This window comes from Enterobacter sp. RCC_40, from assembly GCF_041360735.1.
In the GTDB taxonomy this organism is placed as follows: Bacteria; Pseudomonadota; Gammaproteobacteria; order Enterobacterales; family Enterobacteriaceae; genus Enterobacter; species Enterobacter ludwigii.
Map to the genome: position 1 here is coordinate 1 of NZ_JBFUPR010000005.1, position 113,652 is coordinate 113,652.

A 113,652-nucleotide genomic window follows, 5' to 3' on the forward strand; every position below is an offset into this window, starting at 1 on the left:
GAGTCTGGACCGTGTCTCAGTTCCAGTGTGGCTGGTCATCCTCTCAGACCAGCTAGGGATCGTCGCCTAGGTGAGCCATTACCCCACCTACTAGCTAATCCCATCTGGGCACATCTGATGGCAAGAGGCCCGAAGGTCCCCCTCTTTGGTCTTGCGACGTTATGCGGTATTAGCTACCGTTTCCAGTAGTTATCCCCCTCCATCAGGCAGTTTCCCAGACATTACTCACCCGTCCGCCACTCGTCACCCGAGAGCAAGCTCTCTGTGCTACCGTTCGACTTGCATGTGTTAGGCCTGCCGCCAGCGTTCAATCTGAGCCATGATCAAACTCTTCAATTTAAGTTTGATGCTCGTGAATTAAACTTCGTAATGAATTACGTATGTTCACTCAGAGACTTGGTATTCATTTTTTGTCCGAAGACATTAAGAATCCATGTCACTTTGAGTGCCCACACAGATTGTCTGATAAATTGTTAAAGAGCAGTGCCGCTTCGTTTTCGCTGCGGCGCGGGGTGTGCATATTACGCTTTCCCGCTTCAGAGTCAAGCATTTATTTTCGCTTATCTCTGCTGACCCGGCGGCGTGTGTGCCGTTGTTCCGTGTCAGTGGAGGCGCATTATAGGGAGTTATTCTGAAGTGACAAGAGGAAATTCAAAAAAAGTTTCTGTCCGTGTTTTTTTTCACCAACAGGGGTGAAATCAAGCTACAAACTGTTCTATTTGATGTATCTGCAACCACAATAACACCCGAGGTGGCATAATTATCAGCATGAATCTTTAAGGAATAAACGCGATGCCATTAAGCGCACAACAACTGGCTGCCCAAAAAAACCTGTCGTATGTGCTGGCAGAAAAACTGGCTCAGCTGATTTTAGCGGGTAAATATGCCCCGGGGAGCATCCTGCCGGGTGAAATGGAGTTGGGTGAGCAGTTTGGGGTGAGCCGTACCGCCGTTCGCGAAGCGGTGAAAACCTTAACGGCAAAAGGCATGGTACTTCCGCGTCCTCGCATTGGTACGCGTGTGATGCCACAGAGCAACTGGAACTTCCTCGATCAGGAACTGCTCTCATGGTGGATGACGGAAGATAACTTTCATCAGGTCGTCGATCACTTCCTGGTGATGCGCAGCAGTCTTGAACCTCAGGCCTGCCTCCTTGCCGCCACGCTCGGGACGGCAGAACAGAAAGCGCAGCTCAATGCCCTGATGGAAGAGATGGTGTTCCTGAAAAAGCACTTCAACCGCGAACGCTGGATTGAGGTCGATATGGCCTGGCATGAACACATCTATATGATGAGCGCCAATCCGTTCCTGACATCCTTTGCCTCTTTATTCCATTCGGTATACCACACCTACTTTACCTCTATTACGCAAGACGAAGTGGTAAAGCTGGATTTGCACCAGGCGATTGTTGATGCCATTCAGGAGAGCGACGGGCAGCGAGCCCAGGATGCATGCCAGGCATTGCTGGCCGCGCCAACCCACCAGCAGGTACATAAATGAGAGAGAGAAAAGCGCGCAGCATGGCCGGATTGCCGTGGATTGCAGCCATGGCGTTCTTTATGCAGGCACTGGATGCCACCATCCTCAACACAGCGCTACCCGCGATTGCACAAAGCCTTAACCGATCCCCGCTGGCGATGCAGTCCGCCATCATCAGTTATACCCTGACTGTCGCGATGCTCATTCCGGTGAGCGGCTGGCTGGCTGACCGCTTCGGCACCCGCAAAATATTCATGCTGGCCGTGACGCTCTTTACGCTCGGCTCTTTGGCCTGTGCGCTGTCAACGTCTCTTACAGAGCTGGTCATCTTCCGTGTTCTTCAGGGCGTTGGCGGGGCGATGATGATGCCCGTGGCGCGTCTGGCGTTACTGCGCGCCTATCCGCGCAGCGAACTGCTTCCTGTGCTCAACTTCGTCACGATGCCCGGCCTGGTCGGCCCCATACTGGGTCCGGTTCTCGGCGGGGTATTCGTCACCTGGGCAAGCTGGCACTGGATCTTCCTGATTAATATTCCCATTGGCGTCGCGGGGCTGCTTTATGCCCGCAAATATATGCCGAACTTCACCACCCCAAGACGCCGTTTCGATATGCGTGGTTTTTTCCTGTTTGGCCTGAGCCTGGTGCTCTTCTCCAGTGGGATGGAGCTGTTTGGTGAGAAGATCGTGGCGACATGGATTGCACTCTCCGTCATCCTCGGCGGTATTTTGCTGTTCCTTCTTTATATACGTCATGCACGCCGTCACCCGACGCCGTTAATTTCTCTGTCGCTGTTTAACACCCGAACGTTTTCCGTGGGGATTGCGGGCAACATTGCCTCACGCCTGGGGACGGGCTGCGTGCCGTTCCTGATGCCACTGATGCTGCAGGTGGGTTTCGGCTACCCGGCTCTGATTGCCGGTTGCATGATGGCACCCACGGCGATGGGCTCTATTCTGGCCAAATCAACCGTCACGCAGGTGTTGCGCTGGTTTGGCTATCGTAAGACGCTGGTAGGTGTAACGGTCTTTATCGGGCTGATGATCGCGCAGTTCTCCCTGCAATCCGCCTCTTTACCGGTCTGGATGCTGATCCTGCCCCTGTTTGTGCTGGGAATGGCAATGTCGACACAGTTCACGTCGATGAACACCATCACCCTCGCCGACCTGACCGACGATAACGCCAGTAGCGGCAACAGCGTGCTGGCAGTGACTCAGCAGTTGTCGATCAGTCTGGGGGTGGCCGTCAGTGCGGCGGTACTGCGGTTTTATGAAGGTTTTGACAGCGCGAACACCGTCGAACAGTTCCACTATACCTTTATTACCATGGGCGCACTCACCGTCGTGTCGGCGCTGGTCTTTATGCTGTTAAAACCCAAAGATGGCCGCAACCTGATCAAAGAGCGCCACAAAGCAAAAGCTAAACCGAACCCCGTTCCATCAGAACAGGAGTAAGCTGCAGACGTTGCTGCTGCAGGCCGGGCTCGGCCATTCGGTGGATAAGCACATCGATGGCCAGCTCGCCCAGTTCATCTTTTGGCTGATGAATCGTGGTGAGCGGCGGCGTCATGTAGCGGGCCAGTTCAATGTCATCGTAACCAATCACCGCCATATCGTGTGGAACACGCAGCCCCGCCTGATATAACGCCTGATACGCGCCAAACGCCATCGCATCGTTGCCGATAAACACAGCCTGCGGACGCTGCGCTTGCGACAGCAATTTCTGCATAGCTTCAAAGCCGCCGTTAAATTCGAAATCACCGGTAATACGGTAGCCATCCGGAACAGTAAGCCCCGCCCGCGCCATCGCAGAAAGATACCCCTCAAGACGCAAGCGCGCCGGGGTTTTATCCAGGGGGCCGGTAATGCAGGCGATGCGGGTATAGCCTTTATCGATCAGATACTGGGTGGCCATGTCACCTCCCAGCAGCGAGTTATCCTGAATGAGATCGCTGGTACCGTCGAACGGCGCCCAGTCCATCATCACCGTGGGAATAGAAGGGTAGCGCTGAATAATCTCTTTCGAGGGCTGATGTGTTTCGGTACACAGCAGCAGTAACCCGTCGACGCGTTTTTGCATCAGCGTCTCCAGGTTGCGGTTCATTCGCTGCTCATCCCCTTCGGTATTGCACAGCACCAGGCTGTAACCACGCTCGAAGCAGCTGCGTTCGACACCGCGAACAAGTTCAGAATAAAAGGGGTTGGTACTGGCGGTGATCAGCATGCCGATGGTGCGCGTCTGGTTGAGCTTGAGGCTGCGCGCCAGCGCGGACGGCGCATAGTTGAGATCTTTAACCGCGGCTTCGACTTTTTCCCGAATCGCCTCGCTAACGAAGCGATCGTTATTAATGACGTGGGAGACTGTCGACGTAGAAACGCCCGCCTGGCGGGCGACATCTTTCATTGTGGCCAAGCGTTACCCCTGCTGACTTAAGAATTCATCAATCTCTTTACGCCACGGAACGGAAGGCTGGGCACCTTTGCGCGTTACGGCAATCGCCGCGGCGGCATGGGCAAAGCGAATAGCATCATCCATTCTCTTGCCTTCCAGCAGCGCAGTCACCAATGCACCGTTAAAGGTATCTCCCGCCGCGATGGTATCAATCGCCTTAACCTTAAAGCCTGGCACGCGACGGCCTTCCCCGTTTACGCTGGCCCACACTCCACGACTGCCAAGGGTAATGATAACGGTGCCGATGCCTTTATCGTGCAGCACTTTCGCCGCCCGCGCGGCGTCGTCATCATTTTCAACGCGAACGCCTGTCAGTTTCTCCGCTTCAGTTTCGTTCGGGGTAATGATATCCACCAGCGCCAGCAGCTCGTCTGATAATACCCGCGCAGGCGCAGGATTGAGTACGACAGTGGTATGATTTTGATGCGCTATCTCTGCGGCCGCCAGGACGCTTTCAACAGGTGATTCCAGCTGCATCAGAAGCGCTTCGGCATTCGCGATGATCTCGCGCTGCGCGTTTACCCGCTCAGTGGTCAGCGCGGCGTTAGCCCCCGCATGAATACCGATGACATTCTCACCTTCCGCGTTGACGAAAATCAGCGCCACGCCGGTTGATTCCCCTTCGACAACGCTGACAGGCGCAATATCAATGTTATCGCTGGCCAGCTGTTTGCGTACGCGCTCACCGGTATCGTCATCACCCGTGCAGGCAATAAAGGCGATCTTCGCCCCACTGCGTCCTGCGGCGACGGCCTGGTTGGCGCCCTTACCGCCGAATGCCACCTGATACTGATTACCGGTGACGGTTTCGCCCGGTGTCGGGAACGATTCAAGGTTAAGAATGTGATCGGCATTGATACTGCCAAGGACGACAAGATTGCCTGCGGTTTTCATGGTTGAGGTGTCCATCTGAGAGCGCCACCGGTGTGACCCGGTGGCGTATGCCACACTTTTCTTTATAGGGTGTCCCTCAGGCAGCCAGCGACTGCCTGATTCGCCTTTTACTGCTTGATGACCAGTTTCAGGTCAACAGGATATTTGGCCTGAACTTTTTCGCCCTTCAGCACTTTATCAGCAGTCTGCACGCCCGTTGCGCCGATCTGCTCAGGCAGCTGAGCGATGGTCGCCGCCAGTTTGCCATCTTTTACTGCTTTTTCACCATCCGGCGTGCCGTCAAATCCGACAACCATCACATCAGATTTACCTGCGGTCTGCAGAGCACGCAGCGCGCCCAGCGCCATTTCGTCGTTCTGTGCAAACACAGCCTGCACGTCAGGGTGCGCGGTCAGCAGGTTCTGCATCACGTTCAGACCTTTCGTGCGGTCGAAGTCAGCAGGCTGGCTGGCCAGTACGTTAAATTTGTGCGCTGCAACAGCCTGCTGGAAGCCTTCACCACGCTCACGCGCCGCTGACGTACCGGCAATACCCTGCAGTTCGATAACTTTCGCGCCTTCACCCGCTTTCTTCGCGATGTAGTCACCCGCGATTTTGCCACCCAGTACGTTATCAGAAGCGATGTGGCTGACTACGTCGCCTTTCGTCGCCTGACGGTCAAGGGTGATGACCGGGATCTTCGCCTGGTTTGCCATCTTCACGGCGTTACCCACGGCGTCAGAATCCGTTGGGTTGATCAGCAGGATTTTGGTGCCACGTACGGTTAAGTCCTGAACGTTTGCCAGCTCTTTCGCCGGGTTGTTCTGAGAGTCCAGCACCACCAGGTTGTAGCCCAGTTTGTCAGCTTCTTTCTGTGCTCCGTCCTTCAGAGAGACGAAGAACGGGTTGTTCAGCGTGGAGATAACCAGCGCGATGGTGTCTTTCGCCATTGCGTTAGCACTTACGGTTGCGCTCAGCGCGACAGCAGAAACCAGGGTAGCCAGTTTTTTCATGTTCATATCTAAGATGTCCTGTAGTGTCGTCAGTTACTGTTTTTTGTTGTCTACCAGAACCGCCAGCAAAATCACCACTGCTTTAACGATCATCTGGTAATAGGAGGAAACACCTAATAAATTCAAACCATTATTCAGGAAACCAAGGATCAGTGCGCCGATCAATGTCCCAACAATGCGACCTTTACCGCCCGCAAGACTCGTACCGCCCAGAACGACTGCCGCAATGGCATCCAGCTCATACCCCGTCCCCGCCGTTGGCTGCGCAGAAGAGAGGCGCGCCACTTCGATGATGCCTGCCAGAGAGGCCAGCAGACCACACAGCGAATAGACGATGATTTTGACTTTATTGACGCTGATCCCGGACAGACGCGTTGCCGCTTCGTTACCGCCCAGCGCATAGATATAACGACCCAGACGGGTGTGATGCAGCATGTACCACGCCGCAAGGAAAACGATAGCCATGATCCAGACCGGCGTCGGGATACCCAGCGGACGACCAATACCGAACCAGCCAAACAGATCGGCGTTATCCGTAAAGCCGGTATTTACCGGACTGCCGTTGGTATAAACCATGGTGACACCGCGCAGCAGGAGCATCATGACCAGCGTCGCAATGAACGCCTGAACGCGGCCTTTCGCCACAATCACACCGGTCACGGCACCAATTGCCGCCCCAAGTGCCAGCGCAGCTGCAACGGCCACCAGCGCGTTGACCTCAATCCCTACAATTGAAGCCGCAACCGCACCGGTGAGCGCCAGCAGGGAACCGACGGACAGATCGATACCCGATGTCAAAATCACCAGCGTCATCCCTACCGCCATAATGGCGTTAACCGACGTCTGCTGAAGAATATTGAACAGGTTATTAACGGTAAAAAAGTTTGGGCTCATGGTCGAAACAATCGCGATCAACACCAACAGGGCAATCAGCGATTTTTGTTCCAGCAGCCATGCCTTTGTGAAATAACGGCGACCAGAAACAGCCTGGGTAGTCATCTTCTTACTCCTGATTCACGCGATTAAGCTTGCCCACAGCGGCAGCCATCAGAACTTCCTGGGTGGCCTGCTCGCGAGTGAATTCACCACCGAGATGCCCTTCATGCATGACGATAATGCGATCGCTCATGCCTAATACTTCTGGCATCTCGGAAGAGACCAGAATGATGCTCAGGCCGTCGGCCTTGAACTGGTTAATCAGCTGATAGATCTCTTTCTTGGCCCCCACGTCCACGCCGCGGGTTGGCTCATCAAGGATCAGCACTTTCGGGCGCGTCATCAGACCACGCGCAATGGCCACTTTTTGCTGATTACCACCGGACAACAGGCCAATCGCCTGCTCCATCGACGGCGTTTTAACGTTGAAGAGACGGATAAAATCGCTGACCGCCTGCTGTTCATCTTTGTGCTTCAGGCTGCCACCGCTGCGGCTGAAATAGCGCAGGGCAGTAAGCGACATGTTCTCTTTTACCGACATCCCCAGCACTAAGCCGTCACGCTTGCGGTCTTCGGAGATATAGACGATGCCGTTTGCCAGGCCATCCTGTGGAGAGCGAGTCACCACCTCATGACCGTCGAGCGTGACATAACCGCTGGTACGCGGCAGTGCGCCATAGAGCACTTTCATCAGCTCGGTACGGCCTGCCCCCATTAACCCCGCCACGCCAAGGATCTCCCCCTGGCGCAGGGTAAAGGTGACATCGTTCACGCCCGGGCCACAGAGGTTGTCCACCTTAAGGCGGATCTCACCCGGTGCTTTGTCCAGATGCGGATACTGGTCTTCGAGCTTACGTCCCACCATCATTTCGATAAGGGTATCTTCGGTCAGCGTGGCGACTTCGCGCTCGGCAATGAATTGCCCATCGCGGAAGACCGTTACGTCGTCGCAGATCTCGAAAATCTCTTTCATACGGTGAGAGATATAGACAATCCCGCGTCCCTGCGATTTCAGCTCGCGGATAACGCGGAATAAAGATTCGGTTTCAGTGTCGGTCAGCGCGTCCGTCGGTTCATCCATAATGATGACCTTCGACTCAAAGCTCAGCACCTTCGCGATTTCAACCATTTGCTGATCGCCAATGGAAAGGTCGCCCACCAGACGGTCGCTCTTGAAACGCAGGTTTAGCTTCGCCAGCAGTTTATCCGCTTCGGCATACATCGTTTTCCAGTCGATTTTGCCAAACCGGTTAACGAACTCACGTCCGAGGAAGATGTTTTCCGCAATGCTGAGCTGCGGGATCAGGTTCAGCTCCTGGTGGATAATACCGATCCCCGCATCCTGGGAGGATTTCGGGCCGTTGAACGTGGTCTCTTTACCCAGCCACAGCAGCGAGCCGGCATCGCGTTGATAGATACCGGTCAGCACTTTCATCATGGTGGATTTGCCGGCCCCGTTTTCGCCCACCAGCGCCATTACGCGTCCGGGATAAACGTTCAGAGCCGCGCCAGAGAGAGCTTTTACGCCCGGGAACGCTTTATCGATCCCTTTCAGTTGCAGTAATGCGTCCATGATGGCCTCAGAAGGTGACGCCAGCACAGAGAATGATATTCGCATACGGGGAACACTCCCCGCTGCGAATCACCGCCTGACTGTCTGCGGTTTGTTGTTTGAATTGCTCGTGCGTTGTGTAACGAATTTCTATGGTGTTTCCCTGGTGTTGTTGCAGTTGCTCAATGTGGCTGAGCAACGTTTCGTGGAGTTGCGGATTATGGTGTTTAATTTCCGTCGCGAGAATGGCCGCCTCAACCTGCATCTCCGCCGTCACCACGTCCAGTACCTGCATAAACGAGGGCACGCCCTGCGTTAACGCCATATCAATACGGGTTGTGCTGCGCGGAACCGGTAAGCCTGCATCGCAAACTACCAGCGTATCGGTATGCCCAAGACGGGAAATAACCGATGAGATTTCTGCGTTAAGAACGGTGCCTTTCTTCATTTTCTTGCTCCACTAGCGAAACGTTTCGCTGAAATCAGTTTAGTCTTAACGGTGTTCAGAAAACCACCATGACATAACAGATTTGTGATCGGCGTCGAAACGTTTCGCTACGTGAAATGAGAAGGCGATAAATGCAAAAACGGTAACCCTTTGGTTACCGTTTTTTTAGGGTTGCACCCTCTCCATCCAGGAGAGGGCATCAGGCCACACGAGGACCTAGATTTCGACCTGCGTTCCCAGCTCAATCACACGGTTAGGCGGGATCTCAAACTGGTCAGGCGCGCGAAGGGCGTTACGCTGCAGGATAAGGTACAACTTGCCGCGCAGACGCAAATACCAGGGGCGCTTGCCGATAATCAGCGACTCGTGGGACATAAAGAACGAGGTCTCCATCATGCGACAGCTCAGACCTTCCAGACCGCAGCGATGGAACACCTCTTCGACGTTTGGTGTCTCACGCCAGCCGTAGCTTGCCACGACGCGCCAGAAGGTCGGCGACAGTTGCTCGATTTGCACGCGGCGGACATTGTGGACGTACGGGGCATCTTCGGTGCGCAGGGTCAGCAGGATCACGCGCTCGTGCAGCACTTTGTTGTGCTTGAGGTTATGCATCAGCGCAAACGGGATAACGTTCAGCGCACGCGACATATACACCGCGGTGCCCGGCACGCGTACCGGCGGCGATTTCTCCAGCGAGGCAATCATAGCCTCCAGGGAGTTACCGTGCTCATGCATACGGCGCAGAAGGCGGAAACGTTCGCTTTTCCACGTGGTCATGACAATGAACATCACCAGACCGAGCGTCAGCGGCAGCCAGCCACCGGAGACAATCTTGTCGAGGTTGGCGGAGAACAGCGGCACGTCAATGCACAGGAAGCCGACCAGAATCATCATCACGAGGAATTTGTTCCAGTGCCAGTTTCGGTACGCTACCGTGGTGGAGAGCAGCGAGGTCAGTACCATCGTACCGGTTACCGCAATACCGTACGCCGCCGCCAGGTTGCTGGAGTGCTCGAAGCTGACGATGACAATCACCACGGCGAAATAGAGCAGCCAGTTGATGAACGGAATGTAAATCTGGCCCGACTCCATCTCGGAGGTATGGATAATGCGCATAGGCGAGAGATACCCCAGACGCACGGCCTGACGCGTCAGAGAGAACACACCTGAAATTACCGCCTGCGAGGCAATAACGGTCGCCAGCGTCGCCAGAATCAGCATGGGCACCAGCGCCCAGTCCGGAGCCAGCAGGAAGAATGGGTTCTTAATCGCCTCCGGGTTTTGCAGCAGCAGCGCACCCTGACCGAAATAGTTCAGCACCAGCGACGGCAGGACCACTAAAAACCACGCCACGCGGATAGGCAGTTTCCCGAAGTGCCCCATATCGGCATACAGCGCCTCAACACCGGTGATAGAGAGCACGACGGCACCGAGCGCGACGAAGGAAACCACTTTGTATTCAAGGAAGAAATGCACGGCCCAGTATGGGTTCAGCGCATGCAGCACGTCCGGGTTAGCAATAATGCTGCGTAAACCGAGTGCCGCCAGGACCAGGAACCAGGCCAGCATAATCGGAGCGAACAGCTTGCCCACCAGCCCGGTGCCGTGCTTCTGGATGATGAACAGCAGCGTCAGGACAAGGATCGCCAGCGGAACAACCCACGAATCAAGCTGTGGCGCGATAATCTCCAGCCCCTCTATCGCCGAGAGAACCGAAATCGCGGGAGTAATGACGACTTCCCCATAGAAGAAGCTGCCGCCAATCAGGCCGATAATGACCAGCACCGACGTCATTCTGGCGGAGGTATTCCGCCCGGCAAGGGACATCAGAGTCAGGATCCCCCCTTCACCGGCGTTATCTGCACGCATAACGAAGGAGAGGTATTTCACTGAAACCACCAGGATCAGCAGCCAGAAGATGAGGGACAGGAAGCCAAAGACGGCATCGCGCTCAACACCAAAACCAAACTGACCGGACAGACATTCACGAAGCGTATAAAGCGGGCTGGTGCCGATATCACCGTAGACAACCCCGATCGCCGCAAGCGTTATTGCGGGTAATGATTGCTTATTATCAGTGCTCATAGACTAGTCTTTTCGTTTAAATAACAAATGTGTGCTTAGTCCCTTGGCCCACAAAAAGCGCACAGTATGCACGATTCAATGCAAAATCGTACCCCTAAATGCAACCGCATTAATGTAGCGCAAAGAAAATAGCGCCGCACTTCAGTCTATTACCAGCCCTGACTGAAACGTCTATACTCGCTTCAATTGGCCGCCACGACGGCGAAAGGATGCAAAACTATTATGGCTCACTCACATTTAATAGCAGAAAGAATTTCCCGCCTCAGCGGCGCGCTGGAAAAAGGCCTTTTCGAGCGTAGCCACGCCATTCGCCTCTGTTTACTGGCGGCGTTGAGCGGCGAAAGCGTCTTTCTGCTTGGACCTCCGGGCATCGCCAAAAGCCTGATTGCCCGCCGGCTGAAATTTGCCTTTCAGAACGCCCGCGCTTTCGAATACTTGATGACCCGCTTTTCCACCCCAGAAGAAGTTTTCGGCCCGCTTTCCATTCAGGCGCTGAAAGATGAGGGGCGCTATCAGCGCCTGACTGAGGGGTATCTTCCGGAAGCGGAAATTGTTTTTCTTGATGAGATCTGGAAAGCGGGGCCGGCTATTCTGAACACCCTGCTCACGGCGATAAACGAACGCCGATTCCGCAACGGTGCCAGCGAAGAGAAAATCCCGATGCGCCTGCTGGTGGCGGCCTCTAACGAACTACCGGAAGCCGACAGCAGCCTTGAAGCGCTGTATGACCGCATGCTGATCCGCCTGTGGCTCGACAAAGTGCAGGATAAATCCAACTTCCGCTCGATGCTGATCAGCCAGCAGGATGAGAATGAAAACCCGGTCCCCGCTTCGCTGCAGGTCACGGATGAGGAGTATTACCAGTGGCAGGAGGATATCGGCAAAATCACACTGCCGGATTCGGTGTTTGAGCTGATCTATCTGCTGCGCCAGCAGCTCGATTTACTGCCTTCTGCGCCGTATGTTTCCGATCGTCGCTGGAAAAAAGCGATCCGCCTGCTGCAGGCCAGCGCCCTGTTCAGCGGCCGCGATGCCGTTGCGCCAATCGATCTGATCCTTTTAAAAGATTGTCTCTGGCACGACGCGGAAGGCATGAATCTGATGCAGCAGCAGCTTGACGTATTGATGACCGGACACGCCTGGGGCCAGCAGTCGATGCTCAACCAGCTCGGGGCGATTGCCCAACGGCGTATTCAGCTGCAGCAACAACAAAGCGACAAAACAGCGCTGAAAGTAAACCGCCTTGGCGGCATGTTCGCCCGCAAAGCGCATTATGAGCTGCCGTCCGAACTGACCAGTACAACACTGACGCTCCTGCTTCAGCAGCCCCTTAAGCTTCATGACATGCAGGTGGTCCATATCACCGTGGAGCGAGAGCCATTGGCTCAGTGGCTTGATAAGGGCGGGGAGATCCGCGGCAAACTTAACGGCATCGGTTTTGCCCAGCCGCTGACGCTGGAAGTAGACAGCAGCCAGCATCTGGTGATCCGCGACGTCAGCCTGCAGGGATCGCGTCTTGCGCTTCCGGGAACCGCCTCTGACAGCGTGCCGGAAGAGATTAAACGCCAGCTTGAAGCGCTGGATACGGAATGGCACCAGCAACATACGCGCTTCAGCGAGCAGCAAAAATGTCTCTTTATTCATAGCGACTGGTTAGGTCGCATCGAAGCCAGCCTGCAGGATGTCAGCGCGCAGATCAAACAGGCTCGTCAATGCTAACGCTGGATACGCTTAACGTCATGCTGGCCGTCAGCGAAGAGGGGTTGATCGAAGAGGTGGTCATCACCCTTCTGGCCTCCCCGCAGCTGGCGGCTTTTTTTGAAAAATTCCCGCGGCTCAAAAAGGCGATGACCGACGATCTCCCGCGCTGGCGCGAAAACCTGCGTCAGCGGTTTAAAGAGACCGAAGTCCCCCCTGAATTAACTGACGAGGTGGCCTGCTATCAGCAGTGCCAGCGGCTCTCTACGTCACAGTTTATCGCCCAGCTCCCGCAAACCCTGACGTTACTCGACACGGTACACTCTCCGTTTGCCAGCCAGGCGCGGGCGCTGGTCACGGATAACGCCACGTTTACCCCCGCACTACACACCCTCTTTTTACAACGCTGGCGCCTCAGCCTGGTGGTGCAGGCCACAACGTTGAACCAGCAGTTGCTGGATGAGGAGCGTGAACAGCTGCTTAGCGAAGTGCAGGAACGCATGACCTTAAGCGGTCAGCTGGAGCAGGTGCTGGTGGAAAATGAAAACGCCGCCGGGCGTCTTTGGGATATGAGCGCCGGTCAGCTGCGGCGCGGAGATTACCAGCTCATCGTCAAGTACGGCGATTTTCTGGCACAGCAGCCAGAGCTGATGAAGCTTGCCGAACAGCTGGGTCGTTCACGGGAGGCCAAATCGGTCCCAAAGAAAGATGCCCCAATGGAGACCTTCCGCACCCTGGTCCGTGAACCGGCCACCGTGCCTGAGCAGGTGGATGGGCTCCAGCAAAGCGACGATATTTTGCGCCTGCTGCCCACGGAGCTGAGTACGCTGGGGATGACCGAGCTTGAGTACGAGTTTTATCGCCGGCTGGTGGAAAAACAGCTTCTGACCTACCGGTTGCATGGCGAAGCCTGGCGTGAAAAGCTCAGCCAGCACCCGGTCATCCATCAGGATTTTGACGAACAGCCGCGCGGGCCTTTTATTGTGTGCGTGGATACGTCCGGCTCGATGGGAGGGTTTAACGAACAGTGCGCGAAAGCGTTCTGCCTGGCTCTGATGCGCGTGGCGCTCGCCGATCGACGTCGCTGCTTCATCATGCTCTTTTCCAGCGAAGTTGTGGGGTATGAATTGACCCATCAACAGGGTATTGAGCAGGCGATCCGCTTTTTAAGCCAGCGCTTTCGTGGCGGTACCGATCTGGCCAGCTGTTTTCGAAGCATCGTTGAGCGGATGCAGGGCGGAGACTGGTATGACGCTGACGCCGTGGTCATCTCCGATTTTATTGCCCAGCGGCTACCGGATGACGTGGTGAATAAAGTGAAGGAGCTACAGCGAGTGCACCAGCACCGTTTCCATGCTGTGGCGATGTCTGCCCATGGAAAACCCGGCATCATGCGCATCTTCGATCATATTTGGCGCTTTGATACCGGGTTACGTAGCCGCCTGCTAAGACGCTGGCAGCGCTAATTACAGAAGAGATTCAACGCGATCGCGTACCTGTTGTGGCCAGACACCGCACTGCACCTGACCAATATGAGGCAGCTGCAACAGCAGCATGGTCAGACGGGACTGGCCAATACCGCCGCCAATGGTCTGCGGCATCTCTCCGCGCAGCAACGCCTGGTGCCACTCCAGCGTGAGACGATCTTCATCCCCGGTCAGTGCCAGCTGACGCTTCAGGGCGTCAGCATCCACGCGGATCCCCATTGAAGAGAGCTCGAACGCATCTTCCAGCACCGGGTTCCAGACCAGAATATCACCGTTCAGACCGGCGAATTCGCCCTCACCCGTCGTGCTCCAGTCATCATAATCCGGCGCACGCACATCATGGCGTTTACCGTCAGACAATTTGCCGCCAATCCCGATCAGGAACACAGCACCCAATTCTTTGGCGATCGCACGCTCACGGCCTTTGGCATCCAGATCGGGATAACGGCTCAGCAGTTCCTGACTGTGGACAAAGTGGATCGATTCCGGCAGGAACGGTGCCAGACCAAACTCTTTGCTCACTGCCGCTTCGGTCGCTTTGATCCCGGCGTAGATCGCCTCAACGGTGGATTTCAGCGTACCGACGTGACGCTCGCCATCGCCCATGACGCGCTCCCAGTCCCATTGATCGACGTAGACGGAGTGCATTGGCGTAAGACGGTCTTCATCGGGGCGAAGGGCTTTCATGTGCGTGTAAAGCCCTTCGCCCGCGCTGAAGTCGTGTTGTCCCAGGGTTTGACGTTTCCACTTCGCAAGGGAATGCACCACTTCGAACTGGGCGTCTGGCAGTGTTTTCACTTTCACCTGTACCGCTTTTTCGCATCCAGAAAGGTTGTCCTGCGTCCCGTCACCCACGCGGCTGAGAATGGGCGCCTGGACTTCGATCAGACCAAGCTTGTCTTCCAGCTGACGTGAAAAATGGGATTTAACGAAGCTGATCTGGCGTTGTTTTGCGATGTAAGCGGTTTTCATTATTTATACTCCTGCGTCCTGTTGATAGAGATTAAGCAACAAAAATGGCCTGTAATTCAATAACCCATCAACAAAAAGCCACCTTCACTTTTGATTCATTAAAATATGGCGCTAGAATAGAGAGATTCATTAATGTTCATAAGAAAAAGCTATGGAAAATTATCAGATCGATAATCTGGACCGCGGCATCCTGGAGGCCTTAATGGCCAATGCTCGTACTGCCTACGCGGAACTGGCGAAACAGTTTGGCGTCAGTCCGGGCACAATCCACGTTCGCGTGGAAAAGATGAAACAGGCGGGGATCATTACCGGCGCACGTATCGACGTCAGCCCTAAGCAGCTGGGTTATGACGTCTGCTGCTTTATTGGCATTATTCTCAAAAGCGCCAAAGACTATCCGTCAGCCCTGGCGAAGCTCAACGCGCTTGAAGAAGTCACAGAGGCGTACTACACCACCGGGCACTACAGTATCTTTATAAAGGTGATGTGCCGCTCCATTGATGCCCTCCAGCAGGTACTTATCAACAAGATCCAAACAATTGATGAAATTCAGTCCACTGAAACATTGATCTCCCTGCAGAACCCGATCATGCGTACCATCCGCCCCTGATTGGGCAAATTCATTCCCACATTTTCCACAGGTAGATCCCAGCTCGTTCACAGCGTACAATGAGCCCCTCTTTATTTGAGCGAGCGATCAATGGCGGACATTACCCTTATCAGTGGCAGCACCCTGGGCGGCGCGGAATACGTTGCGGAACATCTGGCTGAGAAGCTGGAAGACGCGGGCTTTTCCACCGAAACACTGCACGGCCCGTTGCTTGACGATCTCCCGACTGATGGGGTCTGGCTACTGATCACCTCGACGCACGGCGCAGGCGATCTGCCGGATAATCTGCAACCTTTATATGACGAACTGCTGGAACAGCAGCCTGACCTGTCAAACGTCCGTTTTGGCGCGGTGGGTATCGGCAGTCGTGAATATGACACCTTTTGCGGTGCAATAGAGAAAGTCGAAGCCGCTGTGACTGCCTGTGGGGCAAAACAGCTGGGTGAAACACTGAAGATCAACATCCTCGATCATGACATTCCGGAAGATCCAGCGGAGATCTGGCTGGGTGAATGGAAAAATTTACTCAAAAACGATTAAAGATCGCGCGAACAGATGTGGATAACTCTGGTTAAAAGCTCGTATTAAGCGGTAGTTATCCAAGTTATAACTCTGAGGCTGTTTTGGCCCTGTGTATAAAGTCGCGATCTGATCCCAGCTTATACTGGCCAGGATCACCGATCATTCACAGCAAACGATCCTTTCTAACTGCATGATCTTCATCGTGAGATCGGGCTTATCCACAGAGGTACTCGATCCTAATAAGAGATCACAATAGAACAGATCTCTAAATAAAAAGATCTTCTTTTTAATAGCCCAGGATCCCAATGCTTTCTCGAAAGACTAAAGTTGAGTAGAATCCACGGCCCGGGCTTCAATCCATTTTCATACCGCTTTACGCGAGGCAGACCACCATGTTTTATCAGGATCCTTTTGACGTCATCATCATTGGCGGGGGTCATGCAGGCACTGAGGCCGCAATGGCCGCAGCGCGAATGGGTCAGCAGACCCTGCTTTTGACACACAATATCGACACGCTGGGACAAATGTCCTGTAATCCGGCGATTGGCGGCATTGGGAAAGGACACCTGGTAAAAGAAGTGGATGCACTTGGCGGCCTGATGGCGAAAGCGATCGATCATGCCGGCATCCAGTTTAGGATACTAAACGCGAGCAAAGGTCCCGCTGTGCGTGCCACCCGTGCTCAGGCAGACCGCGTGCTTTACCGTCAGGCGGTACGTACTGCCCTGGAGAATCAGCCAAACCTGATGATCTTCCAGCAGGCGGTAGAAGATCTTATCGTTGAAAACGATCGCGTTGTGGGTGCCGTAACCCAGATGGGCCTCAAGTTCCGCGCGAAAGCCGTCGTACTGACTGTCGGGACCTTCCTGGATGGCAAAATCCATATCGGTCTGGATAACTACAGCGGTGGCCGTGCTGGCGATCCGCCGTCCATTCCGCTGTCTCGTCGTCTGCGTGAACTTCCGCTGCGCGTCAGTCGCCTGAAAACAGGCACGCCACCGCGTATTGATGCGCGCACCATTGATTTCAGCGTGCTGGCACAACAGCACGGTGATAACCCCATGCCGGTGTTCTCGTTCATGGGCAATGCGGCTCAACATCCGCAGCAGGTACCGTGCTACATCACGCATACCAACGAAAAAACCCATGACGTGATCCGCAATAACCTTGACCGCAGCCCAATGTACGCTGGCGTGATCGAAGGGATCGGCCCGCGTTACTGTCCGTCGATCGAAGACAAAGTGATGCGCTTTGCCGATCGTAACCAGCACCAGATCTTCCTGGAGCCGGAAGGACTGACGTCAAATGAAATTTACCCGAACGGCATCTCCACCAGCCTGCCGTTCGATGTGCAGATGCAAATTGTTCGCTCAATGCAGGGTATGGAGAACGCGAAAATCGTTCGTCCTGGCTACGCTATTGAGTACGATTTCTTCGATCCGCGTGACCTGAAGCCAACCCTGGAGAGCAAATTCATCCACGGTCTGTTCTTCGCCGGCCAGATTAACGGCACGACCGGTTACGAAGAAGCTGCCGCTCAGGGTCTGCTTGCCGGTCTGAACGCAGCACGCTTCTCTGCGGAGAAAGAGGGCTGGGCACCTGCGCGTTCTCAGGCTTATCTGGGCGTGCTGGTCGACGATCTTTGCACCCTGGGTACCAAAGAACCGTACCGTATGTTTACCTCTCGCGCGGAATATCGCCTGATGCTGCGCGAAGATAACGCCGACCTGCGTCTGACCGAAGTGGGTCGTGAACTGGGTCTGGTGGATGACGAACGCTGGGCGCGCTATAACGAAAAACTGGAACGCATTGAGCAGGAACGTCAGCGTCTGAAAACCACCTGGGTGAATCCACAGGCGGAAACCGCTGCAGAAGTGAATGCTCACTTAACTGCGCCGCTTTCGCGCGAAGCCAGCGGCGAAGACTTGCTGCGTCGCCCTGAAGTGACCTACGAGAACCTGGTGAAACTGACCGCGTTCGCGCCTGGCCTTGAAGACGCTGAAGCGGCTGAACAGGTTGAGATCCAGGTCAAATACGAAGGTTACATCGCGCGTCAGCAGGATGAGATTGAAAAACAGCAGCGCAACGAAAATACGCTGCTGCCGGAAATGCTGGACTACCGTCAGGTGACGGGGCTTTCCAATGAAGTGATCGCCAAGCTGAACGATCATAAGCCTGTGTCGATCGGTCAGGCATCCCGTATCTCCGGTGTCACACCTGCCGCGATTTCGATTCTGCTGGTGTGGCTGAAAAAGCAAGGTATGCTGCGCCGTAGCGCATAATATCCAGTGCTTTTGGCGGGTGGCGCTTCGCTACCCGCCCTGCTAATTCGTAGGCCCGGTAAGCGCCACCGGGCAATTTATGTCTAAACAGGTACCCACTGTGCTCAATAAACTCTCTCGTCTGCTGGAACAGGCAGGTATTTCGCTCACCGATCACCAGAAAACTCAGCTGGTGGCCTATGTCGATATGCTGAACAAATGGAATAAAGCGTACAACCTGACGTCTGTTCGCGACCCCAACGAGATGCTGGTTCGTCATATCCTCGATAGCATCGTGGTTGCGCCGTATCTTAAAGGGGAGCGCTTTCTCGATGTGGGCACAGGTCCTGGCCTGCCGGGGATCCCGCTGTCGATTGTCCGCCCTGAGAGCCATTTCACGCTGCTGGACAGCCTTGGCAAACGCGTCCGTTTTTTACGTCAGGTCCAGCATGAGCTGAAGCTGGAGAATATCGCCCCTGTACAGAGCAGGGTAGAGGCGTTCCCCGCGGAGCCACCGTTTGACGGTGTTATCAGCCGCGCGTTTGCGTCGCTCAATGATATGGTGAGCTGGTGTAAGCACTTGCCTGCACAAGATGGCCGCTTTTATGCCCTGAAAGGGCAGTTGCCGGGCGATGAAATTGAACAGCTTCCGGAGGGTTTTGCTGTCGAATCCGTTGAGAAATTAAACATTCCTCAGCTTGAGGGTGAACGCCATCTGGTGATAATTAAGCCAAACAATTTTTAAATATTTAATAAAAATTGTGGAATTCGTGCTGTTCTGACCATGTTAAATAACAGCACAAATTCTCTGGTTTTACCGAAGAGAGTTTAACCTCTATGTTACTAAGGTTTTTCTAACGGTTAACGTAACAGCCATTGTTCAGCATGAAGATAGTCAACATCGAAAATATCAGTCTGCTAAAAGTGGAATACGGCAACCAGAATCGAATGTTAAATATTTATTAAGAATGTCAATAAAAGGTTTTTATTGTATACCGGGCTGTTTTGAAAATAGTTACGATAATTTGTCTTTAATTTCATAAAGATGAAATAAACCGATTTGCGTCTTTGATAAATACACCCTTATCGCAAATGTGTATTTTGTGATCTCGTGCACGCTTTGTAGCCAACGTTTTCGCGCTGTTTGCAGTTTTGGTCGAAGGTCGTGGCTTTCAGGAAAAGTTAAAAAATAGCGGCGGGGAAAAATATTTAAACATTTATTCACCTTTTCGCTACTTAATGTTTGAAATCACGGGTGCGCACCGTATAATTTGACCGCTTTTTGATGCTTGACTCTGAGCCTTAAAGGACGTTTTATACGACACGCGGCATACCTCGAAGGGAGCAGGAGTAAAAACGTGATGTCTGTGTCGCTCTTGAGTAGAAACGTTGCTCGTAAGCTTCTGTTCATTCAGTTTCTGGCTGTGATAGCAAGTGGACTGCTGTTTAGCCTCAAAGACCCCTTCTGGGGCATCTCCGCCGTGTGCGGGGGTTTGGCGGTTGTTCTGCCAAACGTATTGTTTATGATTTTTGCCTGGCGTCATCAGGCGCATACACCTGCCAAAGGCCGTGTGGCCTGGTCCTTCGCTCTCGGTGAAGTGTGTAAGGTGTTGCTGACCTTTGCTCTACTGGTGATGGCGCTGGCGGTTTTGAAAGTGGTATTCATGCCGCTGATAGCAACGTGGGTTTTGGTGCTGGTGGTACAAGTTCTGGCTCCAGCTGTAATCAACAATAAAGGGTAAAAGGCATCATGGCTTCAGAAAATATGACGCCGCAGGATTACATAGGTCACCATCTGAATAACCTTCAGCTGGACCTGCGTACATTCTCGCTGGTGGATCCGCATAACCCCCCGGCCACCTTCTGGACGATCAACATCGACTCCATGTTCTTCTCGGTCGTTTTGGGTCTTCTGTTCCTGGCCATGTTCCGCGGTGTTGCGAAAAGAGCGACCAGCGGTGTTCCAGGGAAATTCCAGACGTTCATCGAAATGATCATCGGCTTCGTCCATGGCAGCGTCAAAGACATGTACCATGGTAAGAGCAAGCTGATTGCTCCGCTGGCCCTGACCGTGTTCGTTTGGGTGTTCCTGATGAACCTGATGGACCTGCTGCCAATCGATTTCCTGCCGTGGATTGGCGAACATGTCCTCGGTCTACCAGCACTGCGCGTGGTGCCGTCCGCTGACGTGAACATCACCCTGTCGATGGCGCTGGGCGTGTTTATCCTGATTCTTTTCTACAGCATCAAAATGAAAGGCGTAAGCGGCTTCGTGAAAGAGCTTACCTTGCAGCCGTTCAACCACTGGGCGTTTATTCCGGTCAACCTGATCCTGGAAGGCGTTAGCCTGCTGTCCAAACCTGTTTCACTGGGTCTGCGACTGTTCGGCAACATGTATGCGGGTGAGCTGATTTTCATTCTGATCGCGGGTCTTCTGCCGTGGTGGTCACAGTGGATTCTGAATGTGCCTTGGGCCATTTTCCACATCCTGATCATTACGCTGCAAGCCTTTATCTTCATGGTTCTGACGATCGTCTATCTGTCGATGGCGTCTGAAGAGCACTGATTTTTTACCAACACTACTACGTTTTAATTGAAACAAACTGGAGACTGTCATGGAAAACCTGAATATGGATCTGCTGTACATGGCTGCCGCTGTGATGATGGGTCTGGCGGCTATCGGTGCTGCGATCGGTATCGGCATCCTCGGGGGCAAATTCCTGGAAGGCGCAGCGCGTCAACCTGATCTGATTCCTCTGCTGCGTACTCAGTTCTTTATCGTTATGGGTCTGGTGGATGCTATCCCAATGATCGCTGTAGGTCTGGGTCTGTACGTGATGTTTGCTGTCGCGTAGTAGTAGTTTTAAAACCCTAAGCCACAGATATTAAAGAGGTATTGTGCTGTGAACATGAACGCAACAATCCTCGGCCAGGCCATCGCGTTTATTCTCTTTGTCTGGTTCTGCATGAAGTATGTATGGCCGCCTTTAATGGCTGCCATCGAAAAACGTCAGAAAGAAATTGCTGACGGTCTGGCTTCTGCAGAACGCGCTAAGAAAGATTTGGACCTTGCACAGGCCAACGCGACAGACCAGCTGAAAAAAGCGAAAGCGGAAGCTCAGGTTATCATCGAACAGGCTAACAAACGCCGTTCGCAGATCCTGGACGAAGCCAAAGCTGAAGCAGAACAGGAACGTACTAAGATCGTGACACAAGCTCAGGCTGAAATTGAAGCTGAGCGTAAACGTGCTCGCGAAGAACTGCGTAAGCAGGTTGCGATTCTGGCTGTTGCTGGCGCCGAGAAGATCATCGAACGTTCCGTGGATGAAGCTGCTAACAGCGACATCGTGGACAAACTTGTCGCTGAACTGTAAGGAGGGAGGGGCTGATGTCTGAATTTGTTACGGTAGCTCGCCCCTACGCCAAAGCAGCTTTTGACTTTGCTGTCGAACACCAAAATGTCGATCGCTGGCAGGATATGCTGGCGTTTGCCGCTGAGGTGACGAAAAACGAACAAATGGCCGAGTTGCTTTCTGGTGCGTTAGCGCCTGAAACTCTCGCCGCGTCGTTTATCGCCGTGTGCGGAGAGCAACTGGATGCCAATGGTCAGAACCTGATTAAGGTAATGGCAGAAAATGGTCGTCTCCGTGTGCTCCCGGATGTTCTCGAGCAGTTTGAGCACTTACGTGCCCTTAGTGAAGCTACCGCTGAAGTCGAAGTGACTTCTGCGACTGAACTGAGTGATGAACAGCTTGCGAAAATCACCGCCGCGATGGAAAAACGTCTGTCACGCAAAGTTAAGCTGAATTGCAAAATCGATAAGTCTGTAATGGCAGGCGTAATCATCCGTTCGGGTGATATGGTCATTGATGGCAGCGTACGCGGCCGTCTTGAACGCCTTGCAGACGTCTTGCAGTCTTAAGGGGACTGGAGCATGCAACTGAATTCCACCGAAATCAGCGAACTGATCAAGCAGCGCATTGCTCAGTTCAGTGTTGTGAGCGAAGCTCACAACGAAGGTACTATTGTTTCTGTAAGTGACGGTGTTATCCGCATCCACGGCCTGGCCGATTGTATGCAGGGTGAGATGATTTCCCTGCCGGGTAACCGTTACGCTATCGCACTGAACCTGGAGCGCGACTCCGTAGGTGCAGTTGTGATGGGTCCATATGCTGACCTCGCCGAAGGCATGAAGGTTAAGTGTACTGGCCGTATTCTGGAAGTGCCGGTTGGACGTGGCCTGCTGGGTCGCGTTGTTAACACCCTGGGTGCGCCAATCGACGGTAAAGGTCCGGTTGAGCACAATGGCTTCTCCCCAATCGAAGTTATCGCACCAGGCGTTATCGACCGTCAGTCCGTTGATCAGCCAGTGCAGACTGGTTATAAGTCCGTTGATGCCATGATTCCAATCGGTCGTGGCCAGCGTGAACTGATCATCGGTGACCGTCAGACCGGTAAAACCGCGATGGCTATCGACGCCATCATCAACCAGCGTGACTCCGGCATCAAATGTGTGTACGTGGCTATCGGCCAGAAAGCGTCCACCATTTCTAACGTGGTTCGTAAACTGGAAGAGCACGGCGCGCTGTCTAACACCATCGTTGTTGTGGCGACCGCTTCTGAATCTGCTGCACTGCAATACCTGGCACCATACGCCGGTTGCGCAATGGGCGAATACTTCCGTGACCGCGGTGAAGATGCGCTGATCGTATACGATGACCTGTCTAAACAGGCCGTTGCATATCGTCAGGTTTCCCTGCTGCTCCGTCGTCCACCAGGACGTGAAGCGTTCCCTGGGGACGTATTCTACCTCCACTCTCGTCTGCTGGAGCGTGCTTCCCGCGTTAACGCGGAATACGTCGAGAACTTCACCAAAGGTGAAGTGAAGGGCAAAACTGGCTCTCTGACCGCGCTGCCAATCATTGAAACCCAGGCGGGTGACGTTTCTGCGTTCGTTCCGACCAACGTAATCTCCATTACCGATGGTCAGATCTTCCTGGAAACCAACCTGTTTAACTCCGGTATTCGTCCGGCAGTTAACCCGGGTATCTCCGTATCCCGTGTGGGTGGTGCTGCTCAGACCAAGATCATCAAGAAACTGTCCGGTGGTATTCGTACCGCGCTGGCACAGTATCGTGAACTGGCTGCGTTCTCTCAGTTCGCATCCGATCTGGACGAAGCAACCCGTAAACAGCTGAGCCACGGTCAGAAAGTGACCGAGCTGCTGAAGCAGAAACAGTACGCACCAATGTCTGTTGCTCAGCAGGGCCTGGTTCTGTTCGCGGCTGAACGCGGTTACCTCGAAGATGTGGAACTGGCGAAAATCGGTAGCTTCGAAGCCGCTCTGCTGGCTTACGTCGACCGTGATCACGCTCCGCTGATGCAAGAGATCAACCAGACCGGTGGCTATAACGACGAAATCGAAGGCAAGCTGAAAGCTATCCTCGATTCCTTCAAAGCAACCCAATCCTGGTAATCGTCCGGCGGCTTGTCTCAGGACAAGCCGCCTGGCATTGAGGAGAAGCTCATGGCCGGCGCAAAAGAGATACGTAGTAAGATCGCAAGCGTCCAGAACACGCAAAAGATCACTAAAGCGATGGAGATGGTCGCCGCTTCCAAAATGCGTAAATCGCAGGATCGCATGGCGGCCAGCCGTCCTTATGCAGAAACCATGCGCAAAGTGATTGGTCACCTTGCAAACGGTAATCTGGAATATAAGCACCCTTACCTGGAAGAACGCGACGTTAAGCGCGTGGGCTACCTGGTGGTGTCGACCGACCGTGGTCTGTGTGGCGGCTTGAACATTAACCTGTTCAAAAAACTGCTGGCGGATATGAAAGCATGGTCTGAAAAAGGCGTTCAGTGCGATATCGCAATGATCGGCTCTAAAGGCGTCTCTTTCTTTAACTCCGTTGGTGGCAACATTGTCGCTCAGGTGACGGGTATGGGTGATAACCCTTCCCTGTCCGAGCTGATCGGCCCGGTTAAAGTGATGTTGCAGGCTTACGATGAAGGCCGTCTGGACAGACTGTACGTTGTCAGCAACAAATTTATTAACACCATGTCTCAGGTTCCAACGCTCACTCAGATGCTGCCTTTACCGGCATCAGAAGATGACGAGCTGAAGCAAAAATCCTGGGATTACCTGTATGAACCCGATCCGAAACCGCTGTTGGATACCCTGCTGCGTCGTTACGTTGAATCTCAGGTTTATCAGGGCGTTGTAGAAAACCTGGCCAGCGAGCAGGCCGCACGAATGGTGGCGATGAAAGCCGCGACCGATAATGGCGGCAGCCTGATTAAAGAGCTGCAGTTGGTTTACAACAAAGCTCGTCAGGCCAGCATTACTCAGGAACTCACCGAGATCGTCTCGGGGGCCGCCGCGGTTTAACCAGGTTTACGAATTACGTAGAGGATTCAAGATGGCTACTGGAAAGATTGTCCAGGTAATCGGCGCCGTGGTGGACGTCGAGTTCCCTCAGGACGCCGTACCACGCGTGTACGACGCGCTTGAGGTACAGAATGGTAACGAGAGCCTGGTGCTGGAAGTTCAGCAGCAGCTCGGCGGCGGTATCGTGCGTACCATCGCGATGGGTTCTTCCGACGGTCTGCGTCGTGGTCTGGAAGTTAAAGACCTTGAGCACCCGATCGAAGTCCCGGTAGGTAAAGCAACACTGGGTCGTATCATGAACGTATTGGGTCAACCAATCGACATGAAAGGCGACATCGGTGAAGAAGAGCGTTGGGCTATCCACCGCGCAGCACCTTCCTACGAAGAGCTGTCCAGCTCTCAGGAACTGCTGGAAACCGGCATCAAAGTTATCGACCTGATGTGTCCGTTTGCGAAGGGCGGTAAAGTTGGTCTGTTCGGTGGTGCGGGTGTAGGTAAAACCGTAAACATGATGGAGCTGATCCGTAACATCGCGATCGAGCACTCCGGTTACTCCGTATTTGCGGGTGTAGGTGAACGTACTCGTGAGGGTAACGACTTCTACCACGAAATGACCGACTCCAACGTTCTGGACAAAGTATCCCTGGTTTACGGCCAGATGAACGAGCCACCAGGAAACCGTCTGCGCGTTGCGCTGACTGGCCTGACTATGGCTGAGAAGTTCCGTGACGAAGGCCGTGACGTTCTGCTGTTCGTTGATAACATCTATCGTTACACCCTGGCCGGTACTGAAGTATCTGCACTGCTGGGTCGTATGCCTTCAGCGGTAGGTTATCAGCCGACGCTGGCGGAAGAGATGGGTGTTCTTCAGGAACGTATCACCTCTACCAAAACCGGTTCTATCACCTCCGTTCAGGCGGTATACGTACCTGCGGATGACTTGACTGACCCATCCCCAGCCACCACCTTTGCGCACCTTGACGCAACCGTGGTACTGAGCCGTCAGATCGCGTCTCTGGGTATTTACCCGGCCGTTGACCCGCTGGACTCCACCAGCCGTCAGCTGGATCCACTGGTTGTGGGTCAGGAACACTACGACACCGCGCGTGGCGTACAGTCCCTGCTGCAGCGTTACCAGGAACTGAAAGACATCATCGCCATCCTGGGTATGGATGAGCTGTCTGAAGAAGACAAACTGGTGGTAGCACGTGCGCGTAAGATCCAGCGCTTCCTATCCCAGCCGTTCTTCGTTGCGGAAGTATTCACCGGTTCTCCGGGTAAATACGTTTCCCTGAAAGACACCATCCGTGGCTTTAAAGGCATCATGGAAGGCGAATACGATCACCTGCCGGAGCAGGCGTTCTACATGGTTGGTTCCATCGACGAAGCCGTGGAAAAAGCCAAAAAACTTTAACGCCTTAATCGGAGGGTGATATGGCAATGACTTACCACCTGGACGTCGTCAGCGCAGAGCAACAAATGTTCTCTGGTCTGGTCGAGAAAATCCAGGTAACGGGTAGTGAAGGTGAACTGGGTATTTTCCCGGGTCACGCACCGCTGCTCACCGCCATTAAGCCTGGTATGATCCGCATCGTTAAACAGTTCGGTCATGAAGAGTTTATCTATCTGTCCGGCGGCATTCTTGAAGTGCAGCCTGGCAGCGTGACCGTTCTGGCCGATACCGCTATTCGTGGCCAGGATCTCGACGAAGCACGAGCCCTGGAATCGAAGCGTAAGGCTGAAGAGCACATTAGCAGCTCTCATGGTGACGTGGATTACGCTCAGGCGTCTGCGGAGCTGGCCAAAGCGATCGCGAAACTGCGCGTTATCGAGTTGACCAAAAAAGCGATGTAACACCGGCTTGAAAAGCACAAAGCCAGTCTGGTTTCCAGGCTGGCTTTTTTTATGGTTTCGTATCACACCGATCTTTATTCATGATCCAAAAGAATAGCTAAGCTATTGTGTGTGCTAGCGACTTACCGCGAGAAGGCTATTTTCCAGAGAAAAAGGGGTTTACTCTGCCCCTAAAAATCGCCTCAAATAGCCATTATTGGCTGATGTTGAACGTTTTACCGCCATTCCATTTTATGACGCAAAATATGTAGAATTTTCAACGTCAACGGGTTTAACTTCTTACTCAAATTACAGTCAGGACGCGTATGTTGAACAATACAATGAGCGTGGTCATCCTTGCCGCCGGTAAAGGTACCCGCATGTATTCCGATCTTCCAAAGGTACTGCACACGCTGGCAGGAAAGCCGATGGTGCAGCATGTCATTGATGCCGCTAATGAACTGGGTGCCCGTCAGGTCCATCTGGTCTATGGTCACGGCGGCGATCTGCTTAAAAAGACGCTGAACGATGACAAACTCAACTGGGTGCTTCAGGCAGAACAGTTGGGGACCGGACACGCCATGCAGCAGGCCGCCCCGTTCTTTGCGGATGACGAAGATATTCTGATGCTTTACGGCGACGTCCCGCTGATCTCTGTCGACACCCTTGCCCGCCTGCGTGAAGCTAAACCGCAGGGTGGCATCGGGTTGTTAACCGTCGTGCTTGACGATCCGACCGGCTATGGCCGCATTACCCGCGAAAACGGTAACGTAACGGGTATCGTTGAGCATAAAGATGCCAGCGACGCACAGCGTCAGATTCAGGAGATCAACACCGGTATCCTGATTGCCAATGGCGCGGACCTGAAGCGCTGGCTGTCGAAGCTCAACAACAACAATGCGCAGGGTGAGTACTACATCACCGACATCATCGCGATGGCCTATCAGGAAGGGCGTGAGATTGCGGCGGTTCATCCGGCACGCATTAGCGAAACCGAAGGGGTGAATAACCGCCTTCAGCTTTCCCGCCTGGAACGCGTTTATCAGTCCGAACAGGCTGAAAAACTGCTCCTGGCAGGCGTTATGCTGCGCGACCCGGCGCGTTTCGATCTGCGCGGGACCTTATCTCACGGGCGCGACGTTGAAATCGATACTAACGTTATCCTTGAAGGCAACGTCACGCTTGGCCACCGCGTCAAAATTGGTGCCGGTTGTGTTATCAAAAACAGCGTCATCGGTGATGACTGCGACATTAGCCCGTACAGCGTGGTTGAAGATGCACATCTGGACGCGGCATGCACCATTGGGCCGTTCGCACGTCTGCGCCCTGGCGCTGAATTGCTCGAAGGCGCCCATGTTGGCAACTTCGTTGAGATGAAAAAAGCGCGTCTGGGCAAAGGTTCCAAAGCCGGCCATTTAACCTACCTGGGCGATGCAGAAATTGGCGATAACGTGAACATTGGTGCAGGAACAATCACCTGCAACTATGACGGTGCCAACAAGTTTAAAACCATCATCGGTGATGATGTGTTTGTCGGTTCTGATACCCAGCTGGTGGCACCGGTGACGGTCGGGAACGGGGTAACCATTGGCGCCGGGACGACCGTGACGCGCGATGTTGCCGACAATGAGCTGGTGCTGAGCCGCGTGCCGCAGGTTCACAAGCAGGGCTGGAAACGCCCGGTGAAGAAAAAGTAACGACCTGCACCCCGCTCTCTCCCGCGAGGAGAGCGCTCGTTCGGTGCGGTGTTTTTCGCCCTCGCCCCTCTGGGGAAAGGGTTGGGGTGAGGGGATAACATAATCCTCCCCCCAAAGGCAGTACTTATAACAATAACCCCACTCTCTACAAGGCTCGGGGTGCCCGGAAAGGGCAAATACAGGTCAGCGACAACGCATGGCATAACGCCATAATCAGGAAATTAAACTATGTGTGGAATTGTTGGCGCAGTTGCGCAGCGTGATATTGCTGAAATCCTTCTCGAAGGTTTACGTCGTCTGGAATACCGTGGTTACGACTCTGCCGGTCTGGCAGTTGTGGATGCAGAAGGGCATATGACCCGTCTGCGTCGTCTCGGTAAAGTGCAGATGCTGGCCCAGGCTGCGGAAGATCATCCGCTGCACGGTGGCACAGGTATTGCGCACACCCGCTGGGCGACCCACGGCGAACCGTCTGAAGGCAATGCGCACCCGCATGTGTCCGAACACATCGTGGTCGTGCATAACGGCATTATCGAAAACCACGAACCGCTGCGCGAAGAACTTAAAGCGCGCGGCTATACCTTCGTCTCTGAAACCGACACCGAAGTTATTGCTCACCTGGTTCACTGGGAGCTGGAGCAGGGCGGTACACTGCGTGAAGCGGTGCTGCGCGCGATCCCTCAGCTGCGCGGTGCATACGGTACGGTAATCATGGATTCACGCGATCCGTCCACGCTGCTGGCCGCACGTTCCGGTAGCCCAATGGTTATCGGTCTGGGTATGGGCGAGAACTTTATCGCCTCTGACCAGCTGGCACTTCTGCCGGTTACCCGTCGCTTTATCTTCCTGGAAGAGGGTGATATCGCGGAAGTGACGCGTCGCAGCGTGACGGTATTCGATACCAAAGGCGAGCAGGTGAAACGCCCGGAGATCGAATCCAATCTGCAGTACGACGCAGGCGACAAAGGCGCTTACCGCCACTACATGCAGAAAGAAATTTACGAGCAGCCGAACGCCATCAAAAACACCCTGACCGGGCGCATCAGCCACGGCGAGGTGGACCTGAGCGAACTGGGTGCCAACGCCAATGAGCTGCTCGGTAAGGTTGAGCATATTCAGATCGTGGCCTGCGGTACCTCCTACAACTCCGGTATGGTCTCCCGCTACTGGTTTGAATCCCTGGCCGGTGTTCCGTGTGACGTGGAAATCGCTTCAGAATTCCGCTACCGCAAATCCGCGGTGCGTCGTAATAGCCTGATGATCACCCTTTCCCAGTCTGGCGAAACGGCGGACACCCTGGCGGCGCTGCGTCTCTCTAAAGAGCTGGGCTATCTGGGCTCTCTGGCCATCTGTAACGTGCCGGGTTCTTCGCTGGTTCGTGAATCCGATCTGGCGCTGATGACCAACGCAGGCACGGAAATCGGCGTGGCCTCCACCAAAGCGTTTACCACTCAGCTGACCGTTCTGCTGATGCTGGTGGCGAAACTGGCGCGTCTGAAAGGGCAGGATGCGGCTGTTGAGCATGACATCGTTCATGGCCTGCAGGCGCTGCCAAGCCGTATTGAGCAGATGCTGTCTCAGGACAAACGCATTGAAGCGCTGGCGGAAGATTTCTCTGACAAACATCACGCCCTGTTCCTCGGCCGTGGCGATCAGTATCCAATTGCGCTGGAAGGCGCGTTGAAGCTGAAAGAGATCTCCTACATCCACGCGGAAGCTTACGCAGCAGGCGAGCTGAAACACGGCCCGCTGGCGCTGATTGACGCAGACATGCCGGTCATCGTTGTAGCACCTAACAACGAACTGCTGGAAAAACTGAAGTCCAATATCGAAGAAGTCCGCGCCCGCGGTGGTGTACTGTACGTCTTCGCCGATAAAGACGCCGGCTTTGCGAGCAGCGACAATATGCACATCATCGAGATGCCGCATGTGGAAGAGGTGATTGCCCCTATCTTCTACACCGTTCCGCTGCAGTTGCTGGCCTACCACGTCGCGCTGATCAAAGGCACTGACGTTGACCAGCCACGTAACCTGGCGAAATCGGTCACCGTAGAATAATCCCCTCAGGCTCCACCTTCGGGTGGAGCTTTTTTACCCTTCCTGGTTTGTTTTTAATCAACCCATCCGCATTTTTATTTATGACAATCTGTCATCTTCAGCTACTTTTTTCAGTGTCACATAAAGAAAATATTTCTGAAAACTTGCTGTCATGTAAGTGGTTAACTAGATGATAATTAAATGAATTTTTACTGATATTTAAGCTAAATTTTCATTGTCATAAAACTGTCATAATTCGTACATTTATCTGTCACCTGTTTGTCCTATTTTGCTCATCGTAGCCACTAAACAACGATTTACGAAAATCTTGCAGGAGACATTATGAAAGTTATGCGTACCACTGTCGCAACTGTTGTCGCCGCGACCTTATCTCTGAGCGCGTTCTCTGTATTTGCAGAAGCAAGCCTGACTGGCGCTGGTGCAACCTTCCCTGCGCCGGTGTATGCCAAATGGGCGGATACCTACCAGAAAGAAACCGGTAACAAGGTTAACTATCAGGGTATCGGCTCCTCCGGTGGCGTAAAACAAATTACCGCGAATACCGTTGATTTCGGCGCATCAGATGCTCCACTGTCTGATGACAAACTGGCGCAGGAAGGCCTGTTCCAGTTCCCGACCGTTATCGGTGGTGTTGTGCTGGCCGTTAACATTCCAGGCCTGAAATCAGGCGAGCTGGTCCTGGACGGCAAAACCCTGGGTGACATCTACCTCGGTAAAATCAAAAAATGGGATGACGAAGCCATCACCAAACTGAACCCGGGTGTCAAACTGCCTTCGCAGAACATCGCAGTGGTTCGTCGTGCAGATGGTTCCGGTACCTCTTTCGTTTTCACCAGCTACCTGGCGAAAGTGAACGAAGAGTGGAAATCTAAAGTCGGTTCCGGTTCTACCGTTAACTGGCCAACCGGTCTGGGTGGTAAAGGCAACGACGGTATCGCCGCGTTCGTACAGCGTCTGCCTGGTTCTATCGGCTATGTAGAGTATGCGTACGCTAAGCAGAACAACCTGTCCTACACCAAACTGGTTTCTGCCGATGGCAAGCCAGTCAGCCCGACTGAAGAGAACTTTGCTAACGCTGCAAAAGGCGCTGACTGGAGCAAATCCTTCGCTCAGGATCTGACTAACCAGAAAGGCGACGGTGCGTGGCCAATCACCTCTACCACCTTCATTCTGGTTCACAAAGAGCAGAAGAAACCTGAGCAGGGCGCTGAAGTGTTGAAGTTCTTCGACTGGGCGTACAAAAACGGCGGCAAACAGGCTAACGCGCTGGATTACGCCACCCTGCCGGACAACGTGGTTGAGCAGATTCGCGCTGCATGGAAAACCAACGTGAAAGACAGCAGCGGTAAAGCATTGTATTAATTTAGTATTCTGACGAAAATGGCGGGTGGTGCTCGCGCTACCCGCCGATTTCGTAAACGCGTTTAACAGAAGAGTGATTTATGGCTGCAACAAAGCCTGCATTTAACCCTCCGGGTAAAAAAGGTGACATGATTTTCAGCGCGCTGGTCAAACTGGCTGCGCTGATTGTGCTATTGCTGCTGGGCGGCATTATCGTGTCCCTGATTTTCTCCTCCTGGCCGAGCATCCAGAAATTCGGTTTCTCTTTCCTGTGGACCAAAGAGTGGGATGCGCCGAACGATATCTACGGTGCGCTGGTGCCGATTTACGGCACGCTGGTGACGTCGTTTATCGCCCTGCTGATTGCGGTGCCGGTGAGCTTTGGTATTGCCCTGTTCCTGACGGAACTGGCGCCGGGATGGTTGCGTCGTCCACTGGGTATCGCCATTGAACTGCTGGCCGCTATTCCAAGTATCGTGTACGGCATGTGGGGCCTGTTTATCTTTGCTCCCCTGTTCGCAACGTACTTCCAGGAACCGGTGGGGAATGTTCTCTCCGCCATTCCGTTTGTCGGCACCCTGTTCTCTGGCCCGGCTTTCGGTATCGGTATTCTGGCTGCGGGGGTGATCCTCGCCATTATGATTATTCCGTACATTGCGGCGGTAATGCGCGATGTCTTCGAACAAACCCCGGTGATGATGAAAGAGTCGGCCTACGGCATCGGCTGCACCACCTGGGAAGTTATCTGGCGCATCGTCCTTCCGTTCACCAAAAATGGGGTGATTGGCGGCGTCATGCTGGGGTTAGGCCGTGCTTTGGGTGAAACCATGGCGGTGACCTTTATTATCGGTAACACCTACCAGCTCGACAGCGCATCCCTCTACATGCCGGGTAACAGTATTACTTCCGCACTGGCGAATGAATTTGCCGAAGCGGAATCCGGGCTGCACGTCGCGGCGCTGATGGAACTGGGCCTGATCCTGTTTGTGATTACCTTCATTGTGCTGGCGATCTCCAAGCTGATGATCCTGCGTCTCGCAAAAAATGAGGGGGCACGCTAATGGCAACTCTCGAAATGCAAAGCACCACTGCGCTGGCGGAATCCCGTCGCAAAATGCAGGCGAAGCGTCGTTTCAAAAACCGCGTTGCGTTGACGCTCTCAATGGCAACGATGGCGTTCGGTCTGTTCTGGCTGGTCTGGATCCTGTTCTCGACCGTTGTACGCGGCATCGACGGGATGTCGCTGTCACTGTTCACCGAGATGACGCCGCCGCCAAATACGGCGGGCGGCGGCCTGGCGAATGCCCTGGCGGGAAGCGGTTTGCTGATCCTCTGGGCGACGGTAGTTGGTACACCGCTTGGCATTATGGCGGGGATTTATCTGGCGGAGTACGGGCGTAAATCCTGGCTGGCAGAGGTGATTCGTTTCATTAACGACATCCTGCTGTCTGCGCCGTCTATCGTGGTCGGTCTGTTTGTTTACACCATTGTGGTGGCGCAAATGGAACACTTCTCCGGCTGGGCCGGCGTGATTGCGCTGGCGCTGCTGCAGGTACCTATCGTCATTCGTACCACCGAGAACATGCTGAAACTGGTGCCGGATAGCCTGCGTGAAGCGGCTTACGCGCTGGGCACGCCGAAGTGGAAAATGATCTCCGCGATTACGCTGAAAGCCTCCGTCTCCGGGATCATGACCGGTATCCTGCTGGCCATTGCCCGTATTGCAGGCGAAACGGCGCCGCTGCTGTTTACTGCCCTCTCCAACCAGTTCTGGAGTACGGACATGATGCAGCCGATCGCCAACCTGCCGGTGACGATTTTTAAATTTGCGATGAGCCCATTCGCGGAATGGCAGCAGCTGGCCTGGGCCGGGGTGCTGATCATTACCCTTTGCGTACTGTTGCTGAACATTCTGGCGCGCGTCATTTTCGCGAAGCAGAAACACGGTTAAATTTTTACGGCGCGGCAGATCGCGGCGCCGAATGAGGAAATGAGTCAATGAGTATGGTTGATACTGCCCCGGGTAAGATTCAGGTTCGTGATTTGAACTTCTACTACGGCAAATTCCATGCCCTGAAGAACATCAACCTGGATATCGCCAGGAACCAGGTCACGGCATTTATCGGTCCGTCTGGCTGTGGTAAATCCACGCTGCTGCGTACCTTTAACAAAATGTATTCGCTCTATCCGGAGCAGCGTGCCGAAGGTGAAATCATCCTGGACGGCGATAACATTCTGACCAACAGCCAGGATATCGCCCTGCTGCGTGCGAAAGTCGGGATGGTGTTCCAGAAACCGACGCCGTTCCCGATGTCCATCTATGACAACATCGCCTTTGGCGTACGTCTGTTTGAAAAGCTCTCCCGTACGGATATGGATGAGCGCGTTCAGTGGGCTTTGACCAAGGCCGCATTATGGAACGAAACCAAAGATAAGTTGCACCAGAGCGGTTACTCTCTCTCCGGTGGTCAGCAGCAGCGTCTGTGCATTGCGCGTGGTATCGCCATTCGCCCGGAAGTGTTGTTGCTGGATGAGCCGTGTTCAGCTCTGGACCCGATCTCAACCGGCCGTATTGAAGAGTTGATCACCGAGCTGAAGCAGGATTACACCGTGGTTATCGTGACCCACAACATGCAGCAGGCTGCGCGTTGTTCCGATTACACGGCGTTTATGTACCTGGGCGAGTTGATTGAGTTCAGTAATACGGACGATCTGTTCACCAAGCCCGCTAAAAAGCAAACAGAAGACTATATCACCGGTCGTTACGGTTGATTCAGGAGCGCGCTATGGACAATCTCAATCTTAACAAACACATTTCAGGCCAGTTCAACGCAGAGCTGGAAAGTATTCGCACTCAGGTGATGACCATGGGTGGCATGGTTGAGCAGCAGCTTTCCGATGCCATTACCGCGATGCACAACCAGGACAGCGAGCTGGCAAAGCGCGTTATCGAAGGTGATAAAAACGTCAATATGATGGAAGTCGCCATTGATGAAGCCTGCGTGCGTATTATCGCCAAGCGTCAGCCAACGGCGAGCGACCTGCGTCTGGTTATGGCGATCATCAAAACCATCGCCGAGCTGGAGCGTATTGGTGACGTTGCAGATAAAATCTGCCGCACCGCGCTGGAGAAATTCTCTCAGCAGCACCAGCCACTGCTGGTGAGCCTCGAGTCGCTGGGTCGTCATACCGTGCAGATGCTGCATGACGTACTGGATGCCTTTGCGCGAATGGATCTGGACGAAGCGGTACGTATCTACCGTGAAGACAAGAAGGTCGACCAGGAGTATGAAGGCATCGTGCGTCAGCTGATGACCTACATGATGGAAGACTCCCGTACGATCCCAAGCGTCCTGACCGCGCTGTTCTGCGCGCGTTCAATAGAGCGTATCGGTGACCGTTGCCAGAACATTTGCGAATACATCTTCTACTTCGTGAAAGGACAGGATTTCCGTCACGTTGGCGGCGATGAGCTGGACAAGCTGCTGGCGGGTAAAGATCCGAAAGAGTGATGCGCTAACATGCCCGGTGCTGCTGCGCTTACCGGGCCTGCGAACCTTATAGGCCGGATAAGCGTCAGCGCTATCCGGCTTTTTTTCAGCGAGTAATATTCCACCCGCGAGCCTTCCACAATTCTGGCAGCTGCGCCAGATCGGTGAAGGTCGTCACTTTTGGATGATCGATCGGTTTGTTGTGCGGATCGGCGCAGAAGTAAAACACCTCCATACCCGCATCAATCCCCGACTGCGCTCCCGCAGAAGAGTCATCCACCAGAATGCAGTTCGCCACGTTAACGTTCATCGCTTTTGCTGCATGGAACATCAACGCCGGGTCTGGCTTCCAGCGCTGGATATCGTAGCCGCTGAACAGTTTTTCCGGGAAGTGGTGCAACATTTCAAGCTTACCCAGCGAGTGCTGCATTTTGCTGACCGGACCGTTCGAGACCACGCAGATGGGCACCGTCATCGCATCCAGAAGCGCATTCGCCCCGGCAATGACCTCCAGCTCGGAGTCGAAGAGGCGTGCGACCTCGGCGCGGTAGACCGGCTCCAGATCTGCTTTCGCCAGATCCACACCGTGCTCTTCGTTAATGATGTCGATGATCTCGTAGAGCTTCACGCCTTTAAAGCGTTTAAACACCTCTTCGAGATCCAGCGTAATGCCAAATTCCCTGAACATGGTCACATACGCGCGGGAACAAATGACCTCACTGTCGACCAGCGTACCGTCGCAGTCGAAAAATACCGCTTCAATTCCGGACATGCCTTTCCCTTTTTACAAGTTTAACGTTTACGTACGGCAGTTTAATGAGACGCAATCGTTGCCGTATAAGCAAAATCAATGAAAAAAGTATCTTGTAACCGCCACTATTGTCGCATTTTGGTATAGGATAGCGACGAATTTTCCCTCCTTGTTCGGAAATTGATGATGAGTCAACAACACACTACCCAGACATCTGGTCAGGGTCTGCTTGAGCGCGTGTTTAAACTGCGTGAGCACGGCACAACGGCACGCACCGAAGTGATCGCCGGTTTCACCACCTTCCTGACGATGGTCTATATCGTTTTTGTTAACCCACAAATTCTGGGCGTTGCTGGCATGGACACCAGCGCCGTCTTCGTGACCACCTGTCTGATCGCTGCGCTGGGCAGTATCCTGATGGGGGTGTTCGCTAACCTGCCCGTGGCGCTGGCCCCGGCAATGGGTCTGAACGCTTTCTTCGCGTTCGTGGTCGTCCAGGCGATGGGTCTGCCATGGCAGGTCGGCATGGGCGCTATCTTCTGGGGCGCGGTTGGCCTGCTGTTGCTGACCATTTTCCGCGTACGTTACTGGATGATAGCCAATATTCCGGTGAGCCTGCGCGTGGGCATTACCAGCGGTATTGGTCTGTTTATCGGCATGATGGGTCTGAAAAACGCAGGCGTTATCGTGGCTAACCCGGACACGCTGGTGAGCATCGGTCACCTGACCTCGCACAACGTGCTGCTGGGCGTGCTGGGCTTCTTTATCATCGCTATCCTGGCCTCGCGCAATATTCATGCGGCCGTGCTGGTTTCCATCGTGGTCACCACGCTACTGGGCTGGATGCTGGGCGATGTGCAGTACAAAGGGATTGTCTCCGCGCCACCGAGCGTGTCTACCGTCATTGGGCACGTCGATCTGGCAGGCTCCCTGAACCTGGGTCTGGCGGGCGTGATTTTCTCCTTCATGCTGGTTAACCTGTTTGACTCCTCCGGTACGCTGATTGGCGTGACCGACAAAGCCGGCCTGGCGGATGAGAATGGGAAATTCCCGCGCATGAAGCAGGCGCTGTTTGTTGACAGTGTCTCCTCTGTCACCGGCGCGTTTATCGGTACATCTTCTGTTACCGCTTACATTGAATCCTCTTCAGGTGTCTCTGTGGGTGGCCGTACCGGTCTGACGGCGGTTGTGGTGGGTATCCTGTTCCTGCTGGTGATCTTCCTGTCGCCGCTGGCGGGCATGGTGCCTCCGTATGCGGCAGCCGGCGCGCTGATCTACGTGGGGGTGTTAATGACCTCCAGCCTGTCGCGCGTGAAGTGGGATGATTTAACCGAAGCGGTGCCTGCGTTTATTACCGCGGTGATGATGCCGTTTAGCTTCTCGATCACCGAAGGTATCGCGCTGGGCTTTATCTCCTACTGCGTCATGAAGATTGGTACCGGTCGCTTCCGCGACCTCAGCCCGTGCGTCATCATTGTGGCGCTGCTGTTTGTGCTGAAGATTGTTTTTATTGATGCCAAATAAACAGAAAGCCCTTTTCGTCGAAAAGGGCTTTTGTGTTTGCGCCCTCTCCCGGTGGGAGAGGGCCAGAGTGAGGGTGTCAGGCTACGTTTAAGCTTTCACTCGCTTAATATAATCACCAAACGCGGTCAGCTGGCCAGAAAGATGGTCACGCGTACTTTGATCCACCACTTCACCCGTCTGCGGGTCGACCTTGTTCTGAATCACGCCCCCCATAAATTCCGGTTTGTTCATTACCATCGCATCCAGGAAGACCAGGATCTGACGCAGATGGTACTGGCAGCGTGCCCCGCCAATCGCGCCCATAGAGCTGGTCTGGATCAGCACCGGTTTACCCGACAGCGGCTGCTCCGGGAGACGGGATAACCAGTCAATGGCGTTCTTCAGGCCACCCGGAACGGAGTAGTTATATTCAGGCGTAACAATGACCACGCCGTCTGCCTGGCGGATCTGCTCTGCAAGCGCTTCTACGCTCTGTGGAAACCCTTCTTCCTGCTGCACATCCGCATCGTAAAGCGGAATGTCGCCAATCGATGGCAGGGCGCTAATGTCCATACCTGCCGGTGCCAGCTGAGGCAGCGTGCGGGCAACCATCCCGTTAAATGAACCTTTGCGCAGGCTTCCCAGTAACGTAACAACTTTCAACGTATCAGACATGATTACTCCTGTTTCATCATGATGACCCTGAATGGATCAGCTAAGGGTATATGCTTTTTCTGCCGGTAAACTGGTTAATCTCATCAGGCGCGCGGCGGGTTCGTTGGCTCGCTCGGGCACATCCGGAAGGCTACTCCATCCGTGTTGACTGTCAAATTCCCAGATTTTCAATCGTTCGATGGCGGGGGTCACCGCGATGGACCAAATCAGTACGTCTTCGGCATCGCTGAGCGCCTCTACCAGCGTGGCTTTAGCGGAACGCAGGCGTCCGGAGCCTGGAAGCAATTGCAGCAGGCTGGCGTCGTCTGATGCACGGCCACAGAGCTTTCGAATGCTCTGGCGTAAGGTAATGAGCTGAGCTCTGGCCTCGATGGGATCGTTCTGGTTACGCACCCACAGCTTTTCATTGCTGGAAAGCGGGTAGTCATCGTGTGGGTTCGCGCCGTGGAAGCCGCGCGTTGCGTGCTGAAGCTCCATGTCCAGGCCGCAATCCCCTTCAGTGGTGAGCGCGACGCCAATGATATTGCCCGTATAGGCAATGGAGAAACGCGGCAGCTCCGGGTCGGCAAAGACCGGGCGGCCTTCAGGTTGGGTGATAATATCCGGCAGTTCACTGGTGCCGTACAGCATGAACATCAGCTCAGCGAGAAGCGCGCGGGATGCCAAAAACCGCGTCCGGCGATGCTCCGGCAGTTTACGTGCTTCCTGGTGACACGCGGATGAAATTCTGGCCGATACGAGATGTCCCTCTGTCAGTATCCCTCTTGCAAAGTGCGTTGCCATTTTTCGCTCCTTGATAATGGTCGTATTCGGTTAAACGGTTACATGATTATCGCTTAACTTGCCTTCTGTTTTAATCAGTAAATGGGAGTAAGAGAAGCCTGAGGACCCAACTTTACATTTTCTTAGGCTAAAATAAGCGCTGGAGCGGCATATAGCGCTTTGATTGTCTCACGGAGCCAGAGGATTTTCGGATTATGGCTGTTTCGTTTATGCCAGATCAGCGTGAAAGGAACGGTCAGTTTTTCAGCCAGGGCTTCATCAATGGGAATGGGCAGGGCGATCAGCTTACGCTGGTGGAGTTGATTATAGTGATGGCAGTAGTGTGGCGCCGTGGCGATGTAGTTATGGCCGGGCTGCGCCGCCATAAACATCGACTGTTCGAAACCGGGCAGGCTCATGGCGATATTACGCTCACGTCCCATCTCTCTGAGCACCTCATCAAGCGCCCAGGTGTCGCTGCGTTCCCAGAAGATGCTGATATGCGGATAGCGCAGGAAAGTCTCCAGGTTCCACTCTTCCTGAAGAGCCGGATGATCTTCGCGCAAATAGACGCAGGGGCGGTCGCTGAACAAAATTTCGTAGTCGATAAACCACGGCATGAGCTTCAACAGCTCGCGGGAGCGCGGATGTGTTTCACGGCCCGTGAAGCCAAGATCGACTTCTCCGCGCGTAATGGCATCCACCGAGTCGTAATCCCAGTGGCGCATCTTTACCGTGGCCTGTGGATAGCGCTGATTGACCTGCTCGAGCAGGGCATTAAAGCGGATCAGCATCAGAGGCGTTTCCGCGGCCAGCACGAACGTCAGCCCGCCCGGGGAGTCATGATGGAATTTATCGAGGATCTGATTGCCAATCTGCATCCAGTCGGCCAGATCCTGCTCCAGACTCATCGTCAGCGGTGTCGGCAGCAGGCCTAACGGTGTTTTCACAAACAGCGGATCGTCAAACCAGTCGCGCAGTTTCGCCAGCGATTTACTTACCGCGGACGGGGTCACGTTCATCCGTTTCGCGGCTTTGGTTACGCTGCGCTCCTGCAGCAAAAGCTGCAGGCACAACAACAGGTTAAGATCGAGACTGCTGATTGGCTTCTTCATAATGGGCCGCGGGCTGGATGACCATAAGTAAGGTGATGCAGAGCATGCTACAACCAATCAGAATCCCGATCAGCATATTGAGCGCATTAAGGCCGATGACCGCCGCCAGCCATATCCACAGCGACGAACCGCAGACCTGTGCAATACCCAGCACCGAGCTTGCCACACCCGCGCGCAGCGAGAACGGGCCAAGTGCCTGACTCATCGCCACGCCAAAGCCGACAGAGAAGCCGGCGCAAATCAGCGTAATCCCTACCAGCATCAGCGCATGTGTGCTGGTGGTCGCCAGAATCCCCCCCGCAGCGAGGAACAGCACCTGAGAGGTTAGCATGAGCGTGCGCTGGCGGAAGATATTCAGTGCGAACGGCGTCGAGAACGAGACGGCCATACTGACCATCGCGGTGAGTGCCATCACGGTGGAATACTCACCGCGATCAAACCCCATGGTCTCCATCAGCAACACCGGGGAAACGTTTACATACGTCAGGATCACCGCCACGCTCAGTGTGGTAATGGCCAGGCGACTCAGGAAAAAGCGGTTTAGCAGCGTCTCGGCCGGATGAAGGGTTGCCGTATGGCCTGCGTTTTGCGAGCCTGGATGGGTCTCTTTCAGCACCGTGATCGAGAGGATAAAGACCAGCGCACCCATGGCCGCCATCGTCCAGAACAGGCTCTGCCACGGGAATTTCAGCATGATCAGATAGCCCACCACTGGCGCCATCACCGGAATGATGCAGGTAATACCGTTGAGCATGGAAAGCACTTTGGCACGGCGCTGGGCGCTTAAGGTATCGCGCAGGATGGCGAAGGCCACCACATAACAGCCACCGGCACCTATCCCCTGGATAAAGCGCCCTGTCAGGAACAGGGTACTGTCCTGGGCCAGGGAGCAGAGCATTGACGCCAGCGCGAAGATGATGGCACAGGTAATGGCCACGGGCTGACGACCCGCTTTGTCCGCGATTTTCCCGGCAAATACCATCGATGATGCCATCCCGGCGAGATAGGCCGAAAACGCAATATGCAGCTGCGCCTCGCTGGCACCCAGATCGCGGGCAATGTGCGGCAGCCCCACCAGATACATATCAATACCCGATGGATAAAGCAGAACCAGCGCAAAACTACAAAACAGAAAACGAGCCATAAACCCCCCATAGATGCAGGCAAGCAGAATAGGGGGATAAAAGGGATTAGGCGAGTTGCCATTTGGACAAAGGTGATTTCCCGGGAGGAAATCACCCTTCATCAGCGGTAATTACTTGCCGATACAGAAGCTCGAGAAAATCCGTCCCAGCAGATCGTCCGAGGTAAATTCGCCGGTTATCTCACTCAGATTTTGCTGCGCCAGACGCAGCTCTTCCGCCAGCAGTTCACCCGCCCATGCGCCAAGCAGCTGCGCTTTCCCCTGATCGAGGTGGCGTGCCGCGTCTTCCAGCGCCTGAAGGTGACGACGGCGCGCAAGGAAGCCGCCTTCCATACTGGTATCAAAGCCCATGCTCTGTTTGAGATGGTTGCGCAGGTCGTCAACGCCTTCACCGGTACGGGCCGACAGGCGAATAAGTGAGTGGCCATTCACTTCACTAATACCCAGCGTTTCGCCGGTCACATCCGCTTTGTTACGCACCACGGTGATCGGCAGTTTTGCCGGCAGGCGGGCAATAAAGTCTGGCCAGATGTCCGCCGGATCAACGGCATCGGTCGTGGTACCGTCCACCATAAACAGCACGCGGTCAGCCTGCTCAATCTCTTGCCAGGCACGTTCGATTCCGATGCGCTCTACTTCGTCACTGGCGTCGCGAAGACCTGCCGTGTCGATGATGTGCAGCGGCATACCGTCGATATGAATATGCTCACGCAGCACGTCACGGGTGGTACCGGCGATGTCGGTGACGATCGCCGCTTCACGGCCCGCCAGGGCGTTGAGCAGGCTCGATTTACCGGCGTTAGGGCGGCCCGCAATCACGACCTTCATCCCCTCGCGCAGCAGGCTACCCTGACGTGCTTCGGCACGCACCGCGTCGAGATCGGCCATCACGCTATTGAGTTGAGCTTCAATTTTACCGTCAGAGAGGAAGTCGATCTCCTCATCCGGGAAATCGATAGCCGCTTCGACATAGATGCGCAGGTGAGTAAGTGCTTCCACAAGATGATTCACGCGCGCCGAGAACGCGCCCTGAAGCGAGTTCAGTGCGGAGCGGGCTGCCTGCTCGGAGCTGGCGTCGATCAGGTCAGCAATTGCTTCTGCCTGTGCGAGGTCGAGCTTGTCGTTCAGGAAGGCACGCTCGGAGAACTCACCTGGCTTTGCAATGCGCAGGCCCGGCAGCGTCAGAATGCGTTTTAACAGCAGGTCGAGAATGACCGGGCCACCGTGGCCCTGCAGCTCCAGTACGTCTTCTCCGGTAAAGGAGTTCGGGCCCGGGAACCACAGCGCAATGCCCTGGTCCAGCGGCGTGCCGTCAGTGTCTTTAAACGGCAGATAATCAGCGTAGCGCGGCTTTGGCAGTTTACCCAGCACCGCTTCGGCGACCTCGCGGGCCTTCAGGCCGGAGATACGCAGAATGCCTACACCACCGCGTCCCGGTGGGGTTGCCTGGGCGACGATAGTGTCGTTATGGCTCATGGTTGGTCTCGTTCAATACAAATAAAAAAGGCGGTCAATCGACCGCCCTTATTTTAGCGTTAACTTACCGAATCAGGACTTTTTCTTTTCGCGGCTATGCAGGCCACGTTTTTCCAGACCACGGTAAATCAGCTGCTGCTGGATAATGGTCACCAGGTTGCTGACGATATAGTACAGCACCAGACCTGACGGGAACCACAGGAAGAACACGGTGAAGATGACCGGCATAAAGGTCATGATCTTCTGCTGCATCGGGTCGGTCACGGTGGTCGGCGACATCTTCTGGATGAAGAACATCGTTACGCCCATCAGGATCGGCAGGATGTAGTACGGGTCCTGTGCAGACAGGTCATGGATCCACAGGGCGAACGGCGCGTGGCGCAGCTCAACGGAACCCATCAGCATGTAGTACAGTGCAAGGAAGATTGGCATCTGAATCAGCAGCGGGAAGCAACCACCCAGTGGGTTCACTTTCTCTGCTTTATACAGGGCCATCATCTCCTGGCTCTGACGCTGTTTGTCATCGCCCAGACGCTCACGCATTGCCTGAATCTTCGGCTGCAGCATACGCATCTTCGCCATGGAGGTGTACTGCGCTTTAGTCAGCGGGTACATGATGCCACGTACGATGAAGGTGATAACGATGATGGAGAAGCCCCAGTTACCCAGGAAGCTGTGGATGAACTTCAGCAGCTTAAACAGCGGCTGAGAGATGAACCACAACCAGCCGTAGTCCACGGTCAGATCCAGGTGCGGCGCAACGGCAGCCATTTTGTCCTGGATTTCCGGACCGACCCACAGGGTGCTTGCCAGCTTACCGGTTTGACCCGGCTGTACCAGAACCGGCTGAGATTTGTAGCCAATGGCTGCAAGACCGTTACCCAGGTTCGCGGTATAGAAGTTGTTAGTACCGTCGTTCGTTGGCACCCACGCAGTGGCGAAATACTGCTGCAGCATTGCCACCCAACCGCCTTTAGCGCTGACGTTCAGGTTTTCGTTATCGGCAATAGTGTCGAATTTGTATTTCTCGTACTTCGCATCAGGCGTGGAGTACGCCGCGCCACGGAAGGTATGCAGCGCAAAGTTGCTGCTTCCGGTGTCACGGTGAGACGGCAGATTGATGGACTGCTTCAGCTGACCAAAGGTCGACAGTTCCAGCGGTTTCGCACCGGTGTTCTGAACGCTGTAGCCCACGTTCACCGCATATTCACCGCGTTTCAGGGTGAAGGTTTTGGTGAAGGTGTTGCCCGCGGCGTCGGTGTAGGTCATCGGGATAGCGATTTCGTTCTGACCATCAGCCAGTACGAAGGTCTCTTTCTCGACGTTGTACAGTGGACGCGCACCGTTAGCCGGGTTATCCGGGCCATCACGACCGGTCAGGCCGCTCTGGGCCTGGTAGATAAACTCAGGCGTGGTTTCCAGTAACTGGAACGGTTCGTTAGACTTCAGCTCTTTTGGGTAGGTCAACAGCAGCGCCTGCTCAACATCACCACCACGGGTGTTGATAGTCAGCTCAAGCACATCGGTCTTAACCGTAATCTGTTTCCCCTGGCCACTGGCCGGTACGCCCTGGTCGGCGGCGCTACCCGCTGCGGTGGTCGTAGTCTGCGTGGTCTGCTGCTGGGGTTGAGGATTTTTATCCTGCTCCCATGCCTGCCAGATCATGAAAGACACGAACAACAAAGCGATGATAAGAAGATTGCGTTGCGAATCCATCGTTAGTGTTCTCTGGTATCAAAGGGTCCTGGCGGGACGGGATCGTCTCCACCTGGGTGTAAAGGGTGGCATTTTAATACGCGTTTCACCGTCAACCAACTGCCTTTTATCACTCCAAACCTGCGCAATGCCTCAATTCCGTAGCTTGAGCATGTTGGCGTGAAACGGCAGTGCGGCCCGAGTAGCGGACTAATCAGGCGTTGATAGACCCGAATGAGGGCTATCAGGACCCGCGAGCCAGGCGACAATGGCGGCGCCATAATTTTTCCAACGCTTCCGAGAGAGCACGGTTATCGAGGTCGGCAACCCCTTTTTTAGCCACCACCACGAAATCCATTGAAGGCAGTTCGTGCTGACGTAAACGGAAGCTTTCACGCGTCAGACGTTTAATCCGATTGCGTTCATGCGCACGCTTAACGTTTTTCTTGGCGACAGTAAGACCGATGCGGGGATGCCCCAGCGAATTCAGGCGGCCGAGGATGGTGATTTGCGGCGTGCCAGCCCGTTGTGGCTGCTGGAAGACGAAAGTGAAATGAGTGGGAGTTAACAAACGTAACTCCCTGGGAAATGCTAGCTTAACCACTCAGGGGTTAGCTTTATTACTTGGAAACGGTCAGACGAGCGCGGCCTTTAGCACGACGACGTGCCAGAACCTGACGACCATTTTTAGTAGCCATACGAGCACGGAAGCCGTGAGAACGGTTGCGCTTCAGTACAGACGGTTGAAAAGTGCGTTTCATGGCGATTTCTACCTAAACTTGAATAAATTCACTGACTTTTGCGTATACCCGAACGAGTTTCGAACGACTAACGCCTCAGCGTGGGTGATTAAAGAGGCCGGATTGTAATAATTGTACACTCCGGAGTCAATTCTCTTTCCTTATTTCCCGCGTATTTCCGCACGTTTTCGCGTGGAAAATGAGCAACGGACGACGCAGGAAGATGAGCACCACGCGCCGGGTCGAGGATTATACGGCCTCCCAAACAAAGCGCAAGGATCGTCCCGGATCTTCGTTAGATCATTTAAGCAAGAAATTGTCTGTGCTCATTAATTTTTCCAATATGCGGGCTAAATCGTAGGGTACTCGCCCCAGGATCGTTTACACTTACCCGGTTTCCGATCTTCCTGTGGATAAATCGGGAAGAATCTGTGAGAAACAGAAGATCTCTGGCTCAGTTTAGGCTATGATCCGCGGTCCCGATCGGGATCCAGCGATCCTGGCCGGGTATAACCGCAGATAGCGGTTCGCACATCACCCTTTTGCACAGGGTCATGTCGATGTGCGCCAACAATCATGAATATTCAATAGTTTTCTTTTATTGTTCGAGTGGAGTCCGCCGTGTCACTTTCGCTTTGGCAGCAGTGTCTTGCCCGATTGCAGGATGAGTTACCAGCCACAGAATTCAGTATGTGGATCCGCCCCTTGCAGGCGGAACTGAGCGATAACACGCTGGCTTTGTATGCGCCAAACCGTTTTGTGCTCGATTGGGTAAGGGATAAATACCTTAATAACATCAATGGACTGCTGAATGATTTCTGCGGATCCGATGCGCCACAGCTACGCTTTGAAGTGGGAACAAAACCGGTCACGCAGACCGTGCGTGAAACGGTAAATGTGGCAATACCTGCTCAGGCAGCCCCCGCGCCGGCACCGCGCGCCCTTCCGGCGACCCGTTCGGGCTGGGACAACGTGCCTGCTCCGGCAGAGCAAACCTACCGTTCTAACGTCAATGTTAAACACACGTTCGATAACTTCGTTGAAGGTAAATCGAACCAGCTGGCGCGCGCGGCGGCACGCCAGGTTGCAGATAACCCCGGTGGTGCCTACAACCCGCTGTTCCTTTATGGCGGCACGGGTTTGGGTAAAACGCACCTTCTGCATGCGGTAGGCAACGGCATTATGGCGCGTAAGCCAAATGCGAAAGTGGTGTATATGCACTCCGAGCGCTTCGTTCAGGACATGGTAAAAGCCCTGCAAAACAATGCGATCGAAGAGTTTAAACGCTACTACCGTTCTGTTGACGCACTGCTTATCGATGACATCCAGTTCTTTGCCAACAAAGAACGATCCCAGGAAGAGTTTTTCCACACCTTTAATGCGCTGCTGGAAGGTAATCAGCAGATCATTTTGACGTCGGATCGTTATCCAAAAGAGATCAACGGCGTTGAAGATCGTCTGAAATCCCGTTTTGGCTGGGGCCTGACCGTGGCGATCGAGCCACCGGAACTGGAAACCCGCGTCGCGATCCTGATGAAGAAAGCCGATGAAAACGACATTCGCCTGCCGGGTGAAGTGGCGTTCTTTATTGCCAAGCGTCTGCGCTCCAACGTCCGTGAGCTTGAAGGGGCACTGAACCGCGTGATTGCCAATGCCAACTTCACTGGCCGTGCGATCACCATCGATTTTGTGCGTGAAGCGCTGCGCGATTTGCTGGCACTGCAGGAAAAATTGGTCACTATCGACAATATTCAAAAGACGGTGGCCGAGTACTACAAAATCAAAGTGGCAGATTTGCTGTCTAAACGTCGTTCCCGCTCGGTGGCGCGTCCGCGTCAGATGGCGATGGCGCTGGCAAAGGAGTTAACCAACCACAGTCTGCCGGAGATCGGCGATGCGTTTGGTGGCCGTGACCATACGACCGTGCTGCACGCTTGTCGTAAGATTGAGCAGTTACGCGAAGAAAGCCACGACATAAAAGAAGATTTTTCCAATTTAATCAGAACATTATCATCGTGACGCTATGAAATTTACCGTTGAACGTGAACATTTATTAAAACCGCTGCAACAGGTGAGTGGCCCATTAGGTGGCCGCCCAACGCTGCCAATTCTCGGAAACCTGCTGCTTCAGGTCGCGGACGGTACGCTGTCGCTGACCGGCACAGATCTGGAAATGGAAATGATCGCGCGCGTTACGCTGTCTCAGCCGCATGAAGCGGGCGCGACCACTGTTCCGGCACGTAAATTCTTTGATATCTGCCGCGGGCTGCCGGAAGGCGCTGAAATTGCCGTGCAGCTGGAAGGCGACCGTATGCTGGTGCGCTCTGGCCGCAGCCGTTTCTCGCTCTCCACGCTGCCTGCCGCGGACTTCCCGAACCTGGACGACTGGCAGAGTGAAGTTGAATTCACCCTGCCGCAGGCAACGATGAAGCGTCTGATTGAAGCCACGCAGTTCTCAATGGCGCATCAGGACGTTCGTTACTACTTAAACGGCATGCTGTTCGAAACCGAAGGTGAAGAGCTGCGTACCGTGGCTACCGACGGTCACCGACTGGCAGTCTGTTCCATGCCCATTGGCGACTCGCTGCCAAACCATTCGGTGATCGTACCGCGTAAAGGGGTGATTGAGCTGATGCGTATGCTCGACGGTGGTGATACGCCACTGCGCGTGCAGATCGGCAGCAATAACATCCGTGCTCACGTGGGTGATTTTGTCTTCACATCGAAGCTGGTTGACGGTCGTTTCCCGGATTATCGCCGCGTATTGCCGAAGAATCCGGACAAAACGCTGGAAGCCGGTTGCGACAGCCTCAAGCAGGCCTTTGCCCGCGCCGCGATTCTCTCTAACGAGAAATTCCGCGGGGTGCGTCTGTATGTGAGCGAAAATCAGATCAAAATCACCGCCAACAACCCGGAGCAAGAAGAGGCAGAAGAGATTCTGGACGTCACCTATGCCGGGACTGAGATGGAAATCGGCTTTAACGTCAGCTATGTGCTGGATGTGTTGAACGCGCTTAAATGCGAGAACGTTCGCATTCTGCTGACCGACTCCGTTTCGAGTGTACAGATTGAAGATGCGGCCAGCCAAAGTGCGGCTTACGTTGTCATGCCGATGAGGCTGTAGTGAACGCTATCGGGCTATCTTACTTGCCTTTTTCAACCCGGGCTGTGCTCGCCCCTGTCTCGTACTTTGTGTACGCGCCAGGGTCTGCGTGCAGTCCGCGTTGAAACGGGCTGAGCCGATTACGCCCTGGCCCGAAGAAATCCAGATATGTCACTGACGCGCCTTTTAATCAAAGATTTCCGCAATATCGAAAACGCGGATCTCGCTTTATCCCCTGGCTTTAATTTCCTGGTTGGCGCGAACGGCAGCGGCAAAACCAGCGTGCTTGAGGCCATCTACACGCTCGGCCATGGCCGGGCGTTTCGCAGTCTGCAAATTGGCCGCGTCATTCGCCACGAACAGGAAGCCTTTGTTCTGCACGGGCGTTTGCAGGGCGAGGAGCGTGAAACAGCCATCGGTCTGACCAAAGACAAGCAGGGCGACAGCAAGGTTCGTATCGACGGTACTGACGGCCACAAAGTGGCTGAGCTCGCGCTGCTGATGCCGATGCAGCTGATTACGCCGGAGGGGTTTACTTTACTCAATGGCGGCCCCAAATACAGAAGAGCCTTCCTTGACTGGGGATGCTTTCACAACGAAGCCGGTTTCTTTAACGCCTGGAGCAACCTGAAGCGCCTGCTTAAGCAGCGTAACGCTGCACTGCGCCAGGTGACACGCTACGCCCAGTTGCGCCCGTGGGACAAGGAATTAATTCCCCTTGCGGAACAAATCAGCTGCTGGCGTGCCGAATACAGCGCGGGTATCGCCGACGATATGGCCGACACCTGCAAACAGTTTTTACCTGAATTCTCTCTCACCTTCTCCTTCCAGCGCGGCTGGGAGAAAGAGACAGATTATGCCGAAGTGTTAGAGAGAAATTTCGAGCGCGACCGCATGCTGACCTACACCGCACATGGCCCGCACAAGGCGGATTTCCGCATTCGTGCCGACGGTGCGCCGGTGGAAGACACGCTGTCGCGTGGGCAGCTCAAGCTTTTGATGTGTGCGCTGCGCCTGGCGCAGGGAGAGTTTTTGACCCGCGAGAGCGGGCGACGCTGCCTGTACCTGATAGATGATTTTGCCTCGGAACTTGACGACGCGCGGCGCGGGCTGCTTGCCAGCCGCTTAAAAGCCACGCAGTCACAGGTTTTCGTCAGTGCGATTAGCGCTGAACACGTTATAGACATGTCGGACGAAAATTCGAAGATGTTTACCGTGGAAAAGGGTAAAATAACGGATTAACCCAAGTTGAAATGAGCGAGAAACGTTGATGTCGAATTCTTATGACTCCTCCAGTATCAAAGTCCTGAAAGGGCTGGATGCGGTGCGTAAGCGCCCGGGTATGTATATCGGCGACACGGATGACGGCACCGGTCTGCACCACATGGTATTCGAGGTGGTAGATAACGCTATCGACGAAGCGCTCGCGGGTCACTGTAAAGACATCGTGGTCACGATCCATGCGGACAACTCCGTCTCCGTCACCGATGACGGTCGTGGCATCCCAACCGGTATTCACCCGGAAGAGGGCGTATCGGCTGCGGAAGTTATCATGACCGTTCTGCACGCAGGCGGTAAGTTCGATGATAACTCCTATAAAGTTTCCGGCGGTCTGCACGGTGTAGGTGTGTCCGTGGTTAACGCCCTGTCGCAGAAACTGGAGCTGGTTATCCAGCGCGAAGGCAAAATTCACCGTCAGCTGTATACGCATGGCGTGCCGCAGGCACCGCTGGCTGTTACGGGTGACACCGACAAAACCGGTACCATGGTGCGTTTCTGGCCGAGCCTTGAAACGTTCACCAACGTTACCGAGTTCGAATATGAGATTCTGGCGAAACGCCTGCGTGAACTGTCGTTCCTGAACTCTGGCGTCTCGATTCGTCTGCGTGACAAACGCGACAACAGAGAAGACCACTTCCACTACGAAGGCGGTATCCGGGCGTTCGTTGAGTATCTGAACAAGAACAAAACGCCCATTCACCCGAATATCTTCTACTTCTCTACCGAAAAAGACGGTATTGGCGTGGAAGTGGCGCTGCAGTGGAACGATGGTTTCCAGGAAAACATCTACTGCTTCACCAACAACATTCCACAGCGTGACGGTGGTACTCACCTTGCGGGCTTCCGTGCGGCGATGACCCGTACCCTGAATGCCTACATGGACAAAGAAGGCTACAGCAAGAAAGCGAAAGTCAGCGCCACCGGTGACGATGCCCGTGAAGGCCTGATTGCGGTTGTCTCCGTGAAGGTACCGGATCCGAAGTTCTCCTCTCAGACTAAAGACAAGCTGGTCTCTTCTGAGGTGAAATCGGCGGTTGAACAGCAGATGAACGAACTGCTGAGCGAATACCTGCTGGAAAACCCGTCAGACGCGAAAATCGTGGTTGGCAAAATTATCGATGCGGCACGTGCCCGTGAAGCGGCGCGTAAAGCCCGTGAAATGACCCGTCGTAAAGGCGCGCTGGATTTAGCTGGCCTGCCAGGCAAACTGGCTGACTGCCAGGAACGCGACCCGGCGCTGTCCGAACTGTACCTTGTGGAAGGGGACTCCGCGGGCGGTTCTGCGAAGCAGGGCCGTAACCGTAAGAATCAGGCTATCCTGCCGCTGAAGGGTAAAATCCTCAACGTGGAGAAGGCCCGTTTCGACAAGATGCTCTCTTCTCAGGAAGTGGCAACGCTGATCACCGCGCTCGGTTGCGGCATCGGCCGTGACGAGTACAACCCGGACAAACTGCGCTACCACAGCATCATCATCATGACCGATGCGGACGTCGACGGCTCGCACATCCGTACGCTGCTGTTGACCTTCTTCTATCGTCAGATGCCAGAAATTGTTGAACGTGGCCACGTCTACATTGCACAGCCACCGCTGTACAAAGTGAAGAAAGGCAAACAGGAACAGTACATCAAAGACGACGAAGCGATGGATCAGTACCAAATCGCGATCGCGCTTGATGGTGCGACCCTGCATGCGAACTCTCACGCCCCTGCACTGGCCGGTGAGCCGCTGGAGCGTCTGGTGTCCGAGTTTAACGCGGCACAGAAAATGATTGGTCGTATGGAGCGTCGTTATCCTAAATCGCTGCTGAAGGCGCTGATTTATCAGCCAACCCTGACGGAAGCCGATCTGAGCGATGAACAGGTTGTTACCCGCTGGGTGAACACCCTGGTAACCGAGCTGAACGAGAAAGAGCAGCACGGCAGCCAGTGGAAGTTTGATGTCCAGCAGAACGCTCAGCAGCAGTTCGAACCGATTGTGCGCGTGCGTACTCACGGCGTAGATACCGATTACCCCCTGGAGCACGAGTTTGTGACCGGTCCGGAATATCGCCGTATCTGTACGCTGGGTGAGAAGCTCCGTGGTCTTATCGAAGATGATGCGTTTATCGAACGTGGTGAACGTCGTCAGCCGGTAGCAAGCTTCGAGCAGGCGCTGGAATGGCTGGTGAAAGAGTCCCGTCGTGGTCTGTCTATTCAGCGTTATAAAGGTCTGGGTGAAATGAACCCGGATCAGCTGTGGGAAACCACCATGGATCCGGAAAGCCGTCGTATGCTGCGCGTGACCGTTAAAGACGCGATTGCAGCCGATCAGCTGTTCACAACCCTGATGGGCGATGCGGTTGAACCACGTCGTGCCTTTATCGAAGAGAACGCCCTGAAAGCGGCGAATATCGATATTTAAGAGTGGTTACACCGCAAGTCAGAGGCCGCGCGTTTAGCGCGGCTTTTTTGTGGGCGCAGAATTATCAGCATCCAGTTCCAGCGACAGGACTGACGGTAACCGGCTGACCAGCATGTCGACCGCAATCCTGACTCGCAGGGGCAGATGCGGCGTCTGCTGCCAGACCGCGTGAACGTCGAAACGCACATCCGGCGCCTGTTTTAAGAGTGGGATGAGCCTTCCATTCTGCAGCTCTTTGCGCACCATCCAGCAGGGTAACCATGCAATACCATGCCCGGCCAGCGCTGTGTCGCAGATAGCCTGCAGATCGTCCATATTGAGGGATGAACGGGGAATTAGGGGGTGCGATGTTCCTTCGTGGTCCGCCAGTTCCCACGGTAACACCCTGCCGGCACGCAGGTAGTTAATGGCCTTATGCTGGCGTAAATCGGCAACGGTTTCAGGCTGGCCGTTATTTCTCAGGTATTCCGGCGCGGCGCACAGCACCATTCGGTGTTCCCCCAGGCGTCTGGCGACCAGCATGGTGCTGTCCGGCAGTGCGCCGTTTCGCACCGCCATATCAAACCCTTCCTCGACGATATCCACTACGCGATCGCTGAATGACATTTCCAGCTCAAGGGCAGGATGCTCCTGCGTCAAGGCTATCAGCAGCGGGGCGATGCACTGGCGACCAAACAGCACCGGCATGGCAACACGCAGACGGCCACTCACCTGATGTTTCCCTGTTTCCAGCAGCGACTCCGCGCCACGGATTTCCTGGAGTGCTCGCAGGCAACGTTCATAAAAAAGGGCACCGTTATCGGTCAGGCTTTGGCTACGCGTTGTGCGCTGAAACAGGCGTACTCCCAGCCGCGCTTCAAGGCGAGCAATGCTTTTCCCTACCGCCGAGCGCGACAAATGCAAACGCACCGCGGCCTGAGCAAAACTGCCTGCCTCTACGGCGGCGACAAAAACGGGAATATCCTTCAGCGTATCGGTCATGGATTGTCGTTCTTCAGGAATCAATAGTGGGAAAATGTATCGCCACTGGCGACCATGAGTCAACGTTAGACTGTCAGTACTGAAGTGCATTTGATAACAGGAGAAAAAGATGACAGAGATGATGCAACGCTGGTCAATGGACGCCCTTGGGCGTGAAAACCTCAGACTCACTCAGGCGCCTGTTCCCCAGCCGGGCCCGGGTGAAGTGCGCGTGCGGGTGAACGCTGTTGCGCTCAACTATCGCGATAAAATGGTCATTGAAGGCAACATGCCGATCGCGCTCACCTTCCCGTTTACTCCGGCATCTGACATGGCAGGCGTGGTGGACAGTACGGGTGAAGGCGTTACCCGCTTTAAACCCGGTGCTCGCGTCATCTCCACCTTCTCTCCGGAGTGGGTCGACGGTAAACCGAAAGGCGACGCCCGCAATTTGCCCTACCAGACGCTGGGCGGTTACTTCCAGGGGATGCTGTCTGAATACGTGATCATGCGTGAAAACTGGCTGGTGGCCGCCCCGGAAACGCTGGATGACGCAGAGGCCAGCACCTTACCCTGCGCGGGGCTTACCGCATGGTTTGCGCTGGTGGAGCGCGGACAGTTACGTGCCGGACAGTCGGTGCTGGTGCAAGGCACAGGCGGTGTCGCAATCTTCGCGTTGCAAATCGCCAAAGCACACGGTGCAGAAGTTTTTGTGACGTCGGGCAGTGATGAAAAACTGGCGCTGGCTAAAACGCTCGGTGCCGATCGGGGCATCAACCGGCTTAAAGGGAACTGGGCTGACGAGATTTACGCGCTGACGCAGGATCGCGGTATTGACCATATTATTGAAACCGTTGGCGGGGAGAACCTGAGACATTCCCTGCGGGCCGTTGCCGTTCACGGGCGCATATCCGTCATTGGCGTGTTGGCCGGGAGTGAAATCTCGCTGCCTGCCAGCGAACTCTTGCTGAAATCACCTGTGATTCAGGGGATTGGTGTCGGGCACCGCCGTGCGCTGGAAGATTTTGTCCGCGCAGTCGATGTCACGGGGCTGAAACCGGTGATTGAACACCGCTACCGTTTTAACCAGCTTGAAGAGGCGCTTGTACACCTCGACCGCGGTGCTTTTGGCAAAATAGTCCTCACCCGCGAGTAAGCCGTTATCCCCGGGACAGGCGTAAAAGGGGGCTTTTGTTGCGCAATGTAGCTCTATTTTTGTGGGCTTAATCGCGTTAGCATGAGGCAGCACTCATTTATCCCGGGGACCCTATGGCTATCAAACTTATTGCTATCGACATGGACGGCACGCTGTTGCTGCCAGACCACACTATTTCTCCAGCCGTTAAAAACGCGATTGCCGCAGCGCGCGCAAAAGGCGTGAATGTGGTACTGACCACCGGTCGTCCGTATGCGGGCGTGCACAGCTACCTGAAAGAGCTGCACATGAATCAGCCGGGCGATTACTGCATTACCTATAACGGTGCGCTGGTACAGAAGGCGGCGGATGGCAGCACGGTGGCGCAAACCGCGCTGAACTATGACGATTACCTGTTCCTGGAAAAACTGTCCCGCGAGGTCGGTTCCCATTTCCACGCGCTCGATCGCAATACGCTCTATACCGCTAACCGTGATATCAGCTATTACACCGTACATGAATCCTATGTCGCGACGATCCCACTGGTGTTCTGCGAAGCTGAGAAAATGGATCCGAGCACCCAGTTCCTGAAAGTGATGATGATTGATGAGCCTGACATCCTGGATAAAGCGATTGCGCGCATTCCGGCTGAGGTAAAAGAGAAATACACCGTGCTGAAAAGTGCGCCGTACTTCCTCGAAATCCTGGATAAACGTGTCAATAAAGGCACCGGTGTGAAATCGCTGGCAGATACGCTGGGCATCAAACCGGACGAGATCATGGCGCTGGGCGATCAGGAAAACGACATTGCGATGATTGAATATGCGGGCATGGGTGTGGCAATGGACAATGCGATCCCGTCGGTGAAAGACGTGGCCAATTTCGTGACCAAATCTAACCTTGAAGACGGCGTTGCCTACGCGATCGAGAAATTTGTTCTGCAGTAACAGCGTTTCACGCTCATCAGCCTCGGTTATCAACCGGGGCTTTTTTTTGCGCTGAATTTATCGAATTGTTCTTTTTGTGATCTGGATTGTAGTACAACATTGATTGATTGTACTACATTACAGCCACGGTAATGACGAAAGGCGTCACGTTTGTACTGCAAAAGTGAGGCGAAATTCAGCGGTCGAGGTAAAGTAGTCCTGAACATACAGAGCATAAGGACTCTCCATGACTCTCAATAAAACCGATCGCATCGTCATCACGCTGGGCACCCAGATCGTGGGTGGAAAGTACGTTCCCGGTTCACCGCTGCCTGCTGAGGCAGAGCTGTGTGAGGAGTTTGAAACCTCGCGCAACATCATTCGGGAAGTGTTTCGCTCGCTCATGGCAAAGCGGCTGATTGAAATGAAGCGCTACCGCGGCGCCTTTGTCGCCCCGCGTAATCAGTGGAACTACCTCGACACCGATGTCCTGCAGTGGGTGCTGGAAAACGACTACGACCCAAGGCTGATTGGCGCGATGAGTGAGGTACGAAACCTGGTAGAGCCGGCCATCGCCCGTTGGGCTGCGGAACGTGCAACGTCAGGAGACCTGGCTCAGATTGAGTCCGCCCTGAACGACATGATTGCCAATAACCAGAACCGGGATGCGTTCAACGAAGCGGACATCCGCTATCACGAAGCGGTGCTGCAGTCGGTCCATAACCCGGTATTACAGCAGCTTAGCGTTGCCATCAGCTCGCTACAGCGCGCGGTATTTGAACGAACCTGGATGGGCGATGAGGCCAACATGCCAAAAACGCTCCAGGAACATAAAGCGCTGTTCGATGCTATCCGGCATCAGGACGGCGATGCGGCAGAGCAGGCGGCACTCACGATGATCGCCAGCTCGACACGAAGGTTGAAGGAAATCACATGACATCTCGCTACATCGCTATTGACTGGGGATCGACCAATCTGCGCGCCTGGCTGTATCAGGGCGAGCAGTGCCTGGAAAGCAGGCAATCAGAAGCAGGCGTGACGCGCCTGAACGGTAAATCCCCCGAGGCGGTGTTAGCAGAGGTGACACACAACTGGCGCGAGGGCGCCACGCCGGTGGTCATGGCGGGCATGGTGGGCAGTAACGTGGGCTGGAAGGTCGCGCCTTATCTGCCCGTACCTGCTGCATTCGCTGCCATTGGCGAGCAGTTAACGTCCGTTGGCGACAATATCTGGATTATTCCAGGATTGTGCGTTTCCCGGAACGATAACCACAATGTGATGCGCGGCGAAGAGACCCAGCTCCTTGGCGCGCGCACGCTCTCTCCTTCTTCTGTCTACGTCATGCCCGGCACGCACTGTAAATGGGTGCAGGCCGACGCTGAGCACATCCACGATTTTCGCACCGTGATGACCGGTGAGCTGCACCACTTGTTGCTGACGCACTCGCTGGTGGGCGCGGGGTTGCCGGAGCAGGACGCTTCGCCCAAGGCCTTTGCCGCCGGGCTGGAGCGGGGTATCGCCAGCCCTGCCGTTTTGCCGCAACTTTTTGAAGTTCGCGCTTCGCATGTACTGGGCACGCTTCCCCGTACCCAGGTCAGCGAATTTTTATCGGGCCTGTTGATTGGCGCGGAAGTCGCCAGCCTGAGCGAGCAGTTCGCCGGGCAACAGACCATCACCCTCGTCGCGGGTTCATCGCTGACCTCTCGCTACCGCCAGGCGTTCAATGCCATCGGGCGGGACGTGGCTGCGGTAGAAGGCGACACGGCATTTCAGGCAGGAATAAGGAGCATCGCTCATGCAGTGGCAAACTAATCTTCCCCTCATCGCTATCCTGCGCGGCGTCACGCCCGACGAGGTATTAGCGCACGTAGGCGCAGCGATCGACGCCGGTTTTGACGCCGTGGAAATACCGCTTAATTCCCCAGAGTGGGAAAAGAGCATCCCGGCGGTCGTGGACGCGTTTGGTGATAAGGCGCTGATTGGCGCTGGCACCGTTCTGCAACCGGAGCAGGTGGACCAGCTTGCGCAGATGGGCTGCAGGCTGATTGTGACGCCGAATATTCACCCTGAGGTGATCCGCCGCGCAGTGGGCTACGGCATGACCGTCTGTCCGGGATGCGCAACGGCAACAGAAGCGTTCGCGGCTCTCGATGCGGGCGCGCAGTCGCTCAAAATTTTCCCGTCATCGGCTTTTGGTCCGGCCTATATCAGCGCGCTGAAAGCGGTATTGCCCGCCAGCGTACCGGTCTTTGCCGTGGGGGGCGTGACGCCAGAAAACCTGGCGCAGTGGATCAACGCAGGTTGTGTCGGGGCGGGTCTGGGCAGCGATCTCTATCGCGCCGGGCAATCCGTCGAACGTACCGCACAGCAGGCGGCCGCATTTGTGAAAGCGTATCGAGAGGCAGTGAAATGAAAATAACCAAACTCACCACGTACCGTTTACCGCCGCGTTGGCTGTTCCTGAAAATCGAAACCGATGAAGGCGTGGTCGGCTGGGGCGAACCGGTCATTGAAGGGCGTGCGCGTACCGTGGAAGCGGCGGTGCATGAGCTGGGCGAGTACCTGACAGGACAAGATCCTGCCCGCATCAACGACCTGTGGCAGGTGATGTACCGCGCAGGTTTCTACCGGGGTGGACCGGTTCTGATGAGCGCCATCGCCGGTATCGACCAGGCGTTATGGGATATCAAAGGCAAAGTGCTGAATGCGCCGGTCTGGCAGCTGATGGGCGGCCTGGTGCGCGACAAAATCAAAGCCTACAGCTGGGTAGGCGGCGACCGTCCCGCGGAAGTGATCGACGGTATCAGGCAGTTGCGCAATATTGGTTTTGACACCTTTAAACTGAACGGCTGCGAAGAGATGGGCGTCATCGACAACGCACGGGCGGTAGACCGCGCGGTAAATACCGTGGCGCAGATCCGTGAAGCGTTCGGCAACGAGATTGAGTTTGGCCTGGACTTCCACGGTCGCGTCAGCGCGCCGATGGCCAAAGTGCTGATTAAAGAGCTGGAGCCGTACCGTCCGCTGTTTATCGAAGAGCCGGTGTTGGCCGAGCAGGCGGAGTACTACCCGAAACTGGCCGCACAGACGCATATCCCGATTGCCGCCGGTGAGCGCATGTTCTCGCGCTTCGAGTTCAAACGCGTGCTGGAAGCTGGCGGCCTGGCGATATTGCAGCCGGATCTATCGCATGCCGGCGGCATCACGGAATGCTACAAAATCGCCGGGATGGCGGAAGCCTACGACGTGGCGCTGGCACCGCATTGTCCGCTGGGGCCGATCGCACTGGCAGCCTGTCTGCACGTCGACTTTGTCTCGCGCAACGCGGTATTCCAGGAACAGAGCATGGGCATTCACTATAACAAGGGCGCGGAACTGCTCGACTTTGTGAAAAACAAAGATGATTTCAGCATGGAAGGCGGTTTCTTTAAACCGTTAACGAAGCCGGGCCTTGGCGTGGATATCGACGAAGCCAAAGTCATTGAGCTGAGTAAAAACGCGCCGGACTGGCGTAACCCGTTATGGCGTCATGAAGATGGCTCTGTCGCTGAGTGGTAATTCAGCCTAAGCACATCGCCACTAAAAAGTAATTTCAACAATAACAAACACACCCTCTGTAAATTACAGGGCATGGTGAGCGGCTTCGCTATGCCCAAAATCTGGAGACAGATTGCGATGGATATTCCTGTTACTGCTGCAAAAACCGGGCGTCGGCGCTACCTGACGCTGGTCATGATCTTTATTACTGTGGTCATCTGTTACGTTGACCGCGCCAACCTTGCCGTGGCTTCAGCCCATATTCAGGAGGAGTTTGGGATCAGCAAAGCGGAAATGGGCTACGTCTTTTCGGCGTTTGCCTGGCTGTATACGCTGTGCCAGATCCCCGGCGGCTGGTTCCTTGACCGCGTCGGCTCGCGCCTGACCTATTTCATTGCCATCTTCGGCTGGTCGGTGGCGACCCTGTTCCAGGGCTTTGCCACCGGGCTGATGTCGCTGATTGGCCTGCGTGCGATCACCGGGATTTTCGAAGCCCCGGCGTTTCCGACCAATAACCGCATGGTGACCAGCTGGTTCCCGGAGCATGAACGCGCCTCGGCCGTTGGGTTCTACACCTCCGGGCAGTTTGTCGGCCTGGCATTCCTGACGCCGCTGCTGATCTGGATCCAGGAACTGCTGAGCTGGCACTGGGTCTTTATTGTGACCGGGGGGATCGGCATTATCTGGTCGTTGATCTGGTTCAAGGTCTATCAACCGCCGCGTCTCACCAAAAGTATCAGCAAAGCTGAACTGGACTATATCCGCGACGGTGGCGGTCTGGTGGATGGCGATGCGCCGGTGAAAAAAGAGGCGCGTCAGCCGCTGACCAAAGCCGACTGGAAGCTGGTTTTCCACCGCAAGCTGGTGGGGGTTTATCTGGGGCAGTTCGCGGTGACCTCCACGCTGTGGTTTTTCCTGACCTGGTTCCCGAACTATCTGACCCAGGAAAAAGGCATTACCGCGCTGAAGGCGGGCTTTATGACCACCGTACCGTTCCTGGCGGCCTTCTTTGGTGTGCTGCTTTCCGGCTGGCTGGCGGACAGGCTGGTGAAAAAAGGGTTCTCGCTGGGTGTCGCGCGTAAAACGCCTATTATCTGCGGGCTGCTGATCTCCACCTGCATCATGGGCGCAAACTACACCAACGATCCGGTCTGGATTATGACGCTGATGGCGATTGCGTTCTTCGGTAACGGTTTTGCCTCCATCACCTGGTCGCTGGTCTCCTCGCTGGCCCCGATGCGCCTGATTGGTCTGACCGGCGGCGTGTTCAACTTTGTCGGTGGACTGGGGGGGATCACGGTTCCGCTGGTCATCGGTTATCTGGCTCAGGACTATGGCTTTGGCCCGGCACTGATCTATATCTCCGCAGTGGCCTTGCTCGGTGCGCTCTCCTACATCCTGCTGGTGGGTGACGTCAAACGTGTAGGCTAATTCCCCGCAATGTTTTACCCTGATGCGATAACTGCGCATCAGGGTAACGCCATGAAACAAATCACCTTCGCCTCCCATCATCACCAGCTTACCAATATCAATACCTGGACGCCGGACAGCCAGTGGCTGGCCTACGATGTGCGTCCGTCCGGCGCATCGTTTACCGGTGAAACTATTGAGCGGGTCAATGTTATTACGGGTGACGTCGAGGTGATCTATCGCGCCAGTCACGGTGCGCATGTTGGCGTGGTGACCGTTCATCCGCAGCAGGACAAATATGTCTTTATCCACGGCCCGGAAAACCCGGATGCAGACTGGCACTACGATTTTCATCATCGTCAGGGCGTGGTTGTACACAACGGTCAGGTGAGTAACCTGGACGCCATGGATATCACGTCGCCTTATACCGCAGGCGCGCTGCGTGGCGGCAGCCACGTGCACGTTTTTAGCCCTGACGGACAGTTCGTGAGCTTTACCTACAACGACCATGTATTGCATGAGCGTGACCCGAAGCTCGATTTACGTAACGTCGGCGTCGCAGTACCTTTTGGCCCGGTGATGCCGCAGGGGACGCATCCACGTGAATATTCCGGCACCTTCTGGAGCGTGCTGGTGAGCCGCACGACGCCCGCGCCTCAGCCCGGCAGCGATGAGATCAACCGAGCCTATGAAGAGGGCTGGGTGGGCAATGACAGGCTGGCGTTTATCGGCGATACCGTGTCTGCGACAGGCGAGAAAGTGCCAGAACTGTTTATTGTGGATCTGCCCAACGACGAGCAGGGATGGAAACGCGCGGGCGATGCGCCGCTGCAGGGGACTCCTGAGACGCTGCCTGCGCCCCCGGCGGGTGTCATGCAGCGCCGGCTGACCTTTACCCACCTGCGGGCATTCCCGGGGCTGGCAAACGTGCCGCGTCACTGGGTGCGCTGTAACCCGCAGGGGACGCAGATTGCGTTTCTGATGCGTGATGATAAGGGCATTGTGCAGCTGTGGCTTATCGCTCCAGAAGGCGGCGAACCACGCCAGTTGACGCATAACGAAAGTGACATTCAGTCGGCATTTACCTGGCACCCAGCCGGTCACCGTCTTGGATTTGTGCTGGAAGAGCGGATTGCCTGCTGTGATGCGCAAACCGGAGAGGTGACGTTTTTGACGTCCGATCACGGCAATCCACCGTCTGGTGATGCGGTCGTGTTTTCCCCGGACGGGCGTTTTATTGCATGGATGGAAGAGACAGAAGGTTTCCGTCAGCTTTGGCTAACGGAAACCGGGCAGCGTTAACGCGTTGGCGTTAAGCGGGCGGAATGACGGAATTGGTGGCCAGATTTTGCTGCTCGCTTTTCTCTACCCGCGAGCGCACGGAGCTGTCCTTACGGAACATATCCCACGGCAGCAAAAGCGTATCGGCCACAGCCGTAAACGGCATATCCAGGATGACCAGGGATTTTGTGCCCCAGTTGGTATCGTCATCGGAGATCATCTCAGCGCTGGCACGCGTCCCCGGATATGTTCCTTCTTTACCGCCGGTGTGAGACATCACGCTCGAACACCCGCAAAGTAAAACAACCCCGCTGAACGTCGTCAGCTTTATCAGAACATTTTTCATCATCACTCAGTCATCGTTAATGGCACTGCATAAACCTGCAACTCAGGGTTATAGCGAGCCTCGTTCAAAATGGATAGCCCGATAACCCCGCACTGTGGCAGCCATCGCAATTTAACCCTTTGTGCTGTTGTCCCAGTCTAAGCGAGATGCACGAAAGTGCAAAAAAAAGTGCGCCCGCTGCGCTTGAAAAGACCGGTTCCAGACCCATTTTAAGAATGTAACCCGATAACGAACACGCCTGCGGGGTGTTCAGGGGCACACTGGCCTGTCCATGGTGGAAGGCTACAATTTCTCGCTGATTTCAGGAGCTTTTATTTATGCGTAACTTCGACCTTTCCCCGCTATACCGTTCTGCAATTGGTTTTGACCGCCTGTTTAACCATTTAGAAAATAACCAAAGCCAGAGCAACGGCTACCCTCCATACAATGTTGAACTGGTTGATGAAAACCACTACCGCATCGCCATTGCCGTCGCCGGTTTTGCAGAGAACGAACTGGAGATCACCGCGCAGGACAACCTGCTGGTGGTGAAAGGTTCACATACGGCTGAGCAGAAAGAACGCACCTACCTTTATCAGGGTATCGCCGAGCGCAACTTTGAACGCAAGTTCCAGTTAGCCGAGAACATTCACGTGAAAGGCGCGAACCTGGTCAACGGCCTGCTGTTTATCGAACTGGAACGTGTGATTCCGGAAGAGAAAAAACCGCGCCGTATCGAGATCAACTGATTATGCGGGTCGCGCGAGCGGCCCACCCAGAATTGCTTGCCGTAATGGGAGCATATGTGAATCCATGAGGATTTGCAGGAACAACTGCGCACAAAAATAAACTGTGCCGAACTCGCTTCTCAGAAGGAGATTTAGTATGCGTAACTACGATTTATCCCCCCTGCTGCGTCAGTGGATTGGTTTTGACAAACTGGCTAATGCCCTGCAAAGCACCACCGAGCAACAGACGTTTCCGCCGTACAACATCGAAAAAAGCGATGACAACCACTATCGCATCACCCTTGCGCTGGCCGGGTTCCGCCAGGACGATCTGGATATTCAGCTCGAAGGCACGCGCCTGACCGTGAAAGGTACGCCGGAAAAACAAGAAACCGAGACCAAATGGCTGCACCAGGGCCTGGTTAATCAGCCGTTTAGCCTGAGCTTTACTCTGGCTGACCATATGGAAGTGTCCGGTGCGACATTTACCAACGGGCTGCTGCATATCGACCTGACCCGCAACGTGCCGGAAGCCATTGCACCGCAGCGTATCGCCATTAGCGAGCGTCCTGCGCTGAACAGTTAATCCTCTGCGGGTTGTTGCCTCTCCCACAGGGAGAGGATGAAAAGATAACGCCCTGCCCCGGCAGGGCTTTTTTGTGCGCCATCGCCCATACAACCGCGTGCGGCTCTGAGAGAATCCGTAGCATAACTAAGGTTATGCACAGGAAGTGGATCATGAGTGATATCGCGTTAACCGTTAGCGTGTTGGCCCTGGTCGCAGTGGTGGGTCTGTGGATTGGCAATATTAAAATCCGCGGCGTCGGATTTGGGATAGGCGGGGTGCTGTTCGGCGGGATTTTTGTCGGCCATTTTGCCGACCAGCTTGGGCTGGTGCTCAGCGCCGAAATGCTCCATTTCATCCAGGAATTCGGTCTGATCCTCTTCGTCTACACCATTGGTATTCAGGTGGGGCCTGGCTTTTTCGCTTCCCTTCGGGTCTCCGGATTACGGCTGAACCTGTTTGCCTTCGGCATTGTGGTGATGGGAGGGCTGGTCACCGCCATTCTGCATAAGCTCTTCGATATTCCGCTGCCGGTGGTGCTGGGTATTTTCTCCGGGGCGGTCACCAATACGCCTGCACTGGGTGCAGGGCAGCAAATTTTGCGCGACCTTGGCATCTCCCCCGGTATTGTCGACCAGATGGGGATGAGCTACGCCATGGCCTATCCGTTTGGGATTTGCGGCATTCTGCTCTCCATGTGGCTGGTGCGGGTACTCTTTCGCATTAACGTCGAAAACGAGGCGAAAGACCACGAAACCACGCTCACCAACGGCCATATGCCGATCAAAACCATCAACATTCGCGTCGATAACCCCAACCTCAACAATATGGCGATTCAGGATGTGCCGATCCTGAACAGCGCCAATATTATCTGCTCGCGCCTTAAACGTGACGATATGCTGATGGTACCCGCGCCCGGGACCATTATTCAGCAGGGTGACCTGCTGCACCTGGTCGGACAGCCCGGGGATTTAAACAACGCGCGGCTGGTGATTGGTCAGGAGGTGGAGACCTCGCTCTCCACGCGCGGCACCGATATGCGCGTAGAGCGCGTCGTGGTGACCAACGAGCACGTGCTTGGCAAGAAAATACGCGATTTGCAGGTTAAAGAGCGCTATGACGTCGTGATCTCCCGTCTTAACCGTGCTGGGGTGGAACTGGTCGCCAGCCCGGAAGCCAGTCTGCAGTTCGGCGATATCCTGAACCTGGTTGGGCGCCCGTCATCCATTGATGCAGTAGCGGACATGGTGGGTAACGCCCAGCAAAAACTGCAGCAGGTGCAGATGTTGCCGGTCTTTATCGGTATCGGGCTGGGGGTGCTGCTTGGCTCCATTCCGCTGTATGTCCCGGGTTTTCCGGTCGCGCTCAAGCTGGGCCTGGCGGGTGGACCGCTGATTATGGCGCTGATCCTCGGGCGTATCGGCTGTATCGGTAAGCTCTACTGGTTTATGCCGCCGAGCGCCAACCTGGCGCTGCGCGAGCTGGGGATTGTGCTGTTTCTGGCGGTGGTCGGCCTGAAATCCGGGGGCGATTTTATCGATACCCTGGTGAAGGGCGAGGGGATGAGCTGGGTCGGCTACGGGATATTTATCACGGCGATTCCGCTCCTGACGATGGGGATCCTGGCGCGGATGTTCGCCAAAATGAACTATCTGACGCTCTGCGGCATGCTCGCCGGATCAATGACTGACCCACCCGCACTGGCCTTTGCCAACAACCTGCACGCCACCAGCGGCGCGGCGGCGCTGTCATACGCCACAGTCTACCCGCTGGTGATGTTCCTGCGCATTATTACCCCGCAGCTACTGGCGGTGCTGTTCTGGGGGATGAGTTAGCAGATCGTCCGGGTGGATGCGCCGCAGATGGTAGTCCACCTGGTAATCACGGGTATTACGGAACATCACGGAATAATTGAGAAATTCGCCGCTGTCGCTGTAGGAGAGAGACGTTATCCGCAGCAGCGGCGTCTGTTCCGGCAGGTTCAGGTAACCGGCGAGCTGTTTATCTGCCAGCACCGGCGTCAGGCTCTCGTAGTTGCCGCTGATGGTTATCCCGCACTCCTTCTCGATGTAATCAAACTTCGACCCCTCCAGATGTGCCAGTGAAAGCGTGCGGAACAGCTTCACGGGCATAAAGCTGTCCTCCAGCATCAGGGGTTTTCCGTCGACATAACGCACCCGGCGCGAGAAGTAGATGCGCTCATCCACCTGAATGCGGAGCTGGCTGGCGATAGCGGGCGGGGCGGGCATCACTTCGAACTGTAGCACCTTGCTCTGCACCTCTTTTCCCTGCTGGCGCAGCACCTCCACCAGCCCGGTCAGATTGGTGGTTTCGTGGTGGACATCTTTACGCGCCACGAATGTCCCGCTACCGTGTCGGCGTTCAACCAGCCCCCAGTTCACCAGCAGATCCAGCGCCTTTCGAATGGTCATCCGCGCCACGCCAAACTCCTGCGCCAGCGCTTTCTCACCCGGCAGCGGACTCCCGATATTGTAGTCCGACGAATTCAGCCGCAGCCGCAACCTGTCAGCGATAGATTTGTAGATCACCAGTAGACCTCTCTGCCTGTATTAACGCGTGGATTGCGTCCTGACATGTCCATATTAACAACGAAAAGTAGACCTGACTGGTCAAAATAAAACCATGAATGCGATCACGAATCGCAGCGGCACGTCATGTTCGCCCATGGGTAAATTCTTATGCTCACTTCAGGCCCAGCAAAAAATCATAAAGGCCTCTACCCCCTACAGGTTGTTACGTGAGGATTTAAAAATGCTCAGTCAAATACAACGTTTTGGCGGCGCCATGTTTACCCCGGTGTTGTTATTTCCCTTTGCCGGGATCGTGGTCGGGATCGCCATCATGCTTCGCAACCCGCTGTTTGTGGGCGAGGCCTTAACCGCCCCCGATAATCTGTTCGCGCAAATTGTTCACATCATTGAAGAGGGCGGCTGGGCGGTGTTTCGCAATATGCCGCTGATTTTTGCCGTGGGTTTACCGATTGGTCTGGCGAAGCAGGCGCAGGGCCGCGCCTGCCTGGCGGTGCTGATCAGTTTTCTGACCTGGAACTACTTTATCAATGCGATGGGGATGACATGGGGTCATTTCTTTGGCGTCGACTTCGCCGCTGAGCCCACTGCCGGCAGCGGACTGGCCATGATTGCCGGTATCAAAACGCTCGATACCAGCATCATTGGGGCGATTGTGATTTCGGGGATTGTCACCGCTATCCACAACCGCTATTTCGACAAGCAGTTGCCTGTTTTTCTGGGGATTTTTCAGGGCACCTCGTTTGTCGTTATCCTCGCGTTCTTTGTGATGATCCCCTGCGCCTGGCTGACGCTGATGGGCTGGCCGAAAGTGCAGCTCGGCATTGAGTCCCTGCAGGCCTTTTTACGCTCTGCCGGTGCGCTGGGGGTGTGGGTTTATACCTTCCTGGAACGCATTCTGATCCCTACCGGATTACACCACTTTGTCTATGGTCCGTTTATCTTTGGCCCGGCAGCGGTCGAGGGCGGCATCCAGGTTTATTGGGCGCAGCATCTTCAGGAATTTAGCCAAAGCACGCTGCCGCTGAAAACCCTGTTCCCGGAAGGCGGTTTTGCGCTTCACGGCAACGCCAAAGTGTTTGGCTCTGTCGGGATTGCGCTGGCGCTCTGGTATACCGCATCACCGGAAAACCGCGTCAAAGTGGCAGGCCTGCTGATCCCGGCCACGCTGACCGCCGTGCTGGTGGGCATTACCGAGCCGCTGGAATTCACCTTCCTGTTCATTTCGCCGCTGCTGTTTGCCGTCCACGCCGTTCTGGCTGCCACGATGGCGACGGTGATGTACATCTTCGGCGTCGTGGGCAACATGGGCGGCGGACTGCTGGACCAGTTCCTGCCGCAAAACTGGATCCCCATGTTCCACAACCACGCCTCGACGGTATTCACCCAGATGGGTATCGGTCTTTGCTTCACCGGCCTCTATTTCGTGGTCTTCAAAACGCTGATTGAACGGCTGAACCTTAAAACCCCGGGCCGTGAAGAGAGCGAAGTCAAACTTTACAGCAAGGCGGATTATAAAGCGTCGCGCGGGCAAACCACCGCACCGGCTGCCGCCAGCCAGCAGGTTGGGCAAGCCGCCGGATTCCTGCAGGCGCTGGGCGGCGCGGCCAATATCGAAAGCATTAATAACTGCGCCACCCGCTTACGTATCGCGCTGGTCGACATGGCGCAAACCCAAAGCGACGACGTCTTTAAGGCCCTGGGCGCACACGGTGTGGTGCGACGCGGCAACGGCATTCAGGTGATTGTTGGACTGCACGTTCCTCAGGTGCGAGACCAGCTTGAATCGCTGATGAAAACCCCTTCAACAAACGAACAAACTACCCTGACAGAGGCTATATCATGAAAAAATTCTCAGTTGTCATTGCAGGCGGCGGCAGTACCTTCACGCCGGGGATCGTCCTGATGCTGTTAGCCAACCGTGACCGTTTTCCGCTGCGCGCGCTGAAATTCTATGACAACGACGGCGCACGTCAGGAGACCATCGCCGAGGCGTGCAAGATCATCCTTAAAGAGCAAGCTCCGGAGATTGAGTTTAGCTACACCACCGATCCTGAAGCGGCCTTTACCGACGTCGATTTTGTGATGGCACATATCCGCGTGGGGAAATACCCGATGCGTGAAAAAGACGAGAAAATCCCCCTGCGTCACGGTGTGCTGGGTCAGGAGACCTGCGGACCCGGCGGGATCGCCTACGGCATGCGCTCTATTGGCGGCGTGCTGGAGCTGGTCGATTACATGACGCAATACTCCCCGAATGCGTGGATGCTGAACTACTCGAACCCGGCGGCCATCGTGGCTGAAGCGACCCGTCGCCTGCGACCCAACGCCAAAATCCTCAACATCTGCGATATGCCCATCGGCATTGAAGGGCGTATGGCGCAGATAGTCGGCCTTAAAGACCGTAAAGAGATGCGCGTGCGTTACTACGGGCTGAACCACTTCGGATGGTGGACATCCATTGAAGATGCAAACGGCAATGATTTAATGCCGAAACTGCGCGAATATGTCGCGAAAAATGGCTATGTGCCGCCCTCTGACAATGCCCATACCGAAGCCAGCTGGAACGACACGTTCGCGAAGGCAAAAGATGTGCAGGCGCTGGATCCGGACACCATGCCAAACACCTATCTGAAATATTACCTGTTCCCGGACTACGTGGTCGCGCACTCCAATCCGGAACGCACGCGCGCTAACGAGGTGATGGATCACCGTGAGAAGCATGTGTTCAGCGCCTGCCGGGCGATTATCGAAGCCGGTGTATCGTCCGCCGGGGAGCTGGAAATCGACGAACATGCGTCGTACATCGTCGATCTGGCGACTGCGATTGCCTTCAACACTCAGGAGCGCATGCTGCTGATTGTGCCCAACAACGGTGCCATTCATAACTTTGATGCCGACGCGATGGTAGAAATTCCGTGCCTGGTCGGTCATAACGGGCCGGAGCCGTTAACGGTGGGCGATATTCCACACTTCCAGAAAGGGTTGATGAGCCAACAGGTAGCGGTGGAAAAACTGGTAGTGGATGCCTGGGAGCAGCGCTCGTACCAGAAATTGTGGCAGGCGATTACGCTGTCGAAAACGGTGCCGAGCGCCTCCGTTGCGAAAGCGATTCTGGATGACCTGATCGAGGCCAACAAAGCGTACTGGCCAGCGCTGCATTAATCGTCCTGACCGGCATCGCCCGATGCCGGTCTCCTTGTCCTTGTCGATTTACGCTATGCTGGAACCTGCCTGTAGCAGACAAGGAATCTTCATGAAAATTTCTCGCCTCGGTGAAGCCCCTGACTACCGCTTCTCGCTGGCTAATGAGCGTACGTTCCTCGCATGGATCCGCACCGCGTTGGGCTTTCTCGCCGCGGGTGTGGGGCTTGACCAGCTCGCGCCTGATTTTGCCACGCCGCTGATCCGCGAAGTGCTGGCGTTGCTGCTGTGCCTGTTTGCCGGTGTGCTGGCCATTTACGGCTACCTGCGTTGGCTGCGTAACGAAAAGGCGATGCGGCTCAAGCAGGATCTCCCGTATACGCGTGGGTTACTCATCATCAGTATGATTTTGCTGGCGGTAGCGGGCGTGGTGATGGTGCTGGTGTTGTATGGTGGATAACCGCAAAGCGCGACGCGAAGCCGACCCCGGCCTGCAGCCGGAGCGGACGTCGCTGGCCTGGCTGCGTACGTTACTGGGGTATGGCGCGCTGATTGCCCTCGCCATCAAGCACAACTGGCATCGCACAGGCGTGCCATTCTGGATCTCACTGGTCGTGCTGGCGCTTGTGGCGATCGTTTTGTGGCGCTATACCCGCAGTCGCAACGTAATGGATGTGACGCAGGACGATTTTGTACAGCCGAAGGCGGTGCGCGATAAGTTCCTGATCGCCCTCGCGGTGCTGTCGTTGTCACTGCTGTTTGCGGTCACCCATCTGCAGTTTATTTTTTCCCTTTAGCCAGGTACTTCGCCATCTCGTCTTCCGGCACCATTCCGCCGCCGGTTGCCCAGACCAGATGGGTCGCGTTCGCGGATGCGACAGGAACACGCAGCGGCCCGGCCATGCCCGCCAGCGCCGACGGCTCAAGGCGAATGCCTTCTTCCTGCGCCAGCCAGCCGAGCATGTCGTACATGCTTTGATCGGAAAGGGTATAGAACCCGTCAAGCAGCCGCTCCATCGCCCGGCCCACAAAGCCAGACGCGCGTCCAACCGCCAGCCCGTCGGCGGCCGTCACGTTGTCGATACCCAGATCCTGCACGGCGATGGCATCATGCAGTCCGGTGTAGACCCCCAGCAGCATGCACGGGGAGTGCGTCGGCTCGGCGAAGAAACAGTGTACGTTATCGCCAAAGGCCAGCTTCAGGCCAAACGCCACGCCGCCAGGACCGCCACCGACGCCACAAGGCAAATAGACGTACAGCGGATGTTCCGCATCCACCACGCGACCCTGTGCGGTAAACTGCGCTTTTAGCCGCTCGCCTGCCACCGCATAGCCGAGGAACAGCGTGCGGGAGTTCTCATCGTCGATAAAGAAACAGTTCGGATCGCTCTCCGTGGCCTTACGTCCTTGCTCCACCGCCACGCCGTAATCCTGCTCATATTCCACGACGATCACACCGTGGCTGCGCAGTTTGGCTTTTTTCCACTCACGGGCATCGGCAGACATGTGCACCGTAACCTGAAAGCCGATGCGCGCGCTCATGATGCCAATGGACATCCCGAGGTTGCCGGTGGATCCCACCGCGATACTGTACTGGCTGAAGAACGTTTTAAAACGCGGTTCCAGCAGGATGCTGTAATCGTCTTCGACGCTTAGCAACCCTGCTTCCAGCGCCAGTTTCTCGGCGTGAGTCAGCACTTCATAGATGCCCCCGCGCGCTTTGATGGAGCCAGAGATAGGCAGATGACTGTCTTTTTTCAGCAGCAGCGTGCCGGGAATGGCCACCCCCGATTCGTTCTCCAGCCTTTTCTGCATCGCCGGGATAGCCACCAGTTCGGACTCGATAATCCCCTGCGTGGCCGCCGTTTCGGGGAACGCTTTTGCCAGATACGGCGCAAAGCGGTTAAGGCGTGCATGCGCGTCGTCCACATCGGCTTTGCTCAGCCCGACATACGGCAACCCTTCAGCAAGCGAGGTGGTGCGTGGGTTTAGCCAGGTGGTCTCTTTCAGGGCAATCAGATCCTCAATCAGAGGGAACTGTGCGGTTAAGGTGCTGATAGTTGCGTTTTCCATAGTACGTCTCTTCGCGCTCAGATAATGAAAGAAAGCAGGAATGTGCTGCCAAGTGCAAGTACCGAGGCGATAAACGTCGCCGTCGTATAGTACTTCAGGGTCTCGTTCAGGCTGGCACCGCAGTACTGCTTCACCAGCCAGAAGAGGGAATCGGTCACGATCGTGCAGCCAATGGCACCGGAACCGATGGCAATGGTGATGATCTCCGGACTGACGTTAGGATAGAGCGGCAGCATGGGTGCGACGATGGCAGTTGCGCCCATCATCGCCACCGTTGCCGACCCCACCGCCGCGTGCAGAACCAGCGCCACCAGCCACGCGAGCAGGATCGGGTGCATATTCAGGTTCGACAGAATGTGCGCCAGGGTATCGGCCAGGCCGCTGGTTTTGAGGATGGCGTTAAACGCGCCGCCCGCGCCGATAATCAACAGAATGTTGGCGATGGCGCCAAAGCCATGCTCGGTATGGGTCAGCATCGTACCCATCCCCATATGCTGGCGCAGCCCCAGCAGGTAATAGGCGACAAACACGGCGATGAACATGGCGGTGATCGGGTTACCGATAAATTCCAGCAGCGTATACAGCGTGCCTTCTCTTGCCATATTCAGCTCGGCGAGGGTCTTCACCAGCATCAGGCCAATGGGCAGCAGCACGGTAAACAGCGTGGCTCCCAGCGAGGGCAGCGTATGTTCTTCACGAACATTGAGGTCAGAAAATTCAGCCGGGACGGCTTTGAAGGGCAGGCGATCGCCCAGCAATTTCAGGAACAGCGGGCCGCCAACCAGCGAGGCCAGCAGGCCAACCATCAGACCGTAGACGATAACCGTCCCCACGTCCGCCCCCAGCTTATTCGTGACAAACAGGGCCGCCGGGTGCGGCGGAACCACGCAGTGCACCGCCATCAGCGCGGTACAGAGGGGAATGGCCAGCTTCAGCAGCGAGGTATGGGTCTTTTTGGCGATGGAGAAGGCCAGCGGGATAAGCAGGACGACGCCGACTTCAACAAACAGCGTAATGCCGCAGATAAGCCCCACCAGTACCATGATGACATCAGCTGACAGCCAGCGGCAACGCTGAAGCGCTATCCCAATGCGTTCTGCCGCACCGGACACTTCCATCATCTTGCCGAGGATGGTGCCAAGCCCGATCACCGCCGCCAGGAAGCCGAGCGTGCCGCCAATACCGCTTTCAATGGCATTCACCATGTCCAGCGGGCGCATTCCCATCATGGCACCGACAAAAAAGCTCGCCAGCAGCAGCGCCAGGAACGGGTGAAACTTCAGTTTTACGATAGTTAATACGATTAACGCGATGCTGATGAGCAGCGTCGCCACAACCCAGACCTGAGCACCCATATCTCACCTCACCCTTATGTTATTTACGGGTATTGGACGAAAAATCAGCGGGTGCTGACAAACGATATAAATTGCCTTTCAGATGAGCCAGATTGGACCAAACGCGTGACTGGACTCAAAAAAGCGCACTTAATACGTGTTTGGTTCACATAAATTCAACTTTGAGCGGTATCCTGAGCAGCAAAAGTCCGTGTGAGAAGTGCGATGAATGACGCAAATGAAGGCCGAAACCGGCTGTTAAACGGCTGGCAGCTGTCAAAAATGTATACGTTTGAAGTGGCCGCCCGCCACGAGTCCTTCGCGCTGGCGGCGGAGGAGTTGTCGCTCAGCCCCAGTGCGGTGAGCCACCGTATCAACCTGCTGGAAGAGGAGTTAGGGATAGCGCTGTTTGTCCGCTCCCACCGTAAAGTGGAGCTGACGCAGGAGGGGAAACGCGTCTACTGGACGCTGAAATCGTCGCTGGATACGTTGAACCAGGAGATCCTGGATATCAAGAATCAGGCGCTGTCCGGCACGTTGACGGTTTACTCTCGTCCGTCGATTGCCCAGTGCTGGCTGGTGCCCATGCTCGGGGATTTCACCCGGCGTTATCCCGCGATCTCGCTGACCATCCTGACCGGTAATGAAAACGTCAATATGCAGCGAACCGGTATCGATCTGGCGCTCTATTTCGACGATACGCCGCCAGCCAATTTGACGCATCACTTCCTGATGGACGAGGCGATTTTACCCGTCTGCTCGCCGGCGTATGCCCGGGAACATGACCTGCTGAAAAACCCCGCCCACCTCAGCCACTGTACGCTCCTGCACGATCGCCAGGCCTGGAGCAATGATTCCGGTACCGATGAATGGCTCAGCTGGGCGGCGCATTTTGCAGTGAACATGCCATCATCATCGGGCATTGGCTTCGATCGCTCTGATTTAGCGATTGTCGCGGCAATGAACCATGTCGGGGTCGCGATGGGGCGAAAACGGCTGGTACAAAAGCGGCTCGAACGCGGTGAGTTGATTGCACCGTTTGGGGAGAAAACGCTTAAATGCCATCAGCATTACTACATGTCGACCCTGCCAGGACGACAGTGGCCGAAAATTGATGCCTTTATTAGCTGGCTGAGAGAACTGGCTGGCTGAAGAATTATTACGCTTTGGCGCTACACCAAATGTGAAAAAGCGTGCTAAATACAGGTAATGCTTTTGATTTCTCGCAAGGTACACCGTGTTAAAGCCTTTGATTGCCACTGCGTTACTGTTCTCTTCCGGCTGGGTGATTGCCGCTGAGCCACCGCTGACGGCTGCGCTTTATGCGCAAAAGCTGGGCGTGGGGATGGACGTAGACTGGGCGCGCACCGAGCGCGGCATTCGGGAGTTCGATCCGCTGGTGGTTCGCGATTTTCGTGCGAAGGGTATCAGCCATGTGCGTATCCGCGTGGCCGATGAACCGACGGAAGCGCGGCTGATTCATCTGCGTAAGCTGGTGGAAGCCTGCGAGCAATACGGGGTGATCCCGATTATCACTTATCAGGCCGATGAATATAAAAACGACCCGAAAGCCGAGACGGAAAAAGAGGTGATTAACTGGTGGATTGCCGTGGCGCACTACTTCGGCCAAAGCTATCCCCTGCTGGGTTTTGACCTGATTTATGAACCGGCGGACAAGCTCAACCATAACGCCGCGCCGCTTAACCGGGTTTACGAGAAAACCGTCAAAGACATTCATGCAATTGATGCTAATCGCATGATCTTCATCGCGCCACGTCTGCGGGCTGCGCCAGAGGACCTCTCCAGCCTGAAACTCCCGGCGCACAGCCAAAATTATCTGCTGGCGGAGTGGCACATTTTCCCGTGGGGTCCGCTAAAGAGTAACGGTAAATATCCGTGGACGTCCGGGACGGTGGCGGAGAAAGCGGCTATCCATAATCGTATTGCGACCGCGCTGCACTGGCAGCAAAAAACCGGTCACGTCAGCTGGGTGGGCGGCTGGGGCGTGGGTGAATCAAACCACTTCACCCCAACCGCATCGCAAATGGCGTTTGCCTCGTTTATGGCCTGCGAACTGCAAAAGGCCAAAATTCCCTACGCTATCAACGCGGATATTCAGTTTTACGACGGGGAAGAGGGCGCCTGGCGTCCTGCGCCAGAGCCGTTGCTGCAGGCCATGATCGCGCCTGTTTGTGAAAAGCCCGGCGAGAAGCCGGGCCATCATGCGGTTAAACCGGCTGCTCGTGATGGGGAACACGCGACGCCAGCGGCAGCCAGCACAGTAAAATCAGCAGCCCCATCAGCGTCATCAGCAACCCCAGACTAGCCTGGCCAGTTTGCGGCATCATCGCCGAAAGCCAGGCCAGCGCGCCGGAACCGATGTTCTGCAGTCCCCCCACCAGTGCGCCCGCCGTGCCTGCGAGGAACGGGAACGGCTCCATTGCGCCGCTGGTGGCGAGCGGGAACAGCATCCCCGCGCCGAAGAAGAACAGCGCCGCCGGGATCAGCAGCGTCCAGACGGTCATCACACCAAACAGCCCCGGGATCCACATCATCAGACCTGCCAGCAGGCAGCTGATCACCGACTGCCACATCAGCGTTGAGAAACGCTTGTTCTGACGGCCGGCAAACCAGGCACCAAAGAACGCGGCCGGGATGGGCAGAATAAACAGGATACTGACCACCATGCTGCTCAGGCCAAGCCCGGCACCCAGCAGCACGCCGGAGCAGGCTTCAAACACGGCAATACCCGCCAGGCCACCAACCAGCATCAGCAGATAACAGGTAAACGCGCCGTTGCCGAACAGCGTTTTATAGCTGGTGATAAGGCGGGTGCGTGGCGCGTCCGTTGGCCGGGTTTCCGGCATCCACCGCGCCATGCTGAAGGTCACAATCACGCACAGCACCAGCAGGAAAGCGTAGCAGGCACGCCAGGACCACATCGTATCGAGCAGGCCACCAATCAGCGGCGCCAGCAGAGGGCTCACCAGAATCCCCATATTTAACAAACTGTTGGCATGGCGGAGCTGGGTGCCCTGATAGAGATCGCGTGGCAGGGTTCGCGCCATCACCCCTCCGACGCCGGTGCCGACACCCTGCAGGGCGCTGGCGGCAATCAATATGGTCAGGTTATGGGTGGTAATGGCAATCACCGTCGCCACCATGAAAATGGACATACCCACCAGAATCACCGGGCGACGCCCGACGCGGTCAGACAGCGGTCCATAGAACAGCTGCGAAACGCCATAGGTCAGCAGATAAGCTGCCATTACGCTCTGTACTGCGCCCTCGCGGACGTTAAGTTCCTTTGCCATATCGGCGATCGCCGGAATGTAGATGGTTTGCGCCATCTGACCGACGGCCACCAGTAACACCAGCATCAACAATAAGTTAACGTTCCTGTGTTTTTTCATGTCGCTGAATACTTTTGCCAAAAGAGAGAAATAAAGAATAAGTGACTACGCATTCCCATAAATGCGCGAGGAATCTACCACAGAGAGATGACAAATTAAGCATTCCTGTGATGAATGTCAGAAGGGGTAAAGGCAGGATTTGTAAACAAGATCGGCAACTAATGTTGCCAGTGATTTATGCCAGGCGCAGCAGGATCGCCCCGCCCGCAATTCCCACTGCGGCCGCGATACGCAGTCCCGCAACCTTCTCTTTTAACAGCACAAATGCGATCAGCGCCCCGAAGAGGATGGATGTTTCACGCAGGGCGGCGACCACGGCCAGCGGAGCCTGGGTCATCGCCCAGAGCGCCAGCCCGTAAGAGCCCATGGTGCCGATACCCCCGAGCAGCCCTTTTTTCCAGTGCGTACGCAGGTATCTGGAAGCTTCGCGTCGGCGCGCCAACATCGCCCAGAAGAGCAGGCAGAAACCATTCATAAAGAAGGTCCATAGCGTATAGCCCAGCGCGGTGTCTGATAACCGCACGCCGGTGCCATCGACCAGCGTATACCCGGCGATAAAGCAGGCATTGAGCAGGGCAAGCCAGACCCCCTTACGCGACGTCATGCGGCCGTTCATGGCCATAGCCAGAATCGACAGGCAGATCACGGCGATGCCGGACCACGCGAGCCATGACAGGCTATCTCCCAGCACCAGCACGCTTATCAATGCCACCAGCAGCGGTGCCGTACCGCGCATCAGCGGATAGGTCTGGCTCATATCGGAGACCTGGTAGGTCTTTGCAACCAGCACCGTGTACACCACCTGCAGCGCGCAGGAGACCCCTAAAAACGGCCAGCTGGCAGCAGACGGCTGTGGGGAGAAGGGCAGTAATACCAGGGCGATAAACGCGGCGGAACCGCTAACGCTGATTGCTGAATAGAGCTTGTCTGTACCGGCTTTAACAATGGCGTTCCAGCTGGCATGCAGCAGCGCGGCGAACAGTAAAATGCAGAAGACGGTAATGGTCATGGCGTATCTGGCGGTGAATTGTCACTCAACTGTAACATTCACCACCTGATGCTGCCAGCCGGTCACACCGCGCAAAACAGACGGTGTGTGACCCGTGGTTCATCCGAGACCAGCGTAAAGCCCGCCTGATGATAAAACCCGTAGGCAGCGTCCGGGGCGTGGGTATTGAGAAAATCAAACCAGATGCTGGCATCGGCCATTACCACGGTCAGAAGCTGCTTACCAATGCCCAGCCCGCGGCACTTCTCGCTGACGTAGAGATGACGAATGCGGCCGGCGCGCGGCTGCTGGCTGAAGGGATCGCGGTTAAGACCGCATACGCCCACCAGCTTGCCGTTCAAAAAGGCGCCCAGCAGCTTTTCGCCCGGTGCGTTAAAACGGTTTTCACCGCGCTGCCAGTTCTCTTCCAGCCGGCGCAGCATGTTGAAATTCGATGCGATACTTTCGGCCTTTAAGGCGATATAGCCTGGTTCTTCTGGCGTGACAGGCTCAATTAACAGACGCGACATAGCATTCCCTCGTTATTAAAGAGGGGCGGTTGCCCGCCCCTCTCAGGTGCGACTTGAACCTGAATCACCGAAGGTATTTCAGGACAGCATCAAGTAGTTGCAGTACAGCAACAATGAGTTTGAGGATAAGTATCACCATATCCACTACGCTCATACGCGTCTCCTTTTGGTTAAAAGGAGCACGATGCTGGCGTACCTTTCCGCCGCCTGTGACCAGCACCTGGATTGACGTAACACAGTGTGCTCACTTCAGGGGGTTAAGGCACTGACGGCACCACCCGTTTCAGCCAGGACTTCGTTGCGCCGGTAGAACTGCGGCCCCCTCGCTCACTGCGAACACCCTCAGTATAGATAAGTACTGTATGCATGAACAGTATTTTTTTGGACAAAATTCAGAAGGCGGTCCATACTCAAAAACGTCAAAATCCGTGCCTGAATTGCGCGTTCGTCTTCGATCGCGTATACTTTTTGCGTTGACGTAACACAGTGTGTTCTGCGGCGACCAACCGCAAAACCTCTGAAAAAAAACCTCGCTCAGGCGAGGTTTTTTGTTTTCTGCACGCAACAAACGAAACGTGATCTTCGACGCATTTTTGCGCAGATGAAAATATTTCCATTGTCATGCCCGAAAAGCTGTGTTTGTATAAATTCTATCAATAGATTCCAAACACAGGTCCCCAATGACAGCATCCATGTTCACCTCGACCCTACTAGCAACTGCGCAACCAGCCGCAGTGGTCGTCGTGCGTGTGGTGGTGGTCGTCGGCAATGCGCCGTAGGGACTGGATCAACACACGAATCCAAAACCCCGCCGGCGCAAACCGGGCGGGGTTTTTCGTTTAAGTACCCTCCCCGGAAAGTCGGCCCAGAAGAAAAGGACTGGAGCATGGCAAGTTCGGGCACAACATCCACCAAAACGCGTTTCACGGGCGCGCAGTTAATCGTTCATTTGCTGGAACGACAGGGCATCACCACGGTTGCGGGGATCCCGGGCGGCACGGTGCTGCCGCTGTATGATGCGTTAAGCCAAAGCACGCAGATTCGTCACGTTCTGGCGCGTCACGAGCAGGGCGCGGGTTTCATCGCTCAGGGCATGGCGCGTACGCAGGGCAAACCCGCGGTCTGTATGGCCTGCAGTGGCCCGGGTGCGACTAACCTGGTCACCGCTATCGCCGACGCGCGCCTGGACTCAATTCCACTGATCTGCATCACCGGCCAGGTGCCGTCCTCCATGATCGGTACCGATGCGTTTCAGGAAGTGGATACCTACGGCATCTCTATCCCCATCACTAAACATAACTATTTAGTTCGCGATATCGCCGAGCTTCCTCAGGTTATCAGCGATGCGTTTCGTATTGCGCAATCCGGCCGTCCCGGCCCGGTGTGGATAGACATTCCTAAGGATGTTCAGACCGCAGAGATCGAGATTGACGTGCTGCCGGAGCCGGGTGAACGTGCGCCAGCGCCGCAGTTCAGCGCAGAGAGCGTGCAGGCTGCAGCGGCGATGATTAACGCCGCCAGACGCCCGGTGCTTTATCTGGGGGGCGGGGCGATTAATGCCTCCGACGCGGTACGCCAGCTCGCAGAGAAAGCCAGCCTGCCCACCACCATGACCCTGATGGCGCTGGGTATGTTGCCAAAAGCGCACCCGCTGTCGCTGGGTATGCTGGGGATGCACGGCGCGCGCAGCACGAACTACATTCTGCAAGAAGCGGATTTGCTGATTGTTCTGGGTGCACGTTTTGATGACCGGGCGATTGGCAAGACCGAGCAGTTCTGCCCGAACGCCAAAATCATCCATGTGGATATCGACCGTGCCGAGCTGGGTAAAATCAAGCAACCGCACGTGGCGATTCAGGGTGATGTTGCCGAGGTGCTGGCGCAGTTGATTCCGCAAACGGACGCTTCCGATCGCGCCGACTGGCGTCAGCTGGTTGCCGATTTGCAAAAAGAGTTCCCGGGCGCTATCCCAACCGAGGGGGACCCGCTGAGCCATTACGGGCTGATTAACGCCGTGGCCGCCTGCGTTGATGACAGCGCGATTATCACCACCGACGTTGGCCAGCACCAGATGTGGACCGCCCAGGCCTACCCGCTGAACCGTCCGCGTCAGTGGCTGACCTCGGGTGGGCTGGGGACCATGGGCTTTGGCCTGCCGGCGGCAGTGGGTGCGGCGCTGGCCAACCCCGATCGCAAGGTGATCTGCTTCTCCGGTGACGGTAGCCTGATGATGAACATTCAGGAAATGGCGACGGCAGCCGAAAACCAGTTAGACGTGAAAATCATCCTGATGAACAACCAGGCGCTGGGGCTGGTGCACCAGCAGCAGAGTCTGTTCTATACGCAGGGCGTGTTTGCCGCGACCTATCCAGGAACGATTAACTTTATGCAGATTGCCGCCGGTTTTGGCCTGCATACCTGCGATTTGAACGCCGAAGCGGACCCTCATGCGGCGCTGCAGGCGGCGATTTCTCGTCCTGGTCCGGCGCTGATCCACGTGCGTATCGATCCTGAACAAAAAGTGTACCCGATGGTGCCGCCAGGTGCGGCAAATACTGAGATGGTGGGGGAATAAGCCATGCAGAAACAACATGATAACGTCATTCTGGAACTCACCGTCCGCAACCACCCAGGCGTGATGACGCACGTCTGTGGGCTCTTTGCCCGCCGCGCGTTTAACGTGGAAGGTATCCTCTGTCTGCCCATTCAGGGCAGCGAGCATAGCCGCATCTGGCTACTGGTGAATGACGATCAGCGTCTGGAGCAGATGATTGCGCAGATCGACAAGCTGGAAGATGTCGAGAAAGTGGTGCGCAACCAGTCCGATCCCACCATGTTTAACAAAATTGCGGTGTTCTTCGAGTAAATAGCGCAAAGCTTGAACCCCCACGCGCTTATCGTTAAGGTAAGCGCGTTTTTTAACCCGCCAGGAACGCGCCATGACCACCATCGCCCTTATCGACGACCACCTCATCGTCCGCTCCGGATTTGCCCAGCTGCTGAACCTTGAGCCTGATTTTCAGGTGGTGGCGGAGTTCGGCTCCGGTCGCGAGGCGCTGGCAGGTTTGCCCGGGCGCGGTGTCCAGGTCTGTATCTGCGATATCTCGATGCCGGATCTCTCCGGGCTTGAGCTGCTGAGCCAGTTGCCGAAAGGGATGGCGATCGTGATGCTCTCGGTCCATGACAGCCCGGCGCTGGTGGAGCAGGCACTGAACGCAGGCGCACGCGGATTTCTTTCCAAGCGCTGCAGCCCGGACGAACTGATCGCTGCCGTGCGCACGGTCTCCACCGGCGGGTGCTACCTGACGCCGGATATCGCCATCAAGCTGGCGGCAGGGCGACAAGACCCACTCACCCGACGCGAACGTCAGGTGGCAGAAAAACTGGCACAGGGGATGTCGGTGAAAGAGATTGCCGTGGACCTGGGGCTGTCGCCAAAAACCGTTCACGTTCACCGCGCTAATCTGATGGAAAAACTCGGCGTCAGTAATGACGTTGAGCTGGCGCGCCGCATGTTCGACAGCTGGCAATGAACCCGCTGTTTTCACGGCTGATCGCCGTTGCTGCCAGTTTTTCCATTTTCTCCGCCGCCTGGTTCTGCCTGTGGAGCATCAGCCTGCATCTGGTTGAACGCCCGGAGCTGGCGGTGCTGCTTTTCCCGTTTGGCCTGCGTCTGGGGCTGATGCTGCAATGCCCGCGCGGTTTCTGGCCGGTACTGCTGGGCGCCGAATGGCTGATGCTGGTCTGGCTGGCGCAGGAGGTGGCGCTGGCGCACTTGCCTTTACTGGTGACGGGCAGCGTACTCACGCTGATCCCGGTGGCGCTGATCTCCCGTTATCGTCACCAGCGCGACTGGCGCACGCTGCTGCGTCAGGGGGCTGCGCTGATTGCCGCCGCGCTGTTGCAGTCCCTGCCCTGGACCGGCGAGGAGGAGATGCTTAACGCCCTTCTGTTGACGCTGACCGGCGGTCTGACGCTGGCTCCCACCTGTCTGGTTATCTGGCACTACCTCACCAGTACCGTCTGGCAGCCGCTCGGACCGGCGCTGGTCTCTCAGCCGGTAAACTGGCGCGCCCGGCATCTTATCTGGTATCTGCTGCTGTTTGCGATCAGCCTGTGGCTGCAGCTTGGCCTGCCCGATGAGCTGTCGCGCTTTACCCCGTTTTGCCTGGCGTTGCCGATTATTGCCCTTGCGTGGCACTACGGCTGGCAGGGCGCGCTGATTGCCACCCTGATGAACGCTATCGCGCTGATTGCCAGCCAGACCTGGCACGATCACCCCGTCGATTTACTGCTCTCCCTGCTGGCCCAGAGCCTGACCGGGCTGCTGCTGGGGGCCGGGATTCAGCGCCTGCGTGAACTTAACCACTCATTACAAACTGAGCTGGCGCGTAATCGCCGTCTGGCAGAACGCCTGCTGGAAACGGAAGAGAGCGTCCGGCAGGAGGTGGCCCGCGAGTTGCACGATGACATCGGCCAGACCATTACCGCCATTCGCACTCAGGCGGGCATCGTTCAGCGTCTGGCGGCCGAAAACGCCGGCGTAAAGCAGGGCGGGGCACATATCGAACAGCTCTCTCTTGGCGTGTATGACTCGGTGCGGCGACTGCTTGGCAGGCTGCGACCGCGCCAGCTGGACGATCTTACGCTTGAGCAGGCGGTACGGTCTCTGATGCGCGAGATGGAGCTGGAAAGCCGCGGGATCGTCAGTCATCTTGACTGGCGCATCAATGAATCTTTGCTGAGCGAGGGCCAGCGCGTCACGCTGTTCCGCGTCTGTCAGGAAGGGCTGAATAATATTGTTAAGCACGCCAGCGCCAGCGCGGTAACGCTGCAGGGATGGCAACAGGATGAACGCCTGATGCTGGTGATTGAAGATGATGGCTGCGGTCTGCCGCCGGGCTCCGGCCAGCTGGGTTTTGGCCTGGCGGGCATGCGTGAGCGCGTCAAAGCGTTGGGTGGCACCCTGACGATCTCCTGCACCCACGGCACGCGCGTCAGCGTCAGTTTACCGCTGAGGAGTCAGCATGTTTAAAACCCCGGCGAATGCCGCCCCGCTAAACGATAAACGTGAAATTGACGCCCGCTATCGTTACTGGCGTCGCCATATCCTGATCACCATCTGGCTGGGGTATGCGCTTTTTTACTTTACCCGCAAAAGTTTCAACGCCGCCGCGCCGGAAATCCTCGCCAGCGGGGTGATGACACGCACCGATATTGGTCTGCTGGCGACGCTGTTTTACATCACCTACGGCCTGTCGAAGTTCTTCTCCGGTATCGTCAGCGACCGTTCGAATGCCCGTTATTTTATGGGCTCTGGACTCATTGCCACCGGGGTGGTGAACATTCTGTTTGGCTTCTCCACCTCGCTCTGGGCCTTTGCGCTGCTGTGGGCGTTGAACGCCTTTTTCCAGGGATGGGGCGCGCCGGTGTGTGCCCGTCTGCTCACCGCCTGGTACTCGCGCAACGAGCGTGGCGGCTGGTGGGCTATCTGGAACACGGCGCATAACGTCGGGGGGGCGCTTATTCCGATGGTGGTCGGGGCGGCGGCGCTGCACTACGGCTGGCGCACGGGAATGATGATTGCCGGCGGGCTGGCGATCGTTGCCGGGCTGTTTCTTTGCTGGCGACTGCGTGACAGGCCACAAACCGTGGGCCTGCCCGCGGTAGGCGACTGGCGGCACGACGAGATGGAAGTCGCTCAACAGCAGGAAGGTGCAGGGCTGACGCGTAAAGAGATCCTCACCAAATATGTGCTGTTAAATCCCTATATCTGGTTACTCTCCCTCTGCTACGTGCTGGTCTACGTGGTGCGTGCGGCGATCAACGACTGGGGCAATCTGTATATGTCCGAAACCCTGGGCGTCGATCTGGTGACCGCCAACTCGGCGGTGACGATGTTCGAGCTGGGCGGCTTTATCGGCGCGCTGGTGGCGGGATGGGGCTCGGATAAGCTCTTCAACGGTAACCGCGGGCCGATGAACCTGATCTTCGCCGCCGGGATTTTACTTTCCGTTGGTTCGCTATGGCTGATGCCGTTTGCCAGCTACGTGATGCAGGCGGCGTGTTTCTTCACCACCGGCTTTTTCGTCTTTGGCCCGCAGATGCTGATCGGCATGGCGGCGGCGGAGTGTTCACACAAAGACGCCGCGGGGGCCGCGACGGGCTTTGTCGGGCTGTTTGCTTACCTTGGCGCTTCGCTCTCCGGCTGGCCGCTGGCGCGGGTGATCGACGTCTGGCACTGGAGCGGTTTCTTTGCCGTGATCGCCATCGCGGCAGGAATTTCGGCCCTGCTGCTGCTGCCGTTCCTGCATGCGCAGGCGCCGCGCGAGGCACACGAAGCGTGATGTGCTTCACCTTTTCATCCCGAATGGCGCAAAACTAAGAAATTTTCCTGGTTTCACCTGGACGCTGTCTCAGGCGTCGCTCCCGGCTGGTTTTTACAATGCTGCAAAAATCAGCTCAGGAGTAAACCAATCATGCTGGCCTTCTTAAATCAGGTGCGCAAACCGACCCTGGATCTGCCGCTCGATGTGCGGCGTAAAATGTGGTTCAAACCGTTCATGCAGTCTTACCTGGTGGTCTTTATCGGCTACCTGACCATGTACCTGATCCGCAAAAACTTTAACATCGCGCAGAACGACATGATCTCAACCTACGGGCTGAGCATGACGCAGCTGGGGATGATTGGCCTGGGCTTCTCCATCACTTACGGCGTGGGTAAAACCGTCGTTTCCTACTACGCGGACGGCAAAAACACCAAGCAGTTCCTGCCGTTTATGCTGATCCTCTCCGCCATCTGTATGCTCGGCTTCAGCGCCAGCATGGGCGCGGGCTCCGTCAGCCTGTTCATGATGATCGCCTTCTACGCCCTGAGCGGTTTCTTCCAGAGTACCGGCGGGTCGTGCAGTTACTCCACCATCACTAAATGGACCCCTCGCCGCAAGCGTGGTTCGTACCTCGGCATGTGGAACATCTCCCACAACCTCGGCGGGGCGGGTGCGGCAGGCGTGGCGCTGTTCGGCGCAAACTACCTGTTCGACGGCCACGTGATCGGCATGTTTATCTTCCCGTCGATTATCGCCCTGATCGTCGGCTTTATTGGCCTGCGCTACGGCAGCGACTCCCCGGAATCGTACGGCCTCGGCAAAGCCGAAGAGCTGTTCGGTGAGGAGATCAGCGAAGAGGACAAAGAGACCGAAGAAAACGAGATGTCCAAATGGCAGATCTTTGTTGAGTACGTGCTGAAAAACAAAGTGATCTGGCTGCTATGCTTCTCCAACATCTTCCTGTACGTGGTGCGTATCGGTATCGATCAGTGGTCGACCGTGTATGCCTTCCAGGAGCTGAAGCTCTCCAAAGAAGTTGCGATTCAGGGCTTCACCCTGTTCGAAGTGGGCGCGCTGGTCGGCACGCTGCTGTGGGGCTGGCTCTCGGACCTCGCCAATGGTCGCCGTGCGCTGGTGGCCTGCGTCGCGCTGGCGCTGATTATCGCCACGCTCGGCGTCTACCAGCACGCCAGCAACCAGTACGTTTACCTGGCGTCCCTGTTCGCGCTCGGCTTCCTGGTGTTTGGTCCACAGCTGCTGATCGGCGTGGCAGCAGTTGGCTTCGTACCGAAAAAAGCGATCGGCGCTGCCGATGGAATTAAAGGCACCTTCGCCTACCTGATCGGTGACAGCTTCGCCAAGCTGGGTCTGGGTATGATCGCCGACGGCACGCCGATTTTCGGCCTCACCGGCTGGGCGGGCACCTTTGCCGCGCTGGATGCCGCCGCCATCGGCTGTATCGTCCTGATGGCGATGGTCGCGGTGCTGGAAGAACGTAAGATCCGCCGTGAAAATCGGATGCAGAAATTAAAAGTAGCCTGAGTGTGCAGGTAACTTCTTTGCCCGGTTGACCGCCGGGCTTTTTTTTACATCCCACCTTTACCCCCCTTTACAGACCCGCTCCCTGCAATGCTCTACATTTTAATTTTGCTGCCGCACCCCGCGGCTTTTGTCCGTTTTGTTATGGAGAGCTTGCATGGTAAACCGACGACTATCCTGTCTTGCGCTATTGGTGGCGCTTGCCTCCCCCGCCCTGGCGGCGGATGCGCCGACGTACGGCGAGAAGCTGGAGGGGTTTGATTACGCCTGGCCGGTTAAGCATTTCACCTTTACCTCGCAACATCAGCCGCTTGATATGGCCTATCTGGACGTTAAGCCAGAAAAACCCAACGGCCGCACCGTGGTGCTGATGCACGGTAAAAACTTCTGCGCCGGAACGTGGGAGGGGACTATCCGCGCGCTTTCCGCCAGCGGATACCGCGTGGTGGCACCAGACCAGATTGGTTTTTGTAAATCCACCAAACCCGAGCATTACCAGTACACCTTCCAGCAGCTGGCGGATAACACCCACGCGTTGCTTAAGCAGCTCGGCGTCGATCGCGTGACGGTTATTGGGCACTCGACCGGCGGCATGCTGGCGACCCGCTACGCGCTCATGTGGCCGCAGGAAGTGGAACAGCTGGTGATGGTTAACCCGATTGGTTTAGAAGACTGGAAAGCCCGCGGCGTACCGCATATTACGGTCGATCAGTGGTATCAGCGTGAACTTAAAACCAGCGCCGATGGTATTCGTCAGTACGAGAAAAATACCTACTATGCCGGGGAGTGGAAGCCGGAGTATGAGCGTTGGGTGACGATGCTGGCCGGGCTGAACAATGGGCCGGGCAAAACGCGTGTCGCCTGGAACTCAGCCCTGCTTTACGACATGATTTATACCCAGCCGGTGATCTACGAATTTGGTGAACTGAAGATGCCGGTATTATTGATGATCGGCACCAAAGACAACACCGCCATCGGGAAAGACCTCGCCCCGCCGGCGATCCGCAAGACGCTGGGCAACTATGCAGTACTGGGTAAGGAGACGGAAAAACGCATTCCGCATGCGACGCTGGTTGAGTTTAACGACATGGGCCATGCGCCGCAGATGCAGGACCCTCAGCGCTTCCATGACGCGCTGCTGAAAGGGCTGCAGGTACGTTGACCGGTCTAAAGCAACAGCCCCGCAGCCCGTTCTGCGCGGGCTGTCTTCCGCGCACTACTCGCCAGCACACGTGGCGCTGCCCTCATAACGATTTTCCACCTTTTTTCACTGCACTATTATGGCCTTGCCCGCTGTCGACGCCGCGCGTTTCCCGCTATGATGAGCGGCTGACGTAGAGGAGAACGCATGGTCTGGATAATGCTGGCAACGCTTGCCGTGGTGTTTGTGGTGGGATTTCGGGTCCTGACCTCAGATTCACGTCGCGCAATTAAACGCCTGAGCGAGCGGCTGGGGATCACCCCGGTTCCTGTAGAATCGATGATCGATCAGTTCGGTAAAACGCCCGGCAATGAGTTTATCCGCTACCTTGAACGCCCGGACGAAGCGCATCTGCAAAACGCGGCCCAGGTGCTGCTGATCTGGCAGGTCTGCATTGTCGACGGCAGTGAAGAGAATTTGCTTGCCTGGCACCGTATGCTGCGTAAAGCCCGTCTGGCCGCGCCGATCACGGACGCGCAGGTCCGTCTGACGCTGGGTTTTATGCGTGAAATGGAGCCCGATCCGCAGGAGCTAAACGCCTTCCAGTTGCGCTATAACCAGCTTTTCCTGCCGGAAGAGGGCGTGTTTTACCTGCATTAAGCCGTTTTCCCGCATAACACATTCTGTGCGTTAAGAATCTCCTCTCTATTTTCATTGAGGCGAGTGGCGGCATAGATATCTATGTTTAACCTTTTTGCCTCGGCGTCCGTGAGTTCACGGTAGCAAAGTCCTTCCTGATTAAAGGTGCATTTCGACTGAGGCAGTAGCGCAAATCCTTTCCCTCTTGCGATACGGCTTAGCATCACAAGGGTATCATCCGGCTCTTTTATCCGCTTCAGAGGCGTTTTCAGCGTATCAAAGTAGCTTTCGCATTTGTCGTAAAATGACGGGTTGGCACTTCTGGAAAACCAGAAAATGGGAAGATCGCTAATATCCTCCAGCGCGACTTTCTCTTTCAGGCTGGCAGGGTGTAAAGAGGGCATTGCGATGAGCAACGGTTCCTGGCAGACCCAGCGGTATTGAACAATGTCTTCATGACCCGTTCCTTTTTCACCGGTCAGCACCAGATCCAGCATGTTTTTAGACAAGCTTTGCAGCAGTTGGGCTGACGTCAGGTCCGGCGTTTCGACATCATCTCCCGCGTTCATTTTGTGAAGCTGGGTATTCACGGGTTCAATATATTCAAAATTAAGGGTCCGTGTGAGTCCAATACGCAGGCTCGTTTCAGAAGAGAGAGGATCTTCTTTTAGGTTACTGATGTCTTTGAGTATTTTTTCAGCCTGAACAACCAGCGCACGGCCTGCTTCTGTGAGGCTAACGTCATGCGTGTTGCGGCTGAACAACTGACGTTTCAGAACCGCTTCAAGGCATTTTATCTGACGCGTCAATGGCGGTTGAGTCATGCGTAGGCGTTCGGCAGCCTTACGGAAGTTCAGTTCATGTGCGACAGCGAGAAAGCATTGTAATTGTTTGATACTGGGCAGGTTATTGCTGATTAAATGTTCTGCTGTGGCCATACGTGGGTCCTGAATGCGAAAAGGTATTTCGTCTTTTTTCCATTTCGATATTACACGCTAAATGCGGGCAGTAAACCCATTTCAACAGTAATACCAAAAATATATTACAAATTTAACAATTCCAATTGTTTCCTATATTGATAAATTTCTACCCGAATCCTCACTCAATCAATATTCGGAGTAATTATGTCGTCTAAATATGTACTGGTATCACGCTTCCCGTTAAAAAATACTTTTACTGAGAAAGATTTTACTTCCTTAAAAAGCAATGAAAACGTTCGCTACTATTCCTGTGAAGAAAACGGTGTTAATGAACTGCTGGAACTGCGCGCTTTTAATGACATTAAAGAAATTGCGTGGGCTGAGAGTGAAATGGAATCCATGTTCCATCGTTTCTCTGCTGTTCTTTCTGCCGATATTCGTCGCGAACTGCTTAAGTTTGTTGAATCCCCAATCGATAATAAAAAGAGCTTACCCGAATCAAATTATATTCAGCTTCGTCACGTTGAGGTGCCCGCGCATAACTATCAGCAGTATCGTCAGTGGCGCGATGAAACCACGCCGCATTTTTTGACGTTGATGAGACGCTAATAAATATTAAAAGCATGTTTGATTTCTATGACTTCTGGTGCAGGGAAAATAATCAAAACGATCGTCTTCAACGCTATATGTCTCGTTTTCGCGTCGACGTAAAAAACGGTGTGCCAAGGGAGACACTGAACAGAGAGTATTATCGCCAGTTTAAAGGTGTGTCTTGTCGTTATCTGGAAGAAATGGGCGATGAATGGTTCAGGCGTAAGCCAGAAAACGAATTTTTTATTGAGAGTGCCGTTTCAGCACTTAAAAGCCATCAGAGACAGAACATGTACATCGTATTTATATCGGGCTCTATGCTTCCGATTCTGTCACCCATTGCGAAATATCTTGGGGTAACGGACATACTCTGTGCTCCGTTAATAATAAATGACGCAGGCGAGTTGACGGGGGAAATCGGCCTGCCCGAAACAATTGGAGCGGGTAAAAAAGATGCCCTGATGACGTTTTGCCGGGATAAGGAGATTAATCCAGCGGATTGTTATGCCTACGGTGACGATCTTTCGGATATTCCAATGCTCGAAGCCATTGGGCATCCCGTCTGTGTGGGAGAGCATTCCGCGCTTACCCGATATGCAGCAGAAAAAAATTGGCACATTATTTAAACCATTATTGAGGTAAGTAGTATGACTTCAGAACTCTCTCCGCAAAATATGACGTTAAGGTCATGGCTTGCGTTATTCATTCTGGCTATTTCAACGTTTACTATTGTCACTACCGAACTGGCGCCGGTCGGATTATTAACGCCAATCGCAGAGGGATTACGGTCTTCGGAATCCGCGGTGGGCATGACCGTGTCGCTTTATGCCTGGGTGGGGGCGTTGAGTGCGCTGTTTGCCTCCGTCTTTTTAGGCAATGTGGCTAAGAAGCGGCTTTTACTCGTGCTCACCGTGGTGCTTCTGATCTCTAACGTCATGGCCGCGACGGTAAACACCTACGGAATGCTGCTTAGTGCCCGCGTGCTGGGCGCGCTTGCACACGGTGCATTCTGGGCGATGATCGGCGCAACGGCGGTTGCCATGGTTCCTGCCAGATATATTGGTGCGGCGACGTCAATCGTATTTGGTGGCGTTTCCGCAGCAAGCGTTTTTGGCGTACCGGTTTCCAACTACATTGGTATCCACTTCGGCTGGCGGCAGGCATTTTGGCTGATGGCCGCGCTGAGCGTAATTGCCTTTGTGGGTATTAGCGTGCTTGTTCCCCAGATCGCCAGCAAAAGCGCGCTTGGCCTGGATGCGCTTAAGGGTGTGCTGAAATCGTCTACCCTGTGGAAAATTTACTCAGCAACCCTGCTGGCTGTTACGGCGCACTTTGCCGCCTTTACGTACATTGAACCCTGGCTTCACACGCAGAGTTTACTGTCCACCGCCTTTATTCCCGCCGTGCTTTTTGTTTACGGCATCGCGGGTCTGGCCGGTAATTTCCTGACCGGCGTGATGATTGATAAGTATCTCAAGCTGACGGTTTCGCTGTCTGTACTGCTGATCTGTGCAGTGCTGCTGTTTCTGGGCCTGTCAGGTTCCTCGCTCTCTGCTGCGCTGATATTCACCAGCATGATTATCTGGGGCGTTGCCGTGTCAGGAATATTTGTCGGCTTCCAGACGTGGGTTTTACGTATGGCTGAAGATAAAGCCTTCCCGGCCTCCGCAATCTACGTTTCGTTTTTCAATACCGCCATTGGTATCGGCGCGTCGGTCGGTGCCTGGATGGTTTCATCATTTTCAATGCCGCTCCTGTATATCGTCGCCGGCACGGCTATCGGCCTGTCCGTTCTGCTTGTCGCGGTTATTCCTGCAACCTTGACCGCAAAACAATCCCGTATGGAGAAATCTTATGAGTCAAATTAATGACCGCACGCGCTATGGCAGAGAGATCATGGACCGTCTTGAAGCAGGGCTCGCGGATAAAGTCACCCGCCGCCTGAGCGAACTGGACCCGGGCCTGCCCGCCCTGATAACCGACTATGCGTTCGGGGATGTGGTGGGACGTCCGGGACTGGAGCTCAAAACGCGCGAAATGCTGACTGTCGCCTCGCTTGTGACGCTGGGTAATGCTATGCCGCAGCTGGAACTGCACATGAGAGGCGCGCTCAACACCGGCGTGACGCCGGAAGAGCTGCTTGAAATTGTGATACAGATGGCGGTGTATGCCGGCGTTCCCGCCTGTATGAACGGTCTTACCGCCTACCGCGCGGCAATCGCTGCGACGGGTCATACGTTGCCGGGACTGAAAGGGAGTGACGCATGAGCGAGGTTGTCATTATTGCAGCCCGCCGCACGGCGACGGGCGCATTTCTGGGCGCGCTTGCGGAGCATTCCGCCGCTGACCTGGGAAGCTGGGTCATTCAGGCGCTCCTGAAAGAATCTGGCGTAGAGGCCAGTGATATCTCTCAGGTCATTATGGGTCAGGTTCTTACGGCGGGGCAATCGCGCTTGGGCATGCGATAGGCGCATCCGGCTGCCGGATTGTGGTGACGCTGGTTCATGCCCTGGTCCGTAATGACGGCAAGTGTGGCGTCGCCGCGCTGTGCGTAGGTGGTGGGGAAGGCGTCGCGCTGAGCGTTTATCGCTAACGGCACGGCGTATCCGAAATAAAAAAACCGGGAAAACCCGGTTTTTTTATTTTCTTGATGAGGTATCAGGCGTTCACGCCCTTCATACCCTCGGCAGAATAGCGATCGCCTTTAATCGCTATCCGGCGATGCAGGTTGTTCAATGATTCAATATCGCTCTTCTCAAGCTCAATGTTGGCAGCGCGCGCGTTCTCGGCCAGATAGCCGGTGTGCTTAGTGCCCGGGATGGGAACCAGCCGATCGTATTGCGCTAACAGCCAGGCAAGGGCAATCTGACCCGCGGTACAGCCGTATTTCGCCGCCAGCGGGTGGATGACATCGAGCAGCTGGCGATTATGATCAAGGCTGGACTGCATAAAGCGCTCGTTATTTTTACGGAAATCACCCTCTGCAAATTCGCTATTGTTCAGGTATTTTCCCGTCAGGAAGCCTCTGCCAAGAGGCGAGTAGGGCACCAGACCAATGCCTAACGCTTTCACGACCGGCAGAATGCTTTCCTCGATATCGCGTGTCCAGAGAGAATATTCCGTTTGCAGCGCGGTGACCGGATGTACCGCATGGGCCCGTTGCAGCGTTGACGCCGACACTTCGCAAAGGCCGATGTGGTTGATCTTGCCCTCTTTCACAAGGGTGCGCAGACAATCCATACTCTCTTCGACCGGGGTGGTGTTACTCAGTCTGTGTAGATAAAAGAGGTCGATTCGCTCCACGCCAAGCCGCTTGAGGGACTCATTACAGCAGCGGATGATATAGTCAGGCGTATTGTTGATGGTGCGGGCATAAGACTCGTCGGGAGAGCGATCGATGCCGCATTTCGTGGCTATTTTGAACTGCTCGCGAGTGCTTTTATCCAGCCCGGCAAGAAAATGACCGATTAGTCTTTCATTATGACCACGGCCATATAAATTTGCGGTATCAATAAACGTCACGTTCAGATCGATGAGGCTATGCAATACCCGCAGCGAGGCGTTGTCATCAGTCTGGCCATAAAATTCACTCAGACCCATGGCACCGTAGCCGACGGCACTGACGGTAAGATTTTGAGATAAATTACGTGTTTTCATAGTTTCTCCTTTTCAGACGCTATGATTGTTTCACCTCAAATGTGGATACTGAATTTTCATTTTCGTTATGCAGAAAAGGTATCAGTCGACGACGCTCTCTCCAGGCTCAATAAAAACGACAAAAGTTGTCAAATCGTTAAATCCGTCACACTTTTGATGATAAACTGCGCGACTTTTCCGCACGTTTTTATCTTCAGGTGACGCCATGACAGAACACATTCAGCCCACACCCAGACCGCAGACCCAGGAGGTCACTCGCCCCAACTGGTCGGCGGTTTTCTCCGTGGCATTTTGCGTTGCCTGCCTGATTACCGTTGAGTTTCTGCCGGTGAGCCTGCTGACGCCGATGGCGCAGGATCTGGGCATTTCCGAAGGCGTGGCGGGGCAGTCCGTCACCGTGACCGCCTTTGTGGCGATGTTCGCGAGCCTGTTTATTACCCAGGTGATCGGCACCATCGACCGCCGTAAAGTGGTCATTCTGTTCAGCGTGCTGCTGACGCTCTCCTGCCTGCTGGTCTCTTTTGCCAATAACTTCACCCTGCTGCTGCTGGGTCGCGCCTGTCTGGGGCTGGGATTAGGCGGCTTCTGGGCGATGTCGGCCTCGCTCACCATGCGTCTGGTTCCCGCGCGCACCGTGCCGAAAGCCCTCTCCGTGATCTTTGGTGCTGTTTCGATTGCGCTGGTCATTGCTGCGCCGTTGGGCAGTTTCCTTGGCGGGATCATCGGCTGGCGTAACGTCTTTAACGCTGCCGCGGTGATGGGGGTGCTTTGCATTCTCTGGGTCTGGAAAGCGCTGCCGTCCTTACCGGGGGAAGCGGCACACCATAAACAGAATATGTTCAGCCTGCTGAAGCGCCCGGGCGTGCTGGCGGGGATGACCGCCATCTTTATGGCATTTGCCGGACAGTTTGCCTTCTTCACCTATATCCGCCCGGTATTCATGAACATGGCCGGGTTTGATGTGGATGGCCTGACGCTGGTGCTCCTGAGCTTCGGTATCGCCAGCTTTGTCGGCACCTCGCTGTCGTCCGCGTTCCTGAAGCGTTCCCTGAAAGTGGCGCTGGCGGGCGCGCCGCTGGTGCTGGCAATTAGCGCTGCGGTGCTGGTGCTGTGGGGCAGCGATAAGTGGGTTGCGTCGGCGATTGCGATTATCTGGGGCTTTGCTTTTGCGCTGGTGCCGGTGGGCTGGTCGACGTGGATCACCCGCTCGCTCGCCGATCAGGCGGAAAAAGCCGGGTCGATTCAGGTCGCGGTGATCCAGCTGGCGAACACCTGCGGTGCGGCGATCGGCGGCGTTGCGCTGGACCATCTGGGGCTGACGTCACCGCTGGTGATTTCAGGAACCCTGATGCTGCTGACCGCGCTGCTGGTGGCGGGGAAGGTTAAGGCGAAGTAATGCTTTTCTCCCTCTCCCGTGGGAGAGGGATGGGGTGAGGGCATCAGGCTACGCCGATGTCTGAACCCGTCTTCTCGAATCCATCGAAATCAGCACCACCGACGACACAATCAGCAGCGTGCCCAGCCAGTCCGGCAGCGTAAACGCCACCCCAAGCAAAATCACCGACAGCAGGGCGCTGCTCAGCGGCTCGGCACAGCTCAGAATGCTCGCCTTCGGCCCGCCAATCATCTGCGCGCCTTTCAGATACAGGCTGAACGTCAGCGCCGTGCCAATCACCACCAGATAGAAAAACGCCAGCAGCAGGCTGCCATCAATCACGAAGGTGGTCCCGCGTCCGGCGTAGAACGGCGTCAGCACGACCCCCGCGATTAACATACTCCAGCCAACAATCGGCAGCGTGCCGTAGCGGGCGATCAGCGTCGACGGGTAGGTTGTATAAAACGCGGCGGCAAAGGCCGAGGCGATACCGAAGAACAGGGCGGCAGGGGAGATGGAGAGCGAGGTTGGATCGCCGTGGGTGACCAGCAGGAAGGTGCCGACAAGTGACGTCAAAATGGCGGATAAAACAAACACGCCGGGACGTTTTTTCCTCGCCAGCGCGAACCACGCGACGATGATCGTTGGCGAGAGAAACTGCAGCACGGTGGCCGTCGCCGCGTTGGATTTTTCAATCGTCAGCAGGAAGGTGAGCTGGACGGTGAGCGCACCAACCAGCGAGAAAAACAGCAGGCTGAGGGCGTCTTTACGATGTTTGATGACCGAGAAAATCTTGTCGCCATGCACGAAGGAGAGGGTCAGCAAGATGACGCCGGTAAACAGCAGGCGAATCATCGTCAGGTAAGGGGACGAGATCTGGCTTTTCTCCATGATGTACTGCGCGCAAACCCCTGAGCTGCCCCATAAAACGGCGGCGATCAGAACGTTGAGCATTCCTTTACGTGTGGAACCCATGTTCTCCCCTGTTATGTTGGTTTTTGTGTAGCATAACATGGGTCTTGCCGGGTGCGGTGTGGCTTGATGCCCTCACCCCGACCCTCTCCCACAGGGAGAGGGCGCAAACACGAAAAACGGCAACGTGCGTTGCCGTTTTGCTTTTACCTTGCTTAGAACCACGCTTCCCACATCGCGCCGACGTTGAAATCATCCAGCGTCTCATCTTTTGTACCGTTCACACGGGCGGTGCGTTCGTTATCCACTTTGCCGCCGGTCACGTAGAAGCGCAGCATTGGGCGGAACTCAGGCCCCATGGCGATAGACATGTTCTGCGACAGGGTCAGCTTCCAGCCTTTGTTATCACCGCCATTGTCGTAATCCACGTGCTGCCAGCCCGCTTCCAGCCAGGTGGAGTGAACGTCGTTCCACCAGTGCATCGGACGCACGATGGCGTTGTAGTTCTTACGGTTGTCGGTTTTATCGCGGCTGTTGTCGTAGTCGTGGAAGGCGAGGATGTACTCCACCTGCGTGGCCTGGGTGAATTTGTACAGCCCTTCGAAGCTGGCGTAGACCGTCGTCAGATCCTCGGTTTTGTTGAATACGCTGTTGTCCGCGTTATCAGAATAACGGGCAATCACCTTATTCACGCCGCTGTCGTTGGTGTGGCTCAGTACCACGCCGCCCTGCCAGGCCTTCAGACGCTCTTCACTCTCAATGGCTTTGGAGTCAAAACCGTAGTTCGCGTACAGCTCCAGATCCAGCGGGCCGACTTTCATGCCGTGGATTTTTGAGGTCGCAGCGTAGTTACCCTTGTCGCCCGTGCCGGAACCGCCGGTACAGGTAATGCGCGACGGGTTCGCCTCATCTTCCATCACTTCCGGGCTACAGGATTCCACCGCGGCCACCGCGGCAACGTCAAACTGCACGCCGCCGATGTCGAAGTTCTTCACCCCGGCACCCTGGCCGTCGTGGTTCATCCAGAAGTAATCGTTGATACCCTGCTGTGGACGCTGGTGGAAGTCACGGCCGGCCCAGAAGTAGGCGTTCGGGTTGGAGGCCATAATGTTGGTCACACCGGCATAGGCTTTTTTCAGGTTAACCTCGTCGCCCCAGTGGTCGATCATCACGTTGATGTCCCATATGGCACCGTTGTCGCCCTTGAAGGCTTTGGAGAGCTGGAATTCACCGCCGTTGCCTTCGTTACCCAGACGACCAATCGCGGATGCGCCGTTATAGGAACCGTCTACCGCCACGTATTTCTGATCGGCTGCCTGGAAGTGCGCGCCGTAGCGGGCATAGCCGGTAAATTTAACCCCAAACGGAATCGCGAGGTCCGGTGATTGCGCCGCGCTTTGCGGTTCGGTGACCACGTCCGCTTTTTTCGCGACGGCGGCGTCCATTTTGGCCTGCCGTTCGGCCAGCGCTTTGTCTACCGCTTTCGCCACGATGGCGTCGATTTGCTCTTGCGTAAATTCTTGTGCGAGTACAGAAATTGGGCAAAGCGCGGCGACAACCGCCATGGTTAATGGAAGTTTTTTAATATAATTCATGGTTATCTCAATATAGTTTAATTTTATTCAGACAATAACCATCCCGCTCCGATCTGACAGAGTTTGTCGCTATCATCAGAACAAGTGGATTTCTATTTTAGGTACAGAGTGATTACATTAACGTTTTTTCGCCATACATTATCTCTGATATAAATGGATTATTTCTTCGGATAATTCACGTGCCAGCAGGGAATTCATTAAATGATCCTGCGCGTGAACCATTATTAAGGTCATCGGCTGGCGGGCTTCGCCCGCATCCTGTTCGATCAATTTGGTCTGCATTTTGTGCGCCTGGCGCGCGTAGCCATCGGCTTCGCGCAGCAGGCTTTTGGCTTCGTCAAGGTTGCCCTGACGCGCCGCGTGCAGGGCTTCAAAGCACAGGCTACGCGACTGACCGGCGTTGACGATAATTTCCATTACGGCTTCTTCTAATGCGATCATTACACTGACTCTCTGTCAAAACTGTTATTTAATGCGGTGGCGGCAAACCACTCGCCGCTTTTCTTGATGGTGCGCTGCTGGGTAGTTAAATCGAGCTGGATAAATCCGTAGCGATTTTTATACGCATTACACCACGACCAGTTATCAATAAAGGTCCACATATGGTAGCCAAGACACTGGCACCCTTCGCTAATACCTTTATGCAGCCAGGCCAAATGTTCGGAAATAAAATCGATGCGGTATTGATCGTTTATCTGACCATTCTCAATAAAGCGCTGTTCATTTTCGACACCCATACCGTTCTCAGAAATAAAACAGCGTGGGTTACCGTAATTGTCGCGCAGGTTAATCAGAATATCGTAAATACCCGGCTCATAAATTTCCCAGCCACGGTATGGATTCATCTTGCGGCCAGGCATTTCGTAATTATCAAAGAACCACTCCGGCATAAACGGGGCCTGTGGGTTCACCGCACTGTCACGGCATTTCACGCGACGCGGCTGATAATAGTTAATGCCGAGCAGGTCGATTTTTCCTTCCGCAATCAGGAAACTGTCTTCCGGTTTGCAGGCGGGGAGCTGATCGTAAGATTTCAGCAACGCCACCAGATCCGCCGGGTATTCGCCGCGCAGGACGGGGTCAAGGAAGCTGCGGTTAAACATCAGGTCCGCAATGTGTGCCGCTTTGACGTCAGCCGGGTTTTGCGAGCGCGGATAGGACGGCGTCAGGTTCAGTACGATACCGATCTCCCCGGCGTAGTGCCCGGCACGGTAAGCGCGTACCGCCTGCGCATGCGCCAGCACGGTGTGATACGCCACGGTGGCCGCACGACGGAAATCCACCACGTTGGGATAGTGGAAATCGTACAGATAGCCGCCTTCCACCGGCACAATCGGCTCGTTGAAGGTAAACCAGTGCAGCACGCGATCGCCAAACAGATCGAAGCAAATCTGCGCATAACGGGCGTAAGCGTCCACCACGTTGCGGTTTTCCCAGCCGCCAATCTCCTGCATCGCCATCGGCATGTCGAAGTGGAACAGGGTGATAAACGGGGTAATACCCTGTTCAATCAGCTCATCAATGACCTGATGATAAAAATCGACCGCTTCCGGGTTCACTTCACCGATACCGTCGGGGATCAGGCGCGCCCAGCTAATCGAGGTGCGAAAGCTGTTGTGGTTCAGCTGCTTTAACAGCTGAATGTCCGTTTTCCAGTGTTGATAAAACGTGGAGGTGTGCTGCGGTCCCACGCCATTATGAAAACGGTTTGGCTCGCGGGCAAACCAGTAATCCCAGGTGGTTTCACCCTCTCGTGTCCCTTCGGTCTGGAGGGCGGAGCTTGCGCTGCCCCACCAGAAATTATCGGGAAATGCGTATTTCATGACCTTTCCTCTTTGACTTAATGACTTGCTGTTTCAGCGGCACCGACGGTTGCCTGGGCTTTCTGCTCTTCGTTTTTCATCAACGTACGCTCGTAAGCACGCAGGAACGGCAGATACATCAGCGCTGACATCACCATACACACCAGACACATCACCACCGGGCTCAACGCCCAGTTTGCCGCCCACGATGCGCCAATAGGGGCCGGGGTCGTCCACGGGGTTAACGACACCACCTGTGCCAGCCAGCCCATTTTGGTGGCGCCGTACGCCAGGCAGGCGTTCACCAGCGGAACAAACACGAACGGGATAAACAGCATCGGGTTCATGATGATTGGCGCGCCGAACAGAATCGGTTCGTTGATGTTAAAGAAGCTGGGCACAACGCCCATTTTGCCGATGGTGCGCAGGTGTGTGACGCGGCTGCGCAGCAGCAGGAAGGCCAGCGGAAGCGTGGAGCCGACGCCGCCAATCAGCAGGTAGTGGTCCCAGAAACCCTGCAGGTAAACGTGTGGCAGCGCCGCGCCAGCCGCCAGTGCCGCCTGGTTTGCGGACAGGTTGGCCATCCAGAACGGGTTCATGATGCCGGTGACAATCAGCGAGCCGTGGATACCGGCAAACCAGAAGATCTGGCACAGCAGCACGGAGAGCAGAATGGCAGGCAGGGAGTCAGACGCAGAGACCAGCGGTTCCAGCAGGTGCATAATCGCCTGCGGGATAATCATCCCGGTTTGTGCTTCGATAAACAGGTTCAGCGGGTGCAGGGTACCGATCACCACCATGACCGGGATCAGGATCTCAAACGAACGCGCTACACCGGTCGGCACTTCTTTCGGCAGACGGATGGTCACGTTGTTCTGCTTCAGCCACGCATACACGCGGGTGGAGTAGATGGCGGTGATCAGCGCGGTGAAAATCCCCTGGCCGGAGAGGTACTGGGTCGAGATCTTGCCGTCGGCATACGGAGCCGCCACCAGCAGGAAGGCCATAAAGGCCAGCAGACCGGACATCACCGGATCGAGGTTAAACTGACGCCCCAGGCTTGCACCAATCCCCACCGAAATGAAGAACGTCATCACGCCCATGCTGAGGTTGAACGGCAGCATCAGCTGTTCACGGTAAGTCTGGGAGAAATCCAGCCAGCCGCGGGCAAAGCTGTTCGTCGTATCCGCGGAGAAGGGCGGGAAGATGAACACCAGCATAAACGAGCCGATGATCATAAACGGCAGCGCGGCGGTAAAGCCGTCGCGGATGGCAATCACATACTTTTGCTGGCCGAGCTTCGCGGCCAGCGGGGTAATTGACTGCTCAATAACCGCGACCATTGATTGATATAACGAACTCATGTGAACACCTTTTAGTGTGCCGCGTCGATGAGCGACAGAGCATAGTCCAGTACTTTATCGCCACGTTGCATACCGTAATCCATCATGTCGATGGGTTGGACCGGGATGCCCTTTGTAGCCGCCTTGTCTGAGAGTGTCTGCAACATGTACTTCACCTGGGGTCCGAGAAGGACAACCTGGTACTGCGGAAACTGCGTATCAAATTCGGAAACGCCATACGCGTCTATTTTTACCGGCAACCCGCGCTCTTTCGCGACATTGACCATTTTGCTGACCAGCAGGCTGGTGGACATCCCGGCAGAGCAACACAGCATAATCTTGAACATCGACAACCATCCTCTAAATGTAAAAAGTTATTGCGAGGATGATTGGACATTATACGGAAACCGGTTTCCATTTATAAAAGACAGAAGTGTGACAACCATCAAGATCCACTACTTATGACGCTAATTAACCAGATGCAAGTCACATAATTTGCGCGTTTTGACATCATTTTGAGTTGAATTGGAAAATCGGTTTCCATGAAAAACGGAAAAGGATATACTCCATTCTGGCTATAATATGAGCCGTAGCGGTGATGGAATTTGCAGGTGCGAAGTAAGCCTGCCAGGGGAAAGAGATGTCGACAATCAATGATGTATCACGTCTTGCCGGGGTGTCTAAAGCCACGGTATCGCGAGTGTTGAGTGGGTCGCGTGGCGTAAAGGAAGCCAGCCGCCAGGCCGTTTTAAAAGCGGTTGATGAACTGAACTACCGGCCCAATGTAATTGCGCAGTCGCTGCTGAGCCAGTCGACGGGGTGTATTGGGGTGATTTGCGCGCAGGAGAATATTAACCAGACCACCGGTTATCTTTACGCGCTGGAAAAGCACCTCAGCCAGCATCAAAAACATCTGCTGTTGCGCTTCGCGCATACCAAAGCGGAAGTGATGCACGCCCTGGAAGAACTTTCCTGTGGGTTATGTGATGACATCCTGGTGATTGGCGCGCGTTTCCCGCTGGACGTCGAGATGGACAATGTCATTCTCGTTGACTGTATGGAGTCCGATAATTCTAACAGCATCCAGTTCGATCACGCCTTTGCCGCCGAAACCGCCTGTAACTATCTGACCAGCCAGGGGCGACGCCAGATAGCCCTGATCCATCCGCAAGGCAGCGGTTTCGCCGACCAGGTGTTGCTGGGCTATAAACACGCGCTGGAGAAAAATTTCCTGCCCTTTAATCGCAACCTCGTCTTTATGGATGCCACCTCCTCATCCGTTGCGCTGCAGGAGTTGCTTAACAATGCGAGCACGCTGAATTTTAACGCGCTGCTGGTGGCGGACGAACAGGAAGCTCAGCGGGTGATCCCGCAGCTGCAGGCGTTTAATAAATCCGTGCCGGATGACATTATGGTCTTTAGCCTTGCCGGATCGCTGCATCTGCCGGGTATCCCGGTGATCCCGGCCATTGAATACTCGATGGATGCTATGGCGGCACGTATTGTGGGCTGGCTGACGGAGAAAACGCAGATGCTGGGGTCCTATGTTCTGCGCGGGGATTTGATTATTCCGGATGTACGAAAGCGCTAAAAAAAAGCGTGAAGCCCGGCTTCACGCTTAATAATCTTCCATACAATCTACCTGACTGACCGCGTCCCAGTAAGCATCCAGATTGTCGCGCTTCACGGCCGTGATAGCGTTTTTGATCAACAGTTGATTGGCCTCAGACGACAAAATCATCGCCTGCCAGGCTTTATCGCTCTGCTTTTTCTGGGGCGTGCAGGCCTTCTTCACATCTTTAAGGATCTGCTGCTTTATCTGGGCCTCTTTCACGGGATCGTCTTTTTCCTGGGCATGGACAAACGCGGCGAAGAGCAGACAAACGAGCAGGCAAACCAGGTGTGCAGCTTTCATCAAAATCCCCTTTAGACGTCACAGGCTTCCCATGAAATATATCGTTACATTCAGTGTAGCGACGCCAGCCGAAAGTATGAATTTTTGTCTTCCTGCGTATGATAACCCTGCACCCGGACCGGCACCGGCGGTTATTGAATCCCTCCGCCCAGCGACTGCCACAGCGTAATACGGTTTTCAAAGTCGGTCTGCTGCAGGGCAATCAATGATGCCCGTGCCGACCACAGGGCGCGCTGCGCGGTGAGAACGGTCAGGTAATCACCCGCCCCCACCTGATAGCTGCGCGTTGCCACATCCAGCGTTTTTTGCTCTGCCGCCACGTATTCACGTTGCGCGTCAAGCTCTTCACTCAGGGTTTCGCGGCGCGCCAGCGCATCGGCTACATCTTTGAACGCGCTCTGGATGGTTTTCTCATAGGTGGCAATCAGCCCTTTTTTCTCCGCTTCGGCATAGCGCAGTTGCGCCATGTTATTGCCGCCGCTGAACAGCGGCAGGGAGATGGACGGCGCGAACGACCAGACCTTCATGCCGTGGCTGAACAATGACGAGAGCGAATCGCTGCCGACCCCGGCGCTGGCGGTAAGCGACATCGTCGGGAAGAAGTTGGCGCGCGCAGCACCGATGTTGGCATTGGCGCTCAACAGGTTATGTTCAGCCTCCTGAATATCCGGGCGACGCAGCAGCGTGGCGGAGCTAACGCCCGCCGGGATCAGGGTGATGGCGTTATCGCTCAGGCTCTCCAGCGTACCGGGTAGCAGGTTTTCCGGTACCGTCTCGCCCGCCAGCAAATTCAGGGCGTTTTTGTCCTGCATCACCAGCGTCTGATAGCTGGCGACGCTGGCGCGGGCTTGCTGATAAACCGCCATTGCTTCGCTGACATCCGTTGCGGCGGCGACCCCGACGTCCTGCTGACGCTGCACAATCTTGAGCGAGTTCGCTGCGCTCTCCTGAGTGGATTTAGCCAGCGCCAGATTGCTGTTATCTGCCGCCAGAGTAATCCAGGCGGTGGTCAGCTCGCTGACCATTGTCAGGCGCGTGTTCTGCGCCGTGAACTCGCTGGCAAGCCAGGTTTCACGCGCGGCGCGCGAGAGGCTCTGGTTACGACCGAACAGATCCAGCTCGAAGCTGGAGACGGTGCCGTTAGCCTCATCGCTGGTGCTCACGCCGCTGGCCAGCGTGCGGTTGCGGGTATGGCTCAGGCTGGCATCCACCGACGGGAACAGAGACGAGCGCGTCTCACCATACTGGGCGCGGGCGGCGTCGATATCAGCAATCGCTTTTTGCACATCGCGGTTGCTGGTGAGTGCCATTGTTACCACCCTGTTCAGGCGGTGATCGTTCATCACCTGCTGCCACTGGCTGACCACGGCGGTGGCTTCGCCGTGGGCGCCCGGCAACGTGGCCGGGACGGGCGCGTCAGGACGCTGATAGGTAGGGTCTAACGAAACACAGCCTGCGCTCAGCAGCGCTAACACTAAAACAGATACACGAAACATTATGACCTCCGGTTTGCGTGCTTACCGGAGAAGAGACGTTTCACCAGTACGAAGAATAATGGAACAAAGAAGATGGCCAGCAGCGTTGCCGCGAGCGTCCCGCCGATGATGCCGGTCCCAATCGCCACGCGGCTGTTGGCGCCTGCACCGGTGGCGACGGCCAGCGGTGTTACCCCGGCGATAAACGCCAGCGACGTCATGATGATCGGACGCAGTCGCGTCTGAGCCGCACGCAGCGCGGCACGCGTCAGGGAGTAACCTTCCGCGACTTTCGCCTCCGCAAACTCAACGATCAAAATGGCGTTTTTCGACGACAGGCCGATGGTGGTCAGCAGCGCCACCTGGAAATAGACGTCGTTGCTCAGCCCGCGCAGCGAGGCGGCCAGCGCCGCACCCAGCACCCCAAGCGGGATCACCAGAATGACTGAAATCGGCACCGACCAGCTCTCATACAGCGCGGCCAGGCACAGGAATACCACCAGGATGGAGAGGGCATACAAGCTCATCGCCTGACCACTCGCCAGTTTCTCCTGTAACGACAACCCGCTCCACGCCCAGGTTGTGCCGGATGGCAGGTTGTTCGCCAGCTGTTCCATCCGGGTCATCGCCGTACCGGAGCTGGCACCACTGGCGTTCTCGCCCTGAATTTCATAGGCCGCCGAGCCGTTGTAGCGCACCAGACTCTCCGGGCCATACTCCCAGCGCGTAGTGGCGAAAGCGGAGAACGGCGTCATGGTGCTGTCGCTGCCGCGCACGTACCATTTGTTGAGATCGGAAGGCACGGCGCGGTAATCGCTGTCTCCCTGGATGTAGACCTTTTTCACGCGGCCCCGATCGATAAAGTCATTCACGTAGGTTCCGCCCCAGGCGCTGGAGAGGGTATCGGTGACGTCGCTCAGGGAAAGCCCCAGCGATACGGCTTTGTTGTTGTCGATATCCACATGCAGCTGTGGCATCTGCGGCAAATCATTGGCGCGAACGGCATGCAGGGAGGTGTCCTGATTCGCCTGGCCGATCAGCTGATTACGCATCTTCAGCAACATGTCGCGATCGGTGCTACCGCTGGCCATGAGCTCGAAGGTAAAACCGTTGCTCTGGCCGAGGCCGTCTACGGCCGGGGGCGTCATGGCAAAAACGGTGGCATCGCGAAGGGAGCCGAGTTCCTGAGTGGCGCGCAGGGCAATCGCCTGAGCGGTGTTCTCGTCGCCTTTACGCTCGGACCAGTTTTTCAGGGAGACAAACGCCATCCCGGCATTCTGGCCGCTGCCGCTAAAGCTAAAGCCCTCGACCGTAAAAATCACATCGGTGTTGGCTTTCTCTTTAGTGAGGAACCACTCGCGAACCTGACGACTGATCTCCGCGGTACGTACCGCTGTCGCACCGGCAGGCAGGGTGTACTGCACCATGATTTCACCCTGGTCCTCCGTGGGCAGGAAGCTGCCGGGCAGCTTCAGCATTGCCACGGCCATCGCGCCACAGAGCAGGGCGTAGACCACCAGCATGCCCGCGGAGCGGCGCAGCGCGCGCAGGACTTTATTCTGGTAGCCATGCTCGGTCTTACTGTAGAAGCGGTTAAACGCGCCGAAAAACCCTTTTTTGTGAGGAGGCGTATGGCGCAGTACCGAGCCGCAGAGCGCGGGTGTCAGGGTCAGCGCCACCACCACCGAGAGGATCATCGCTGAGATAATGGTGACCGAAAACTGGCGGTAGATGACGCCGGTTGAGCCGCCGAAGAAGGCCATCGGCAGAAACACGGCGGAAAGCACCAGCGCAATGGCGACCAGCGCACCGGAAATTTCGCCCATCGATTTTTCGGTGGCTTCGCGGGCGGGCAGACCTTCATCGCGCATAATGCGCTCGACGTTTTCCACTACCACGATGGCGTCATCGACCAGCAGACCTATCGCCAGCACCATCGCAAACAGTGTCAGGGTATTGATGGAGTAACCGAACAGCGCCAGCACGCCAAAGGTGCCCAACAGAACCACCGGCACCGCCAGCGCGGGGATGAGCGTGGCGCGAATGTTCTGCAGAAACAGATACATCACCACTACCACGAGGATAATGGCCTCAAACAGCGTCTGAATCACATCTTCCACCGAGATCTTAATGAACTCGGTGCTGTCTTTCGGATAGGCCACGTCATAGCCTTCCGGCATAGCCCGTTTGAATTCGGCAATTTTAGCTTTCACCGCGGTAGCGGTATTGAGCGCATTCGCGCCCGGCGAGAGCATCACCGCCATACCGGCTGCCGGGTGGCCATTCAGCCTGGCGGTAGCCGTGTAATCCTCGCTGCCCATCTCCACGCGCGCCACGTCGCCGATACGCACCACTGCGCCGCTGGACTGGCTCTTAACGATGATATTTTTAAACTGATCGACCGTCTGCAGGCGCGACTGGGCACGCACGGTGGCGGTCAACTGCTGGGTACCGGACGCGGGTAACGCGCCGATTTTACCGGCAGAAACCTGCACGTTCTGCGCTTCAATAGCGCTCTGAACGTCGGATGGCATCAGCGAGTACGACGCCAGCTTTGCCGGGTCAAGCCAGATGCGCATGGCGTATTCCGCACCAAACACCTGCAGGCTGCCGACGCCCTCTACGCGTGCCAGCGGATCCTGCATATTACTCACCAGCCAGTCGGCGATATCCGAACTGCTGGCATGGTCGGTTTTATCGTACACGCCCATGATCAGCAGGAAGTTACTCTGCGATTTTTGCACCGTAATGCCAGCCTGCTGTACCTCGGTCGGCAAGCGCGACTCGGCCTGCTGAACTTTGTTCTGCACCTGAACCTGCGCGGTATCCGGGTCGGTTCCCTGTTCGAATGTGACGGTGATGCTTACCGAGCCGTCCGAACTGCTGGTGGAGGTAAAATAGAGCAGGTTATCCAGCCCGGTCAGCTGTTGCTCAATGACCTGGGTGACGCTGTTTTCCAGAGTCTGTGCCGACGCGCCAGTGTAGGTGGCAGAGATTTTTATCGACGGCGGGGCGACGTCGGGATACTGCGCGACGGGCAGGGTACGGATCGCCAGCACCCCGGCGAGCATAATCAGAATAGCAATCACCCAGGCAAAAACCGGGCGACGCACGAAGAAGCGGGAAAACATCAGGCGTTTCCTCCCGCGGTTTTCATCTCTTCGGCGTTAACTTGCTGACCGGCGGTCACTTTATCGGTGCCTTCCACAATCAGCTTATCGCCAGCCTTCAGTCCACTCAGCACCAGCCATTTGTCGCCGTAGGTGTCACCCGTTTCCAGCTGACGTTGTTCCACCTTATTGCCGGCCCCCACCACCAGCGCGGTGGCGTTGCCTTTGGCATCTCGGGTAATTCCCTGCTGCGGGGCGAGGATGGCCTCGCTCATTACCCCTTCATCCACTCTGGCGCGAACAAACATCCCGGGCAGAAGCTGATGCTGCGGGTTGGGGAAGACAGCGCGCAATGTGACCGAACCGGTGGATTCGTCCACTGCCACTTCAGTCAGGGCCAGACGGCCTTTTTCCTGATAGGTGCTGCCATCTTCAAGGATCAACGACACGCTCAATGTCTCGCTGTTGCTGGCAAGCGTTTGTTTGCGTAATCGCAGAAGATCGGCGCTGGAGCGGGTTAAATCGACGTACATATTGTCCAGGCCGCGAATGGTGGCGAGCGCGGTCTCTTGCTGGGCAGTGACCAGTGCGCCGGGGGTGACCGAAGAGATGCCAATACGTCCGGCAATCGGGGCGGTCACCGTGGTCCAGTTGAGGTTAATGCGCGCGCTTTCCTGGGCTGCTTTTTTCGACTCCACGCTGGCCTTGTCCTGCGCGCAGGTGGACTTTGCATTTTCGGCATCCTGACGCGATACGCCGTCGTCTTTCACCAGTTGTGTATAGCGTTGAGCTTTCTGGCAATCGGCCTGCACCAGCGCCTGCGCCTGTTTCAGGGCCGCGGCGGCTTCATCGTAGGCGGCGCGGTAGCTGGAAGGGTCAATTTGATACAGCGCCTGTCCGGCTTGCACGGTATCGCCTTCGGTAAAGAGCCGTTTCTGAATAATGCCGCCCACCTGAGGACGCACTTCCGCGCTCATGGCGGCCGTGGTGCGTCCGGTCAGTTCACTGACCACGGAAACGGGTTGGCTCAGGAGCGTAACAATCCCCACTTGCGGGAGGGGATGTTGAGGAGCAGATGTTTGTGCATTATCGCACCCCGTCAGGAGGAATAATGCTGCGATGGAGGTTGTTATGGCTTTCATAATTTTTTCCAGGGTGAACGATGCCTGCCCTGTTAATGGCTTAACAAGGAAGGGGGCTATTTAAAGGCACAGCGATACCGCATCTCCGGCAGAGCCGGAAATGTTAATAAGGGAATAACGTCTTCCCGCTAATTATTCACATGCGATTACTTCGCAGAGAAAAGCATATTTAAAATATTTTGATAAAGAGGCTCTAATTGTTCAGAGGGTACGTTTAAGGGGGTGAGTCGACGGTAAATAGACCCCTCAATCATTACCGCAGTAATCTCCACGCAGCAGCGAATATGATCATCACTCAGGTGGGGAAACTGTTTTTTCAGGTGTGCGCAGGCATTAGCAAACATCCGCTTTTCCGCTTCGACCAGCATGGCCGCCACCTGGGGATTACGCGTGGCTTCAGCCGACATCTCAAGCATCAGCGCATCGTCATCTTCATTCAGGGTCTGTCGCCAGGCGAGCGCCTGAGGCATCCCCTCGACCAGCGTTTTACCCTGAATCTCTTCGATGCGTGAGTCGATGATACGGCGAATCATCTCTTCAATAATCGCATCTTTGTTACTGAAATAACGGTAGATTTGCCCGACGCTGAGCTTTGCCTCACTGGCGATCTGCGACATGCTGGCCGCATGAAAACCGCTGGCGCGAAAGCACTGACGCGCGGCAGCGATGATGTCGTCCTGACGCTGTTTTTGGCGTTCTTCTAGTTTTGTGCTCATCGTCGGTTACCCTATAAAAGTGAGAATGATCGTTCTCATTATACGTTTCAGGTGCGTATTGGAAAGACTTTTTTTAAGTACTTATTGAATGAATATTTCAATGTTTAAAGAATGGAGAAAAAAAGGAGTTTTGATGAAGGAAAGGCTGTGCAATATTAAGATTGCACAGAAAATAAGGAGAAAAATATGCATCTGAGCACGACGGATAACGTCACACACGATGAAAAAGAAGAATTATTAACAGGACTTCGCGCCTACAACGGACAATTTTTAGATCTCTCAAACTTTAGCGGCGACATTGGCGTTTATGTGCGAGACGATAAGGGCGTGATGCTGGGTGGGTTAATTGGCGTGCGCAAAGGCGACTGGCTAAACATCGATTTTCTGTGGGTCAGCGACACCGTGCGGGGATCGGGCGTCGGCAGCCAGCTTATCAAAACGGCGGAAGACGAAGCCCGACGCAAAGGCTGCACCCATGCGCTGGTGGATACGGTCAGCTTCCAGGCACGTCCATTCTATGAAAAGCAGGGCTATCAGCTGCAGATGTCGTTGCCGGATTACCCGTACCCGGGTATGCAAAGGCATTATCTGACCAAATCCCTTTAACCGCCGATGCCGTTACCCATCACGGCCAGCGCGTGACGCACAATGATCTCTGGCGAGAGGGCGTGTAGCCTCTCGTCGTTGCGCATTCTTGAGAACGGCACCAGCACCAGGCTTAGCAGCGTGGTGAACAGCAGTTCTGGCGCGAGTGCCCGGTTCAGTTGCCCTTCCTGCTGCCAGCGTTTAAGGGTGGCAAGCGTTGCCTGGTATTTGTCGTCACCAAACCGCGCGTGCAGATGCGTGCGCAGTACAGGCATCTCCCCGATGACCTCCTGCATCCACAGCGGGGCAAACCAGCGGTGCTGCTCCGCCAGCTCGGCCAGTACCTTCACCATTTGCGTTAATGCGTTGACCGGCGAGTCGGGGTTTTCGGCGAAAATTGCGCCGATCCGATTACGTAAGGGCAGGAAGCGCTCCTCAATCATCGCGTCGAGCAATTGTTCTCGTGAATTGAAGTAGTAATGCAGCATCGCTGGCGTTACGCCCGCTTCTTTGGCGATGGCGTTCAGCGAGGTTTGAGCGATCCCCTGGCGAGAAAAGAGGCTCAACGCAATATCCAGCAGCTGTTCGCGGCTGGCGGTTGCCCGCTTTCCGCCGCGTGGTCGACCGGGGCGGCGCGGTTCAGAATTGTCCTTATGTGCTGGCATAGTCGCAGGATCTCTTGATCTTATTCATCACTTACTTAAATATTAATTATCCAGTTAATTAATTTCAAGCGATCTCTTATGGAGTCCGACGTAATGACTCAACCTGCGCAAAACGCGCCGTCGATAAAGCTGCTGTTCAGCGCGCTGCTGCTGGTGATGCTGCTTTCGGCGCTGGACCAGACGATTGTTTCCACGGCGTTGCCCACCATCGTTGGGGAACTGGGTGGCCTGGATAAGCTCTCCTGGGTGGTGACGGCCTATATCCTCAGCTCGACCATTGTGGTGCCGCTGTACGGAAAATTCGGCGATCTGTTTGGGCGTAAAATCGTCCTTCAAATCGCTATTGTGCTGTTTCTGGCGGGGTCGGTGCTCTGCGGTCTGGCGCAAAACATGACCCAACTGGTGCTGATGCGCGGCCTGCAGGGGCTGGGCGGCGGCGGTCTGATGGTCATCAGTATGGCCGCCGTGGCGGACGTTATTCCGCCTGCGGAGCGTGGCCGCTATCAGGGGCTGTTTGGCGGCGTGTTTGGTCTGGCGACGGTGATCGGGCCGCTTATCGGCGGGTTTATCGTGCAGCACGCCTCCTGGCGCTGGATTTTTTATATCAATCTGCCGCTCGGTCTCTTTGCCCTGCTGGTGATAGGCGCGGTGTTCCACGGCAGCGCACGGCGCAACAAGCACGAGATTGATTATCTGGGGGCGATTTACCTCAGTATGGCGCTGCTGTGTATCATCCTGTTTACCACTGAAGGCGGGACGATACGCCAGTGGAACGACCCGCAGCTGTGGTGCATTCTGGCCTTTGGCCTGACGGGTATCGCCGGGTTTATCTATGAGGAGCGTCTGGCCTGGGAGCCGATCATTCCGCTCTCGCTGTTCCGCGATCGCAGTTTTCTGCTCTGCAGCCTGATTGGCTTTATTATCGGGATGTCGCTCTTTGGCTCGGTCACCTTCCTGCCGCTCTATCTGCAGGTTGTGAAAGACGCCACGCCGACTCAGGCCGGACTGCAGCTGATCCCGCTGATGGGCGGACTGCTGCTAACCTCGATCATCAGCGGGCGGATTATCAGCCGTACCGGAAAATACCGTCTGTTTCCGATCGCCGGTACGCTGCTTGGCGTGGTGGGCATGGTGCTGCTGACGCGCATCTCGATCCACTCGCCGACCTGGCAGCTGTACATTTTTACCGGCGTGCTGGGGATGGGTCTGGGGCTGGTCATGCAGGTACTGGTGCTGGCCGTGCAGAACAGCGTCTCTGCCGATCAATACGGGGTAGCGACTTCCGGGGTCACGCTGTTTCGTTCCATTGGCGGGGCCATCGGCGTCGCGCTGTTTGGCGCGGTCTTCACCCACGTTTTGCAATCGGGTCTGATGGACCGTTTACCGCAAGGGGCGGAGTTACCGCATGAGCTCAATCCAGCGGCCATTCATCGGCTGCCAGAGGCCCTGCGGCTCGATTACCTTGATGCGTTTGGCTCAGCCATTCACGCGGTGTTCCTGCTGGCGGCAAGCATTATGGTGCTGGCGTTTGTACTGTCGTGGTTTTTACGTGAAACGCCGTTACGCCGTGCGGGCATGCTCAGGTCGGATCAATAGCGCCCCCGCACATATAACTTATCCGTCTTATTGATGCTTTTTCGTTTTTTAGCCAGCCGTACCGTTGTCGATATAGTCACTGAAACGTTTATCAAAAGGATATGTCTCGTGAAACTTCGATTGGGTGCTCTGGTTCTCGCGGGCCTGCTGCTGGTAGGTTGCGATCAAGGCGGCAGCGATGCCAAACACATCAAAGTCGGCGTGATTAACGGCGCTGAGCAGGACGTGGCGGAAGTCGCTAAAAAAGTGGCGAAAGAGAAATACGGTCTGGATGTGGAACTGGTGGGGTTCAGCGGCTCGCTGTTGCCCAATGATGCCACCAGTCAGGGCGATCTTGATGCCAATGTCTTCCAGCATCGCCCGTTCCTGGCAGAAGATAACAAGGCGCATCACTACAAGCTGGTTGCTGTAGCGAATACCTTTGTTTTCCCGATGGCCGGCTACTCCCGCAAGATCAAATCCGTGTCTGAGCTGAAGGACGGCGCGACCATCGCCATTCCAAACGATCCGACCAACCTTGGCCGCGCACTGCTGCTGTTGCAAAAAGAGAAGCTGATTACCCTGAAGCCGGACGTTGGCCTGCTGCCGACGGCGCTGGATATCACCGCCAATCCGAAGCATTTGAACATCATGGAGCTGGAAGGGGCGCAACTGCCGCGCGTGCTGGATGATCCGAAAGTGGATGTTGCCATTATCAGCACCACCTATCTCCAGCAAACCGGGCTGTCGCCGGTGCATGACAGCGTGTTTATTGAAGATAAAAACTCGCCGTATGTGAACATCGTGGTGACGCGGGAAGACAACAAAGACGCGGAAAACGTGAAGGAATTTATCCAGTCGTATCAGTCGCCGGAAGTGGCGAAGGCCGCAGAGACCCTCTTTAACGGTGGCGCGGTGCCGGGCTGGTAGTCAGGACAAAGGCGTATAACAGGGTGTTATACGCCTTACCGGGTTATTTCAGGTTGGCTTTAAAGAACGAGGCCAGTTTTGCAAACGGGATCAGATCCGTGCGGTCATACAGGTCAACGTGGCCTGCATTCGGCACGATATACAGCTCTTTCGGTTCACCGGCGCGTTTATAGGCGTCTTCGCTAAACTCTTTCGAATGCGCTTTATCACCCGTGATAAACAGCATCGGACGCGGTGAAATGGTTTCGATATCGTTGAACGGATAGAAGTTCATAAACTTACCGATGCTGCTCATCATCGGTTTCGTCGTCAGCGCCTCTTTCTCGCCCTGTGGCGTGTACCCGCCGCGTTCGGTGCGATAGAAATCGAAGAACTCACGCTGGATAGCCGGCGTAGAATCATCCAGCTTATTTACCGTCCCGGGAATGTAGGCTGTCTCTGCACCCTGATACTCTTTCAGACGCTGCTCAGCGGCAGAGGCAATCATCGCTTTACGCTGTTCAACCGTCACGGAATGGTTGAGACCGTTGCGGAAGGCGGAGCCCATGTCATACATGCTGACAGTGGCGATCGCTTTCATGCGCGGGTCAATTTTCGCCGCGCTAATAACGAAGCTGCCGCTGCCGCAAATGCCCAGCGCACCGATGCGCTGTGGATCGACAAAAGACTGAGTGCTCAGATAATCCACGGCCGCGCTGAAATCATCGGAATAGATTTCTGGTGAGATCAGATGCCCCGGTTTACCTTCGCTTTCCCCCCAGAATGAGAGATCAATCGCCAGGGTGACAAAGCCTTGTTCCGCGAGCTTTTGCGCATAGAGACTGGCGCTTTGCTCTTTCACCGCCCCCATCGGATGGCCGACCACGATCGCCGGCAGTCTGGCGTTTTTATCCGCCTCTTTTGGCCTATACAGATTGCCGACGACGTTCATCTGATACTGGTTTTTAAAGGTCACCTTCTGCTGCGTAACCTTATCGCTTTTGTAGAAATTATCTGCGCCCCGGGACATATCGGCAGCGCTGGCGGCGAAGGCGCTGACTAACAGCCCGAGCGCCATGGTGAATCTTCTCATGATTAACTCCTGTGAAGTGTGTCGTTGTGTGAGGTGTAAAACGTGAACATGGCAGCGGCGATAAGCAGTACACCGCTGAGTGCAAAGGTGCTTTGCCAGCCGCTGTGGTCAAAGGCCAGGCCACCGAGCGTGGAGCCGAGCGCAATGGAGAGCTGCACCATTGCCACCATCAGTCCGCCACCCGCTTCGGCATTTTCAGGAAGCGTTCTGGCAACCCAGGTCCACCAGCCAACGGGGGCGGCCGTCGCGACCAGTCCCCAGAGGCCGAGCAGGGCGGTGACGGCGACAAGGTGATGGCCGAAGGCCATCAGTGCCGCGGCAATCAGCGCCATCACCACGGGAATGGCGACCAGCGTGGTGTAAAATCCGCGGCGCAGAAACGTGCCGATCAGCAGGGTGCCGATAAAACCCGCCACGCCAATCACTAGCAGGATCAACGATAACTGCGTCGCGCTGGCGAAAGTCACGGTTTCCAGGAACGGACGCACGTAGGTAAACAGGGCGAACTGCCCCATGAAAAAGACGCCGCACGCGACCATTCCTTTTGCCACCAGAGGGTTTTTCAGTAGGCCGAAGGCGCTGGTGGACGACGCGGTGCGCTTTTCCACGGACATGGAAGGCAGGCTGAACCACTGCCAGATAAACGCGAGCAGGCTCACGGGCACCAGGCAGTAAAAGGCACCGCGCCAGCCGATTGTCGCCCCCAGCCAGCTGCCGAGCGGAGCCGCAACGACGGTCGCCAGGGCGTTGCCACCGTTAAAAATGGCCAGCGCACGTTGAACCTGATGCGGTGGCACAAGGCGAATTGCGGTCGCCGCGGAGAGCGACCAGAAGCCGCCAATGGCCACGCCAAGCAGTGCGCGTCCCAGCATATAAAGGGGATAGCTCTCAGCCACGGCGATAATCAGACCGGAGACGGCCATCAACGCCGTCAGGCCCAGCAGCAGCGATTTGCGGTTAATGCCTCCCGCAAGAGAAGAGAGAAACAGGCTGGTCAATACGGCCAGCGCGCCGGATATCGCGATCCCGAGGCCCGCCAGGCCTTCACTGACGGCGAGATCCCGCGAAACGGGCGTCAGCAGACTTACAGGCATAAATTCTGAGGCGACCAGCGTAAAAGCGCAGAGGGTCATTGCCAGCACGCCGCTCCAGCAGGCACGGGACTGGCGCGCTGATGTTTCGTTCACCATAGCGGACATCGTGTTTACCTTGTTATTCGTTCGGCCAGATTCGGACAAGCCGGGGCCGGGCGCTATTCACGGGAATAACGCATGCAGATGAAAGGTTGGAATGTGGTTGACGTCAGGTCACAGTGAAAATTTTACACGGCGGGTGTATTCTGACTAGCTAATCAATGCTTAATGAGCTTATAAGTTTGGCTTATAAATGAGGGTGTGATGAAGCGTAACCTGAACGATCTTTTTGCTTTTGTCACCGTGGCGCGTGAGGGTAGTTTTACCCGTGCCGCGGCACAGTTGGGCGTGACCCAGCCCGCGTTAAGCCAGGCCATAACCGGGCTGGAGAACCGGATGCAGATCCGCCTGCTGACCCGCACCACCCGCAGCGTTTCCCCCACCGCAGCCGGCGAACGCTTGCTCAACGCCATTGGCAACCGTTTCGATGAAATCGAAGCCGAGCTCGACATGTTGACGGAGCTTCGCGACAAGCCCGCCGGCACGGTGAGGATCACCTGTGGACCCGATGTGTTATCGCGCACCCTGTTGCCTAAGTTGACGCCACTTTTGCGGCAATACCCCGACATTCACATCGAGTTCGATGCCAATCACGGTTTTCGCGATATCGTTGCCGACCGCTTCGATGCGGGCGTTCGTATGGGAGATACCATCGATAAAGACATGATCGCGTTGCCGATAGGACCGCAGTT

At 55.5% G+C, this 113,652-nt stretch carries 109 protein-coding genes, 1 rRNA gene, 1 pseudogene and 1 other annotated feature (1 of these 112 only partly in view); of the genes and pseudogenes, 67 read left to right on the top strand and 44 right to left on the bottom strand.

The features are described 5' to 3' along the window. Positions 1-339, bottom strand: a 16S ribosomal RNA gene (locus tag AB6731_RS16965); the annotation flags it as partial. A gap of 453 nt (positions 340-792) precedes the next feature. Between AB6731_RS16965 and AB6731_RS16970 the strand changes: the two genes are divergently transcribed. Both AB6731_RS16970 and mdtD read left to right on the top strand, forming a co-directional pair. Further along, positions 793-1,500: a FadR/GntR family transcriptional regulator gene (locus AB6731_RS16970; RefSeq protein WP_020882776.1), complete on the top strand. Its 708-nt coding sequence runs from the start codon at positions 793-795 to the stop codon at positions 1,498-1,500. Further along, positions 1,497-2,930, top strand: coding sequence for a multidrug transporter subunit MdtD (gene mdtD / locus AB6731_RS16975; protein WP_020882775.1), 1,434 nt, complete (start codon positions 1,497-1,499; stop codon positions 2,928-2,930). Before AB6731_RS16970 ends, mdtD begins: the two co-directional genes overlap by 4 nt. On the opposite strand, the gene rbsR is transcribed toward mdtD, so the two are convergent. The 7 genes from rbsR to kup all read right to left on the bottom strand — a co-directional run bounded on the left by rbsR (position 2,896) and on the right by kup (position 10,834). Next, positions 2,896-3,888, bottom strand: coding sequence for a ribose operon transcriptional repressor RbsR (gene rbsR, locus AB6731_RS16980; RefSeq protein WP_072255737.1), 993 nt, complete (start codon positions 3,886-3,888; stop codon positions 2,896-2,898). The genes mdtD and rbsR overlap by 35 nt on opposite strands. A gap of 3 nt (positions 3,889-3,891) precedes the next feature. Next, positions 3,892-4,821: a ribokinase gene (gene rbsK, locus AB6731_RS16985; protein WP_020882773.1), complete on the bottom strand. Its 930-nt coding sequence runs from the start codon at positions 4,819-4,821 to the stop codon at positions 3,892-3,894. Positions 4,822-4,928: 107 nt separating this feature from the next. Continuing rightward, positions 4,929-5,819 (bottom strand): ribose ABC transporter substrate-binding protein RbsB, encoded by an 891-nt coding sequence (gene rbsB / locus AB6731_RS16990; RefSeq protein WP_014172267.1) that lies wholly within the window; start codon positions 5,817-5,819, stop codon positions 4,929-4,931. Positions 5,820-5,846: 27 nt separating this feature from the next. After that, positions 5,847-6,812: a ribose ABC transporter permease gene (rbsC, locus tag AB6731_RS16995; RefSeq protein WP_020882772.1), complete on the bottom strand. Its 966-nt coding sequence runs from the start codon at positions 6,810-6,812 to the stop codon at positions 5,847-5,849. A gap of 4 nt (positions 6,813-6,816) precedes the next feature. Beyond that, on the bottom strand, positions 6,817-8,322 hold the full coding sequence (gene rbsA / locus AB6731_RS17000; RefSeq protein ID WP_020882771.1) for a ribose ABC transporter ATP-binding protein RbsA: 1,506 nt from the start codon (positions 8,320-8,322) through the stop codon (positions 6,817-6,819). Positions 8,323-8,329: 7 nt separating this feature from the next. Beyond that, a complete protein-coding gene (gene rbsD, locus AB6731_RS17005) occupies positions 8,330-8,749 on the bottom strand; it encodes a D-ribose pyranase (protein ID WP_020882770.1) in 420 nt (139 codons plus the stop codon). A gap of 216 nt (positions 8,750-8,965) precedes the next feature. After that, positions 8,966-10,834: a low affinity potassium transporter Kup gene (gene kup / locus AB6731_RS17010; RefSeq protein WP_014172271.1), complete on the bottom strand. Its 1,869-nt coding sequence runs from the start codon at positions 10,832-10,834 to the stop codon at positions 8,966-8,968. Between the two features lie 222 nt (positions 10,835-11,056). Here kup and ravA point away from each other — a divergent pair, with 222 nt between their 5' ends. Both ravA and viaA read left to right on the top strand, forming a co-directional pair. Then, complete coding sequence (gene ravA, locus AB6731_RS17015; protein ID WP_041162920.1) at positions 11,057-12,553, top strand: ATPase RavA; 1,497 nt, start codon at positions 11,057-11,059, stop codon at positions 12,551-12,553. Continuing rightward, a complete protein-coding gene (viaA, locus tag AB6731_RS17020; protein ID WP_333179428.1) occupies positions 12,547-13,998 on the top strand; it encodes an ATPase RavA stimulator ViaA in 1,452 nt (483 codons plus the stop codon). The genes ravA and viaA overlap by 7 nt, the downstream gene beginning before the upstream one ends. Here the strand turns inward: viaA and asnA are convergent, their stop codons facing one another. Continuing rightward, entirely contained in the window at positions 13,999-14,991 is a 993-nt protein-coding gene (asnA, locus tag AB6731_RS17025; protein WP_014172274.1) for an aspartate--ammonia ligase, read from the bottom strand. It abuts the gene before it with no gap. Positions 14,992-15,142: 151 nt separating this feature from the next. On the opposite strand from asnA, the gene asnC reads away from it, so the two are divergent. The 20 genes from asnC to phoU all read left to right on the top strand — a co-directional run bounded on the left by asnC (position 15,143) and on the right by phoU (position 35,216). Beyond that, positions 15,143-15,601: a transcriptional regulator AsnC gene (gene asnC / locus AB6731_RS17030; RefSeq protein WP_014172275.1), complete on the top strand. Its 459-nt coding sequence runs from the start codon at positions 15,143-15,145 to the stop codon at positions 15,599-15,601. 90 nt (positions 15,602-15,691) lie between these two features. Beyond that, positions 15,692-16,141, top strand: a complete 450-nt coding sequence (gene mioC / locus AB6731_RS17035) for an FMN-binding protein MioC (RefSeq protein ID WP_020882767.1) — start codon at positions 15,692-15,694, stop codon at positions 16,139-16,141. A gap of 374 nt (positions 16,142-16,515) precedes the next feature. Beyond that, complete coding sequence (mnmG, locus tag AB6731_RS17040) at positions 16,516-18,405, top strand: tRNA uridine-5-carboxymethylaminomethyl(34) synthesis enzyme MnmG (RefSeq protein WP_032679278.1); 1,890 nt, start codon at positions 16,516-16,518, stop codon at positions 18,403-18,405. Between the two features lie 100 nt (positions 18,406-18,505). Next, complete coding sequence (gene rsmG / locus AB6731_RS17045) at positions 18,506-19,129, top strand: 16S rRNA (guanine(527)-N(7))-methyltransferase RsmG (RefSeq protein ID WP_371006633.1); 624 nt, start codon at positions 18,506-18,508, stop codon at positions 19,127-19,129. 616 nt (positions 19,130-19,745) lie between these two features. Continuing rightward, on the top strand, positions 19,746-20,126 hold the full coding sequence (gene atpI, locus AB6731_RS17050; protein ID WP_008500194.1) for a F0F1 ATP synthase subunit I: 381 nt from the start codon (positions 19,746-19,748) through the stop codon (positions 20,124-20,126). 8 nt (positions 20,127-20,134) lie between these two features. After that, on the top strand, positions 20,135-20,950 hold the full coding sequence (gene atpB, locus AB6731_RS17055) for a F0F1 ATP synthase subunit A (RefSeq protein ID WP_014172280.1): 816 nt from the start codon (positions 20,135-20,137) through the stop codon (positions 20,948-20,950). A 49-nt stretch (positions 20,951-20,999) separates the two neighbouring features. Beyond that, positions 21,000-21,239 (top strand): F0F1 ATP synthase subunit C, encoded by a 240-nt coding sequence (atpE, locus tag AB6731_RS17060; protein ID WP_000429386.1) that lies wholly within the window; start codon positions 21,000-21,002, stop codon positions 21,237-21,239. Between the two features lie 48 nt (positions 21,240-21,287). Then, positions 21,288-21,758: a F0F1 ATP synthase subunit B gene (atpF, locus tag AB6731_RS17065; protein ID WP_003862370.1), complete on the top strand. Its 471-nt coding sequence runs from the start codon at positions 21,288-21,290 to the stop codon at positions 21,756-21,758. 14 nt (positions 21,759-21,772) lie between these two features. Continuing rightward, positions 21,773-22,306: a F0F1 ATP synthase subunit delta gene (atpH, locus tag AB6731_RS17070; RefSeq protein ID WP_014172281.1), complete on the top strand. Its 534-nt coding sequence runs from the start codon at positions 21,773-21,775 to the stop codon at positions 22,304-22,306. A gap of 12 nt (positions 22,307-22,318) precedes the next feature. Further along, entirely contained in the window at positions 22,319-23,860 is a 1,542-nt protein-coding gene (gene atpA / locus AB6731_RS17075; protein ID WP_371006590.1) for a F0F1 ATP synthase subunit alpha, read from the top strand. Between the two features lie 51 nt (positions 23,861-23,911). After that, positions 23,912-24,775, top strand: a complete 864-nt coding sequence (gene atpG / locus AB6731_RS17080; protein WP_020882764.1) for a F0F1 ATP synthase subunit gamma — start codon at positions 23,912-23,914, stop codon at positions 24,773-24,775. Between the two features lie 31 nt (positions 24,776-24,806). Further along, positions 24,807-26,189, top strand: a complete 1,383-nt coding sequence (atpD, locus tag AB6731_RS17085) for a F0F1 ATP synthase subunit beta (protein WP_006177559.1) — start codon at positions 24,807-24,809, stop codon at positions 26,187-26,189. 20 nt (positions 26,190-26,209) lie between these two features. Continuing rightward, positions 26,210-26,629 (top strand): F0F1 ATP synthase subunit epsilon, encoded by a 420-nt coding sequence (locus AB6731_RS17090; protein ID WP_006177560.1) that lies wholly within the window; start codon positions 26,210-26,212, stop codon positions 26,627-26,629. Between the two features lie 305 nt (positions 26,630-26,934). Then, positions 26,935-28,305, top strand: a complete 1,371-nt coding sequence (glmU, locus tag AB6731_RS17095; RefSeq protein ID WP_371006591.1) for a bifunctional UDP-N-acetylglucosamine diphosphorylase/glucosamine-1-phosphate N-acetyltransferase GlmU — start codon at positions 26,935-26,937, stop codon at positions 28,303-28,305. Positions 28,306-28,533: 228 nt separating this feature from the next. Further along, positions 28,534-30,363, top strand: coding sequence for a glutamine--fructose-6-phosphate transaminase (isomerizing) (gene glmS / locus AB6731_RS17100; RefSeq protein WP_044857050.1), 1,830 nt, complete (start codon positions 28,534-28,536; stop codon positions 30,361-30,363). Positions 30,364-30,684: 321 nt separating this feature from the next. Further along, entirely contained in the window at positions 30,685-31,725 is a 1,041-nt protein-coding gene (gene pstS, locus AB6731_RS17105) for a phosphate ABC transporter substrate-binding protein PstS (protein WP_014172287.1), read from the top strand. A gap of 80 nt (positions 31,726-31,805) precedes the next feature. Beyond that, on the top strand, positions 31,806-32,765 hold the full coding sequence (gene pstC, locus AB6731_RS17110) for a phosphate ABC transporter permease PstC (protein ID WP_014172288.1): 960 nt from the start codon (positions 31,806-31,808) through the stop codon (positions 32,763-32,765). Continuing rightward, positions 32,765-33,655: a phosphate ABC transporter permease PstA gene (pstA, locus tag AB6731_RS17115; protein ID WP_014172289.1), complete on the top strand. Its 891-nt coding sequence runs from the start codon at positions 32,765-32,767 to the stop codon at positions 33,653-33,655. The genes pstC and pstA overlap by 1 nt, the downstream gene beginning before the upstream one ends. A 47-nt stretch (positions 33,656-33,702) precedes the next feature. After that, a complete protein-coding gene (gene pstB, locus AB6731_RS17120) occupies positions 33,703-34,476 on the top strand; it encodes a phosphate ABC transporter ATP-binding protein PstB (protein WP_014172291.1) in 774 nt (257 codons plus the stop codon). A 14-nt stretch (positions 34,477-34,490) separates the two neighbouring features. After that, positions 34,491-35,216, top strand: coding sequence for a phosphate signaling complex protein PhoU (gene phoU / locus AB6731_RS17125; protein WP_008500182.1), 726 nt, complete (start codon positions 34,491-34,493; stop codon positions 35,214-35,216). A gap of 85 nt (positions 35,217-35,301) precedes the next feature. Here phoU and yieH read toward each other — a convergent pair whose 3' ends face one another. Further along, positions 35,302-35,967 (bottom strand): 6-phosphogluconate phosphatase, encoded by a 666-nt coding sequence (yieH, locus tag AB6731_RS17130; protein ID WP_014172293.1) that lies wholly within the window; start codon positions 35,965-35,967, stop codon positions 35,302-35,304. A 165-nt stretch (positions 35,968-36,132) separates the two neighbouring features. On the opposite strand from yieH, the gene AB6731_RS17135 reads away from it, so the two are divergent. Further along, positions 36,133-37,470 carry an NCS2 family permease gene (locus tag AB6731_RS17135; RefSeq protein WP_138614807.1) on the top strand — a complete coding sequence of 446 codons (1,338 nt, stop codon included), beginning with the start codon at positions 36,133-36,135 and terminating at the stop codon, positions 37,468-37,470. An 87-nt stretch (positions 37,471-37,557) separates the two neighbouring features. Here AB6731_RS17135 and AB6731_RS17140 read toward each other — a convergent pair whose 3' ends face one another. The 9 genes from AB6731_RS17140 to rpmH all read right to left on the bottom strand — a co-directional run bounded on the left by AB6731_RS17140 (position 37,558) and on the right by rpmH (position 45,077). After that, positions 37,558-38,124 (bottom strand): NADPH-dependent FMN reductase, encoded by a 567-nt coding sequence (locus tag AB6731_RS17140; RefSeq protein WP_020882759.1) that lies wholly within the window; start codon positions 38,122-38,124, stop codon positions 37,558-37,560. A 36-nt stretch (positions 38,125-38,160) separates the two neighbouring features. After that, entirely contained in the window at positions 38,161-38,907 is a 747-nt protein-coding gene (locus AB6731_RS17145; RefSeq protein WP_371006592.1) for a 4'-phosphopantetheinyl transferase superfamily protein, read from the bottom strand. Positions 38,908-39,029: 122 nt separating this feature from the next. After that, the gene (gene yidZ, locus AB6731_RS17150; RefSeq protein ID WP_371006593.1) at positions 39,030-40,001 is read right to left on the bottom strand and encodes an HTH-type transcriptional regulator YidZ; all 972 of its coding nucleotides are present in this window, start codon (positions 39,999-40,001) and stop codon (positions 39,030-39,032) included. After that, positions 39,970-41,145, bottom strand: a complete 1,176-nt coding sequence (locus AB6731_RS17155) for an MFS transporter (protein WP_020882757.1) — start codon at positions 41,143-41,145, stop codon at positions 39,970-39,972. Before AB6731_RS17155 ends, yidZ begins: the two co-directional genes overlap by 32 nt. Before the next feature lie 111 nt (positions 41,146-41,256). Continuing rightward, on the bottom strand, positions 41,257-42,621 hold the full coding sequence (mnmE, locus tag AB6731_RS17160) for a tRNA uridine-5-carboxymethylaminomethyl(34) synthesis GTPase MnmE (RefSeq protein WP_014172299.1): 1,365 nt from the start codon (positions 42,619-42,621) through the stop codon (positions 41,257-41,259). Positions 42,622-42,693: 72 nt separating this feature from the next. Next, positions 42,694-44,337 (bottom strand): membrane protein insertase YidC, encoded by a 1,644-nt coding sequence (yidC, locus tag AB6731_RS17165; protein WP_014172300.1) that lies wholly within the window; start codon positions 44,335-44,337, stop codon positions 42,694-42,696. 2 nt (positions 44,338-44,339) lie between these two features. Then, entirely contained in the window at positions 44,340-44,597 is a 258-nt protein-coding gene (gene yidD / locus AB6731_RS17170) for a membrane protein insertion efficiency factor YidD (protein WP_001307474.1), read from the bottom strand. Then, positions 44,561-44,920: a ribonuclease P protein component gene (rnpA, locus tag AB6731_RS17175; protein ID WP_014172301.1), complete on the bottom strand. Its 360-nt coding sequence runs from the start codon at positions 44,918-44,920 to the stop codon at positions 44,561-44,563. Before rnpA ends, yidD begins: the two co-directional genes overlap by 37 nt. 16 nt (positions 44,921-44,936) lie before the next feature. Further along, positions 44,937-45,077, bottom strand: coding sequence for a 50S ribosomal protein L34 (rpmH, locus tag AB6731_RS17180; RefSeq protein ID WP_000831330.1), 141 nt, complete (start codon positions 45,075-45,077; stop codon positions 44,937-44,939). A gap of 600 nt (positions 45,078-45,677) precedes the next feature. On the opposite strand from rpmH, the gene dnaA reads away from it, so the two are divergent. The 4 genes from dnaA to gyrB all read left to right on the top strand — a co-directional run bounded on the left by dnaA (position 45,678) and on the right by gyrB (position 51,841). After that, positions 45,678-47,075, top strand: coding sequence for a chromosomal replication initiator protein DnaA (gene dnaA, locus AB6731_RS17185; RefSeq protein ID WP_020882755.1), 1,398 nt, complete (start codon positions 45,678-45,680; stop codon positions 47,073-47,075). Between the two features lie 4 nt (positions 47,076-47,079). After that, positions 47,080-48,180 carry a DNA polymerase III subunit beta gene (gene dnaN / locus AB6731_RS17190; protein ID WP_014167956.1) on the top strand — a complete coding sequence of 367 codons (1,101 nt, stop codon included), beginning with the start codon at positions 47,080-47,082 and terminating at the stop codon, positions 48,178-48,180. A 147-nt stretch (positions 48,181-48,327) separates the two neighbouring features. Then, entirely contained in the window at positions 48,328-49,401 is a 1,074-nt protein-coding gene (gene recF / locus AB6731_RS17195) for a DNA replication/repair protein RecF (protein WP_025202644.1), read from the top strand. A gap of 28 nt (positions 49,402-49,429) precedes the next feature. Beyond that, positions 49,430-51,841, top strand: a complete 2,412-nt coding sequence (gene gyrB, locus AB6731_RS17200; RefSeq protein WP_020882753.1) for a DNA topoisomerase (ATP-hydrolyzing) subunit B — start codon at positions 49,430-49,432, stop codon at positions 51,839-51,841. Between the two features lie 33 nt (positions 51,842-51,874). Here the strand turns inward: gyrB and AB6731_RS17205 are convergent, their stop codons facing one another. Beyond that, positions 51,875-52,822: a LysR family transcriptional regulator gene (locus AB6731_RS17205; RefSeq protein WP_371006595.1), complete on the bottom strand. Its 948-nt coding sequence runs from the start codon at positions 52,820-52,822 to the stop codon at positions 51,875-51,877. Between the two features lie 109 nt (positions 52,823-52,931). Between AB6731_RS17205 and AB6731_RS17210 the strand changes: the two genes are divergently transcribed. The 8 genes from AB6731_RS17210 (at position 52,932) to AB6731_RS17245 (ending at position 61,111) form a co-directional block, all read left to right on the top strand. Then, the gene (locus AB6731_RS17210) at positions 52,932-53,957 is read left to right on the top strand and encodes an NAD(P)-dependent alcohol dehydrogenase (RefSeq protein WP_014167960.1); all 1,026 of its coding nucleotides are present in this window, start codon (positions 52,932-52,934) and stop codon (positions 53,955-53,957) included. Between the two features lie 113 nt (positions 53,958-54,070). Beyond that, entirely contained in the window at positions 54,071-54,883 is an 813-nt protein-coding gene (gene yidA, locus AB6731_RS17215) for a sugar-phosphatase (RefSeq protein WP_032679289.1), read from the top strand. A gap of 226 nt (positions 54,884-55,109) precedes the next feature. Further along, a complete protein-coding gene (gene dgoR, locus AB6731_RS17220; protein ID WP_006177594.1) occupies positions 55,110-55,799 on the top strand; it encodes a D-galactonate utilization transcriptional regulator DgoR in 690 nt (229 codons plus the stop codon). Then, entirely contained in the window at positions 55,796-56,674 is an 879-nt protein-coding gene (locus AB6731_RS17225; RefSeq protein ID WP_371006596.1) for a 2-dehydro-3-deoxygalactonokinase, read from the top strand. The genes dgoR and AB6731_RS17225 overlap by 4 nt, the downstream gene beginning before the upstream one ends. After that, on the top strand, positions 56,658-57,275 hold the full coding sequence (locus AB6731_RS17230; RefSeq protein ID WP_014167963.1) for a 2-dehydro-3-deoxy-6-phosphogalactonate aldolase: 618 nt from the start codon (positions 56,658-56,660) through the stop codon (positions 57,273-57,275). Before AB6731_RS17225 ends, AB6731_RS17230 begins: the two co-directional genes overlap by 17 nt. Continuing rightward, complete coding sequence (gene dgoD, locus AB6731_RS17235) at positions 57,272-58,420, top strand: galactonate dehydratase (RefSeq protein ID WP_014167964.1); 1,149 nt, start codon at positions 57,272-57,274, stop codon at positions 58,418-58,420. The genes AB6731_RS17230 and dgoD overlap by 4 nt, the downstream gene beginning before the upstream one ends. 72 nt (positions 58,421-58,492) lie before the next feature. Beyond that, complete coding sequence (locus AB6731_RS17240; protein WP_080271857.1) at positions 58,493-59,830, top strand: MFS transporter; 1,338 nt, start codon at positions 58,493-58,495, stop codon at positions 59,828-59,830. 51 nt (positions 59,831-59,881) lie between these two features. Then, the gene (locus tag AB6731_RS17245) at positions 59,882-61,111 is read left to right on the top strand and encodes a DUF3748 domain-containing protein (RefSeq protein WP_371006598.1); all 1,230 of its coding nucleotides are present in this window, start codon (positions 59,882-59,884) and stop codon (positions 61,109-61,111) included. A gap of 10 nt (positions 61,112-61,121) precedes the next feature. Here AB6731_RS17245 and AB6731_RS17250 read toward each other — a convergent pair whose 3' ends face one another. Beyond that, entirely contained in the window at positions 61,122-61,439 is a 318-nt protein-coding gene (locus tag AB6731_RS17250) for a YceK/YidQ family lipoprotein (RefSeq protein WP_025202651.1), read from the bottom strand. Positions 61,440-61,687: 248 nt separating this feature from the next. Continuing rightward, positions 61,688-61,760 (top strand) — a sequence feature (ROSE (Repression Of Heat Shock gene Expression) occurs in the 5'-region of heat shock genes and acts as an RNA thermometer to modulate expression.). Between AB6731_RS17250 and ibpA the strand changes: the two genes are divergently transcribed. From ibpA to AB6731_RS17265, 3 genes are all read left to right on the top strand, one after another. Continuing rightward, entirely contained in the window at positions 61,754-62,164 is a 411-nt protein-coding gene (ibpA, locus tag AB6731_RS17255; RefSeq protein ID WP_008500162.1) for a small heat shock chaperone IbpA, read from the top strand. It overlaps the preceding feature by 7 nt. Positions 62,165-62,300: 136 nt before the next feature. After that, positions 62,301-62,729 carry a small heat shock chaperone IbpB gene (ibpB, locus tag AB6731_RS17260; RefSeq protein ID WP_025202652.1) on the top strand — a complete coding sequence of 143 codons (429 nt, stop codon included), beginning with the start codon at positions 62,301-62,303 and terminating at the stop codon, positions 62,727-62,729. A 152-nt stretch (positions 62,730-62,881) separates the two neighbouring features. After that, positions 62,882-64,543, top strand: a complete 1,662-nt coding sequence (locus AB6731_RS17265) for a putative transporter (protein ID WP_047954846.1) — start codon at positions 62,882-62,884, stop codon at positions 64,541-64,543. Here the strand turns inward: AB6731_RS17265 and AB6731_RS17270 are convergent. Beyond that, positions 64,511-65,257, bottom strand: coding sequence for a GntR family transcriptional regulator (locus tag AB6731_RS17270; protein WP_014167973.1), 747 nt, complete (start codon positions 65,255-65,257; stop codon positions 64,511-64,513). The two genes, AB6731_RS17265 and AB6731_RS17270, sit on opposite strands and share 33 nt — an antisense overlap. A gap of 223 nt (positions 65,258-65,480) precedes the next feature. Between AB6731_RS17270 and AB6731_RS17275 the strand changes: the two genes are divergently transcribed. The 4 genes from AB6731_RS17275 (at position 65,481) to AB6731_RS17290 (ending at position 69,198) form a co-directional block, all read left to right on the top strand. Continuing rightward, positions 65,481-67,103 (top strand): alpha-glucoside-specific PTS transporter subunit IIBC, encoded by a 1,623-nt coding sequence (locus AB6731_RS17275; RefSeq protein WP_371006600.1) that lies wholly within the window; start codon positions 65,481-65,483, stop codon positions 67,101-67,103. Continuing rightward, positions 67,100-68,422 carry a 6-phospho-alpha-glucosidase gene (locus AB6731_RS17280; protein WP_014167975.1) on the top strand — a complete coding sequence of 441 codons (1,323 nt, stop codon included), beginning with the start codon at positions 67,100-67,102 and terminating at the stop codon, positions 68,420-68,422. Before AB6731_RS17275 ends, AB6731_RS17280 begins: the two co-directional genes overlap by 4 nt. Before the next feature lie 91 nt (positions 68,423-68,513). Next, positions 68,514-68,861 carry a YidH family protein gene (locus AB6731_RS17285; RefSeq protein WP_020882741.1) on the top strand — a complete coding sequence of 116 codons (348 nt, stop codon included), beginning with the start codon at positions 68,514-68,516 and terminating at the stop codon, positions 68,859-68,861. After that, entirely contained in the window at positions 68,851-69,198 is a 348-nt protein-coding gene (locus AB6731_RS17290) for a DUF202 domain-containing protein (RefSeq protein WP_014167977.1), read from the top strand. The genes AB6731_RS17285 and AB6731_RS17290 overlap by 11 nt, the downstream gene beginning before the upstream one ends. On the opposite strand, the gene dsdA is transcribed toward AB6731_RS17290, so the two are convergent. Together dsdA and dsdX are read right to left on the bottom strand one after the other, a co-directional pair. Then, positions 69,182-70,474: a D-serine ammonia-lyase gene (gene dsdA / locus AB6731_RS17295; RefSeq protein ID WP_371006601.1), complete on the bottom strand. Its 1,293-nt coding sequence runs from the start codon at positions 70,472-70,474 to the stop codon at positions 69,182-69,184. The two genes, AB6731_RS17290 and dsdA, sit on opposite strands and share 17 nt — an antisense overlap. 17 nt (positions 70,475-70,491) lie before the next feature. Next, complete coding sequence (dsdX, locus tag AB6731_RS17300; protein WP_014167979.1) at positions 70,492-71,829, bottom strand: D-serine transporter DsdX; 1,338 nt, start codon at positions 71,827-71,829, stop codon at positions 70,492-70,494. A 204-nt stretch (positions 71,830-72,033) separates the two neighbouring features. Between dsdX and dsdC the strand changes: the two genes are divergently transcribed. Both dsdC and AB6731_RS17310 read left to right on the top strand, forming a co-directional pair. Continuing rightward, entirely contained in the window at positions 72,034-72,960 is a 927-nt protein-coding gene (gene dsdC / locus AB6731_RS17305; protein WP_025206531.1) for a DNA-binding transcriptional regulator DsdC, read from the top strand. Between the two features lie 85 nt (positions 72,961-73,045). Further along, complete coding sequence (locus AB6731_RS17310) at positions 73,046-74,134, top strand: cellulase family glycosylhydrolase (RefSeq protein ID WP_371006602.1); 1,089 nt, start codon at positions 73,046-73,048, stop codon at positions 74,132-74,134. Here the strand turns inward: AB6731_RS17310 and emrD are convergent. From emrD to tisB, 4 genes are all read right to left on the bottom strand, one after another. Next, on the bottom strand, positions 74,037-75,221 hold the full coding sequence (gene emrD, locus AB6731_RS17315) for a multidrug efflux MFS transporter EmrD (protein ID WP_020882737.1): 1,185 nt from the start codon (positions 75,219-75,221) through the stop codon (positions 74,037-74,039). The genes AB6731_RS17310 and emrD overlap by 98 nt on opposite strands. Positions 75,222-75,396: 175 nt before the next feature. After that, positions 75,397-76,230, bottom strand: coding sequence for an EamA family transporter (locus AB6731_RS17320; protein ID WP_073397505.1), 834 nt, complete (start codon positions 76,228-76,230; stop codon positions 75,397-75,399). Positions 76,231-76,292: 62 nt separating this feature from the next. Further along, positions 76,293-76,739: a GNAT family N-acetyltransferase gene (locus tag AB6731_RS17325; protein ID WP_014167984.1), complete on the bottom strand. Its 447-nt coding sequence runs from the start codon at positions 76,737-76,739 to the stop codon at positions 76,293-76,295. Positions 76,740-76,803: 64 nt separating this feature from the next. After that, positions 76,804-76,893 (bottom strand): type I toxin-antitoxin system toxin TisB, encoded by a 90-nt coding sequence (tisB, locus tag AB6731_RS17330; RefSeq protein WP_020684667.1) that lies wholly within the window; start codon positions 76,891-76,893, stop codon positions 76,804-76,806. Positions 76,894-77,419: 526 nt separating this feature from the next. Here tisB and ivbL point away from each other — a divergent pair. From ivbL to AB6731_RS17375, 9 genes are all read left to right on the top strand, one after another. Next, positions 77,420-77,518, top strand: a complete 99-nt coding sequence (ivbL, locus tag AB6731_RS17335) for an ilvB operon leader peptide IvbL (protein WP_071605430.1) — start codon at positions 77,420-77,422, stop codon at positions 77,516-77,518. A gap of 107 nt (positions 77,519-77,625) precedes the next feature. Further along, positions 77,626-79,314 carry an acetolactate synthase large subunit gene (gene ilvB, locus AB6731_RS17340; RefSeq protein WP_020882735.1) on the top strand — a complete coding sequence of 563 codons (1,689 nt, stop codon included), beginning with the start codon at positions 77,626-77,628 and terminating at the stop codon, positions 79,312-79,314. 3 nt (positions 79,315-79,317) lie between these two features. Next, positions 79,318-79,605: an acetolactate synthase small subunit gene (ilvN, locus tag AB6731_RS17345; RefSeq protein WP_014167986.1), complete on the top strand. Its 288-nt coding sequence runs from the start codon at positions 79,318-79,320 to the stop codon at positions 79,603-79,605. A gap of 73 nt (positions 79,606-79,678) precedes the next feature. Then, positions 79,679-80,272 (top strand): transcriptional regulator UhpA, encoded by a 594-nt coding sequence (gene uhpA, locus AB6731_RS17350; RefSeq protein ID WP_014167987.1) that lies wholly within the window; start codon positions 79,679-79,681, stop codon positions 80,270-80,272. Then, positions 80,269-81,774, top strand: a complete 1,506-nt coding sequence (gene uhpB, locus AB6731_RS17355) for a signal transduction histidine-protein kinase/phosphatase UhpB (protein ID WP_025206526.1) — start codon at positions 80,269-80,271, stop codon at positions 81,772-81,774. The genes uhpA and uhpB overlap by 4 nt, the downstream gene beginning before the upstream one ends. Next, complete coding sequence (locus AB6731_RS17360) at positions 81,767-83,086, top strand: MFS transporter (protein ID WP_014167989.1); 1,320 nt, start codon at positions 81,767-81,769, stop codon at positions 83,084-83,086. Before uhpB ends, AB6731_RS17360 begins: the two co-directional genes overlap by 8 nt. A gap of 132 nt (positions 83,087-83,218) precedes the next feature. Beyond that, entirely contained in the window at positions 83,219-84,610 is a 1,392-nt protein-coding gene (gene uhpT, locus AB6731_RS17365; protein ID WP_020882733.1) for a hexose-6-phosphate:phosphate antiporter, read from the top strand. Positions 84,611-84,764: 154 nt separating this feature from the next. After that, the gene (locus tag AB6731_RS17370; RefSeq protein WP_050737661.1) at positions 84,765-85,769 is read left to right on the top strand and encodes an alpha/beta fold hydrolase; all 1,005 of its coding nucleotides are present in this window, start codon (positions 84,765-84,767) and stop codon (positions 85,767-85,769) included. Positions 85,770-85,955: 186 nt separating this feature from the next. Beyond that, the gene (locus AB6731_RS17375) at positions 85,956-86,408 is read left to right on the top strand and encodes a DUF1198 domain-containing protein (protein ID WP_014167992.1); all 453 of its coding nucleotides are present in this window, start codon (positions 85,956-85,958) and stop codon (positions 86,406-86,408) included. On the opposite strand, the gene AB6731_RS17380 is transcribed toward AB6731_RS17375, so the two are convergent. Then, positions 86,405-87,325, bottom strand: coding sequence for a LysR family transcriptional regulator (locus AB6731_RS17380; protein WP_020882730.1), 921 nt, complete (start codon positions 87,323-87,325; stop codon positions 86,405-86,407). The genes AB6731_RS17375 and AB6731_RS17380 overlap by 4 nt on opposite strands. A gap of 186 nt (positions 87,326-87,511) precedes the next feature. Here AB6731_RS17380 and AB6731_RS17385 point away from each other — a divergent pair, with 186 nt between their 5' ends. From AB6731_RS17385 to AB6731_RS17410, 6 genes and pseudogenes are all read left to right on the top strand, one after another. Continuing rightward, a complete protein-coding gene (locus tag AB6731_RS17385) occupies positions 87,512-87,916 on the top strand; it encodes a hypothetical protein (RefSeq protein WP_371006603.1) in 405 nt (134 codons plus the stop codon). Between the two features lie 14 nt (positions 87,917-87,930). Next, a complete protein-coding gene (locus AB6731_RS17390) occupies positions 87,931-88,524 on the top strand; it encodes an HAD family hydrolase (protein WP_371006604.1) in 594 nt (197 codons plus the stop codon). A gap of 21 nt (positions 88,525-88,545) precedes the next feature. Then, positions 88,546-89,766: an MFS transporter gene (locus AB6731_RS17395; protein ID WP_025206519.1), complete on the top strand. Its 1,221-nt coding sequence runs from the start codon at positions 88,546-88,548 to the stop codon at positions 89,764-89,766. Further along, entirely contained in the window at positions 89,753-90,166 is a 414-nt protein-coding gene (locus AB6731_RS17400; RefSeq protein WP_025206518.1) for a carboxymuconolactone decarboxylase family protein, read from the top strand. Before AB6731_RS17395 ends, AB6731_RS17400 begins: the two co-directional genes overlap by 14 nt. Beyond that, positions 90,163-90,366 carry an acetyl-CoA acetyltransferase gene (locus AB6731_RS17405; protein ID WP_032679297.1) on the top strand — a complete coding sequence of 68 codons (204 nt, stop codon included), beginning with the start codon at positions 90,163-90,165 and terminating at the stop codon, positions 90,364-90,366. The genes AB6731_RS17400 and AB6731_RS17405 overlap by 4 nt, the downstream gene beginning before the upstream one ends. Continuing rightward, positions 90,336-90,491: pseudogene (locus AB6731_RS17410) on the top strand (acetyl-CoA C-acetyltransferase); the annotation flags it as partial. The gene AB6731_RS17405 and the pseudogene AB6731_RS17410, both read left to right, overlap by 31 nt. 65 nt (positions 90,492-90,556) lie before the next feature. Here AB6731_RS17410 and AB6731_RS17415 read toward each other — a convergent pair. After that, on the bottom strand, positions 90,557-91,555 hold the full coding sequence (locus AB6731_RS17415; RefSeq protein WP_020882725.1) for an aldo/keto reductase: 999 nt from the start codon (positions 91,553-91,555) through the stop codon (positions 90,557-90,559). Between the two features lie 205 nt (positions 91,556-91,760). On the opposite strand from AB6731_RS17415, the gene nepI reads away from it, so the two are divergent. Beyond that, complete coding sequence (gene nepI, locus AB6731_RS17420) at positions 91,761-92,951, top strand: purine ribonucleoside efflux pump NepI (protein WP_044865934.1); 1,191 nt, start codon at positions 91,761-91,763, stop codon at positions 92,949-92,951. 48 nt (positions 92,952-92,999) lie between these two features. Here nepI and AB6731_RS17425 read toward each other — a convergent pair whose 3' ends face one another. The 6 genes from AB6731_RS17425 to AB6731_RS17450 all read right to left on the bottom strand — a co-directional run bounded on the left by AB6731_RS17425 (position 93,000) and on the right by AB6731_RS17450 (position 98,929). Beyond that, entirely contained in the window at positions 93,000-93,905 is a 906-nt protein-coding gene (locus tag AB6731_RS17425) for a DMT family transporter (protein WP_020882723.1), read from the bottom strand. A gap of 152 nt (positions 93,906-94,057) precedes the next feature. Continuing rightward, on the bottom strand, positions 94,058-95,437 hold the full coding sequence (locus tag AB6731_RS17430; RefSeq protein ID WP_014168005.1) for a carbohydrate porin: 1,380 nt from the start codon (positions 95,435-95,437) through the stop codon (positions 94,058-94,060). 138 nt (positions 95,438-95,575) lie between these two features. Next, on the bottom strand, positions 95,576-95,878 hold the full coding sequence (locus tag AB6731_RS17435; protein ID WP_014168006.1) for a PTS lactose/cellobiose transporter subunit IIA: 303 nt from the start codon (positions 95,876-95,878) through the stop codon (positions 95,576-95,578). Further along, on the bottom strand, positions 95,878-97,260 hold the full coding sequence (locus AB6731_RS17440) for a glycoside hydrolase family 1 protein (protein ID WP_020882721.1): 1,383 nt from the start codon (positions 97,258-97,260) through the stop codon (positions 95,878-95,880). Before AB6731_RS17440 ends, AB6731_RS17435 begins: the two co-directional genes overlap by 1 nt. A 17-nt stretch (positions 97,261-97,277) precedes the next feature. Then, positions 97,278-98,603 carry a PTS cellobiose transporter subunit IIC gene (locus AB6731_RS17445; RefSeq protein WP_014168008.1) on the bottom strand — a complete coding sequence of 442 codons (1,326 nt, stop codon included), beginning with the start codon at positions 98,601-98,603 and terminating at the stop codon, positions 97,278-97,280. An 11-nt stretch (positions 98,604-98,614) separates the two neighbouring features. Beyond that, on the bottom strand, positions 98,615-98,929 hold the full coding sequence (locus AB6731_RS17450) for a PTS sugar transporter subunit IIB (protein WP_371006605.1): 315 nt from the start codon (positions 98,927-98,929) through the stop codon (positions 98,615-98,617). 293 nt (positions 98,930-99,222) lie between these two features. On the opposite strand from AB6731_RS17450, the gene AB6731_RS17455 reads away from it, so the two are divergent. Further along, positions 99,223-100,173 (top strand): LacI family DNA-binding transcriptional regulator, encoded by a 951-nt coding sequence (locus AB6731_RS17455; protein ID WP_014168010.1) that lies wholly within the window; start codon positions 99,223-99,225, stop codon positions 100,171-100,173. 27 nt (positions 100,174-100,200) lie between these two features. Here the strand turns inward: AB6731_RS17455 and AB6731_RS17460 are convergent, their stop codons facing one another. From AB6731_RS17460 to AB6731_RS17480, 5 genes are all read right to left on the bottom strand, one after another. After that, positions 100,201-100,497 (bottom strand): YicS family protein, encoded by a 297-nt coding sequence (locus AB6731_RS17460; protein ID WP_020882719.1) that lies wholly within the window; start codon positions 100,495-100,497, stop codon positions 100,201-100,203. Between the two features lie 131 nt (positions 100,498-100,628). Beyond that, positions 100,629-101,993 carry an efflux transporter outer membrane subunit gene (locus AB6731_RS17465; protein ID WP_371006606.1) on the bottom strand — a complete coding sequence of 455 codons (1,365 nt, stop codon included), beginning with the start codon at positions 101,991-101,993 and terminating at the stop codon, positions 100,629-100,631. Further along, a complete protein-coding gene (locus AB6731_RS17470; protein WP_371006607.1) occupies positions 101,993-105,103 on the bottom strand; it encodes an efflux RND transporter permease subunit in 3,111 nt (1,036 codons plus the stop codon). The genes AB6731_RS17465 and AB6731_RS17470 overlap by 1 nt, the downstream gene beginning before the upstream one ends. Beyond that, positions 105,103-106,224, bottom strand: coding sequence for an efflux RND transporter periplasmic adaptor subunit (locus AB6731_RS17475; protein WP_322415999.1), 1,122 nt, complete (start codon positions 106,222-106,224; stop codon positions 105,103-105,105). The genes AB6731_RS17470 and AB6731_RS17475 overlap by 1 nt, the downstream gene beginning before the upstream one ends. 146 nt (positions 106,225-106,370) lie before the next feature. Next, entirely contained in the window at positions 106,371-106,940 is a 570-nt protein-coding gene (locus tag AB6731_RS17480; protein WP_014168015.1) for a TetR/AcrR family transcriptional regulator, read from the bottom strand. 186 nt (positions 106,941-107,126) lie between these two features. Here AB6731_RS17480 and AB6731_RS17485 point away from each other — a divergent pair, with 186 nt between their 5' ends. Then, positions 107,127-107,546: a GNAT family N-acetyltransferase gene (locus AB6731_RS17485; protein ID WP_014168016.1), complete on the top strand. Its 420-nt coding sequence runs from the start codon at positions 107,127-107,129 to the stop codon at positions 107,544-107,546. Here AB6731_RS17485 and AB6731_RS17490 read toward each other — a convergent pair. Then, positions 107,543-108,190, bottom strand: coding sequence for a TetR/AcrR family transcriptional regulator (locus tag AB6731_RS17490; RefSeq protein ID WP_025206509.1), 648 nt, complete (start codon positions 108,188-108,190; stop codon positions 107,543-107,545). The two genes, AB6731_RS17485 and AB6731_RS17490, sit on opposite strands and share 4 nt — an antisense overlap. A 78-nt stretch (positions 108,191-108,268) precedes the next feature. On the opposite strand from AB6731_RS17490, the gene AB6731_RS17495 reads away from it, so the two are divergent. Together AB6731_RS17495 and nlpA are read left to right on the top strand one after the other, a co-directional pair. Then, positions 108,269-109,786, top strand: a complete 1,518-nt coding sequence (locus AB6731_RS17495; RefSeq protein ID WP_014168018.1) for an MDR family MFS transporter — start codon at positions 108,269-108,271, stop codon at positions 109,784-109,786. 108 nt (positions 109,787-109,894) lie between these two features. After that, a complete protein-coding gene (gene nlpA, locus AB6731_RS17500) occupies positions 109,895-110,695 on the top strand; it encodes a lipoprotein NlpA (RefSeq protein ID WP_371006608.1) in 801 nt (266 codons plus the stop codon). A gap of 43 nt (positions 110,696-110,738) precedes the next feature. Here nlpA and AB6731_RS17505 read toward each other — a convergent pair whose 3' ends face one another. Beyond that, complete coding sequence (locus AB6731_RS17505; protein ID WP_025206508.1) at positions 110,739-111,767, bottom strand: alpha/beta hydrolase; 1,029 nt, start codon at positions 111,765-111,767, stop codon at positions 110,739-110,741. Positions 111,768-111,769: 2 nt separating this feature from the next. Then, positions 111,770-112,966 (bottom strand): MFS transporter, encoded by a 1,197-nt coding sequence (locus AB6731_RS17510; protein ID WP_371006609.1) that lies wholly within the window; start codon positions 112,964-112,966, stop codon positions 111,770-111,772. A gap of 198 nt (positions 112,967-113,164) precedes the next feature. Here AB6731_RS17510 and AB6731_RS17515 point away from each other — a divergent pair, with 198 nt between their 5' ends. Beyond that, on the top strand, positions 113,165-113,652 hold the 5' portion of the coding sequence (locus AB6731_RS17515) for a LysR family transcriptional regulator (RefSeq protein ID WP_020882709.1). Its footprint extends 400 nt past the window's final position; the window shows 488 of its 888 coding nt (coding positions 1-488); its start codon is at positions 113,165-113,167; its stop codon lies off the right edge, out of view.

Excerpts from the sequence above, each read along its gene's own strand:
- AB6731_RS16970 (WP_020882776.1), top strand. The coding sequence starts at position 793 with ATGCCATTAAGCGCACAACAACTGGCTGCCCAAAAAAACCTGTCGTAT.
- mdtD (WP_020882775.1), top strand. The coding sequence starts at position 1,497 with ATGAGAGAGAGAAAAGCGCGCAGCATGGCCGGATTGCCGTGGATTGCA.
- rbsK (WP_020882773.1), bottom strand. The coding sequence starts at position 4,821 with ATGAAAACCGCAGGCAATCTTGTCGTCCTTGGCAGTATCAATGCCGAT.
- rbsB (WP_014172267.1), bottom strand. The coding sequence starts at position 5,819 with ATGAACATGAAAAAACTGGCTACCCTGGTTTCTGCTGTCGCGCTGAGC.
- rbsC (WP_020882772.1), bottom strand. The coding sequence starts at position 6,812 with ATGACTACCCAGGCTGTTTCTGGTCGCCGTTATTTCACAAAGGCATGG.
- rbsA (WP_020882771.1), bottom strand. The coding sequence starts at position 8,322 with ATGGACGCATTACTGCAACTGAAAGGGATCGATAAAGCGTTCCCGGGC.
- rbsD (WP_020882770.1), bottom strand. The coding sequence starts at position 8,749 with ATGAAGAAAGGCACCGTTCTTAACGCAGAAATCTCATCGGTTATTTCC.
- kup (WP_014172271.1), bottom strand. The coding sequence starts at position 10,834 with ATGAGCACTGATAATAAGCAATCATTACCCGCAATAACGCTTGCGGCG.
- ravA (WP_041162920.1), top strand. The coding sequence starts at position 11,057 with ATGGCTCACTCACATTTAATAGCAGAAAGAATTTCCCGCCTCAGCGGC.
- viaA (WP_333179428.1), top strand. The coding sequence starts at position 12,547 with ATGCTAACGCTGGATACGCTTAACGTCATGCTGGCCGTCAGCGAAGAG.
- asnA (WP_014172274.1), bottom strand. The coding sequence starts at position 14,991 with ATGAAAACCGCTTACATCGCAAAACAACGCCAGATCAGCTTCGTTAAA.
- asnC (WP_014172275.1), top strand. The coding sequence starts at position 15,143 with ATGGAAAATTATCAGATCGATAATCTGGACCGCGGCATCCTGGAGGCC.
- mioC (WP_020882767.1), top strand. The coding sequence starts at position 15,692 with ATGGCGGACATTACCCTTATCAGTGGCAGCACCCTGGGCGGCGCGGAA.
- mnmG (WP_032679278.1), top strand. The coding sequence starts at position 16,516 with ATGTTTTATCAGGATCCTTTTGACGTCATCATCATTGGCGGGGGTCAT.
- atpI (WP_008500194.1), top strand. The coding sequence starts at position 19,746 with ATGTCTGTGTCGCTCTTGAGTAGAAACGTTGCTCGTAAGCTTCTGTTC.
- atpB (WP_014172280.1), top strand. The coding sequence starts at position 20,135 with ATGGCTTCAGAAAATATGACGCCGCAGGATTACATAGGTCACCATCTG.
- atpE (WP_000429386.1), top strand. The coding sequence starts at position 21,000 with ATGGAAAACCTGAATATGGATCTGCTGTACATGGCTGCCGCTGTGATG.
- atpH (WP_014172281.1), top strand. The coding sequence starts at position 21,773 with ATGTCTGAATTTGTTACGGTAGCTCGCCCCTACGCCAAAGCAGCTTTT.
- atpA (WP_371006590.1), top strand. The coding sequence starts at position 22,319 with ATGCAACTGAATTCCACCGAAATCAGCGAACTGATCAAGCAGCGCATT.
- atpG (WP_020882764.1), top strand. The coding sequence starts at position 23,912 with ATGGCCGGCGCAAAAGAGATACGTAGTAAGATCGCAAGCGTCCAGAAC.
- atpD (WP_006177559.1), top strand. The coding sequence starts at position 24,807 with ATGGCTACTGGAAAGATTGTCCAGGTAATCGGCGCCGTGGTGGACGTC.
- AB6731_RS17090 (WP_006177560.1), top strand. The coding sequence starts at position 26,210 with ATGGCAATGACTTACCACCTGGACGTCGTCAGCGCAGAGCAACAAATG.
- glmU (WP_371006591.1), top strand. The coding sequence starts at position 26,935 with ATGTTGAACAATACAATGAGCGTGGTCATCCTTGCCGCCGGTAAAGGT.
- glmS (WP_044857050.1), top strand. The coding sequence starts at position 28,534 with ATGTGTGGAATTGTTGGCGCAGTTGCGCAGCGTGATATTGCTGAAATC.
- pstS (WP_014172287.1), top strand. The coding sequence starts at position 30,685 with ATGAAAGTTATGCGTACCACTGTCGCAACTGTTGTCGCCGCGACCTTA.
- pstC (WP_014172288.1), top strand. The coding sequence starts at position 31,806 with ATGGCTGCAACAAAGCCTGCATTTAACCCTCCGGGTAAAAAAGGTGAC.
- pstA (WP_014172289.1), top strand. The coding sequence starts at position 32,765 with ATGGCAACTCTCGAAATGCAAAGCACCACTGCGCTGGCGGAATCCCGT.
- pstB (WP_014172291.1), top strand. The coding sequence starts at position 33,703 with ATGAGTATGGTTGATACTGCCCCGGGTAAGATTCAGGTTCGTGATTTG.
- phoU (WP_008500182.1), top strand. The coding sequence starts at position 34,491 with ATGGACAATCTCAATCTTAACAAACACATTTCAGGCCAGTTCAACGCA.
- yieH (WP_014172293.1), bottom strand. The coding sequence starts at position 35,967 with ATGTCCGGAATTGAAGCGGTATTTTTCGACTGCGACGGTACGCTGGTC.
- AB6731_RS17135 (WP_138614807.1), top strand. The coding sequence starts at position 36,133 with ATGAGTCAACAACACACTACCCAGACATCTGGTCAGGGTCTGCTTGAG.
- AB6731_RS17140 (WP_020882759.1), bottom strand. The coding sequence starts at position 38,124 with ATGTCTGATACGTTGAAAGTTGTTACGTTACTGGGAAGCCTGCGCAAA.
- AB6731_RS17145 (WP_371006592.1), bottom strand. The coding sequence starts at position 38,907 with ATGGCAACGCACTTTGCAAGAGGGATACTGACAGAGGGACATCTCGTA.
- yidZ (WP_371006593.1), bottom strand. The coding sequence starts at position 40,001 with ATGAAGAAGCCAATCAGCAGTCTCGATCTTAACCTGTTGTTGTGCCTG.
- AB6731_RS17155 (WP_020882757.1), bottom strand. The coding sequence starts at position 41,145 with ATGGCTCGTTTTCTGTTTTGTAGTTTTGCGCTGGTTCTGCTTTATCCA.
- mnmE (WP_014172299.1), bottom strand. The coding sequence starts at position 42,621 with ATGAGCCATAACGACACTATCGTCGCCCAGGCAACCCCACCGGGACGC.
- yidC (WP_014172300.1), bottom strand. The coding sequence starts at position 44,337 with ATGGATTCGCAACGCAATCTTCTTATCATCGCTTTGTTGTTCGTGTCT.
- yidD (WP_001307474.1), bottom strand. The coding sequence starts at position 44,597 with ATGGCGCCGCCATTGTCGCCTGGCTCGCGGGTCCTGATAGCCCTCATT.
- rpmH (WP_000831330.1), bottom strand. The coding sequence starts at position 45,077 with ATGAAACGCACTTTTCAACCGTCTGTACTGAAGCGCAACCGTTCTCAC.
- dnaN (WP_014167956.1), top strand. The coding sequence starts at position 47,080 with ATGAAATTTACCGTTGAACGTGAACATTTATTAAAACCGCTGCAACAG.
- recF (WP_025202644.1), top strand. The coding sequence starts at position 48,328 with ATGTCACTGACGCGCCTTTTAATCAAAGATTTCCGCAATATCGAAAAC.
- gyrB (WP_020882753.1), top strand. The coding sequence starts at position 49,430 with ATGTCGAATTCTTATGACTCCTCCAGTATCAAAGTCCTGAAAGGGCTG.
- AB6731_RS17205 (WP_371006595.1), bottom strand. The coding sequence starts at position 52,822 with ATGACCGATACGCTGAAGGATATTCCCGTTTTTGTCGCCGCCGTAGAG.
- AB6731_RS17210 (WP_014167960.1), top strand. The coding sequence starts at position 52,932 with ATGACAGAGATGATGCAACGCTGGTCAATGGACGCCCTTGGGCGTGAA.
- yidA (WP_032679289.1), top strand. The coding sequence starts at position 54,071 with ATGGCTATCAAACTTATTGCTATCGACATGGACGGCACGCTGTTGCTG.
- dgoR (WP_006177594.1), top strand. The coding sequence starts at position 55,110 with ATGACTCTCAATAAAACCGATCGCATCGTCATCACGCTGGGCACCCAG.
- AB6731_RS17225 (WP_371006596.1), top strand. The coding sequence starts at position 55,796 with ATGACATCTCGCTACATCGCTATTGACTGGGGATCGACCAATCTGCGC.
- AB6731_RS17230 (WP_014167963.1), top strand. The coding sequence starts at position 56,658 with ATGCAGTGGCAAACTAATCTTCCCCTCATCGCTATCCTGCGCGGCGTC.
- dgoD (WP_014167964.1), top strand. The coding sequence starts at position 57,272 with ATGAAAATAACCAAACTCACCACGTACCGTTTACCGCCGCGTTGGCTG.
- AB6731_RS17240 (WP_080271857.1), top strand. The coding sequence starts at position 58,493 with ATGGTGAGCGGCTTCGCTATGCCCAAAATCTGGAGACAGATTGCGATG.
- AB6731_RS17245 (WP_371006598.1), top strand. The coding sequence starts at position 59,882 with ATGAAACAAATCACCTTCGCCTCCCATCATCACCAGCTTACCAATATC.
- AB6731_RS17250 (WP_025202651.1), bottom strand. The coding sequence starts at position 61,439 with ATGATGAAAAATGTTCTGATAAAGCTGACGACGTTCAGCGGGGTTGTT.
- ibpA (WP_008500162.1), top strand. The coding sequence starts at position 61,754 with ATGCGTAACTTCGACCTTTCCCCGCTATACCGTTCTGCAATTGGTTTT.
- ibpB (WP_025202652.1), top strand. The coding sequence starts at position 62,301 with ATGCGTAACTACGATTTATCCCCCCTGCTGCGTCAGTGGATTGGTTTT.
- AB6731_RS17265 (WP_047954846.1), top strand. The coding sequence starts at position 62,882 with ATGAGTGATATCGCGTTAACCGTTAGCGTGTTGGCCCTGGTCGCAGTG.
- AB6731_RS17275 (WP_371006600.1), top strand. The coding sequence starts at position 65,481 with ATGCTCAGTCAAATACAACGTTTTGGCGGCGCCATGTTTACCCCGGTG.
- AB6731_RS17280 (WP_014167975.1), top strand. The coding sequence starts at position 67,100 with ATGAAAAAATTCTCAGTTGTCATTGCAGGCGGCGGCAGTACCTTCACG.
- AB6731_RS17285 (WP_020882741.1), top strand. The coding sequence starts at position 68,514 with ATGAAAATTTCTCGCCTCGGTGAAGCCCCTGACTACCGCTTCTCGCTG.
- AB6731_RS17290 (WP_014167977.1), top strand. The coding sequence starts at position 68,851 with ATGGTGGATAACCGCAAAGCGCGACGCGAAGCCGACCCCGGCCTGCAG.
- dsdA (WP_371006601.1), bottom strand. The coding sequence starts at position 70,474 with ATGGAAAACGCAACTATCAGCACCTTAACCGCACAGTTCCCTCTGATT.
- dsdX (WP_014167979.1), bottom strand. The coding sequence starts at position 71,829 with ATGGGTGCTCAGGTCTGGGTTGTGGCGACGCTGCTCATCAGCATCGCG.
- dsdC (WP_025206531.1), top strand. The coding sequence starts at position 72,034 with ATGAATGACGCAAATGAAGGCCGAAACCGGCTGTTAAACGGCTGGCAG.
- emrD (WP_020882737.1), bottom strand. The coding sequence starts at position 75,221 with ATGAAAAAACACAGGAACGTTAACTTATTGTTGATGCTGGTGTTACTG.
- AB6731_RS17320 (WP_073397505.1), bottom strand. The coding sequence starts at position 76,230 with ATGACCATTACCGTCTTCTGCATTTTACTGTTCGCCGCGCTGCTGCAT.
- AB6731_RS17325 (WP_014167984.1), bottom strand. The coding sequence starts at position 76,739 with ATGTCGCGTCTGTTAATTGAGCCTGTCACGCCAGAAGAACCAGGCTAT.
- tisB (WP_020684667.1), bottom strand. The coding sequence starts at position 76,893 with ATGAGCGTAGTGGATATGGTGATACTTATCCTCAAACTCATTGTTGCT.
- ivbL (WP_071605430.1), top strand. The coding sequence starts at position 77,420 with ATGACAGCATCCATGTTCACCTCGACCCTACTAGCAACTGCGCAACCA.
- ilvB (WP_020882735.1), top strand. The coding sequence starts at position 77,626 with ATGGCAAGTTCGGGCACAACATCCACCAAAACGCGTTTCACGGGCGCG.
- ilvN (WP_014167986.1), top strand. The coding sequence starts at position 79,318 with ATGCAGAAACAACATGATAACGTCATTCTGGAACTCACCGTCCGCAAC.
- uhpA (WP_014167987.1), top strand. The coding sequence starts at position 79,679 with ATGACCACCATCGCCCTTATCGACGACCACCTCATCGTCCGCTCCGGA.
- uhpB (WP_025206526.1), top strand. The coding sequence starts at position 80,269 with ATGAACCCGCTGTTTTCACGGCTGATCGCCGTTGCTGCCAGTTTTTCC.
- AB6731_RS17360 (WP_014167989.1), top strand. The coding sequence starts at position 81,767 with ATGTTTAAAACCCCGGCGAATGCCGCCCCGCTAAACGATAAACGTGAA.
- uhpT (WP_020882733.1), top strand. The coding sequence starts at position 83,219 with ATGCTGGCCTTCTTAAATCAGGTGCGCAAACCGACCCTGGATCTGCCG.
- AB6731_RS17370 (WP_050737661.1), top strand. The coding sequence starts at position 84,765 with ATGGTAAACCGACGACTATCCTGTCTTGCGCTATTGGTGGCGCTTGCC.
- AB6731_RS17375 (WP_014167992.1), top strand. The coding sequence starts at position 85,956 with ATGGTCTGGATAATGCTGGCAACGCTTGCCGTGGTGTTTGTGGTGGGA.
- AB6731_RS17380 (WP_020882730.1), bottom strand. The coding sequence starts at position 87,325 with ATGGCCACAGCAGAACATTTAATCAGCAATAACCTGCCCAGTATCAAA.
- AB6731_RS17385 (WP_371006603.1), top strand. The coding sequence starts at position 87,512 with ATGTCGTCTAAATATGTACTGGTATCACGCTTCCCGTTAAAAAATACT.
- AB6731_RS17390 (WP_371006604.1), top strand. The coding sequence starts at position 87,931 with ATGTTTGATTTCTATGACTTCTGGTGCAGGGAAAATAATCAAAACGAT.
- AB6731_RS17395 (WP_025206519.1), top strand. The coding sequence starts at position 88,546 with ATGACTTCAGAACTCTCTCCGCAAAATATGACGTTAAGGTCATGGCTT.
- AB6731_RS17400 (WP_025206518.1), top strand. The coding sequence starts at position 89,753 with ATGAGTCAAATTAATGACCGCACGCGCTATGGCAGAGAGATCATGGAC.
- AB6731_RS17405 (WP_032679297.1), top strand. The coding sequence starts at position 90,163 with ATGAGCGAGGTTGTCATTATTGCAGCCCGCCGCACGGCGACGGGCGCA.
- AB6731_RS17415 (WP_020882725.1), bottom strand. The coding sequence starts at position 91,555 with ATGAAAACACGTAATTTATCTCAAAATCTTACCGTCAGTGCCGTCGGC.
- nepI (WP_044865934.1), top strand. The coding sequence starts at position 91,761 with ATGACAGAACACATTCAGCCCACACCCAGACCGCAGACCCAGGAGGTC.
- AB6731_RS17425 (WP_020882723.1), bottom strand. The coding sequence starts at position 93,905 with ATGGGTTCCACACGTAAAGGAATGCTCAACGTTCTGATCGCCGCCGTT.
- AB6731_RS17430 (WP_014168005.1), bottom strand. The coding sequence starts at position 95,437 with ATGAATTATATTAAAAAACTTCCATTAACCATGGCGGTTGTCGCCGCG.
- AB6731_RS17435 (WP_014168006.1), bottom strand. The coding sequence starts at position 95,878 with ATGATCGCATTAGAAGAAGCCGTAATGGAAATTATCGTCAACGCCGGT.
- AB6731_RS17440 (WP_020882721.1), bottom strand. The coding sequence starts at position 97,260 with ATGAAATACGCATTTCCCGATAATTTCTGGTGGGGCAGCGCAAGCTCC.
- AB6731_RS17445 (WP_014168008.1), bottom strand. The coding sequence starts at position 98,603 with ATGAGTTCGTTATATCAATCAATGGTCGCGGTTATTGAGCAGTCAATT.
- AB6731_RS17450 (WP_371006605.1), bottom strand. The coding sequence starts at position 98,929 with ATGTTCAAGATTATGCTGTGTTGCTCTGCCGGGATGTCCACCAGCCTG.
- AB6731_RS17455 (WP_014168010.1), top strand. The coding sequence starts at position 99,223 with ATGTCGACAATCAATGATGTATCACGTCTTGCCGGGGTGTCTAAAGCC.
- AB6731_RS17460 (WP_020882719.1), bottom strand. The coding sequence starts at position 100,497 with ATGAAAGCTGCACACCTGGTTTGCCTGCTCGTTTGTCTGCTCTTCGCC.
- AB6731_RS17465 (WP_371006606.1), bottom strand. The coding sequence starts at position 101,993 with ATGTTTCGTGTATCTGTTTTAGTGTTAGCGCTGCTGAGCGCAGGCTGT.
- AB6731_RS17470 (WP_371006607.1), bottom strand. The coding sequence starts at position 105,103 with ATGTTTTCCCGCTTCTTCGTGCGTCGCCCGGTTTTTGCCTGGGTGATT.
- AB6731_RS17475 (WP_322415999.1), bottom strand. The coding sequence starts at position 106,224 with ATGAAAGCCATAACAACCTCCATCGCAGCATTATTCCTCCTGACGGGG.
- AB6731_RS17480 (WP_014168015.1), bottom strand. The coding sequence starts at position 106,940 with ATGAGCACAAAACTAGAAGAACGCCAAAAACAGCGTCAGGACGACATC.
- AB6731_RS17485 (WP_014168016.1), top strand. The coding sequence starts at position 107,127 with ATGCATCTGAGCACGACGGATAACGTCACACACGATGAAAAAGAAGAA.
- AB6731_RS17490 (WP_025206509.1), bottom strand. The coding sequence starts at position 108,190 with ATGCCAGCACATAAGGACAATTCTGAACCGCGCCGCCCCGGTCGACCA.
- AB6731_RS17495 (WP_014168018.1), top strand. The coding sequence starts at position 108,269 with ATGGAGTCCGACGTAATGACTCAACCTGCGCAAAACGCGCCGTCGATA.
- AB6731_RS17505 (WP_025206508.1), bottom strand. The coding sequence starts at position 111,767 with ATGAGAAGATTCACCATGGCGCTCGGGCTGTTAGTCAGCGCCTTCGCC.
- AB6731_RS17510 (WP_371006609.1), bottom strand. The coding sequence starts at position 112,966 with ATGTCCGCTATGGTGAACGAAACATCAGCGCGCCAGTCCCGTGCCTGC.